114 protein-coding genes and 1 riboswitch (2 of these 115 only partly in view) are annotated in these 115343 nt (G+C 51.9%); of the genes, 24 read left to right on the top strand and 90 right to left on the bottom strand.

Annotation, left to right across the window (positions count from 1 at the left end):
* The 7 genes from CFI03_RS19970 to CFI03_RS19940 all read right to left on the bottom strand — a co-directional run.
* A protein-coding gene (locus CFI03_RS19970) for an RNA polymerase sigma factor (RefSeq protein WP_481857698.1) crosses the window boundary here: on the bottom strand, positions 1–167 show its 5' end (the start). Its footprint begins 385 nt before the window's first position; 167 of the gene's 552 nt are visible here — the first part of the coding sequence; its start codon is at positions 165–167; its stop codon lies off the left edge, out of view.
* A gap of 80 nt (positions 168–247) precedes the next feature.
* Positions 248–877: a DUF2306 domain-containing protein gene (locus tag CFI03_RS19965; RefSeq protein ID WP_248758908.1), complete on the bottom strand. Its 630-nt coding sequence runs from the start codon at positions 875–877 to the stop codon at positions 248–250.
* Positions 878–916: 39 nt separating this feature from the next.
* Complete coding sequence (locus CFI03_RS19960) at positions 917–1807, bottom strand: DUF72 domain-containing protein (protein WP_248758907.1); 891 nt, start codon at positions 1805–1807, stop codon at positions 917–919.
* A gap of 669 nt (positions 1808–2476) precedes the next feature.
* Complete coding sequence (locus CFI03_RS19955; RefSeq protein ID WP_248758905.1) at positions 2477–3646, bottom strand: aminotransferase class I/II-fold pyridoxal phosphate-dependent enzyme; 1170 nt, start codon at positions 3644–3646, stop codon at positions 2477–2479.
* A 22-nt stretch (positions 3647–3668) separates the two neighbouring features.
* Positions 3669–4577, bottom strand: coding sequence for a D-alanine--D-alanine ligase (locus CFI03_RS19950; RefSeq protein WP_248758937.1), 909 nt, complete (start codon positions 4575–4577; stop codon positions 3669–3671).
* Between the two features lie 105 nt (positions 4578–4682).
* A complete protein-coding gene (locus tag CFI03_RS19945) occupies positions 4683–6146 on the bottom strand; it encodes an aminotransferase-like domain-containing protein (protein ID WP_248758903.1) in 1464 nt (487 codons plus the stop codon).
* A 181-nt stretch (positions 6147–6327) separates the two neighbouring features.
* Positions 6328–7080, bottom strand: coding sequence for an SDR family NAD(P)-dependent oxidoreductase (locus tag CFI03_RS19940; RefSeq protein ID WP_248758902.1), 753 nt, complete (start codon positions 7078–7080; stop codon positions 6328–6330).
* Between the two features lie 164 nt (positions 7081–7244).
* Here CFI03_RS19940 and CFI03_RS19935 point away from each other — a divergent pair, with 164 nt between their 5' ends.
* Entirely contained in the window at positions 7245–7892 is a 648-nt protein-coding gene (locus tag CFI03_RS19935; protein ID WP_248758901.1) for a TetR/AcrR family transcriptional regulator, read from the top strand.
* A 95-nt stretch (positions 7893–7987) separates the two neighbouring features.
* Here CFI03_RS19935 and CFI03_RS19930 read toward each other — a convergent pair whose 3' ends face one another.
* Positions 7988–9604, bottom strand: a complete 1617-nt coding sequence (locus CFI03_RS19930; protein ID WP_248758900.1) for an S-layer homology domain-containing protein — start codon at positions 9602–9604, stop codon at positions 7988–7990.
* Positions 9605–10340: 736 nt separating this feature from the next.
* Between CFI03_RS19930 and CFI03_RS19925 the strand changes: the two genes are divergently transcribed.
* A complete protein-coding gene (locus CFI03_RS19925) occupies positions 10341–10979 on the top strand; it encodes a M15 family metallopeptidase (protein WP_248758898.1) in 639 nt (212 codons plus the stop codon).
* Between the two features lie 151 nt (positions 10980–11130).
* Here the strand turns inward: CFI03_RS19925 and CFI03_RS19920 are convergent, their stop codons facing one another.
* The 5 genes from CFI03_RS19920 to CFI03_RS19900 form a co-directional block, all read right to left on the bottom strand.
* Positions 11131–11739 (bottom strand): polysaccharide deacetylase family protein, encoded by a 609-nt coding sequence (locus CFI03_RS19920; protein ID WP_248758896.1) that lies wholly within the window; start codon positions 11737–11739, stop codon positions 11131–11133.
* Between the two features lie 122 nt (positions 11740–11861).
* Positions 11862–12332 (bottom strand): MEKHLA domain-containing protein, encoded by a 471-nt coding sequence (locus tag CFI03_RS19915; protein WP_248758891.1) that lies wholly within the window; start codon positions 12330–12332, stop codon positions 11862–11864.
* Between the two features lie 23 nt (positions 12333–12355).
* On the bottom strand, positions 12356–13057 hold the full coding sequence (locus CFI03_RS19910) for an HAD family hydrolase (protein WP_248758890.1): 702 nt from the start codon (positions 13055–13057) through the stop codon (positions 12356–12358).
* Positions 13058–13153: 96 nt separating this feature from the next.
* Positions 13154–13618, bottom strand: a complete 465-nt coding sequence (locus CFI03_RS19905; RefSeq protein WP_248758889.1) for a heme-degrading domain-containing protein — start codon at positions 13616–13618, stop codon at positions 13154–13156.
* A 99-nt stretch (positions 13619–13717) separates the two neighbouring features.
* Entirely contained in the window at positions 13718–13981 is a 264-nt protein-coding gene (locus tag CFI03_RS19900) for a hypothetical protein (RefSeq protein ID WP_248758888.1), read from the bottom strand.
* A gap of 149 nt (positions 13982–14130) precedes the next feature.
* Here CFI03_RS19900 and CFI03_RS19895 point away from each other — a divergent pair, with 149 nt between their 5' ends.
* Both CFI03_RS19895 and CFI03_RS19890 read left to right on the top strand, forming a co-directional pair.
* Complete coding sequence (locus CFI03_RS19895) at positions 14131–14472, top strand: winged helix-turn-helix transcriptional regulator (protein WP_015846935.1); 342 nt, start codon at positions 14131–14133, stop codon at positions 14470–14472.
* 153 nt (positions 14473–14625) lie between these two features.
* On the top strand, positions 14626–15339 hold the full coding sequence (locus tag CFI03_RS19890) for an SDR family oxidoreductase (RefSeq protein ID WP_248758886.1): 714 nt from the start codon (positions 14626–14628) through the stop codon (positions 15337–15339).
* Between the two features lie 160 nt (positions 15340–15499).
* Here the strand turns inward: CFI03_RS19890 and CFI03_RS19885 are convergent, their stop codons facing one another.
* From CFI03_RS19885 to CFI03_RS19875, 3 genes are all read right to left on the bottom strand, one after another.
* The gene (locus tag CFI03_RS19885; RefSeq protein WP_201008386.1) at positions 15500–16321 is read right to left on the bottom strand and encodes a squalene/phytoene synthase family protein; all 822 of its coding nucleotides are present in this window, start codon (positions 16319–16321) and stop codon (positions 15500–15502) included.
* 260 nt (positions 16322–16581) lie between these two features.
* Positions 16582–17226 (bottom strand): PDDEXK family nuclease, encoded by a 645-nt coding sequence (locus tag CFI03_RS19880; protein WP_248758884.1) that lies wholly within the window; start codon positions 17224–17226, stop codon positions 16582–16584.
* 154 nt (positions 17227–17380) lie between these two features.
* On the bottom strand, positions 17381–18130 hold the full coding sequence (locus CFI03_RS19875; RefSeq protein ID WP_248758876.1) for a YheC/YheD family protein: 750 nt from the start codon (positions 18128–18130) through the stop codon (positions 17381–17383).
* 218 nt (positions 18131–18348) lie between these two features.
* Here CFI03_RS19875 and CFI03_RS19870 point away from each other — a divergent pair, with 218 nt between their 5' ends.
* Both CFI03_RS19870 and CFI03_RS19865 read left to right on the top strand, forming a co-directional pair.
* Positions 18349–19395, top strand: coding sequence for a YheC/YheD family endospore coat-associated protein (locus tag CFI03_RS19870; RefSeq protein ID WP_127499076.1), 1047 nt, complete (start codon positions 18349–18351; stop codon positions 19393–19395).
* Between the two features lie 13 nt (positions 19396–19408).
* Entirely contained in the window at positions 19409–20476 is a 1068-nt protein-coding gene (locus tag CFI03_RS19865; protein WP_248758875.1) for a CapA family protein, read from the top strand.
* A gap of 113 nt (positions 20477–20589) precedes the next feature.
* Here the strand turns inward: CFI03_RS19865 and CFI03_RS19860 are convergent, their stop codons facing one another.
* The 16 genes from CFI03_RS19860 to CFI03_RS19785 all read right to left on the bottom strand — a co-directional run bounded on the left by CFI03_RS19860 (position 20590) and on the right by CFI03_RS19785 (position 33725).
* Positions 20590–21099, bottom strand: a complete 510-nt coding sequence (locus tag CFI03_RS19860) for a C40 family peptidase (RefSeq protein ID WP_248758873.1) — start codon at positions 21097–21099, stop codon at positions 20590–20592.
* 300 nt (positions 21100–21399) lie between these two features.
* Entirely contained in the window at positions 21400–22506 is a 1107-nt protein-coding gene (locus tag CFI03_RS19855) for an alpha/beta hydrolase (RefSeq protein WP_248758871.1), read from the bottom strand.
* Between the two features lie 67 nt (positions 22507–22573).
* Positions 22574–23584, bottom strand: coding sequence for a KamA family radical SAM protein (locus CFI03_RS19850; RefSeq protein ID WP_201008298.1), 1011 nt, complete (start codon positions 23582–23584; stop codon positions 22574–22576).
* Between the two features lie 182 nt (positions 23585–23766).
* A riboswitch (cyclic di-AMP (ydaO/yuaA leader) is annotated at positions 23767–23905 on the bottom strand.
* A 96-nt stretch (positions 23906–24001) separates the two neighbouring features.
* A complete protein-coding gene (locus tag CFI03_RS19845) occupies positions 24002–24373 on the bottom strand; it encodes a hypothetical protein (RefSeq protein WP_283094631.1) in 372 nt (123 codons plus the stop codon).
* Positions 24374–24419: 46 nt separating this feature from the next.
* Positions 24420–25247 carry a bifunctional hydroxymethylpyrimidine kinase/phosphomethylpyrimidine kinase gene (gene thiD / locus CFI03_RS19840; protein WP_248758870.1) on the bottom strand — a complete coding sequence of 276 codons (828 nt, stop codon included), beginning with the start codon at positions 25245–25247 and terminating at the stop codon, positions 24420–24422.
* Positions 25248–25270: 23 nt separating this feature from the next.
* Positions 25271–26377, bottom strand: a complete 1107-nt coding sequence (gene thiO, locus CFI03_RS19835; RefSeq protein ID WP_248758869.1) for a glycine oxidase ThiO — start codon at positions 26375–26377, stop codon at positions 25271–25273.
* Between the two features lie 34 nt (positions 26378–26411).
* Entirely contained in the window at positions 26412–27191 is a 780-nt protein-coding gene (locus CFI03_RS19830) for a thiazole synthase (protein ID WP_248758868.1), read from the bottom strand.
* Positions 27192–27198: 7 nt separating this feature from the next.
* Complete coding sequence (gene thiS, locus CFI03_RS19825) at positions 27199–27396, bottom strand: sulfur carrier protein ThiS (RefSeq protein ID WP_127499094.1); 198 nt, start codon at positions 27394–27396, stop codon at positions 27199–27201.
* Positions 27380–28024: a thiamine phosphate synthase gene (gene thiE, locus CFI03_RS19820; RefSeq protein WP_248758867.1), complete on the bottom strand. Its 645-nt coding sequence runs from the start codon at positions 28022–28024 to the stop codon at positions 27380–27382. Before thiE ends, thiS begins: the two co-directional genes overlap by 17 nt.
* A 22-nt stretch (positions 28025–28046) precedes the next feature.
* A complete protein-coding gene (locus tag CFI03_RS19815) occupies positions 28047–29069 on the bottom strand; it encodes a thiazole biosynthesis adenylyltransferase ThiF (RefSeq protein WP_248758866.1) in 1023 nt (340 codons plus the stop codon).
* A gap of 227 nt (positions 29070–29296) precedes the next feature.
* The gene (locus CFI03_RS19810) at positions 29297–30307 is read right to left on the bottom strand and encodes an ABC transporter substrate-binding protein (protein ID WP_248758864.1); all 1011 of its coding nucleotides are present in this window, start codon (positions 30305–30307) and stop codon (positions 29297–29299) included.
* A gap of 54 nt (positions 30308–30361) precedes the next feature.
* On the bottom strand, positions 30362–31111 hold the full coding sequence (locus tag CFI03_RS19805) for an ABC transporter permease (RefSeq protein ID WP_248758863.1): 750 nt from the start codon (positions 31109–31111) through the stop codon (positions 30362–30364).
* The gene (locus CFI03_RS19800; RefSeq protein WP_248758861.1) at positions 31111–31935 is read right to left on the bottom strand and encodes an ABC transporter ATP-binding protein; all 825 of its coding nucleotides are present in this window, start codon (positions 31933–31935) and stop codon (positions 31111–31113) included. Before CFI03_RS19800 ends, CFI03_RS19805 begins: the two co-directional genes overlap by 1 nt.
* The gene (gene tenA, locus CFI03_RS19795; RefSeq protein ID WP_248758860.1) at positions 31932–32624 is read right to left on the bottom strand and encodes a thiaminase II; all 693 of its coding nucleotides are present in this window, start codon (positions 32622–32624) and stop codon (positions 31932–31934) included. Before tenA ends, CFI03_RS19800 begins: the two co-directional genes overlap by 4 nt.
* A 249-nt stretch (positions 32625–32873) precedes the next feature.
* The gene (locus CFI03_RS19790) at positions 32874–33050 is read right to left on the bottom strand and encodes a DUF3934 family protein (RefSeq protein ID WP_127499107.1); all 177 of its coding nucleotides are present in this window, start codon (positions 33048–33050) and stop codon (positions 32874–32876) included.
* A gap of 72 nt (positions 33051–33122) precedes the next feature.
* Positions 33123–33725, bottom strand: coding sequence for a TetR/AcrR family transcriptional regulator (locus CFI03_RS19785; RefSeq protein WP_248758858.1), 603 nt, complete (start codon positions 33723–33725; stop codon positions 33123–33125).
* A gap of 156 nt (positions 33726–33881) precedes the next feature.
* Between CFI03_RS19785 and CFI03_RS19780 the strand changes: the two genes are divergently transcribed.
* On the top strand, positions 33882–34793 hold the full coding sequence (locus CFI03_RS19780; RefSeq protein WP_248758856.1) for an ABC transporter ATP-binding protein: 912 nt from the start codon (positions 33882–33884) through the stop codon (positions 34791–34793).
* Positions 34790–35602 (top strand): ABC transporter permease subunit, encoded by an 813-nt coding sequence (locus CFI03_RS19775; RefSeq protein ID WP_248758855.1) that lies wholly within the window; start codon positions 34790–34792, stop codon positions 35600–35602. The genes CFI03_RS19780 and CFI03_RS19775 overlap by 4 nt, the downstream gene beginning before the upstream one ends.
* A 1089-nt stretch (positions 35603–36691) precedes the next feature.
* On the opposite strand, the gene CFI03_RS19770 is transcribed toward CFI03_RS19775, so the two are convergent.
* The 5 genes from CFI03_RS19770 to CFI03_RS19750 all read right to left on the bottom strand — a co-directional run bounded on the left by CFI03_RS19770 (position 36692) and on the right by CFI03_RS19750 (position 41846).
* Entirely contained in the window at positions 36692–37753 is a 1062-nt protein-coding gene (locus CFI03_RS19770) for a BtaManbiosPhlase (RefSeq protein WP_248758853.1), read from the bottom strand.
* A 69-nt stretch (positions 37754–37822) separates the two neighbouring features.
* A complete protein-coding gene (locus CFI03_RS19765) occupies positions 37823–38770 on the bottom strand; it encodes an MTP-1 family protein (RefSeq protein ID WP_248758851.1) in 948 nt (315 codons plus the stop codon).
* Between the two features lie 24 nt (positions 38771–38794).
* A complete protein-coding gene (locus CFI03_RS19760; protein ID WP_201008285.1) occupies positions 38795–39634 on the bottom strand; it encodes a carbohydrate ABC transporter permease in 840 nt (279 codons plus the stop codon).
* The gene (locus CFI03_RS19755; protein ID WP_248758849.1) at positions 39621–40496 is read right to left on the bottom strand and encodes a carbohydrate ABC transporter permease; all 876 of its coding nucleotides are present in this window, start codon (positions 40494–40496) and stop codon (positions 39621–39623) included. The genes CFI03_RS19760 and CFI03_RS19755 overlap by 14 nt, the downstream gene beginning before the upstream one ends.
* Before the next feature lie 15 nt (positions 40497–40511).
* Positions 40512–41846 (bottom strand): ABC transporter substrate-binding protein, encoded by a 1335-nt coding sequence (locus CFI03_RS19750; RefSeq protein ID WP_248758847.1) that lies wholly within the window; start codon positions 41844–41846, stop codon positions 40512–40514.
* Between the two features lie 361 nt (positions 41847–42207).
* On the opposite strand from CFI03_RS19750, the gene CFI03_RS19745 reads away from it, so the two are divergent.
* Positions 42208–43233, top strand: a complete 1026-nt coding sequence (locus tag CFI03_RS19745) for a LacI family DNA-binding transcriptional regulator (protein WP_127492830.1) — start codon at positions 42208–42210, stop codon at positions 43231–43233.
* Positions 43234–43339: 106 nt separating this feature from the next.
* On the opposite strand, the gene CFI03_RS19740 is transcribed toward CFI03_RS19745, so the two are convergent.
* The 4 genes from CFI03_RS19740 to speD form a co-directional block, all read right to left on the bottom strand.
* Positions 43340–43885, bottom strand: coding sequence for a hypothetical protein (locus tag CFI03_RS19740; protein ID WP_248758844.1), 546 nt, complete (start codon positions 43883–43885; stop codon positions 43340–43342).
* The gene (locus tag CFI03_RS19735) at positions 43869–44462 is read right to left on the bottom strand and encodes a P-loop nucleotide/nucleoside kinase family protein (RefSeq protein WP_201008281.1); all 594 of its coding nucleotides are present in this window, start codon (positions 44460–44462) and stop codon (positions 43869–43871) included. Before CFI03_RS19735 ends, CFI03_RS19740 begins: the two co-directional genes overlap by 17 nt.
* A 12-nt stretch (positions 44463–44474) precedes the next feature.
* A complete protein-coding gene (locus CFI03_RS19730) occupies positions 44475–44963 on the bottom strand; it encodes a CYTH domain-containing protein (RefSeq protein ID WP_248758842.1) in 489 nt (162 codons plus the stop codon).
* 103 nt (positions 44964–45066) lie between these two features.
* Positions 45067–45876, bottom strand: a complete 810-nt coding sequence (gene speD / locus CFI03_RS19725) for an adenosylmethionine decarboxylase (protein ID WP_015846969.1) — start codon at positions 45874–45876, stop codon at positions 45067–45069.
* A 156-nt stretch (positions 45877–46032) separates the two neighbouring features.
* On the opposite strand from speD, the gene CFI03_RS19720 reads away from it, so the two are divergent.
* On the top strand, positions 46033–46245 hold the full coding sequence (locus CFI03_RS19720; RefSeq protein WP_127492821.1) for a hypothetical protein: 213 nt from the start codon (positions 46033–46035) through the stop codon (positions 46243–46245).
* A gap of 63 nt (positions 46246–46308) precedes the next feature.
* Here the strand turns inward: CFI03_RS19720 and CFI03_RS19715 are convergent, their stop codons facing one another.
* The 4 genes from CFI03_RS19715 to CFI03_RS19700 all read right to left on the bottom strand — a co-directional run bounded on the left by CFI03_RS19715 (position 46309) and on the right by CFI03_RS19700 (position 50954).
* Positions 46309–46680: a DUF779 domain-containing protein gene (locus CFI03_RS19715; protein ID WP_248758840.1), complete on the bottom strand. Its 372-nt coding sequence runs from the start codon at positions 46678–46680 to the stop codon at positions 46309–46311.
* 2 nt (positions 46681–46682) lie between these two features.
* The gene (gene adh / locus CFI03_RS19710) at positions 46683–48203 is read right to left on the bottom strand and encodes an aldehyde dehydrogenase (protein ID WP_248758839.1); all 1521 of its coding nucleotides are present in this window, start codon (positions 48201–48203) and stop codon (positions 46683–46685) included.
* 293 nt (positions 48204–48496) lie between these two features.
* Entirely contained in the window at positions 48497–50377 is a 1881-nt protein-coding gene (htpG, locus tag CFI03_RS19705; protein ID WP_248758838.1) for a molecular chaperone HtpG, read from the bottom strand.
* Between the two features lie 193 nt (positions 50378–50570).
* On the bottom strand, positions 50571–50954 hold the full coding sequence (locus tag CFI03_RS19700; RefSeq protein ID WP_248758836.1) for a cupredoxin domain-containing protein: 384 nt from the start codon (positions 50952–50954) through the stop codon (positions 50571–50573).
* Between the two features lie 269 nt (positions 50955–51223).
* Between CFI03_RS19700 and katA the strand changes: the two genes are divergently transcribed.
* Positions 51224–52675: a catalase KatA gene (gene katA / locus CFI03_RS19695; protein WP_248758935.1), complete on the top strand. Its 1452-nt coding sequence runs from the start codon at positions 51224–51226 to the stop codon at positions 52673–52675.
* A gap of 91 nt (positions 52676–52766) precedes the next feature.
* Here the strand turns inward: katA and CFI03_RS19690 are convergent, their stop codons facing one another.
* From CFI03_RS19690 to CFI03_RS19680, 3 genes are all read right to left on the bottom strand, one after another.
* Positions 52767–53765: a type I glyceraldehyde-3-phosphate dehydrogenase gene (locus tag CFI03_RS19690; protein WP_248758834.1), complete on the bottom strand. Its 999-nt coding sequence runs from the start codon at positions 53763–53765 to the stop codon at positions 52767–52769.
* 33 nt (positions 53766–53798) lie between these two features.
* Positions 53799–54749, bottom strand: coding sequence for a ring-cleaving dioxygenase (locus CFI03_RS19685; protein WP_248758932.1), 951 nt, complete (start codon positions 54747–54749; stop codon positions 53799–53801).
* 156 nt (positions 54750–54905) lie between these two features.
* The gene (locus CFI03_RS19680) at positions 54906–55343 is read right to left on the bottom strand and encodes a Dps family protein (RefSeq protein ID WP_248758833.1); all 438 of its coding nucleotides are present in this window, start codon (positions 55341–55343) and stop codon (positions 54906–54908) included.
* A 183-nt stretch (positions 55344–55526) separates the two neighbouring features.
* Here CFI03_RS19680 and CFI03_RS19675 point away from each other — a divergent pair, with 183 nt between their 5' ends.
* Together CFI03_RS19675 and CFI03_RS19670 are read left to right on the top strand one after the other, a co-directional pair.
* On the top strand, positions 55527–55919 hold the full coding sequence (locus CFI03_RS19675) for a hypothetical protein (RefSeq protein ID WP_248758832.1): 393 nt from the start codon (positions 55527–55529) through the stop codon (positions 55917–55919).
* Positions 55916–57151: an MFS transporter gene (locus tag CFI03_RS19670; RefSeq protein ID WP_248758831.1), complete on the top strand. Its 1236-nt coding sequence runs from the start codon at positions 55916–55918 to the stop codon at positions 57149–57151. The genes CFI03_RS19675 and CFI03_RS19670 overlap by 4 nt, the downstream gene beginning before the upstream one ends.
* Before the next feature lie 96 nt (positions 57152–57247).
* Here the strand turns inward: CFI03_RS19670 and CFI03_RS19665 are convergent, their stop codons facing one another.
* Positions 57248–59077 (bottom strand): amidohydrolase, encoded by a 1830-nt coding sequence (locus tag CFI03_RS19665; protein WP_248758830.1) that lies wholly within the window; start codon positions 59075–59077, stop codon positions 57248–57250.
* 25 nt (positions 59078–59102) lie between these two features.
* Complete coding sequence (locus tag CFI03_RS19660) at positions 59103–59288, bottom strand: XapX domain-containing protein (RefSeq protein WP_244935528.1); 186 nt, start codon at positions 59286–59288, stop codon at positions 59103–59105.
* A 281-nt stretch (positions 59289–59569) separates the two neighbouring features.
* Between CFI03_RS19660 and CFI03_RS19655 the strand changes: the two genes are divergently transcribed.
* Positions 59570–60208, top strand: a complete 639-nt coding sequence (locus CFI03_RS19655; protein ID WP_127492796.1) for a hydrolase — start codon at positions 59570–59572, stop codon at positions 60206–60208.
* Between the two features lie 76 nt (positions 60209–60284).
* Positions 60285–61124, top strand: coding sequence for an alpha/beta fold hydrolase (locus CFI03_RS19650; protein ID WP_248758827.1), 840 nt, complete (start codon positions 60285–60287; stop codon positions 61122–61124).
* Positions 61125–61190: 66 nt separating this feature from the next.
* Here CFI03_RS19650 and CFI03_RS19645 read toward each other — a convergent pair whose 3' ends face one another.
* From CFI03_RS19645 to CFI03_RS19620, 6 genes are all read right to left on the bottom strand, one after another.
* Positions 61191–62753, bottom strand: coding sequence for a response regulator (locus tag CFI03_RS19645; protein ID WP_248758825.1), 1563 nt, complete (start codon positions 62751–62753; stop codon positions 61191–61193).
* Positions 62746–64647 carry a sensor histidine kinase gene (locus CFI03_RS19640; protein ID WP_248758823.1) on the bottom strand — a complete coding sequence of 634 codons (1902 nt, stop codon included), beginning with the start codon at positions 64645–64647 and terminating at the stop codon, positions 62746–62748. The genes CFI03_RS19645 and CFI03_RS19640 overlap by 8 nt, the downstream gene beginning before the upstream one ends.
* A 33-nt stretch (positions 64648–64680) precedes the next feature.
* The gene (locus tag CFI03_RS19635) at positions 64681–66381 is read right to left on the bottom strand and encodes a type 2 periplasmic-binding domain-containing protein (RefSeq protein ID WP_248758821.1); all 1701 of its coding nucleotides are present in this window, start codon (positions 66379–66381) and stop codon (positions 64681–64683) included.
* A 272-nt stretch (positions 66382–66653) separates the two neighbouring features.
* The gene (locus CFI03_RS19630; RefSeq protein WP_248758820.1) at positions 66654–67514 is read right to left on the bottom strand and encodes a LysR family transcriptional regulator; all 861 of its coding nucleotides are present in this window, start codon (positions 67512–67514) and stop codon (positions 66654–66656) included.
* Positions 67499–68398: a LysR family transcriptional regulator gene (locus CFI03_RS19625; RefSeq protein WP_248758818.1), complete on the bottom strand. Its 900-nt coding sequence runs from the start codon at positions 68396–68398 to the stop codon at positions 67499–67501. The genes CFI03_RS19630 and CFI03_RS19625 overlap by 16 nt, the downstream gene beginning before the upstream one ends.
* A 238-nt stretch (positions 68399–68636) precedes the next feature.
* Positions 68637–70013: an MATE family efflux transporter gene (locus CFI03_RS19620; RefSeq protein ID WP_248758817.1), complete on the bottom strand. Its 1377-nt coding sequence runs from the start codon at positions 70011–70013 to the stop codon at positions 68637–68639.
* 176 nt (positions 70014–70189) lie between these two features.
* Between CFI03_RS19620 and CFI03_RS19615 the strand changes: the two genes are divergently transcribed.
* Positions 70190–71065 carry an AraC family transcriptional regulator gene (locus CFI03_RS19615; RefSeq protein WP_248758813.1) on the top strand — a complete coding sequence of 292 codons (876 nt, stop codon included), beginning with the start codon at positions 70190–70192 and terminating at the stop codon, positions 71063–71065.
* A 97-nt stretch (positions 71066–71162) separates the two neighbouring features.
* On the opposite strand, the gene CFI03_RS19610 is transcribed toward CFI03_RS19615, so the two are convergent.
* Together CFI03_RS19610 and CFI03_RS19605 are read right to left on the bottom strand one after the other, a co-directional pair.
* A complete protein-coding gene (locus tag CFI03_RS19610; protein ID WP_248758810.1) occupies positions 71163–71852 on the bottom strand; it encodes a glycosyltransferase family 2 protein in 690 nt (229 codons plus the stop codon).
* A gap of 1 nt (position 71853) precedes the next feature.
* The gene (locus CFI03_RS19605; protein ID WP_248758807.1) at positions 71854–72882 is read right to left on the bottom strand and encodes a glycosyltransferase family 4 protein; all 1029 of its coding nucleotides are present in this window, start codon (positions 72880–72882) and stop codon (positions 71854–71856) included.
* A 167-nt stretch (positions 72883–73049) separates the two neighbouring features.
* On the opposite strand from CFI03_RS19605, the gene CFI03_RS19600 reads away from it, so the two are divergent.
* Positions 73050–74066, top strand: a complete 1017-nt coding sequence (locus tag CFI03_RS19600) for a sugar phosphate nucleotidyltransferase (RefSeq protein ID WP_349292486.1) — start codon at positions 73050–73052, stop codon at positions 74064–74066.
* Complete coding sequence (locus CFI03_RS19595; RefSeq protein ID WP_248758805.1) at positions 74063–75358, top strand: UDP-glucose dehydrogenase family protein; 1296 nt, start codon at positions 74063–74065, stop codon at positions 75356–75358. The genes CFI03_RS19600 and CFI03_RS19595 overlap by 4 nt, the downstream gene beginning before the upstream one ends.
* Positions 75359–75424: 66 nt before the next feature.
* Here the strand turns inward: CFI03_RS19595 and CFI03_RS19590 are convergent, their stop codons facing one another.
* Both CFI03_RS19590 and CFI03_RS19585 read right to left on the bottom strand, forming a co-directional pair.
* A complete protein-coding gene (locus CFI03_RS19590) occupies positions 75425–76504 on the bottom strand; it encodes a glycoside hydrolase family 172 protein (protein WP_248758803.1) in 1080 nt (359 codons plus the stop codon).
* Between the two features lie 49 nt (positions 76505–76553).
* Complete coding sequence (locus CFI03_RS19585) at positions 76554–78962, bottom strand: glycoside hydrolase family 2 TIM barrel-domain containing protein (protein WP_248758802.1); 2409 nt, start codon at positions 78960–78962, stop codon at positions 76554–76556.
* Between the two features lie 125 nt (positions 78963–79087).
* Here CFI03_RS19585 and CFI03_RS19580 point away from each other — a divergent pair, with 125 nt between their 5' ends.
* Complete coding sequence (locus CFI03_RS19580) at positions 79088–79936, top strand: helix-turn-helix domain-containing protein (protein WP_248758801.1); 849 nt, start codon at positions 79088–79090, stop codon at positions 79934–79936.
* 44 nt (positions 79937–79980) lie between these two features.
* Here CFI03_RS19580 and CFI03_RS19575 read toward each other — a convergent pair whose 3' ends face one another.
* The 18 genes from CFI03_RS19575 to CFI03_RS19490 all read right to left on the bottom strand — a co-directional run bounded on the left by CFI03_RS19575 (position 79981) and on the right by CFI03_RS19490 (position 99455).
* Positions 79981–80547, bottom strand: coding sequence for a VOC family protein (locus CFI03_RS19575; RefSeq protein WP_248758800.1), 567 nt, complete (start codon positions 80545–80547; stop codon positions 79981–79983).
* Between the two features lie 377 nt (positions 80548–80924).
* Positions 80925–81536 (bottom strand): hypothetical protein, encoded by a 612-nt coding sequence (locus tag CFI03_RS19570; RefSeq protein ID WP_248758799.1) that lies wholly within the window; start codon positions 81534–81536, stop codon positions 80925–80927.
* 150 nt (positions 81537–81686) lie between these two features.
* A complete protein-coding gene (locus CFI03_RS19565; RefSeq protein WP_248758797.1) occupies positions 81687–83879 on the bottom strand; it encodes an alpha-galactosidase in 2193 nt (730 codons plus the stop codon).
* Positions 83880–83913: 34 nt separating this feature from the next.
* Positions 83914–84936, bottom strand: coding sequence for a LacI family DNA-binding transcriptional regulator (locus CFI03_RS19560; RefSeq protein ID WP_248758795.1), 1023 nt, complete (start codon positions 84934–84936; stop codon positions 83914–83916).
* A 144-nt stretch (positions 84937–85080) separates the two neighbouring features.
* On the bottom strand, positions 85081–85620 hold the full coding sequence (locus CFI03_RS19555; protein ID WP_248758794.1) for a hypothetical protein: 540 nt from the start codon (positions 85618–85620) through the stop codon (positions 85081–85083).
* A gap of 326 nt (positions 85621–85946) precedes the next feature.
* Positions 85947–86624 carry an ABC transporter ATP-binding protein gene (locus CFI03_RS19550; protein ID WP_248758792.1) on the bottom strand — a complete coding sequence of 226 codons (678 nt, stop codon included), beginning with the start codon at positions 86622–86624 and terminating at the stop codon, positions 85947–85949.
* A complete protein-coding gene (locus CFI03_RS19545) occupies positions 86621–87733 on the bottom strand; it encodes an ABC transporter permease (protein WP_248758790.1) in 1113 nt (370 codons plus the stop codon). Before CFI03_RS19545 ends, CFI03_RS19550 begins: the two co-directional genes overlap by 4 nt.
* A gap of 65 nt (positions 87734–87798) precedes the next feature.
* Positions 87799–89178, bottom strand: coding sequence for a sensor histidine kinase (locus tag CFI03_RS19540; protein ID WP_248758789.1), 1380 nt, complete (start codon positions 89176–89178; stop codon positions 87799–87801).
* Positions 89175–89852: a response regulator transcription factor gene (locus tag CFI03_RS19535; protein ID WP_201007713.1), complete on the bottom strand. Its 678-nt coding sequence runs from the start codon at positions 89850–89852 to the stop codon at positions 89175–89177. The genes CFI03_RS19540 and CFI03_RS19535 overlap by 4 nt, the downstream gene beginning before the upstream one ends.
* 154 nt (positions 89853–90006) lie before the next feature.
* Positions 90007–90396: a 4Fe-4S dicluster domain-containing protein gene (locus tag CFI03_RS19530; protein ID WP_248758787.1), complete on the bottom strand. Its 390-nt coding sequence runs from the start codon at positions 90394–90396 to the stop codon at positions 90007–90009.
* Entirely contained in the window at positions 90393–92027 is a 1635-nt protein-coding gene (locus CFI03_RS19525) for an FAD-dependent oxidoreductase (RefSeq protein ID WP_248758786.1), read from the bottom strand. Before CFI03_RS19525 ends, CFI03_RS19530 begins: the two co-directional genes overlap by 4 nt.
* 60 nt (positions 92028–92087) lie before the next feature.
* Positions 92088–92885 carry an alpha/beta hydrolase family protein gene (locus CFI03_RS19520; protein ID WP_248758783.1) on the bottom strand — a complete coding sequence of 266 codons (798 nt, stop codon included), beginning with the start codon at positions 92883–92885 and terminating at the stop codon, positions 92088–92090.
* Positions 92886–92916: 31 nt separating this feature from the next.
* Positions 92917–93990, bottom strand: coding sequence for an ABC transporter substrate-binding protein (locus CFI03_RS19515; RefSeq protein WP_248758780.1), 1074 nt, complete (start codon positions 93988–93990; stop codon positions 92917–92919).
* Between the two features lie 38 nt (positions 93991–94028).
* Entirely contained in the window at positions 94029–94361 is a 333-nt protein-coding gene (locus CFI03_RS19510) for a 4Fe-4S dicluster domain-containing protein (protein WP_127492734.1), read from the bottom strand.
* Positions 94358–95977, bottom strand: a complete 1620-nt coding sequence (locus CFI03_RS19505) for an FAD-dependent oxidoreductase (protein WP_248758776.1) — start codon at positions 95975–95977, stop codon at positions 94358–94360. The genes CFI03_RS19510 and CFI03_RS19505 overlap by 4 nt, the downstream gene beginning before the upstream one ends.
* Positions 95978–96075: 98 nt before the next feature.
* Entirely contained in the window at positions 96076–96966 is an 891-nt protein-coding gene (locus tag CFI03_RS19500) for an ABC transporter permease (protein WP_248758775.1), read from the bottom strand.
* An 18-nt stretch (positions 96967–96984) separates the two neighbouring features.
* Positions 96985–97782, bottom strand: a complete 798-nt coding sequence (locus tag CFI03_RS19495) for an ABC transporter permease (RefSeq protein WP_248758774.1) — start codon at positions 97780–97782, stop codon at positions 96985–96987.
* Between the two features lie 221 nt (positions 97783–98003).
* Positions 98004–99455 carry an MDR family MFS transporter gene (locus CFI03_RS19490; protein WP_127492725.1) on the bottom strand — a complete coding sequence of 484 codons (1452 nt, stop codon included), beginning with the start codon at positions 99453–99455 and terminating at the stop codon, positions 98004–98006.
* Positions 99456–99633: 178 nt separating this feature from the next.
* On the opposite strand from CFI03_RS19490, the gene CFI03_RS19485 reads away from it, so the two are divergent.
* Positions 99634–100320 (top strand): TetR/AcrR family transcriptional regulator, encoded by a 687-nt coding sequence (locus CFI03_RS19485; protein WP_248758773.1) that lies wholly within the window; start codon positions 99634–99636, stop codon positions 100318–100320.
* 75 nt (positions 100321–100395) lie between these two features.
* Here the strand turns inward: CFI03_RS19485 and CFI03_RS19480 are convergent, their stop codons facing one another.
* The 3 genes from CFI03_RS19480 to CFI03_RS19470 form a co-directional block, all read right to left on the bottom strand.
* Positions 100396–101076, bottom strand: coding sequence for an SdpI family protein (locus tag CFI03_RS19480; RefSeq protein WP_248758772.1), 681 nt, complete (start codon positions 101074–101076; stop codon positions 100396–100398).
* A 7-nt stretch (positions 101077–101083) separates the two neighbouring features.
* Positions 101084–101350 (bottom strand): autorepressor SdpR family transcription factor, encoded by a 267-nt coding sequence (locus tag CFI03_RS19475; protein WP_015847019.1) that lies wholly within the window; start codon positions 101348–101350, stop codon positions 101084–101086.
* A gap of 156 nt (positions 101351–101506) precedes the next feature.
* A complete protein-coding gene (locus CFI03_RS19470; RefSeq protein WP_248758770.1) occupies positions 101507–102199 on the bottom strand; it encodes a TetR/AcrR family transcriptional regulator in 693 nt (230 codons plus the stop codon).
* 133 nt (positions 102200–102332) lie between these two features.
* On the opposite strand from CFI03_RS19470, the gene CFI03_RS19465 reads away from it, so the two are divergent.
* The gene (locus CFI03_RS19465) at positions 102333–103685 is read left to right on the top strand and encodes an MATE family efflux transporter (protein ID WP_248758769.1); all 1353 of its coding nucleotides are present in this window, start codon (positions 102333–102335) and stop codon (positions 103683–103685) included.
* 76 nt (positions 103686–103761) lie between these two features.
* Here CFI03_RS19465 and CFI03_RS19460 read toward each other — a convergent pair whose 3' ends face one another.
* From CFI03_RS19460 to CFI03_RS19445, 4 genes are read right to left on the bottom strand one after another with little or no spacing between them, the layout of a single operon-like run.
* Positions 103762–104529: an ABC transporter permease gene (locus CFI03_RS19460; RefSeq protein WP_127492716.1), complete on the bottom strand. Its 768-nt coding sequence runs from the start codon at positions 104527–104529 to the stop codon at positions 103762–103764.
* Positions 104530–105291: an ABC transporter ATP-binding protein gene (locus CFI03_RS19455; protein WP_248758768.1), complete on the bottom strand. Its 762-nt coding sequence runs from the start codon at positions 105289–105291 to the stop codon at positions 104530–104532.
* 55 nt (positions 105292–105346) lie between these two features.
* Positions 105347–106216, bottom strand: a complete 870-nt coding sequence (locus CFI03_RS19450; RefSeq protein ID WP_248758767.1) for a pentapeptide repeat-containing protein — start codon at positions 106214–106216, stop codon at positions 105347–105349.
* Positions 106217–106229: 13 nt separating this feature from the next.
* Entirely contained in the window at positions 106230–106559 is a 330-nt protein-coding gene (locus tag CFI03_RS19445) for a PadR family transcriptional regulator (RefSeq protein ID WP_127492710.1), read from the bottom strand.
* A gap of 260 nt (positions 106560–106819) precedes the next feature.
* Here CFI03_RS19445 and CFI03_RS19440 point away from each other — a divergent pair, with 260 nt between their 5' ends.
* The 3 genes from CFI03_RS19440 to CFI03_RS19430 all read left to right on the top strand — a co-directional run bounded on the left by CFI03_RS19440 (position 106820) and on the right by CFI03_RS19430 (position 108877).
* On the top strand, positions 106820–108106 hold the full coding sequence (locus CFI03_RS19440; RefSeq protein WP_248758764.1) for a galactokinase: 1287 nt from the start codon (positions 106820–106822) through the stop codon (positions 108104–108106).
* A gap of 76 nt (positions 108107–108182) precedes the next feature.
* Positions 108183–108587 carry a VOC family protein gene (locus CFI03_RS19435; protein ID WP_248758763.1) on the top strand — a complete coding sequence of 135 codons (405 nt, stop codon included), beginning with the start codon at positions 108183–108185 and terminating at the stop codon, positions 108585–108587.
* 134 nt (positions 108588–108721) lie between these two features.
* Positions 108722–108877 carry a hypothetical protein gene (locus tag CFI03_RS19430; protein ID WP_248758758.1) on the top strand — a complete coding sequence of 52 codons (156 nt, stop codon included), beginning with the start codon at positions 108722–108724 and terminating at the stop codon, positions 108875–108877.
* 59 nt (positions 108878–108936) lie between these two features.
* Here the strand turns inward: CFI03_RS19430 and CFI03_RS19425 are convergent, their stop codons facing one another.
* The 5 genes from CFI03_RS19425 to CFI03_RS19405 form a co-directional block, all read right to left on the bottom strand.
* Positions 108937–109392, bottom strand: coding sequence for a DinB family protein (locus CFI03_RS19425; protein ID WP_248758756.1), 456 nt, complete (start codon positions 109390–109392; stop codon positions 108937–108939).
* A gap of 29 nt (positions 109393–109421) precedes the next feature.
* Positions 109422–110537, bottom strand: a complete 1116-nt coding sequence (gene msrA, locus CFI03_RS19420) for a peptide-methionine (S)-S-oxide reductase MsrA (RefSeq protein ID WP_248758755.1) — start codon at positions 110535–110537, stop codon at positions 109422–109424.
* Between the two features lie 162 nt (positions 110538–110699).
* On the bottom strand, positions 110700–111362 hold the full coding sequence (locus CFI03_RS19415) for a response regulator (protein ID WP_248758753.1): 663 nt from the start codon (positions 111360–111362) through the stop codon (positions 110700–110702).
* Positions 111359–112585, bottom strand: a complete 1227-nt coding sequence (locus CFI03_RS19410) for a sensor histidine kinase (protein ID WP_248758752.1) — start codon at positions 112583–112585, stop codon at positions 111359–111361. The genes CFI03_RS19415 and CFI03_RS19410 overlap by 4 nt, the downstream gene beginning before the upstream one ends.
* 157 nt (positions 112586–112742) lie before the next feature.
* Positions 112743–115343, bottom strand: partial view of a galactose-binding domain-containing protein gene (locus tag CFI03_RS19405; protein WP_248758750.1) — the 3' portion only. The gene runs 1494 nt beyond the window's last position; the window shows 2601 of its 4095 coding nt (coding positions 1495–4095); its start codon lies beyond the right edge, outside the window; the stop codon is at positions 112743–112745.

Genomic DNA, 115343 nt, shown 5'->3' with positions numbered 1-115343 from the left:
ACCTTCAGAAACACGTCCTGCGCAATATCGTCGGCCAGATCATGCCTTCGCGTAATGATATAAGCCAGATTCCATACATCCTGGCCGTACGTATCCATCAGCTCTCTTAGTCCGGAGGCATCCATGCGGTCTATATAACTCCAATAGCTATTTTCCAAATTTTTCACCTCTCAGACATTAGACAACGCAGCGGGAGGATTAGTTTCATTCCGCGCGAAAAAAACAAACAGACCCGGTCCAGCCAGCTTCATGGCCTTTCCGGGTCTGTTTTTAGCTGCCTGATCACAAGCTCCGCGAGCAAAAGCAGCAGCACAATCGTACTGTAAATGGCGATCGTATAGCTCAGCGTATAATCCACCCCGATACCGTTATGCAGGGCTGCCGTGATCAGGTGGGTGAACAAATTGGTGAATACGAATACATAGCTTCGAATCATCCATTTGCGGTGCTCCGCCGCTTTTCCTTTACGGATTTTCACAACCGCAATTACGGTGATAACAAGCCAAATCATGTTGATAAAATTAAACGCAATACTGTTGACTCTTCCGCCCGTAGAGGACGGAGCCATATAACCGGAGCTCAGATCAACAATGGCCACAGCCAGCACGTAAGTATAGCCGAGTATTCGATGCAGCTCGGCGCTGCGCTCTCTTATCCGTTTGGAGAAGTTAATAAGTCCGGCAATCATGGCCGCGCAAGCCGCCACAATGTGCACATCCATAACAGTTAACCATAGCGACACATGTTTCAATCCGGTCTTATGTCGCAGGAAGCGGCTCGCTTCGGGATCGTAGATAAAATTCGTAAAGGTCGTATATCCGATAAATCCGATAGATACGGCAATCGTGAGGATATACAGCGTTCTTCTATTTTTCAAGGGACTGCCTCTTTCATGCTTTCTCTTTAGGTAAGTTGGTTAAAAAAGATCAAGCTGCTCATATTGCGGCGGTTCCTCGCGCGGCTCCAGCGGATCCCGGCCGTCCGGCCTCAATTGTCCGAGCAGCGCCATCATCTGCTTCGCGTTATCCGCCGCATCGCCGCCGGAGTTATTGTTAAAGATCACGCAAATATGCTCGCTTTGCTGCTGCAGCTGTTGAAGGTATTCCGCCCATTGCCGCAGCTCGTCCGAATTGTAGCGATACAAATACCGGACATCCCGCCAGTTCGGCGCTCCGCCCTGGTTCCAGCCGCTGGCGTTACGGCCGTGGAACCGGACAACCGTCATGGCTTCATCCGTCGCTTCGAGCACGGTTGGTATCGACCCTAGACCCGCCTGCGGCTCGTCGCATACGCTGTGCACCCAGCCCTCCCGGCGCATGAAGTCCAGCGTACGCTGCCGGTACTCCTCGGTGAACCAGCTTTGATGACGGAACTCGAGAGCGACGGGGATCCCTTCCATCCGGCGCTTCGTTTCCCGCAGAACACGTACGTTGTCCCGGGTACAGTCGAACCAAGGCGGGTACTGGAACAAAGCCGCTCTGAGGCGCCCCGCTTCCATCACCGGCATAATCGAGTCGCAAAAGGCCGCAAACGTGCTGTCCGGATCATTCGCAGCAGCCGCTGCCGCAGGACCACGCTGATGTCCGGTCATACCTTGATACGCCTTGACGATAAAATGCAGCGACTCCGGCGTCTCCTCCGTCCACTTGGCGAACCTCTCCGGAGGCTGTATCGCATAGAAGCTGCTGTCCACCTCGACCAGCGGGAAATGCTTCGCGTATTCCTTCAAACGGTCTTTTGCTTTTACGTTTGGGCCGTACAGCGCGTCCTGGTCTCCCCAGCCCGCAAGCCCGATATGGATAGGCATAGAATCACCAGCTCTCCAACTAAACTATGTTTCTCCAACCTATCATACCTGCTCCGTATTCTGCAAATAACCGCTGCTATAGACGCAAAAACAGGTTATTCCGGCTTACCAACCCGAGCGGACTGATTCGTCGAAATAACCTGTTTACTAGTGCGCATAGATTTGCGGCTGCATACGTCGGCAGCCAGGCTCATATTGCACGATTTGCAGTATATTGCCGCATGCTCGCCCGAAGGTCCGGGATATCCTGCACAATATGCAGGATATCCCATCCGAAACCGCCTAAATAAGCCCCAGCGAGACCAATATACTGCATTTTGTGCAACATACGGTACTCCAGAGCGCCATATCGGACGTATATGCTGCATTCTGTGCAGGATATGGCACTCTGGGCTTACAATGGCTTGCATTCTGCATTCTGCGAGGCATATGGCGTCTCGAGACGCCAGCTCAGACGCATGCGATGATACGGTGCACCACCGGAGCGTCATATCGGGCGTATATGGCTGCATTTCGTGCAGCATACACGCCCGACACAGGGTATACCCATTTCCAGTCCAGTATACTGCATCCCCTTGCAGCATCGTCGTGCACCTAAGCAGCTACGCAAAAGCGGCAGGCTCGCCTATTGCCAGCCTGCCGCTCAAGAGACAGCCCCAAGGCTACACTTTACATCGCCGTCCGCATCCAGCGGCCGATGCGCTCCAACGCCTCCGACAGGTTCGATGTCGAGGAAGCATACGAGCAGCGGATAAAGCCCTCGCCGCCCCGGCCGAATACGGAGCCGGGCACTGCGGCTACCTTCGCTTGCTGAAGGAGCCGCGTAGCGAACTGCTCCGAGCTGAGCCCGGTTGCAGCAATGGACGGGAAAGCGTAGAACGCGCCTTGCGGATCCCGGCAAGCGAGCCCCAGCTCGCTTAAGCCTTTCACGAACATCCGCCGCCGCTGGTTAAACGCCTCTACCATCTCGTCCTTATCCTCCATGCAGCTGCGCAGGCATTCGATCGCGGCAACCTGGCCAACAATCGGCGCGCAGAGGGCGGTATATTGATGGATCTTGGTCATCGCCGCGATCAGCTCCTGACCGCCGCAAGCGTAGCCGACCCGCATTCCCGTCATGGCAAAAGCTTTGGAGAAGCCGCTGATGACCACCGTCCGCTCCTTCATCCCCGGCAGGGACGCGAAGCTGACATGCTTGCCTTCGTAAGTCAGCTCCGCATAGATCTCATCGGACAATACGATGAGGTTATGCTCTTCCACAAGCTTCGTAATCGGCAGCCAATCCTCGTAGGACATAACCGCTCCGGTCGGATTGCTGGGGAAGTTGACGAAGAGCACCTTGGAACGGGGAGTTATCGCCTGCCTGAGCGCATCTGCCGTAAGCTTGAACGACTGGGCGGCCGTCATCTCCAGTTCAACCGGCACCCCTCCGTTCAGCTTGCAGATCGGCGCGTAAGCAATGTAACCGGGAACCGGAATAATCATTTCATCGCCGGGCTCAAGAAGAGCCCGCATCGCCAGGTCAATCGCTTCGCTGCCGCCTACCGTGACCAGCACTTCCTTGGCCGGTTCGTAGCGGACTCCAAAGCTTTTGTCCAAGTACGCTGCAATCTCCTCCCGAAGCTCCATAAGGCCTTCGTTAGGCGTATACATCGTCCGGCCCCGCTCGAGCGCCCGGATACAGGCCTCTCTGGCCGCCTTAGGCGTTGCGAAGTCGGGTTCACCAACCCCTAGCGATATGATTTCCTTGTTTCCCTCAGCCGCGTTAAAAAACTTGCGAATGCCCGATGGCGGCAAATCGCGGACTAGCGGCGTCACCCATGTGCTCGTCGTCAACATGGTTAATCCTCTCCCTGGCCGATTATTTCTCTTTACGTTCCTCTAGAGAATAATCGATGATGTAGTCAAGCAGCTCACTGAACTTGATGCCAGCCGCTTTAGCCGCCTTAGGCAGCAAGCTGTTCTTCGTCAGACCCGGCAGCGTGTTCGCTTCCAGAACGTACGGAACACCGTTTGCGATAATCATATCGATACGCGCATACACGCTGCACTTCAGCGACTTGTAGCAGCCAAGCGCGGACGCTTCGACGCGGGCCTGCACGTCGGCCGGCAATTCGATCACTTCTTCCGTCGCTCCGCCATCCTGGTACTTGGAGTCGAAATCGAAGAACTCCGAGTTGGCTTTAATCGATACGATTGGAAGCAGCTTGCCGTTCAGGACGGCGCATGTGATTTCTTCCCCGCCCACGAACTGCTCGATCATAACGGAGTCATCCCACTTCAACGCTTCGGCTACCGCTTCCGCGATTTCCTCCTGCGTTTTGACCAGACGCGTAGCAATGCTCGAGCCGCCCGAATTCGGCTTCACGACAACCGGCAGGCCAAGGCGCTCCACGTTTGCCGCGGCAAGCTCCTCCATGCTGGCGACGTTAATCCAATCGGCTGTCAGGATGCCGTCAAAGCGGATCAGCTTTTTAGCCAGCTCTTTATCCATGCTTACGCTGCTCGACAACACGCCGCAGCCCGAGTAAGGAATGCCAAGCGATTCCAGCGTGCCTTGCACCGTACCGTCTTCGCCGTATTTGCCGTGAAGAGCGAGCAGCGCGAAGTCGATACCGGCCGTTTTATCGATCAAGTCGCGTTTCGTGTTAATCTCGATCGGCACAACTTCGTATTTGCCGCGATCCAGATTCGCGATCATTTCTTGCCCCGTCAATAAAGAAATTTCTCTCTCGGACGAAATGCCGCCCATAATAACGCCGATTTTCATCATGTTGTTAATAAGCCTCCTGAAAATGTTGTGAGTACAGAATGATTCAAATATTAAATTCACGAGCAAAATTACTTCGAAAGCATATGCTTTGCTCCCTGCAAATCACTTCCCGAGCATAGCTTTCGCAGCGTCCCCGATCCTTTGGATCCCTATGACGATATTCTCGTCGGAGACGCGGGAGAAGCCGAGCCGCATCGCATGGCGGCCGCCGCCGTCCGTGTAGAAAATATCGCCGGGCGTAAACAGTACGCCCTGCTCCGTGCAGGCCTGCAGCAGCTCCCTAGTGGAGAAGCTCTCTCCGAATTCGACAAACAAATGAAGCCCGCCGTCGCCTGACAGCCTTTCCAGCGGCAGATACGTCTTGCAGCTCTCCACGGCCAGTTCGTATTTGCGCTTGTATTCCGCCTTCGCACGCTTCAGATATTTCTCGAAGTTGCCATTATGAAGATATTGATAGAGTAGCGATTGATCAAGAGTCGACGTATGAATGGTGCGCGCGCGTTTGACGCTTTCCAGATAGTCGATCAGCTCCTTATCCGCCAGAATCCATCCGACGCGCAGGCCGGGGAACAGAATTTTGGAGAAGCTGCCCAAATAAATCGTTCCGTTATTGCGGTTGCCGCCGTAAGCGAGCAGAGGGGCCACATGAGCGCCTGAATAACGAAGCTCTTCATTAAAGCCGTCCTCGATAATCGGAATCCGGCGGTCGTTCAGCATCCGCACCGTTTCCGCCCGTTTCTCGTGGGACATCACGATCCCCGTCGGATTATGGTACGAAGGAACAAGATAAGCGAGGTCGAATTCCTGCCCGCCAAGCTTCCCTTCCAGCTGTTCTAGGCTAATGCCGTCAGGCTCCATATCTACGCCCGTAATGGCGAATTGGTGCATCTTTAAATTTTTAATTGCGGTATGATGAGTCGGGTTCTCGCATAACGCGTGTCCGCTGCGCTTCCCAAGCGCCGACAGGACAAGGTCGAACCCTTCCGTAAAACCGTTCGTAATGAGCATATCCTTGCCGGCCAGATCGACGCCTTTGTTCTCCATGTAACGCATCAGGAAATCGATCAGGGGCTTATACCCTTTGGCGTAGCCGTAATTCAGGATAATGTTGCCTTCCAGCGACATCCGGTCGAGGAATGCGCGCTTCACGTTTTGCAGATCGAAGAGCTTTTCATCCGGAGCGATGCTCGTAAAAGAAATAGCCCCCCGCTTCGCGCGGATGCCATGCTTCATCAGATCATGCTCTTCCGCCGCGCGGGCCAGATCATTGATCCTCTCGCTCCAGTCCAGCTGCTTGCCGGTGCCCTCTTCCGCCGCAACGCCGCCCGCCGATTGCGCGACGAAGTTGCCTTTGCCTTTTACGGCGTATATGAATCCTTCATCCACCAGATCCGCATAAGCGGTCACGATAGTGTTGCGGCCAACATTCATCAAGAGGCTTAACTCTCGCGTCGACGGGAGCTTCTGATTCGCCTGCAGCGCGCCTGTAATCATCAGCCGTTTCATATAATCCTTGACCTGCATCGATACCGGCCGGTCGCTTGCGAATTGAATATCAGAATACACCCCGTCACCTCCGAACAAATGAATTGCTGCCGCCTTTCAGCGTCTTGCTCCGTAAGCATAATCATATCATGGCACAAAATAGCTTCAAGCAAAAGAACCACGCCGGGCGTTATTCGCCTTCAGCGTGGTTCTTAGACAAGCTTCGCGGGAGAAATGTAAGCCCGCTATCATTTCCGTTCTTTTACTTCGCCGTCACGCCGCCGTCGACAGGCAATTCGATGCCGGTCAGGTACGATGCGTCATCCGACGCGAGGAACAGGACCGCCTTCGCAACCTCAACCGCTTGTCCTACGCGCGGCAATGCGGTCTGGGACAGGAACCAGGCGAGCATTTGCTCGTTGCCCACGAACTCCTTGCTCATTGGCGTCTCGATAAAGCCCGGGTGCACGGAGTTGACGCGGATATTGTCCTTGCCGTAATCAACGGCGGCAGCCTTGCTCAGCATGCGGACAGCGCCCTTCGATGCCGTATAAGCGCCAGCGCCTTGGCTCCCGGTAATGCCGGCAATCGACGAGATGTTTACAATCGAACCGCCGTTATTTTCCTGCATATGAGGCACGACGTGCTTCATCCCGAGAAACACGCTCGATAGGTTAATATTCATGACCTTATCCCATTGTTCGACCGTGGTATCCAGCATGCCGACCGCAAACGAAATACCCGCATTGTTAACGAGAATATCGATTCGGCCATAAGCCTCTATCGCCGCCGCGACAACGCTCATCCACTGCTCCTCGGACGCAACATTGTGCGCGATTGCCGTTGCTGCGCCGCCTTCCGCCTCAATCTCCTTCACGACGGCAAGCACCGCTGCCTCATTAATATCGGTTGCAACCACCTTCGCGCCTTCGCGGGCGAACAATAATGCTTCCTCCCGGCCCATGCCGCTTCCCGCGCCTGTAATAATAGCTACTTTATCTGCTAGACGACTCATGGATCATCTCTCCCCGAATAATAAAATGATAGTGTGTATATCACTATGATATAAACTATATCACCATGTTCGGCAAGGCGCAATGCTTCTTGCCTAGAAGGAGTTGGCATCGTTATAATACCCATATAATTGATGGCTGCTTAGCCAATGAAAGGTAACGACAAATGGATGCAAAAGAACGGTACGAGAAAGAACGGAGCGACGGCAAACAGCAGAGGCTGCTGGCGATTCTAGAGGCGGCCGAGCAAGAGTTTATCCGCCGGGGCATCGAGAAAACCACCATGCAGCATATCGCGGACGCGGCCAATATCGGCATCGCTACGCTGTTTCGGTATTTTCCGAAGAAGGAAAAGCTGATCGTTGCGGTGGCAACCAAGCTGCTGCAGCCGATTCATGACGCCTTTATGGCAACCGCCGCTCTGCCGCTGTCTTGTCTGGACAAGCTGGAACGGCTATTCGACTTCCTTATCGAGGAGCATAACCGCGCTAGCGCCAAATTTATGGTCGACTTCGACAGCTACGCTGCCCATTCCCAGGAGCCGGTCGAGGACATGGAGACGTTTGTAGCCCTGCATCGGCGGATCTCGTTGCATTTCGCGGCTATTGTACAATCTGGCATCGAGGATCGCTCGATCCGCCAGGATCTGCAGATCAAAGAGACGCTTACGACGATCATGAACAGCTTTGGCCATTTTTCGCGGCAGCTGTCGCTGCAGAACAACATTCTGCTCTTTGAATCGGATCTCGAATCCAGGCCGCAGTTGCTCATCCTTAAAGGGATGTTCCTGGAATACGTAAAGAACTCATCATGAAATCGCGCCAGAACAAAAAGAACGCTCCCCGCATGGTACGGGAAGCGTTCTTTTATTGTTAATCGAGTAAATAAATAAGAGCATGAATCCATAAGCTAATTAAAATTTAACCCATAGAACCTTTCGGCATTGCTTAGACTGGTGTAAATATCGGTGCTGGCTCCTCCCATGAACCAATAGGCAAGGCCGGCCAGGTTATAATCCATAGCCTTTTTATATTTGGCGGCAAGCGAACGTCCATCCTCGATCCAGAACTGATGCTTAAGGCCGTTAAGCTGATACGAGGCGGTATATTGCGAAACCGATGCATCCCATGCCGGGAGCAGCGAACGGTTGCGGACGATGTTATTTTGCTCAATAAGCGTCAATTCTGTTGCCGTTACCTTACCGGTCTTATCCGTGACCCATTCTTGATTGTAATAAGGCAGCGCCAGAATGACCTTGTTTGCGGGCACTTCCTCCAGGATCTTGGCAATGGCATAATCCACATAAGGCAGCGAGGCGACTGAGCCCGCAATTGGACTGGTGCTCCAATGCTCGTCGTAAGCCATCAACACCATGTAGTCGGCCGAGGCGCCAAGCGCCTTATAATCGAAGCCTTCCGTCCAGTCGCTGCCAAGGTCAGGCGATACGCATACAGAGACGACGGCGCCAACCTTATGCAGCTTCGCGCTAAGCTCGCTGACAAAAGCGGTCATATAAGCACGGTCGGCGGGAGCGACATTTTCGAAATCAATGTTCAGTCCTTTCAGTCCGTACTTCTGCACATAGCCCGCAAGCTGATCGACCACTTTACCGCGGTACGTCGCATTGGACAAATTCTGATGCGTCACTTCCTGATTCGAGCGGTTGCCGACCATCGCCCAAATTTGTCTTTTGTTTTTACTTGCCCAGCTCACGAGGGACTGATCCGTATAGTCTGCCACAGCTCCGGCCGGATCGAAGAAATACCAGCGCGGGGATAAACTCGTAACGTTTGCTTGGAGAACGGACTGCTCGTATTGGGCCGCCGTCTGGCCGTATTGCCAGCCAAGCTGGATGCGGGTTGAGGACTGCGATTTCGCAAGGGCGGAAGCCCACTTTGCATTTTGCAGAGCACGGTCGATGACAGCGGCTGTTTCCTGTCTGGTCATCCCTTCTGCGGGATTGAAATTACCTTTAGCGTCTCCGGCCATCAGGTTAAGCTCAAGCGCCGCGCCAACTGCCCTATCCGCCCAATCCGCGATCTTGTCAGCGTCGGCGAAATACGAGGTATCGCCGGATACGCCGGATTGCTTGAATGCCCGAATTAGCATTATTGCCGCTTCCTGCCTTGTCACGGGCTTCGACGGCTCGAAGGTATGAGCGCTTGTCCCATCCACCAGGCCAATCTGGACGGCAGCCGTAACCGCGTCGTAGTACCAGTCTTTTGCCTTCATATCCTTAAACGGATTGATCTCGCCGTGAACGGTTTTAATCCCGAGTACGCGGTCCAGAATCGTAATGAATTCCGCCCGGGTAACGGGTTTTTTGGGCGAAAAGGTTCTAGCGGAAGTACCCGATAATATCTGTTTGTCGTATAAGCGAATGATAGAGTCCTTGGCAAAGCTGCCCGCAATATCGTCAAAAGGCAGCTTGTCCGTGCTGGCTGCATCAACGGTTGGAACGATTCCCATTAGGCAGGACAATGCTGCAGCTCCCGCGACCCATCTCTTAAACTTGCCAGTAAACAAGAGAATGTCCCCCTAAAGAATAATAGATTAGATCATGATTCTCTAATGGTAACAAAGTTCAGGCGAGGGTTCATCGGCAAGAAAATGGCAATCGGCTTTTGGTGGCGGTGCAGCCGTACTTCCGGTACAAGCGTCATCGGGCTGCATTTATAATTGGTCAAATGCCCCAGGAACAAACACCCACGCACCTTGGAGCAAACCGTCATAAGTTATAGAGTACTCAAGACGTAAGGAGGTGCATGTAGAATGTCCGGTTACGTTGGTGGTGTTAACTCTACAGGTTTCATCCTGGTGCTTTTTATACTGTTGGTGATCATTATTTGCGGTTGTGGCTTTGGTAAATTTTATTAATCCCTAGCTTATCTGCACGAATCATCCCGGCAGCATACGAAGCTTAATCCGTAAGCAAAAGGCCCATTTCGATGGGCCTTTTGTGCGTTTTGCGAAGGAAGTGGCTTAACGAACGGAACAGGCCTTATGCCGGGTGCCTATGAGAGAACTTCTATCGCGGCTCCCTTTTGTACATGCCCCTTATCAATTTGGAAGCCCGTTGAAAACCCGGCGGGACATGCCCGGGCTGCCGCATTCCCCTACCCCGGACGGGGGCCAGCGAATGTCGAACTGTGCTACAATGAGACAATCCGAGTGTTTAGGAGCTTACATAATTGCGCATGCTAATAGAGAGATTCATAGATTAAGAGAGAGAAAAGGACAGCTGGAGAGGAGAAGTTAAGAAATGCCCGAACCTTTGGCACGGCAAAATACGACCGTTGGCCGAATAGGTCAGCCGTATGTCAGGCCGGAACAGAAGCAGAAGCGAAGCCGGGTTATGACCTCGCTCGTATTGGTTGCGATTATCGTGATGGGCTGGCGATGGATCCAATCCGTTCAGGATCATCCCGCGCCTGCCCGGGAGCAGGCACCGGCAAAAAGCACGGAAATAGCCGGCCTTCACCCGATTGTTGCCGAGAAGGCAGATGAGCTTGTTGCCCAGACCGGCAAGCTGGGTATCAAAATTATGATCACCGACGATTTCCGCTCAAGCGAAGAACAGAACGCCCTTTACAAGAAAGGCCGGTCCGAACCCGGGCAAGTGGTCACCAATGTCAAAGGCGGCGCATCTTACCATAACTACGGCCTCGCGGTCGATTTCGCGCTTGTTAAGCCGGATGGCGATGTGATCTGGGATATGGAATACGACGGCAACGGCAACGGCAAGTCCGACTGGATGGAGGTCGTCTCGGCAGCCAAAAAGCTTGGCTTTGCCTGGGGCGGAGACTGGACAAGCTTCAAGGATTATCCCCACCTTCAAATGGACTTTGGCTACTCGATAAAAGATCTGCAGAACGGCAAACGTCCTCCTGCAACCGAATAAATAGAAAAGTCATGGCCCTCCCGCTGAACAATCAGCGGGAGGGCCATGACTTTTTATGTGCTTAACGATGTCGAGCATCGTTAAGCCTCCCGGCTTATGCCCTTTTAACCGCCTTAACGATGTCCGGCATCGTTAAGCTTCCCGGGCCGTTCTACTCGGCCAAGCGAAGCAGCTCGCTTACGGTTACCAGCCGGTACCCGCTCGCCGTCAGCTCCTTCGTCAGCACGCGCACCGCTTCCACCGACTGCGAACGGTCGCCAAATCCGTCGTGGAAGATCAAGATGCTGCCATTGCGCACTTCCCTGCGCGTCGTTTCGAGGATATGGTCAACGCCCGGCATATCCCAATCCTTCGCATCCATGTTCAAAGCGCCAATAGACGGATATCCCTCGCGTTCAAGAATCGCCTGCACTCTCTCATCCCCTGCCAGGTAAGGCAGACGCATCGTTGCAGCCCGCGTTCCCGTAACTTGCTTGATAAGCTCCTCTGTACGCGAGAGCTCGCTTTCCAATTCCTCATCCGACAGCTCGGTCATATTGGGATGCGTATACGAATGGTTGCCGATCTCATGCCCCTGCTCATGGACAAGCCTCGCTACCTCCGGATGAGCAGCGATTTGCTCGCCGATCATGTAGAAGGTTGCTTTTCCCCCGGCTTCAGCGAAAATCTCCAGCAGCTCCGGCGTGTACACCGGATTGGGTCCATCATCAAACGTAAAAGCAACAGCCTTGCTGGACGTATTAACGGATTGAATTAACATAACGACTTAGACTCATCTCCTGTCAGCTAATCTCTTCCTAGTATAAATCTCTCGCCAGCAGCTTGTAACTAGATAAATAACGGGACAAGCCTTAACAATTAAAGGTTGCAGCGCAGAGAACCCTACAAGTACTTATAATCCAGGAAGGTCGCCGCCTGTCCTCTGTAAATCCCCTGCTCATCCACCAGATTCCACACCGTAGCGTTAACGATATAGAACCTCCGTCCCGATCTGGAGATCCGGATACCGGTATAGTTATCGACATAACCGTTTGCCGTCACCTGCGTAAAAAACCGGTCCCGTTCAGCCCGTTCCATCGGCTCTGCCGTGAGCCGCGAAGGCGTGCTCGTAAGCTGTTCCCACGTCATCTCCCACAGCTCCAGTGCCATGCGGTTGCCGTAATTCAGCACCGGATCGCTTTCCGTCCCATGCGACAAAATCACTCTCGGAGCCGTAAACAGCAGCTCCTCCAGCCCTTTCTCCCTGCTATTCTCAACGGGCACCAACTCCTGCCCCGTCCATCTCCGGTAGCTGTCCGCGAGCAGCTTGCTATGCTCGTAAGTTGCACCCACGCCAGTCAGCGGCTTGTCCATCTTGATCCTCCTGCAACTGCTTATTATCTCGCTACGTCTTCCTTACTCTGCAGCAGCCATCTTTCAGCCGCTTTTAAATCGTGACAAACATAATCCGGCTCAGGCCCTTGCGGCTGCCGTTTATGGAGCCGATTCAGCCAGATCGTCTGAATCCCAAGCCTGCCTGCTCCGATAACATCACTGCTATAGGAGTCACCGATATGCACAATCTCCGAAGGCTTTAGACCGCAGCGCTTCATGCCCTCAAGGAACAATTCCGGACGCGGCTTATAAGCCCGTACATCCTCGCTGGTAATGATGTCCGTTACTTTTATCCCATGAAACATTGCCGCTGCCGCAATATCCGCCGTATCGATATTGGATAAAATATAAATCGGAAGATGGCTGAAGGTCGAGAGAAAAGGCAGGGTGTCCTCATACAATTCCGGCTTCATCCAGTGATCAAACTGCCCGCGGATCAGCTGCTCCGCCGAACAATCCGACCCGAAATGCGCCAGCGTCTCGGCAAGAGACAGAAGCCCCAGCTCCCGCTGTGGCTTAAACCGATCGCCGAAGCTGGCATCAAACAAGCCCGACAGCGTTTTCCACCAATATTGACCAATCTCGCCAGTCTCGCTAGAGGTCTCCATGCTTGCCCGGATCTGATCGTAAATCGGCGGTAAAATATCGTCGTCTTCATGCACCAGCGTCCCGTAAAAATCAAGAAAAATAGCTTTCGCCCTCATCCGGACTATCTCCTTTCAACCGCAGGCAAACATAAAAACACCTCCATACCTAATCGGGACGATTAAACGGAGGTGTCTATTCATAGTACCGCCCTGCTACTTCTTCAAAAACTTGCGGATGCCGTCTACCGCCGCTTGATGGTCTTCTTCGCCGGTCAGACCGGATACGGTAATCGTGCCGACTTTGCCTTGGCCGCGGACGATAATCGGGAACGATCCGCCTTCGCCTTGATAGTCGGACAGCGGCAAGCCCGAGCTTTCCGGGAACGTTGTCCCTTGGTCACGGAACATCTCGCCAACATATAAAGAGCTGTGGCCAAAATGGTTCACAACATTTTTCTTCGTATTCACCCAATAAATATTGTCCTTCGAAGTACCCGCCATGTAGTGGGTATACAGCGGATGCTCATCGTTCTCGATATGTACGGCAATCCCTTTGCCGATTGCATCCTTCGCATGCTGTACCACGATATTGCCTAATTGCAGCGCGTCCTCACTGGTGAAGGAATCGAATTGAAGCTCCTCTTCCTGTGCAAGCAATGTCTTCATCAAATCGTTCATGACTCTATCTCTCCCTGCATCCGAATCCTAACAAACCCATCTTACTATAAAAATAACCCCTTGGAAACCGCAACGCTCAGGCTCCAAGAGGTTAGTCCGCTATAGGTTTTTCACCCAATGCGGCTTTGTATAATGACTGACGCCAGCGGAGCCTACGAATACCTTGCCGCCTTTGTTGAAAGTAATGAGTTTTTCCGCGCCCGTTGTAAGCAAAACCGTGACTTGGGCATTGTTTCTCTTCGCAATATAGACGAAATACCCGCTTCCCGTAATAACACTTCTCCAATTCTTATCGAACTCCGAACGTACGACCCGGTTTGAATATACCTGGTTTTCCCGGTTGCCTTTCCCCCTTGCTGCCATCCCGACTCTCTCCTTTCGCTGCTAGATTACCTGCCTTTTATCGTATGCGCGTCCCTCGATTCGGCTTGGACATCTACTCCTCCGGAGCGATCGATTATGCTACTATGAGAGCAATAGACAGAGTTTGCCAAGGGAAGGATGGAGACTACGTGATTGAACCTGTTGCATTAAACAAAGGAACACCAGGCGAGCCTTGTCCGATTGAAGCCGCGCTGGACGTCATAGGAACCAAATGGACCTTCCTTATTATCCGCGATCTCCTGATCGAGGGAACGTTACGCTTCAGCGATCTGCTGAAAGGAATGGAAGGCATCAGCCCCAAGACATTGTCGCTCAGACTGAAAGAGCTCGAAGCAAAAGGGATTATCGGGCGTAAGGTATATCCGGAGGTGCCGCCTAGGGTGGAGTATACGTTAACGGAGAGGGGCAGGCAGCTGGAGGGGATTTTTATCGAATTGAAACGGTTTGGCCTTACACTGGCTGAAAAATAAAATAAACCCGTTAGCCTCGTCCCCGCACAATACTTACTTTCCGGTAACTATATGAATAAAATAACACTACTTCCCAAACGGAATTAATGGCGTTATGCTGTGCTCATTGCAAGAGCGAAGCGCTCATCCATTCAAATTGGGAGGAATAAAAACATGCTGCACAATCAAAGAATCGCCATTATCGGGGGAAGCTCGGGGATAGGACTGGAGACGGCACGGCAGGTTATCGAGCAAGGAGCGGAAGTGATTATTGCAAGCCGTTCGGAGATTAAGCTTCAGGCGGCTGCCAACCAATTGGGTCCCGCCGCATCCGCTTATGTGCTGGATACAACCGATGAGGAGCAAGTGAAGCTCTTTTTCGAGAAGGTTGGGAATCTGAATCATCTTGTAGTAAGCGCGGCCGAAACCTCGGGCGGCCCTTTTCTTCAGACCGAATCGGCCCGTTCCCGCGAGCTGTTCGAGAATAAATTCTGGGGACAATACTATGCGGCCAAATACGGTGCGGCTAAGCTTGCCGACGGAGGGTCCATTACCTTATTTTCAGGTGTTGTCGCTTATAAAGCGATGGCCGGTTCAGCTACTCTAGGCGCGGTCAACGCAGCTGTCTCGAACCTGGGACAGACGCTTGCGCTTGAGCTGGCCCCGATTAGGGTCAACGTGGTCTCTCCCGGTATTATCGACACTCCTTCCCGAAGCAAAATGCCGGAGGAGGCGCGAAATCAGCTGTATCATACCGTGGCCGGAAAGCTTCCCGCCAAGCGGATTGGCTCAGCTTCGGATGTTGCGTTATGCGTGCTTTATCTGATCCAAAACTCGTTTGTTACCGGTACCGTCCAGCATGTGGACGGCGGGCATAGGCTCATCTAAGCGATTGGAATTGTTTGGTTAAAATTTGTAACATACTCGAAATGTAACGTTCATCTTTCTTTAATGAACATTGCCTATAATAGAACTCAACCCCCCTTTTAATAATATAAATACTTAGCCCCACAGCACCGTGCTGTGGGGCACTTTCTTTTGTATGGAGTTACTTGATTTTGCTGACGATCTTCAGCACGGCGTCCCGCGTCAGTTTATTGCCGCCGACGGCAATCAGGTTAACGGTTGCATGGGCAAGGGACAACGGGATTTGGCAGAAGGTGCGCGCGGGACCTTTTTTCAAATCCGCGAGATATTCATCTGCCAGCTTCAGATTGCGCCGGGTGTAACGCAGCATGTCCTTCAGGTCCCAGCCATCCGGGAAGAAGTCAACGCCGCGTTCCATATCCTCCGACCGGTTGCGCATAATGTTAACCGCTTGCAAGCCGCGGCCGAATGCAACCGCTTTTACGCGGTCGGTCTCCGTTCCGTCATACCAGCGCCAGATATCGGACAGCATTTCGCCTACCATCCCGGCAACGCTGTAGGTGTACTTGTCCAGATCCTCTTCCGTGCGGATATTCCACGAGGTTCCAACCCAATCCGCCATCTGCTCAGCCATCATCGTAATGTAGTTGTATACGGTAGGCGCAATGCCTGCCGGACACAGCTGCGCCCATTCGGACATCCTCACCGTAACTTCGGGAAGCTTATCCCGGTAAGGCTGCCACACTTGATGGAGCGATTCCTCGATATTTTGCGATTTCATCGCTTGCGCTGCTCCAAGCAGCAGTTCTTTTTTGATCGGAGCCGGCAGCTTCTCGTCGTCTTCTACCTCGTCAATTGCTCTCATGCACAGGTAGGCGGACGACACGGCTTCTTTCAACTCCGGTATCAGCTTGCTTATGGGAATGTAAAAGGTCCGGCTTGTCAGCTTGAGCATCGTCATTGCATCGTTCAACATCATGTTCGTAATGGGAATTCCCTCCATACCACGGTAAAATCTCACGAAAACTTCTTATGTATCCATCATACTTTAACATTTCACCAAAAGTAAAATTTTCGACCCAATTCGACCTATATGAAGGCTAAAACGGGCTGATCATGGTCGGTCAGAGGCTCCTCAGAGGCGATGCACTCCTCCGAGGGGGAGCTTAGCGATCTGCTGTATCGTTAAGCTCCTTGTTTGCGGCTGTCGCGACAGCCTTAACGATGCCGCACATCGTTAAGACCCGCCGCTTGCTCTAACGCTCAAGCCTTACGCTTCCCAAGGCGATAATAACGCACACGTTCGCCATGGGAGGCTGACATCAAATACTGCTTATCTACCAGATCCAGCATAAGCTTCCGCGCAAACTGCGTGCTAATCCCCAATGCCTTACTCACCTCCACCGGCGATACAGGATCTAGTTGATAAGATACAATCCGCATAATCTCCCTTTGATGCAGCGTAATCTCCTGGCCTGCTTCCTGACTGTACAGCTTCCCTAGCAGCTGCTGTAGCAACTGCTGGCATTGTCTCGGACGTTCCTTCACGTCGTCGAACGAGAAACGCAGCACGGTCCAGCCATCCAGCACCAAATGATTCTGCCTTTGCAAGCGGTCAGCGAAGCCCCGGCGGTCGATATCCCGGCAATGCGGTCCATAACCGTCAATCTCGATAGCTATCTTATGCGGATGACGAAGGTAAGCGAAGTCCAGAAATCTAACCCCATCCTTAAAATCGCTCACCTCATACTCGCCATGCAAATACTCCGTCCGTCCGGTTGCCGGCCACCACACTTGCTCCAAGAATAACTTCTCCGCGTATCCATGCTCTTTAAGCTTCCTTTGTCTCTCACTGCTGCCTGCCTTCAGCTGCTCTGCCAGCCACTCCTTGTAAAAAGCCTCGAACATACAAATCCTCCCCAGAAAATAAAATAACCGCCCCCTTCCGTCAGCAACGGAAAAGAGCGGTGTGCTTCACACGCTATTCTAGCTAGTTCCATTATAAACCATGATTTGCAAATTCAACAATCATTCGGCTAAGGAAAGTTCAACAGAACTCCCCCTACCCCTCTCCTCTAATATGCTTCACCGAAGAGGCGATCTGGGCGTACAGCTTGGGATTGGAATGATAGCGGAACAGCTGGAACTGCGGTTTCGTATTGGCCTCAAGCAGCCAGACGCGGTGCTCGGTATCGATCGCGATATCCAGTCCAAGCTCGGTAATGAGCGGAAAATGCTTTTTCATCCCGCGCGCAACCTTCAACGCCATATCCCGAAGCTTCGTCTCCCACGGCTCGCATTCCTGCCTCGTAAGGCCAAGCGCCTGATGCAGCCGGATCGCTTTCCCCCCGCTGCTATGATTCGTCACGAACCGGTTAGGCGCCGCCATCTTGCCCATAACGCCAAAAAACTTCCACGTATCGTCCCGGCGCAAATGCAAAAGGATGCGAAAATCTATGGGGTTCCCGTTAATCTGAATCAGATCGATTCCCTGCTGCATAAGATACCGCTTGGTTCCGATCAACTGCTTCAGCTTGATGGCCGCGAATTTCGCGGATTGGAACGAATAACGGCTGTCCTCCGTCCGAATGACGATTCGGCCATCCTTATAATAAACCTTCATGACGCCCTGTCCCTTCATGCCAAGATCCGGCTTCACGAACAGGACGGGGTAACGGTCAATCATGCTGATAAAACCCTTTGGCGTAAATTGCTCCGTATCCGGCAAGTAATCACGGAGCTCTTCTTCACCCGACAGTGCTACATGCTTTAACCATTTGCGCCCCGGATATTTAATCATATAGCCTTTCATGGTGGAATCTCCTCCATTGATGTACAGCAGTTACATGTCCTTCTGCGTGAGGCTAATCGCTTGCTCCATACTATTCCTCCCCCCCGCAAAAAGTACCTTCATCAGACGCCTCCCCCTTGAGGAATAGGCGTTTATCCCATGCCGGACAAATATCATGCTTCATATGATAATACACAGTTCCGACTACAGCTTAAGGCCACAGGACAGGAGAAACAAAGATGAGCGACATCTTAGGAATCATGACCCACCGGATCGGCCATGCGGGAAGCTTTGCTAGACATGCCAAATCAGCCCTCGCCGAGAAGTTCAGCGGCATTCTCGTTTACACCCCTAAAGATGTGAACCTGACAACCCGAAGAATAACAGGCTATGTATATAAAGGCGGAACATGGAGCAGGCAAACCATGCCTTTTCCCCGGATGAACATGGATATCGGATTTTACAAAGGATCGCAAGTCGCCAGAGCCACTCTGGTCAAAAAGGCACCTTCATTCCCTTTTACCGGCTACGGCATCGGTAACAAAATCCGGATCCAGAACCATCTGCTCACTTCCCCCGTTCTGAAGCCGTATCTTCTGCCTACTGAACTGGTGAAGGACTCTAGCAGCTTTTTAGCCTTTGTGAAAAAGTATAATAGCGTCATGCTGAAGCCGATTAACGGCTGGGGCGGCAGAGATATCGTACGCGTCACGCTGGAGCAAGGACAGTATAAAGTGCAAAAAAACGGCGAACAAACGCGATTAACGAGCGCTGTTGGTATCCGTTCGTTAATTAGACGCGCGCTGAGCAAGGAACGCCAAATCATGCAGCAGTGGATCGATATCCGGAACAAGCAAGGAATTATTTACGACATTCGCGCGTTGATGCTGAAGAAAAGCGAAGGGAACTGGGAGACAACGGGGATTGCCGTGCGGGAAGCGCAGCGCGGACGGATTACGTCCAATCTGAAGAGCGGCGGCCATGCCTTTGAAGCAAGCTCCTATCTAAAAAAAGAGTTTGGCGACGAGAAGGGCGAAGCGCTCGCCAAATCCGTCCGCGAACTCGCGGAATATATTCCGACGTTTACGGAAAAATCGTATGGCGCCCGCCTTTGCGAGCTTGGCATTGACCTCGCGGTTGATGTCCACGGCAAGCTGTGGCTGCTTGAAATCAACATCAAGCCGGGAAAAAAAATTATGCGGCAGCTGTATGGACTCAAAGCTTGGGAGCAATGCCTGCATACGCATTTTCAATATGCCCGCAGCCTGCTGTCAAAAACCCAATAAACGGAGATGAATCATGAGTACGGAAATAACGATAGCCGCAGTCGGGGATTTCCTGATGAAGACGCGTATTATTAACTCCTGCAAAGGAGAAAAAGGCTATTCCTTCGACCATCTGTTCGAACCGATCGCCCCTTATCTGCGCAATGCGGATCTGACCATCGGCAACCTGGAAACCGTATTTGCGGGTAAAACCTCCGAGGACGCTTACAGTGTGGTGAAACGCCATCCGCGTACGAACTGGCCTATGTTCAACTGCCCGGACGCTTTTGCCGATACCTTAAAAAATCTTGGTTTTGACTTTGTCTCGACAGCCAACAATCATTGCATGGACAACGGCATTAACGGTCTGAAGCGTACGCTCAGAATTTTGGATGCCAAGGGGATTGCCCATACCGGAACTTACCGGACGCAGAATGAATCGCAAAGTCTAGTCGTGAAAGAAGTCAAAGGCATCAAGATCGGCTTCCTTGCTTATACGAAAACCACGAATAAAATACCGGTTCCCTCGGACCATAAATGGGCGGTTGACCTGATCAATCCGGCCAAAATGGTCTCCGACCTGAAACGGCTGAAAGCCAAAAACGTCGATCTGACTATCGTATGCCTGCATATGGGCAGAGAATACTCGAATTACCCGGTGCAAAAGCAAAAGGATATGGTGCAATTATTATTCAAAAACGGCGCTGACATTATACTCGGAGCCCACTCGCATACCATTCAGCCAGCCGTCTTCTACAAAAGCGGATCGGGTATCCGCAGATTCGCCATTTATTCCCTCGGCAATATCATTTCGACCCGCCTCTATTACAACGACCATACCTTAACCGGACTCATTACTCAGCTCCAGGTGCGCAAGCTTGAAGATGGCACCATTCGCATTAAGAAGGTCGACTTTATTCCAACCTGGACGCGGATCAGCAAAACGGGAGGCCGAAGCGCCTTTAAGGTCTTCCCGCTTACCGCCCATTTAAAAAAGCTCGACCCGTCCAGCGCCGAAGCCGTCCGCATGAAAAAGATGATCCAGCATGTCCGCCAGCATATCGTAAAGGATCCCGACTCCGTCAACGCGGAAATCATCTAACCGCAAAAAAAATGCCGTACGGATCACTCCGTACGGCATTTCCCTGTTCCTTTAAGCAATTAAAAGGAATATTCGATTGCGCAGTGTAAGCGTTAACTCACCTAATCAGCAATCTAGTTAATCACGCGACGTCCCACGATGAAACGCTGTTTATAGTAGCTATCGTTAACGTTCGATACGATAACGTCCTTCGAAGGGCTTGCGTTATGAATCATTTTGCCGTTGCCGATGTAGATGCCGACATGGCCTACGTCTTTATGATTTTTCGAGCCGCTGTTCCAGAAGAACAGAAGATCGCCTTTTTTGAAGTTGCCGTAGCCTACTTTTTTACCTACTTTAGCTTGATCATCATCATCACGGTTAACCAGAGTAACGCCAACATTAGCAAGTTTATATACAAGCGCTGTGAAGCCGGAGCAATCCGTAGCGTAAGGGGCTTTTTTCTCTTGACGGTTCTGCCAGCTTACATAGTTCACTTTGCCTTTCAGGTTCAATGCGGTGGAAACAATCTTGTTCCTCTTTGCATCCGCAGACATGGCCGCATCCGCGGTTGTGTGCAACAGGGCCGTTACCGGCAAGGCGATAGCTACCAGCAGCATAGCAATTTTAGTCATGAATTTCATTTCAATACTCACTCCCTAACTTGTTGATAGGGCTATTATAAATTGGCTCAGAACCCCAAGGACACCCGCAAAAATTGGCAACGAGCGGTAAATGAAAGCGTTAAGAATGCTGTAATCTAGGCGTTTCTTGGGTCTTAACCACTTTCTGAGAATGGATGAGTCTTTGATGAGTATTTTCTTACTTGTTGCGTCCTATCAACTATGCTATAATCCTGATTTTTCATATTTCGTGTGCGAAATAACGCAAAAAGCCCGTTCTTCCATCAAGGAAGAACGGGCTTGGAAAAATGATCTCTTCTATTATAGTGCTTTCAAAGCATTTGCAATTTCGATACATAAATCCTCGGCCTGCGGCACAAAGCCCAGTCGGTCAATAAAAGCATGCGTACATCCCTTGTACCGGATCGTCTTGACCGGTACGCCGGCTGCCGCAAGCTGCCTGCTGTATACTTCGGACTGAATGCGCAGCCCGTCAAATTCAGCTCCTACGCACAACGTACGCGGTAATCCAGCGCTGTCAGCCAGAAGCGGACTGACATAAGGATTACGGACCTCCTCCTCATGCGGCAAATAAAGCTCCCAAGCCTTTCTGCCTTCCGGGTCGGCCTCGGTCGGCCGTCCAATCCCCAGCATCGGATCTATCATCGCCCTCTGCTCATCCGACATCTCGAATTGGGACAGCTCCCACTGATAACCGTTCACCCCGTTAAGGAAGGTCACGCACGGATAAATGAGCACCTGCTGAGCTACCATGCGAGTACCCAGATCCCGGTCCTTGGTTGCTACGGCGGCCGACAGATTGCCGCCGGCACTGTCGCCGCCTACCGCAATCCGGTTCCGGTCGATGCCGTATTCCTCGGCATGCTCGTAAATATATTGAACGGCATGAAAGCAATCGTTAAATCCGTTAGGGAACTTACGCTCCGGAGCCAAGGAATAATCAATATTAAAAACTACGGCATCGGCCAGCTCGGCAATCAGCCGGCAAGGGTTCTCCACCGCAAACACGGTACCGCCGATCCAGCCGCCGCCGTGAATATAAATGAGACAAGGTTTATTAGGCTTCCGCATCGATTTGCGCGGATAATACCGCCATAGGCCAACCTCATTGTCGCCAAGCTTTACGCGTTCGTATCCGGTGTAAATCTCCACCGTATTCAAATTACGGTTCGGAAATCCCATGGAATCGCGTATAAGCCGAAGCTGCTCCTCCGGCGACGGAGGCTGGGCTGGGGCAGCCTTTTGTTCCCCCGCCCATTTCCTAATAATCTGAAGCTCGTAGGGATCCAGATAACCGGCCCTTGTCTCTTCCGGATTAACCTTTACAATAACCTGCGTGCCGTTCAAGTTTGCTTCTTCCTGCTGAGCCTGCAGGGCGTTCACGATTTCCTGGCCGTATACTCTCATTGATAGAAGCCTCCCGGGATGTGAAATACGATCCCTTCTTACTTCTCCTTTTGCTTATGAACATCCTTTATTTATTCTTGGCAGGCTGACCGGACGGCAGATAGACCATATGATCATCGTGCTCCGACAAATCCTCCAGCCAAGATGCTTCAGGAGGACAATCCAGCATGATAAAACGGCCTTTTCCTTCTTCTTGATAGTGATGGTATTTCACGTAGGCTTTGCCGCCCTCTATATCCAGCAATTCAACCTTGCCATAATCATGGGCCATCAGAAGCCGGATCCGCTTCCCAAGCTCCGCGGTTAGTTCTTTTGCTTGCTGAACGATGGAGAACTGCGTTTGCAGGGATAGACTAGACTCGGGATAAGAAGGATTGGGACGGTTAATGATAAAGGAATAGGGCGAAACCCCAGCCTGGGACAGCTGATCGATCAGCTTGCCTAACAGAAGAGGATCATTGTTAACGCCCTTGACAATAGGGGTTTGATTAAGAACGATTACGCCCGCCTGGTGAAGGGCATTAAAGGCTTTCTTCGCTTCGGCCGTTACTTCCCTCGGATGGTTAATCGTGGTCATTAAATAGATGCGTTTCTCCGGACTCGAGAACCGGCTTAACATCTCTAACAGTTCATGGTCCTCGTAAATCCTCATCGGATTATGAACCGGCATTCTGGAATCCAGCCTAATCGTGCCGATATGCTCGATATTCCGCAGCTGCTCGATTATTCGGGTCAGCTTGGAAATACCTAACATCAGACTATCGCCCGTCAGCACAACCTTATGAATTTCGTTATGTTCGGCGATGTACGCAATTCCTTCCGCTGCCTGGGACACGGGAAGAAGAACCATCGACTGATAAATGTGCTTGCAGCCGGCAGCTTCCCAAGAAAACTCCTGAAGCCCGTGAGGGGCTTCCCCCGCAGCCGCAATCAGATGCTTGCGGATCGGATCCTTCGGATCATCCCAGTCAATCAGGTTTAAGTAATAATCATTGACGCGAAAATGCTTCTTAAGCCGTTCTCTTTCCGCCTCCGACAGACCTGCCGATCTACCGTTATCGGCCATTGGTTGTACCATTTCGCATCCCTCCAAAAGGTTATTAAAAGCATCACCTATGCCGGGAAGTCCATCCCACCTCCACGAAAAATGAAAAAAAAGACCCCCGCAGCACAGAGCATGGATATGGTCTGTGCGCAATTTGGGCCTTTAAAACAGAAAAAGACCCAGCAAGGGTCTATCGTTTGCAATGTTATTCGCAAAAGACCCATCTCAAAGCTGACGAGGTTAGCTGACGGACTCGGGATAGATGGTTCCCTACAGCCGATAACCGGCTGATTCGCCCCAAAAGATTGGTTTCCCCGCTTCTCGGCAACGCCGAGAACTAAGCTTATTATAATTATCTCACAATTCGTAATATTGTCAACAATTAATCAATAAAAATCCCCGCCCAATTTCCCGAGGAAGATTGGGCGGGGTTATGTTAAATCTCTGCGGTCATTTCTTATCCACTTGAAGAAGAAATAAGTGCTTAACCGAAAACGTATCCTTGATGGTATCCTCCGAAATAACGTTCAGCTTGATGAGACCGGCGATTTTGGAGGTATCGGGCTTCGAGAGCAGCCGCCATACATCGGGATCGGGAAGAGCAGCATACAGCTTGCTCTCATCGAATTCCTTGCGCTCCTGGGAAACAATCTTCACCTTGTAGCTGCCTACTTCCAGTTCGGAGAGGTCCAGCTCGGCGCAATGCTGTATAATTTCACCGCGCAGCTCGGATAATTCCTGCTCGATTTCCTTCTGCTTTTGCTTAAGCTGATAATAACGCCTGACTTTGTTATCCTCCACCTTATTCACGCTCCTCTTCATCATATGTATGACGGGGAGCGCGGAATTAGGACTGGATCTTGTCCCGCTATTTAGGGACTAATCCTCTCTTTCGATAGGCCCAATGATTCGTTGGGCCATGTCCGCCGCCGACGGTAATGCCGTCTTCAATGGCGGCTTGTATATAGGCTTTTGCCTGGCGTACGGCTTCCTCGATATCAAGCCCTTGAGCAAGGCCTGCAGTGAGCGCAGCCGAATACGTACAACCGGTGCCATGGGTGCGGGCCGTTTCGATCCGTCTGCCTGCCAGCTCGCTGTAGCCGCTGCCGTCGAAGAGCAGATCCACCGCTTCGGTTCCCGCTTCATGCCCGCCCTTGATCAGGACATAACGGGCGCCAAGGCTGGACAGCTTTTTCGCCGCTTCAAGCTTGTCGGCCTTGTTGCGCACGGCCATACCGGTCAGATGCTCGGCTTCCGGAATGTTTGGCGTTACGATCATCGTCAGAGGCAGCAGCTTGCGGGTTAAAGCCCGCACGGCCTCTACCTGAAGGAGCGACGCGCCGCCTTTTGCGATCATAACCGGATCGACCACAACCTTCTTCCAGCCGAAGAAAGCAATCGCCTCGGCTACTTCCTCGATAATCTCGGCACTAAACAACATGCCGGTCTTTAAAGCGTCAACGCCGATATCGCTGCCGACGGAGTGAATCTGGGCCTTTACCGCTTCCTTGGTGAGCGGGAATACGCCTTGCACGCCAAGCGTATTTTGCGCTGTAATCGCCGTTAAAGCAGACATCCCGTAAGCGCCAAGCTCCTGGAACGTTTTTAAATCCGCCTGAATGCCTGCTCCGCCGCCGCTGTCCGAGCCGGCAATCGTCAAAGCCCGGGCTACATTGCCGTTTATGGATTCCGCCATTTGTATTTCACCCCGTTTATCGTTTAGTAGGAAAACCGTTCCGGCGCAAACGCCGGCAGCCTGCTGCCGTTATCGATATAATCGGCCACAACTCGTGCCGTTACCGGACTTAGAAGAATGCCGTTGCGGTAATGGCCCGCCGCCATAATGACGCGGCCGCCCGATTCCTCTAGCGGTCCAAGCAAAGGGAAACCGTCCTGCGTGGATGGCCGGAGGCCTGCCCAGCGGTGGAACGGCTCCCGCTCCTCCAGAAACGGAAACGCCTGCTTGTTCCATTTGCGCAGCCGCTCGATTCCACGCTCCGTAACGGTTGTATCAAAGCCCGCCACATCCTCGGAAGCTCCGCATACGAGCGTACCGTTTTCTTTTGCAACCAAATAGCCCTGATTGCAGAACACCATGTGCTGGACCGGTTTTACTTCCGCTTCATAAGCGCATATCTGACCGCGGATCGGGTACACCGGAATACGGATGCCGAATACCTCCTCAAGCTCCTGTGCCCAGGCGCCGGAGCAGACGATCAGCCGATCCCCGGTAAAGCTCCAGCCGGTCTCGGAGGTAACAACGACATCGTCGCGCCACTTATCGACGGTTACCGAGCCTAGCTGCTCGAAGATTCGAACGCCGGTCAGCCGGCATGCCTGCTCAAGCGCCAACACGTAATCCGGCGCGTACACATGGCTTTCCTCCGGCGTGTAGAGAGCGGCCTTCACCTCGCGGGACAACATCGGCTCCTGTCGGAACAGTTCATCCCCTTCCAGCACAATACCGCTTGATCCATGCTCGTTCTGCCAGAGGCGACGCCCTTCCAGAGCCAGACGATCCGCCTCGTGATAGGCAATATAGAGACTGCCCGAATCGGTGTATTCGAACGTCCGCCCGGATACCTGCCGGACCTCGTCGCGCCAGGATGGGTAGAGCCGCAGGCTTTCCCGGCACAGGCGGAAGAAATCATCCGGCCCTTCCACATTTTCCGAGTAGGGGGCAAGCATCCCGGCCGCAGCCCCGGAGGCCTGCCCGCCGCAGCGGCCAATCTCCAGGACGATGACCTGATGCCCCCGCTTCTGAAGCTCGAAAGCGCAGGAGAGACCCACTACGCCTCCGCCCATAATGACAATCGTTTCTCCCATGATTAGACCAGCTTTCTATCTTGTAATCGGCGGGTTACTTCACAATAAACTGCTCGTGACCGCTGCTTGCCGATGCGTAACGCTTTTTCGAAATCCGTCCCGATAAATACGACAGACGCCCCGCTTCAATCGCCAGCCTCATCGCCCGCGCCATGCCAACCGGATCCTTCGCTTTGGCAACCGGCGTATTCATTAAGACGCCGGACACGCCAAGCTCCATCGCCTGCGCCACGTCGCTGACCGAGCCAAGGCCCGCGTCCACGATAATCGGCACCTTCGCTTCCTCCACGATCAGACCGATATTATACGGATTCAATATACCAAGCCCGGTACCGATCGGCGCCGCTCCCGGCATGACGGCCGCCGCTCCGGCCTCCTCCAGCCTTTTGCACAGGATCGGATCATCCGATGTGTAAGGGAGGACCGTAAAGCCTTCCTTGACGAGAATTTCCGTTGCCTTCAGCGTCTCGAGCGGATCGGGCAGCAGCGTGCGCTCGTTGGCGCTAATCTCGACTTTAATCCAATCGCTTAGCCCCGAAGCTCTTGCGAGCCGGGCAATACGGACGGCTTCCTCAGCCGTGCTTGCGCCGGACGTATTCGGCAGAAAGCGGAAGGTTTCCCCTTCCACATGCTGCAGAATCGAATCATCCTCGGTTGAAGCGAGGTTAATCCGGCGGATCGCAAAGGTCAGCACCTCCGCTCCCGACTCACGGATCGCTTCCTTCTGCACGTAAGGGCTTGGGAATAATCCCGTCCCGATAAAAAACCGCGAGGTGAGTTCATGTTCCCCGATACGCCATACATCCTTTTTCATCCTACGTTCAGCCTCCCCCGACAAAATGAACCAGCTCTATCTTCATCCGCGGCCTTACTTCCGTATCCGGCCACTGTTCCTTCGCGATAATCTCGCCATCCGCTTCAACGACGACCGGACGCCCTTCCAGCCCGAAATGATGAATGACATCCCCGATCGTGCGGGCATCCAGCTCTTGGGACTCGCCATTAACGATCAGCAGCATGCGACTCTCCCGCCCCTTCCAGCTTGCGGAGGAAGGCCTGGCACGTGCCCGCGACATCGGAGCTTCCGACAATCTCGCTCACCGCGCAAATTCTTGTTGCTCCTGCCGCAAGCACTTCATCCACGTTGCCCAGCTTAATTCCGCCAATCGCGACAAAAGGAATGCGGACCTTTTCCGCTACCTGCCGTACATATTCGACCGTTACCGGATCAACGACATCCACCTTCGTCTTTGTCGGGAATACAGGCCCCACGCCGATATAGTCGGCGCCTTGCTCTTCCGCAAGCAGCGCTTCCTCAATCGCATGGGTGGAAATGCCGATGATTTTATTTCCGACGCGTTGTCTTGCTTCCGTGAGCGAGACATCGTTTTGCCCGAGATGGACGCCGTCGGCGTCTACTTCCAGCGCTATGTCGATATAATCATTGACGATAAACGTCACGCCATATTTCCGAGTCAGCTCCCGCAGCGCCTTCGCCTTGCGCAGCACCTCTTCGGGGCTGCCGTCCTTATCCCGCAGCTGAATAATATCCACGCCGCCTTTGATTGCTTCCTCCATCACTTCCAGCATGTCGCGGCCGGGATGGAATTGTTCTCCCGTGATCGCATACAGACGAAAATCCTTCATCCTGCTCTCATCTCCTCTATGTTCAATATCCGATATATCTCGCGTACAGCGTCTTGGCGCGGACAAGATCCTCCGTCCCCTGCACAAGCACCCTGCCGTCCGGGAACAGCACCAGCCGCTCTCCTTCCGGCAGCTCGGCTTTAAGCAAATAAGCGTTAAGCTCTACCTTCACCGCAGCCGGCTCCAGCCGCTTGCTCCATTGTCCCAAATCCAGTTGTCCATGTCCGCTGATCTGAACCGTGCTGCGGCCGCATAAGGATACCGTCGAATCCGTTTCCGTCACCTGCAGCGCCGGATATTCCTTCAGCTGGCAGCAAGGGCAGTCTTTCTTCGCCTCGCCAAGCTTCATTTCGTAGTAATAGTTGCTCCATAAATCGAAGGTAACCAGACTATTCCGTCTGGCTCCATCCGCTTCAACCAAATATTTAAGCGCTTCTACGGCCTGGTAGGAAGCGACAATATCCACAACGGGCGCGATAACGCCTATCGTATCGCAGGTTTGGCCGCCGCTGTCCGCCGAAGGGAGGAAGCAGCGCAGGCAAGGCGTCTTGCCCGGCACCAGTATCGCGCTCATGCCTCGCGAGCTGACCGCCCCCCCGTAGGTGAACGGAATGCCTTTGCTGAAGCACGCATCATTGAGCAGAAACCGGGTCTGGAAGTTATCCGTTCCGTCCAGTACAAGGTCCATGCCGTCAAGCAGCTCATCAATGTTATGGACGGTCACATCCGCCACAACCGCTTCGATCCGCACATCCGAATTGACGCGGCGGAGCTTGCGTTCCGCGGCAATCGCCTTCGGATAACCTTCGCGCACATCGTCTTCGTCATACAGCATCTGGCGCTGCAGATTGCTTTTCTCCACATAGTCCCGGTCCACAATGCGGACCCGTCCGACACCGGCGCGGACCATATGATTCGCCAGCACGGTGCCAAGCGCGCCCATTCCGATCACGCATACCGAGCTTTCGCTCAGCTTCCGCTGACCTAACTCGCCGATTGGCGCAAACAGCATTTGCCTTGAATATCTATCCAGTGTCTCATCCATCTGCCAACCCTCCTAAAAAGAATTGTCACATAATTGGCCTCTTTAAGGCCATTGTGGCAATTCTTGCTTCGTAAGCATTCGCTTAAAGAATGGTCACACAAATGGCCTCTTTAAGGCCATTGTGACGATTCTTACTTCGTAAGCATTCGCTTAAAGAATGGTCACACAAATGGCCTCTTTAAGGCCATTGTGGCAATTCTTACTTCGTAAGCATCAACCCATATAACCTACAAGTTGCGGAAAGCATCCGCCGCCTTCACCGGCTTCTTAATCTCACCATGCTCCGTCAGCCAAGTAATAATGTTATTCCAGGAATCCTCGGATTGGCTGGCAAAAGGCACCTTGCCCGCATCCATCAGCGGCAGCAAAATTTGCAGGCTTTGCTTCTCGATATCCGCATCCAGCGGGAAGTCGGTGCTTTGCTTATCCAGCAGCAGCTTCAGCGCTTCATCCGGATGGCTTGCGGTATATTCCTGGCCTTTCGCCGCGGCCGCGAGGAATCTTTTGATCGTGTCGCCTTTGCTATCCAGCTCTTTCTCGCTTGCCGTCAGCACCAGCTCGTAATAATCCGGAACGCCGTAATCCGCCGGGTTAAACGAGATCAGCTTCTCGCCTTCCTTCTCGAGCAGCAGCTTCTCGTGATTGATATAACCGCCGATAATGCCATCGACGCGGCTTGTCGTCATCGCCGGAATCAGATCCCAGCCGATATCGACATAATTTAATTTCGACGGGTCGCCCCCATCCGCCTTCACCATCGTATTAACCATGGCTTCATCGAGCGGTAAGGAAGGATAGCCGATTTTTTTGCCTTCGAGATCCTTGGGCGTCTTGATCCCCGTACCCTCGGCCACAAACAGCTGATTCAGCGGATGGCGCACAATCGCCCCGACCGATACGACCGGGATATCCTCCGAACAGGCAACGGCCACCTGCGTCTGATAGCTGAGCGCCAGATCGGCTTTGCCCGTAGCAACCAGCTTCAGCGCGTCGTTCGTATCGGCAGGCGTCTGAAGCTTGACCTTAAGCCCTTCTTCTTCAAAATACCCTTGTTCCTCCGCCGCATACAAAAACGTATGTACCGCATTGGGATACCAGTCCAGCAGCACCGTTAACTCTTCCGTCTTTTTCCCGGCGCTGCCGCTCTTCTCTGATGAGCATGCAGTCAGCAGCAAGGCGAATGCAAGACCTACAACTAATCCTGATTTGATGAATCGATTATGATAAGTTCCCAGCATGATACGATATCTCTCCTTAAGAATAAATGGCTATTTAGCGATTTCTTACACGATCTAACTCCGCCGATGCCCCAGCACCAGTCTCTCTATCATTTGCGCGGCAACAAACAAGGCAATCCCCATCAGCGACAAGAGCAGTACGCCTGCGAACACGTCGTCCCCGCGAAGCATATTTGCCGCACGCTTCGTATAGACGCCAAGCCCGGATTCTCCGCCAAGCCATTCGCCAAGCGTAGCTCCGCCAACGCTGATGGCGGCAGCCATTTTTAGTCCGGTGAAGAAGGACGGCAGCGCGGAAGGAATCTTCCATTTCAGAAACAGCTGCGCTTTGCCTGCTCTCATGGAACGGAGCAGCTCCCCAATCTCGCGGTCCGCCGTGCGGAAGCCGTCCGCCGTATTTACCGCTATCGGGAAGAAGGTAAAAAGTATAACAACCGAAATTTTGCTACCGATCTCGTAACCGAACCACATAACCATGATCGGCGACAACGCGATAATCGGAATGGTCTGCGAGGCTACGATTAACGGATAAATCGTCTTGCGCGCAAGGCTCGAGCTGTCGATCCAGATCGCGGACAACACGCCAAACACGACCGAGAAGGCTAGACCAAGCAGCGCTTCCCATAACGTCAGGGCAAAATGCTTGCCCAGCAGCGCTGCGTGATTTAGAAGCGCGGCAAAAACATCCGACAGCCGGGGAATGATATAGCCCGGAACATCGAATAGCCGAGTCCCAAGCTCCCAGACTCCGGCCAGCAGCAAAATAAACAGAAGGATTGGAAGCTTATCCTTAAGCAGCTTCATCAGCCTGGACCTCCTTCCGCATGGGAAGGGATCCGGCCAAGCTGCCCAAGAAGCCTTCGCTTCAAATAGGCGAAACGCTCGTCAAGCGTTGTCTCATAGGTACGCGGGCGCGGCAAATCGACGACAAGCGATTCAAGCTGCTTAATTGGTCTTGATGCCGCAACAAGGACCTGATCCGAGAGCAGCAGCGCTTCGTCGATATCATGCGTAATGAACAGAATCGTCTTCCTGTGAACTTCCCACACCTCAAGCAGCCATTGCTGCATACTGATCCGGGTCATCGCGTCAAGCGCGCTGAACGGCTCGTCGAGGAGCATCAGCTCCCCGCCGGCAAGCAAGGAGCGGAGGAACGATACCCGCTGACGCATGCCGCCCGACAGCTCATGCGGATATTTCGCTTCCGTGCCGGCAAGCCCTAGCTCAGGCAGCATTTCAAGCACTCTGCGCCTTGCTTCGCGCTTAGGCACGCCGGCAAGCTCGAGACCGATAGCGGCGTTATCCTGCACCGTCCGCCAAGGCATCAAGCAGTCGCGCTGCGGCATATAGCCGATGGTGCTGCGCTGACCGGGAACGGCGCCAGCTGCCGTAATCGTACCGGATTCGGGCTGGAGTAGACCGGCGAGCAGGCGGAACAGGGTTGTTTTGCCCATGCCGCTTGCGGCTACGATACTGACGAATTGCCCCTTGGGCACCTCCAGATCAAGTCCGTCGAAGAGCGGCTCCTCGCCTTCGAACCGGTAGGTCAGCCCTTGAACAGTCAAGCCCGCCGAAATCGGTAGGCTTTCTTCCCGAGCCCTCTCTACGGTAACCTGCTGCCTGTTCACGCCGGCCACTCTTCCTCTCGGTAGGCCATATCCCAGAACATGTATTCAAGCTTGGAAGCCATGATGAAATGCCGCTCGAGCTTCGCCAGCTCCGGCTCCGGCAAACCTTCCGCCAGCTCATCCATGATGCCGATGCACCAGCTGGTCAGCTCGCCAAACTCCTCGGAGCTGTACATCAGAATCCAGTCCCGGTAAAGCGGATGATCAAGCGCGCCGGGCGCTTCGGCGAACAGGACGCCAATCTCCCGGTAGCTCCACATGCAAGGCAGTACAGCCGCCGCAACCTCGGCGAGCGAGCCATGCGCGGCAACGTCAAGCAAATATTTGGTATAAGCGATTGTGGTAGGCGACGGTTCCGTACTCTCCAGCTCTTCCCTTGTCACGCCGAATCGCTCGGCGTATTGCCGGTGCAGCCCCATTTCCACGTTCAGAATGGAATGGCACAGCTCGGAGAACTTCCCCATCGTATGGAGGTCGTTAGCCTTAATGCTGCCGTAAGCGAACATTTTGGCATAATCGATTAAGTAGACGTAGTCTTGCTTGAGGTAAAAGATAAACTTCGCGGGATCAAGCGTCCCTGCCTTCAGCTCCTGGAGGAAAGGATGACGGTGACTCTGTTCCCAGATCCCCTTCGAGCTCTCGTACAATCTCCCGGTGAATTTCCCGGTTATTATCGTTTCCGTTTGCATTGCCTTCTGCCACTCCTTTAATTTAGTAACCTTGGGTAACTAACGAGGGGGCGCTGGAACAACAGAAAAAGCCATCCGCGAATACACGAATGGCTGTAATTCGATCGGTTCTCTACGCCAGCATTACCTGGTTCAGATTAACGGTCAAGCAAACAAGTTGCCTATCTCAGCCGGACTTTATCCAGCACCCGCACGTTTTATGCAATTACACTCACTATAACGGATCTGTGAATATTAGGCAATAACCTATTATTCTTCGCTATCCGGTTTATTCGCTCCGCCGGCTTCTTCCTTCTTGCCTGCTCCTGCCTTCGGCCCTTTGCTGAATACCCGCTTCGCGCTCTTCTTCTTGGCTGCCTTATCCCAGCGGCTCCAGCCCTTCTTGCCGGTTCCTTGTCCGATGCCGCTTTTTTTTGCTTTCGTCAATCGATACCGCTCCCTTGTCCTCTAATACGGTGTATTGTACCAATAGCAGGGCGGTAATAGCAATGTTTAAGCTTAAGCCTCCGGCTCAATCCCGCAGACGCCGTAAAAGAACAAGTGGAGAAATTCCTCGAAAAACTGCTCGCCCTTCCCGCTTTGCTGCGCCTCTTCCAGCAGCTTTTGGGATTGCGCGACAAACATGTTCACGTAAGTCAGAATCATCCGCGTCGATACCTTGTCCGAGATTTGTCCCTTCTCTTTGCATTCCTCTATAAAAGCATGCATAAGCGGCATAGCCCGCTGCTGCGTCACCTCGTCGATATAGGCGGCAAAATCCGGATCGCCGCTCATCATCTGCTGAATGAATGCCGGCGTAAAGCGGCGGAACGCTTCCGTATCGGCCTTCACCACATACTCCACGAACTGCTGAAACGTTGGACCGCGGCTCATAAATACTTCGAAATCGTCAACATGCTCCGTAACGTAATGTTTGAAGGCTTCCCGAATGAGAATCTCCTTGCTGCCAAAATAGTTATAGATCGTCACCTGCGACACCCCTGCCTCGGAAGCAATGTCGGCAATGCGGATATGTTTAGGCTCACAGTCCTGAAGCATGGCGAGGACCGTTTCCCTGATCTTTGCTTTAAGCAGCTCGGCTCTTTTTTCGAATCCGTTCATGTTACCCTCCGGCTCTCCAATAAATATGAACTAATGAAATTATAGCACATAAAGATTTCATAACCCCATTGACTTCTCTTTTAGCCGAGCCTATCATAATGATGAAATATAGAAGTAATCAAATTTCATAATTTTTCGAAAGAAGGTGCGGTCAGCATGCTGGTCGTAGACGGGTTAACGAAGCTTTTTCCGGGCGGCAAAGGGATTACCGATGTGTCCTTTACCGTGGAGCAAGGAGAGGTATTTGGCTTTCTTGGTCCTAACGGCGCCGGGAAATCCACAACGATCCGCCATATTATGGGCTTCATGAAGCCCGACCGCGGAAGCGCGTCGATTAAAGGGCTGGATACATGGAAGCAGCAAGGGACCGTGCAGAGGCTGGTCGGCTATTTGCCGGGAGAGATCTCTTTTATCGAAGGCATGAATGGCAAGGAATTTCTGGCGTTTCTCGCCCGCATGCAGCGCGTGGACAGTTCGGCCCGGCGCCAGGAACTGATCGAACGGCTTCAGTTCGACGTCTCCACCCCGATCCGTAAAATGTCCAAAGGGATGAAGCAAAAGGTCGGCATCGTTGCGGCTTTTATGCATAGACCGGAGCTGATTATTCTGGATGAGCCGACTTCCGGCCTCGATCCGCTAATGCAGCAGCTGTTCATCGAGCTTGTGCTTGAGGAGAAAGCCCGCGGCACCACCTTCCTCATGTCCTCCCACAGCTTCCCGGAAATTGAGCGGACCTGCGACCGCGCCGCGATTATAAAGGACGGTGTTATCGTCGCGACCAACAACATTCACGAGCTGCAGTCAATGCAGCGGAAGCTGGTTGCGATCGTGTTCGAGCATCCGGAGGATGCGGAGGCTTTTGCGCAGAGCGGCCGCGTGCCTGTGGAGTCCCGTGACGGAAGGCGGGTTACCGTTGCCGTGCAAGGCAATTATAACGAGCTGATTCATGAAGCCGCGAAATACAAGGTGCGGAGCCTGGACATTACGGCGCAAAATCTCGAGGACGTCTTTATGCAGTACTATGACCGGAAGAATGAAACGGGCGGAAAGGAGGCTGCCGCTTTATGAACTTTCCCCTTTTTAAGCAAATGATGAAGATCCATCTGAAAGGCATGAGCAATTACGCGTTTGGCTCAGCCTTTTACATTCTGCTTATGTTCTGGCTGTATCCAGGCATAGCGGACAACACGGGCGCGTTAAATGAATTGATTAAATCGATGCCGGAAGGCGTTGTTAGCGCCTTTAATATCCAAGGCGGCTTCGGCAGCATGGAAGCTTTTATCTCAGGCGAATATTACGGGCTTATCCTCCCGCTTCTGCTATCGATCTTCAGCATCATGCTGTCGACCGGTCTCATGGCCCGCATGGTGGATCAAGGCTCGATGTCTTATCTGTTGTCCACGCCAACAACCCGCCGGCAGGTTGCGGTAACCCAGGCAGGCGTTTTGTCCACGGGACTTTTCGTTATTATGCTGGTCACAACTGGCGCCGGACTTCTCGGTTACGTATGGTTTATCGGAGATAAGTTCGAATTCAACGGAGCTCGTTACTTGGAGATGAACGTGGTGGCCTGGATGCTGTTTATCGCGGCAAGCGGCATTGCCTTCCTGATCTCTTCCGTTATGAACGATGAGAAAAAGGCGCTTGGCACCTCCGGATTTATCGTCATCGGCATGTTCGCGCTTGATATGCTTGGCAAAATCAGCGACAGCGTCGAGTGGCTGCGGTACATCTCGATCTTCGCGCTGTACCGGCCAAGCGATATTGCCGCCGGCAGCGGCGATCCGCTGCTCTCCTCGCTCGTGCTGCTCGCGATTGGCATCGCCTGCTTTGCCGCGGGCGTTATCTCCTTCAGCAGGCGGGACCTGCCGCTGTAATGGCGGCTGTAGCTGTAAACGGCTGGGGTCAGGCACGGGGCTAGCAAGCGGCGCAGTGTCCGGGGCACCTGACTCAGGGATGCAGCCGCACTGGGATGCCTCCGGCTTGCTGCACATTACTTTACCGGACGCTCGTTTGCGTGCCAGCCCCAATTACGCGCCATTAAGGTCCCTTAGGGACCTTAATGGCTTTCTTTTTCTCTTGGACAGGCAGCTTAAGGCCCCTTAGGGACCTTAAGTGTGCAAACATTGGCGGTTTTCTTGCCAATTCAACTATATTGTTAGTCTTTAGAGTCCCTAAGGGACCTTAAGGACTTCCATTTTCAACTTACGGAGCCGCTTAAGGTCCCTTAGGGACCTTATCTGGTTAGCTCTCCATCAACTTCTTAAGCCACCCCACCCTCAACTTAACACCGTCGGTATCCACTAAACCTAAGCCAATAAGACCCTCGCGGGGGCTTATGATCACCACTATTACTCGGATTTCGCCCGTTAAGACCCTGCCAGGGTCTTATCTCAACTCCAGAAAGCCCGCAACATGCACATTAGCCGCCTTGCCTATGCAAATAAGACCCTCGTGGGGTCTTATGATCACCAATATTACTCGGATTTCGCACGATAAGACCCTGCCAGGGTCTTATCCCAGCGCCGCACGTCCGCACCATGCACATTAGCCGCCTTACTTATGCCAATAAGACCCTGGCAGGGTCTTATGATCACCAATATTACTCGGATTTCGCCCGTTAAGACCCTGCCAGGGTCTTATCTCAACTCCGAACGCCCGCACCATGCACATTAGCCGCCTTACCTATGCAAATAAGACCCTCGTGGGGTCTTATGATCACCAATATTACTTCACTTTCGCCCGTTAAGACCCTGCCAGGGTCTTATCCCAACGCCGAACGCCCGCAACATGCACTTTCACCGCCTTGCCTATGCAAATAAGACCCTCGCGGGGTCTTATGATCACCAATATCACTTCACTTTCGCCCGTTAAGACCCTGCCAGGGTCTTAACCCGGTGCCGCACGTCCGCAACATGAAAAGCCATCCCTTGCCGAAGGCGGAAGGGATGGCTTTTTTAGCAGTCTTATACGGCTTCCAGACTATCCAGAATCTCGCTTAGGCTAAGCTCGGCGCAGGCCATGGACGTGTCGGCCGCTCCGTAATACATGCGGATGCGATCGCCGTCTACCAGCGCGCCGCAAGAGAAGACAACTCCGCCGAAGAAGCCGTTCTGCTCATAGTCGGCCTCCGGCTCCATGATCGGATTGCCGGAACGGGCGATAACCTTGGACGGATCGTTCAGATCGAGCAGTACCGCGCCCATGCAGTAGCGATTGTCTTTGGTCGCGCCGTGGTACAGCTCGAGCCAGCCTTTGTCCGTCTTGATCGGCACGGCGCCGCCGCCAAGCCGGCCGCTGTCCCACATGCCGTCGCGCAGACCGATTAAATGGCGGTGATTGCCCCAATAGAGCAGATTGTCGGACTCGGCAATCCACATCTCCGGACGTCCGCAGCTCTTTGTCGTTGGACGGTGCAGCGCGTAATACTTGCCGTTCACGCGTTCCGGGAAGATCAGCACGTCTTTGTTATCCGGGCCAAAGATCATCCCGTGATGAGTCACGCTCTCGAAATCCTTCGTCGACACGAGCGATTCACCGATGCCGACCGGGGAAACCGCCGAGAAGTAAATATAGTAGGTATCTCCGATCTGCGTAATGCGGGGATCCTCGATCCCAAACGTCTCAAGCGATTGGGACGGATACACGAACGGCTTGTCGTCGATGGTAAAATGCCGTCCGTCCTTGCTCCGCGCAATGCGCAGGTAAGACAAGGAAGTCAGGTATTCAAACGACGGCGCGTGCTCCTTCCGTACGATAACGCGCGGATCGGAGAAATCGTAATCCTCGTCGTCCAAGCGGACCGGAAACAAGTCCAGCTCGCCCCGTTCCACGTTATAGACCGGCGCCAGCACGACATCCGGGTCCGGACTGATAGGCCGTTCAGCAACGCGGAGCAGCATGATAACCTCCCCGTTATATTCCGCAATGCCGGCGTTAAACGCGCCGATCACTTCGAAATCGGGACGGTGAGGCTTGACGTCCGCGGGCGTAACCAATGGATTCTGTTCATATCTATAGATGTTCATAAGAGGAGTCCTTTCTTTCGTACATTGCTTCACCGGCCGCATTCGACCGGATATAAATACAATTCCAAATTACAAGCCGGCAAAAGGGTCAATGATGGTCAACACCTGCGCATCGGCATCGCTGATGCCGGCATACAACAAGGCGTTGCCGTCCTCCCGTCTCACAAGGCCACCGCTAAAAACAACATCCTGCAAGTCCGGCCGCTTGGACGGTCCAGGCAGGAACCGGCTACGCTCGGCAATTATCTTCATATCGGTAAAAGAAGCGTCCTTCGGATCGTATACAAAGGCCATCGGATAATAATGCCGGTCCCCCGCTTCGTCGAAGCAGGCTGTGTGGCCTAGCACACCCACTCGGCCGTCATTCAGCAAATGGGCTTCGTTCGCGCCGCCCCATTCACCCTCGGCGAATTGTTCATCGAGAAGCGGCGCGTCATCGATAATCTTCGTCGTCAGGGCGTCCAGCGAAGCCACCTGCGCGAAGCCGATCTTGCCGCGGCCACCCTTCTCGCCCTGCGGGCGGGTGAAGACCCCAATGTTGCCTCCCCGAAGCTCGACGAGACGAATATCCTTCATGCCGTCCGGCCCTTTGAAGAAGAGTTTCAAATCGCGAATGCCGCTGCCGCGATAGAAGACCGTCCGCCACATAAGCGCGTCCTCCCGTTCCGGATGCGGATAAATCTCGACGCCTCCAAGCACGAGTTCCCCGCCGATCCGGCAGTGAAACGGATCCTGCAGCGCCAGCACGGGAGCGCCCTCAACGGGAAGCCATCTGCCGCCTTGCTCGGAGAAGAAGACGACGTCGGAATGCTCGCTGTCCCTCGATTCCACGCGTCCCGGAATAACGGTTATTTCGCCATCCTGGATGGGAGCGGCGATATTGTATACGTCTTTATCGCCTACGCCTTCGAAGACGATACGCGACGGACTGTCGGCACGCGCACCAGAGGCGCGGTAAGCTTCAAGAAGCTCGAAGCAGGCCAGCGGCCTGCGGGCAATTGGTTCTTGAACGGTCATGGTTCGTTTCCCCCAATGTTGATGTTATTTCAGGCTGAACTGCATGCCTTCTTGGAACTTCTTGCTGAATATAAGGAACATCACGATAATCGGCAGCGTCAGGATGGTTGAAGCCGCGTACAGAGGACCCGGATAAGACCCGTACGGTCCAAACATCTGGGACAATAACACGTTTAGCGTAAGCATCGAATCGCTCTTGACCGCGATCATATCCCATAGCAGCTCCGTCCACCGTTCCATCAGCAGGAACAGGAAGATGACGGTCGTGATCGACTTCGACATCGGCAGCATGATTCGGAACATGATTTTCAGATCGGACGCTCCGTCCAGCTTGGCCGCTTCGATGAAGACGGTCGGCACCGCCTTGAAGAAGTTCGTATACATAAAGATCGCCCATAAACTGACGGCCTTCGGAATGATCAGCCCCAAATACGTATCGTACAAGCCCGCACGCTGAATAATCAGAAAAGACGGTACGAGCAGAATGATAGCCGGGAAGAACATATGAAACAGAACAAAGTTATTGATCGCGTTCCGGCCGAAGAAGTTCAGCTTCGACAGCGCGTAAGCGACCATGATGCCAAAGAACATCATAAGCGCCGTTGAAGCGATCGAGACAAAGATACTGTTAAAAAAGGCGTTTAACCAAGGCCGTGTAATACCGGTCTCGCCGCCGCTGAAAAGCCATTCGTACGACTTTGTCGTAAACCGCGTAGGAAAGAGCTGCTTATCGATCTGCGTCCAATCCGCGAAGGAGCTGAGTACCATATACAGGTATGGATACACCATAATGAGCAGAAGCACGGCCGCGATTCCGTATCGAACAGCTCTTCTCGTACCGCTGTGCTTTTTAGACCCAACCATTGCGCTTCCCCCACATCTCCAGAATTTTGCGGATAACGAAGATCGAAATAAACGTCGCGACCGAAGCCAGCAGCGCTACCGCGGATGCGTAGCCAACCTGCATGTTCTGGAACGCCTGCTTGAAAATTTCCATCTGCCAGGTGTTCGTCGCATGACCCGGTCCGCCGCCGGTGAGCTGATACACCTCCGTGAAAATGCCAAAGGTAACGCCAAACGCCAGAATAAGCGTCGTATACAGCGAAGGATAGAGCAGCGGAAGCGTAATGCGCCAGAACCGCTGGCTGTCCTTCACGCCGTCAATCGCAGCCGCTTCGTATACTTCCTTATCTATGCTTTCAAGGCCTGAAGTAATAATAAGGGCGTAATAGCCCGTAAATTTCCATGCAAGAATCGCGCCTACCACGCAAAGCGCCGAGAATGGTGAACCAAGCCAGTTGATATCCAGCCCGACGCTGCGCAAAGAGACGTTTACGGGGCTTGTATAGGAAAGCAAGCCTTTTACGATAAGGGCGCTAACAACCCCGGAGCTCAGGTAAGGCAAGAAGAAACCGATCAGGAACAGGCTTTTGAACCGGTTCAGCCCGTGCACGAGCACTGCCACCCCGACTGCCAATACGGTAACGAGCGGAACAAAGATCATCATGAACTTGTACGTATTCCAAAAAGCCGCATGCACGCTTGAATCCTGCAAAGCGTCCATAAAGTTGGCGAAGCCAACGAAATTAAAGGTCGGGGCAATCAAGTCCCAGTCCGTGATGGACAGGAAGAACGACCAGATCAGCGGTCCGAAAAAGAAGATCAAGGAATAGATGAGATAAGGGCTGGTAAATAACCAGCCCAACTTGTTATTGCGTTGGTCCATGAGTAGGAGCCTCCCTTACTTCAGGGCTTTTTCCAAAGCGGACTTCATCGCCGCCCAGCCCTCCGTCGGAGCGATTTCGCCTTTGACGACTTTATTGAATGCCTGCTCGCCGATAATCGTCTGCAGGTCGTTGTATTTGGCGTTGTCCATCGGCGGCACGGCATTCGGCACGTTATCCGCGTATGGCTTGAGCTGCGGTTTCGAGTCCAGAATCGCCTTAAACGATTCGTTTGTCGACAAGTCGTCGCGCGCCGGCGGCAGATTGGTCTGCTCGAACCACTTGGCGTCGTTCTTTGCGTCGCTGTACACCCACTTGATGAAATCAAGGGCTGCCTGCTGCTGTTCTTTCGTCGCGGAAGCGTAGATGACAAGTCCTTTCGTATCGGCGAACGTTTTGCTTTGCGCCGGATCAACGTCGTCCGGAACAGGAGGCATGCTGAGCGCATACGTTTCGTTAAACTTCAGGTTAGGATATTTTTCTGCCCAGGTGGTGAAGGTCCATGGCCCAACGTCGGTGAAGATGCCCGTTCCGTTCTCGAACGGATCCGTCACCTGACGGGAAAGAAGACCGTTCTCCTTGCGCAGGTTGTCTACGAAAGTAAGCACTTCGGTTCCTGCTTTCTCGTCCCCGGTGAACTGATCGCCTTCGATGAACTTGTTGCCGTTCGATGCCGCGTCATACAGCATGTAGAAGTCGAACCAGCGCTTCCAGGCCGTGGGATCCGCGAGATCCGGCTTCGCCCACAGGAACTTCTTGTCCCCGTATTTCGCCTTCAGCTTCTTCGTCACTTCAAGAACTTCGCTGTAAGTCTTAGGCGGTTCGTTATAGCCAAGCTCCTTCAGTACATCCAGGCGCCAGCCGAACAGCATCGGGTTGGAGTAGATCGGCAGCACGTACTGATGGCCGTCGGCGAACTTCCATGGCTCGATCGTTTTGGTCATGTTGCGTCCTTGAATAATATCGTTGTAGCCTTCCAGCGTATCGAGCGGTACCAGCGCCTGACTGTTGGACAGCTGAGCAGCGAAGCCGCGGTTAATGTTCTCGGAGATCGTTGGCGCGCTCTTCGCCGCGATGGCCGATTGAATGCTGGCCTCCGACGTCGGCGATTCCTTGATGGCGCTGACGTTGATCTTTACCTTGTCGTTCGTTGCTTCGTAAGCCTTGGCAAGCTCCTGCCAATAAGCCTGCTGGGTCGGGTTTGGAGCCGCCCAAAACTCGATAGTCGTAACCTTGCCTGCGCCCGACGAGCTGTTTCCCGTCTGATTCTGGCCGCCTTGGCCTGTCGAGCAGGCACTCAGCATTCCAAGCGCCACGATAGTGGTAAGCAGAACCGGTGCTTTTTTCTTCATGGAACAATGACCTCCCAAAAGCATGATTTTATAATGACAAATTTAATTCCGTCATGTTGCATCGCATGACATAAAGTGACTGGAAGCGTTTACGACCCTTATTATGCGCTGTCATTATTATCTTGTCAAGTGATTACCGTAACAATCATCTTCGAAATAACATTACTAACTACTTTACTTATGTGTTTTGTAACGTTACAATAGACAGTGAACAAACCGTTCCTCCTTCCTTCTTCAAATCCCGGAAGTGCGTCTTGACACACTATGGAGGAACGGGAACAATTAAAGAAAACGAGTATTATTTTAGCGTTCTTGCGCATAAGCGCAGCGCCGAAATCAAGTCCCGACGGAGGTTGACCTCGTGAACAGAAAAGTTACGATGCAGGATATCGCAGACAAGCTAAGCTTGTCCAAGAATTCCATATCTCAAGCGCTCACCGGCAAGCCGGGCGTAAGCGACGAGACGCGCCGATTGATCATGCAAACGGCGGACGACATGGGTTACGTATACAGCAAGCGGGTCGACCAGCCGGCATCGCCGCAATCGGCTCCGCGTACGATCGCCCTGATCGCTTCGAATTACGCATTCTCTATGAAAAGCTTCTTCGGCGATATTTATCTGAGCGTCGACAAAGAATTGAAGCAAAAAGGCATTGAGCTTATTATCCAATCCATCAGCCCGGAGGATGCCGCTTCCCTTACGCTGCCGCCTTTTATTCAACAACGCGCGGTTGACGGCATTCTTATTTTGTCTCATATAACGACGCCTTATATCCAAGCTGTTCTCGACACCGGAATTCCTTCCGTGCTGATTGACCATCACCATCCGGACCTCGCTGCCGACTCTATTCTGACGAACAACCGGTTCAGCGCATACGAGGCCATCCGCCATTTGGCTAATTTGGGACATAAAAAAATCGGGTACATGGGAAATATCCGTTTCTCGCCAAGCTATTACGAAAGGCTCGAGGGAATGCGGCTGGCCGCTTTCGAGCTTGGCATCGAACTTAAGGAAGAGTGGCTTGTAACCGCGGCGAAGGAAGAAAGCGGAGAAATCCGAACGCTCCTGGAGGGAATAACCGATCTACCGACCGCCTGGTTCTGCGTCAACGACGGATTCGGCTTTATGGTGAATTCGGCTTTGCAGCAGATGGGGCTACGCGTCCCGGAGGATGTCTCCGTCGTCAGCTTTGACAACGGTTACTTGTCGAAGCTCGCCACGCCGCCAATCACAACCGTAGATGTCGATCTTCATCTATACGCGCGCTGCGCCGTCGAGAAATTGATCAGCCGGCTTAACGATTCGGAACAGCCGCGGACGGAGACCCTGCTCTCCACCAAGCTGCTCGTAAGAGGCTCTACCGGTCCGGCTTTGCAGCAGAATTAAGCTTCTTCCTTACGTTAGGCACAAAAAAAGCGGCCAGCATGAATCATGCTCGGCCACTCTTTCATCTAGTATGATTATGTAATCGTTTTGTCTTGTTCTAAATGCTCTAAAGCTGCTCCAGCGCCTCAAGCGTAAGCAGCATATGCTCGATCAGCTCGGACAAATCATTCATTTGCTCCTCGTCAATGCGGCGGTTGAAACGAAGCTCCACAGCGTTCTTGTACAGGTTGCCGCCCCCGCTCTTGCTTCCGTATACGAAGCTAAGCGTCTGGGTGAGCGAGACCTCCGCCCCCCATTGCTCCCTTACGGCTGTCTGGATTCGCTGGCAATGCGTTTCCGCATCGGGCATAGCCAAATGGAACAGCAAACGAAGACTGCAGCCCGGCGGCTCGCCTTCCTGCAGCTCCAGCAGCTCCGTCGCCAGGTCGCGGAGCGAGGTATCCAGCCGGATTTCGCCGATAATCCGCTTCTGCCGGTCGCTGCCGGCTAATACGAATTGCAGGGCGAACTCGCGGCACATCACCGCCATATCCAGCCGATCCACGCGGTTAACGATCCGGATCCGTTCGTCCAGGTTATCCAGATCATACAGCTGATTTTCCAGGGCGACCTTCAAATTATCGAAGATAGTCGGGTCAAATAACATCGCCATACACGAACTCCTCCAACCGTTCTAAAGCCGCTTCGTCAAAAGGACGCGAATTGTCGTAATACAGAACCGACGATTCCGGCAGCTCCCACGCAAGCGATCTGCGCCCAAGCGAACGGGAGAATGAATCCCAATGCACCAGCTTATATTGATCCGTCGCAAGCCCGCGCTCCTCGATCCGGCTGTAATGCATAGCCTCATCCTGCAAGTAAACCACAACCGCCTTCACATCGACATCGTCCAGGGAAGCGCCGGCTGAAGCCAGCTCCTTCACAATCCACGAAGGGTCGCTGATTTCCTTCGTAAACGGCCCGATGACGAAGGCATCCGTCCCAACGCCGACGTTTTCGAGCGCGGCATCCATCGTAATCCGGTAGCCGAGATCGCGGCACAGCTTCTTATAGTCTTCCGAATCGCGGTCATTCGGGTCCAGCCCGGCAACCGTCATAATCTGAACGGCTGCTGGCCGCAGCATCGTATCCATATCGAATACCGCCGCGCCGCGCTTACGGGCAAGCGCTTTGGCCAGCGTTGTTTTTCCCGCTCCGGCGCCGCCGACGAAAAATACAAGCTTTCGCATGACTTCCGCCCCCTACTTCCGCTGCAGCTGCTTCCAGACGGTCTTGTTGCTGTATTCCTTCGAGCTGCTGATGTCTTGGCCGAACCATTCCGGCGCCTCGAACGAAAGAGCGGCTTCCTCGGAATCGAACTCCACCTCAAGGACGGTCAGTTGAATCTGGTCGTAAATATCAATCTCTATTCCAACGCCGTTCCATTCCGCCGTTATCCGGTTTTTCGTCAAGGCAACGGCGCCAAACGCTTTCACGACCTGCTCGTATAGCCCCTCGTTGATCTCGTACTCGACTTCCTCGCGCTTAATGCCGAATCCCTTCTTAAACGTATGCGTGTATGTAACCTCTCCGTTATCCAAATCCGTAATCCGGCGGACGCGCAGCTCCTGATCGGCCTCCAGCGCCAGGTAAGTCTGCTCGATTCGCTGCTCCGAGCGCACCCGAATTCGGTCTCCCAACTGCTCGTATGGTACGGCCAGCAAAAATTTGCGTTCGATCTCTAATGCCATGAATACTTCTCCCCCATAAACATGAATTTGCTTAATCATATCACAATCCGCCGCTTGGACGCGCCAAAAAACCGGGAGATGCCTTTTCCCCCGGTCCACAGCGTCATTTAATATTTTTCCCGTAAAAGATCTCGTACATCTCGTCCGTCAGCCGCTCCGTAATTTCCTTCTGCTCGTCCATGCTCAGCTTGTCCTTCGTGTAGCCGAACAGGTAGTTATTGAGATCGAATTCCCGCAGCTTGCATTTGGTGTGAAAAATATTTTCCTGATAGACGTTTACGTCAATCATGTCGTATTGGTCGATAACCTCGTCCGGAATGTAATTCTGGATCGAATTGATATCGTGGTCGATAAACAGCTTGTTGCCGTTAATATCCCTCGTAAAACCGCGAACCCGGTAATCGATCGTCATTATGTCCGTATCAAACGAATGAATCAAATAATTCAGCGCCTTAAGCGGCGAAATCTCCCCGCAGGTTGCCACGTCGATATCGGCGCGGAACGTGCTGATTCCTTCGCTCGGATGATATTCGGGATACGTATGAACGGTAATATGGCTCTTGTCCAGCTGCAGCACCACATTGTCCGGAAGCGGACCCGGCGACTCGTCAAACGTCGATTCGGTCGGCACCTCCACGATTGGCCCTTCCGAGACCAGGATCGTAACGCTGGCGCCTTGCGGCACGTAATCCTGCTTGGCAATGTTCAGGACATGCGCGCCAATGATGTCGGCAACCTGCTTCAATATTTTCGTGAGCCGGTCGGAATTGTACTGCTCGTCGATGTATTCGATGTAGGCTTCGCGTTCTTCCTTCGTCTTCGTATAACAGATATCGTACATATTGAAGCTGAGCGACTTTGTCAAATTGTTAAAACCATGCAGCGTAATCCGCTGCTCGGGCGTAAACTTCACCTTCAATCCCCCCGTTCCTAACTCTTCCACTACTATTACCCATTTTTCCGGGGCTGATTCAAATTATGGCAATAATCTCATGTTGAAGGCAGGTGCGGGATAAGCCTTTTATGGTATACTGCTTCAATAAAGAATTGCATTGGAGGGCCAGCAATCATGAAAATTTACGTCGTTGTCTCGTTCACGGAGGACGGGATGGAAAATGTATACGTCGGCGATGACCAGGAAAAGGTGCAGTCGCTGAACCCGGATGACTTCGAGAACAGCGATGCGCTGTTCGTCGAGATTTGGGAAGACGGCGAGAAGACCGACGAATACCGCGTCGGCTCGTACGAAGAGGACGAAGAAGACGAGGAACCCGAGAACTAATCGTACGCCAAAAACGGTCCCCGCGATGCCTGATGCCAGGCAAAGCGGTGACCGTTTTTTATTTTACAGCAAACCTAAGCTTCGCAGCTCCCCGGCGGTAAAGACGCGGGATCTCGTCAGGAAGCGCAATCCCTCCGGTCCTTCCAGCGAGAACATCCCTCCACGCCCGGGAACAACGTCGATGATCAGCTGCGTGTTTTTCCAATAGTCGTATTGCGCCTTGGTCATATAAAACGGCGCGCCGCCAATCTCGCCAAGCAATACATCCTGAACGCCGATCAGGAATTCGCCCAGCGGGAAGCACATCGGCGAGCTGCCGTCGCAGCATCCGCCCGACTGATGGAACATGACGTCGCCATGCTTGGCCCGGAGCCGTCCGATCAGCTCAAGCGCGCTTTCCGTGGCAAGCACCTTAAGCACGGTTTCCGCGGCCATAATTAGAAGAAGCCTAACGCATCGGGGCTGTAGCTGACGAGCAGGTTCTTCGTCTGCTGGTAATGAGACAGCATCATCTTGTGGTTCTCGCGGCCAACGCCGGACATTTTGTAGCCGCCAAACGCCGCATGCGCCGGGTAAGCATGATAGCAGTTCGTCCAGACGCGGCCCGCTTCGATCTGGCGTCCCATCCGGAACGCTGCGTTGATATCCCGCGTCCATACGCCGGCCCCAAGCCCGTACAGCGTATCGTTGGCAATCGCCAGCGCTTCCTCCGGCGTGCCGAAGGTGGTGACGGCAACAACCGGCCCAAAGATCTCCTCTTGGAAAATCCGCATGCCGTTATTGCCGCGAAGCACGGTCGGCTGAATATAGTAGCCCTGCGAAATATCGCCCTCGAGCGCCGCGCGGCCTCCGCCAATCAGGCATTCGGCGCCTTCCTGGCGGCCGATGTCGATATAGCTTAAGATTTTCTCCATTTGCTCGGTGGATACTTGCGCCCCGATCATCGTATCCGTGTCGAGCGGATTCCCCTGCTTGATGGATGCGACACGCCGCAGCGCCTTCTCCATAAAACTGTCGTAGATCGACTCCTGGATCAGCGCGCGGGAAGGACAGGTACACACTTCCCCCTGATTCAGCGCAAACAGAGTAAAGCCTTCCAACGCCTTGTCGAACAAGGCATCATCCTTCGCCATAATATCCTCGAAGAAAATGTTAGGCGATTTGCCGCCAAGCTCCAGCGTTACCGGAATGAGATTTTGCGAGGCGTACTGCATGATGAGGCGGCCGGTTGTCGTCTCGCCCGTGAAGGCAATCTTCGCAATCCGGTTGCTTGAGGCAAGCGGCTTGCCCGCTTCCAGCCCAAAGCCGTTAACGATGTTAACGACTCCCGCAGGCAGCAGATCCTCGATCAGCTCCATCAGCACGCAGATCGAAGCCGGCGTCTGCTCCGCGGGCTTCAGGACGACGCAGTTGCCCGCAGCCAGCGCCGGAGCAAGCTTCCACGTCGCCATGAGCAGCGGGAAGTTCCAAGGGATGATCTGGCCAACGACGCCAAGCGGCTCGTGATAATGGTAAGCAACCGTGTCGTTGTCGAGCTGGCTGAGCGAGCCCTCCTGCGCGCGGATGCAGCCGGCGAAATACCGGAAATGATCGATCGCGAGAGGCAGATCGGCTGCCAGACATTCGCGGATCGGCTTGCCGTTATCCCAGGTCTCGGCAACGGCGAGCGTCTCCAGATTGCTCTCGATCCGGTCGGCGATCCGGTTCAGGATATTCGCGCGCTCCGCCGCGGAGGTCCGTCCCCAGGCAGCTTTCGCCGCATGCGCCGCGTCCAGCGCAAGCTCGATATCCTCCGATGTGGAACGGGCTACTTCACAGAAGGCCGCGTTGTTCACGGGAGAAACGTTTTCGAAATATTGGCCTTGCGTTGGCGGCGTCCAGCGGCCCCCTATGTAGTTCTCGTACCGTTTCTTGAACGTAATCTTCGAATCCTGCTTACCCGGCTCAGCGTAAATCATGGGCTAACCATCTCCTTTTCGAAAAGTAGCTTGCTAGCGTTATTGAGAGATTCCGACGCGCAGTTTCACGAAAACGCTACCATAGTGATACAAGCTTATGCATGGCAGGTTGATGGTAGAACGGAAGGCAAGGTGAAACGGCTTCGCCATACTTTGGCGGCGAGGCGCGTTTCATTCCGGTGAATTCTAAGCCATATTTATTGGATAAAACAATAAATTCTTAGAATTCAAAAAAGCCGGCCCCCTTGCGGGGCCGGCTTCGTCTGCTGTTTGTTGTCTGCCAAGCCAGACGTTTACAGCATGATTTTGCAAATATCGTTCGTGAACTGAACCGGATCCTGCACCGTCAAGCCTTCGATCAGAAGAGCTTGGTTGAACAGCAGGCTCGTATAGAGGCTCAGCTTTGTTTTATCGGTTGCGTAAGCATCCTTCAGCGCCTTGAACACGTCATGATTCACGTTTATTTCCAGCACCTTGCTGGCTTTCACGTCCTGGCCGTTAGGCATTGCCTTCAGCACCTTCTCCATCTCGATCGTCACTTCGCCTTCGGAAGACAGACAGACCGGATGGGATTTGAGACGCTTCGAAGCTTTGACGCCCGTTACGTTGTCGCCAAGAATTTCTTGCATGGCCGCAAACAGATCCTTGTTATCGTTAGCTTCTTCTTCGGTTTGCTTCTCAGCTTCGTCCGCTTCGATGCCAAGGTCGCCGCTGGACACGTTTTTGAACGACTTGTCTTTGTACGTGCCAATCATCTTGATCGCGAACTCATCGATATCGTCGGTGAAGTAGAGCAGCTCATAGCCTTTGTCCGTTACGATCTCGGCTTGAGGCAGCTTCTCCAGACGCTCGATCGACTCGCCTGACGCGTAGTAGATAAACTTCTGGTCTTCCGGCATGCGGGATACGTATTCCTCAAGCGTAACCTGCTTCTTCTCCTTCGAAGAGTAGAACAGCAGCAGATCCTGCAAGGTATCCTTGTTCGCGCCGTAATCGTTGTACACGCCAAACTTCAGCTGACGCCCAAACGCCTTATAGAAGCCTTCGTACTTCTCGCGTTCTTCCTTCAGCAGGCTTTGCAGCGTGCTCTTGATTTTGTTCTTGATGTTTTTCGCGATCAGCTGCAATTGACGGTCATGCTGCAGCAGCTCCCGGGAAATGTTCAGCGACAGATCCTCGGAATCGACCATCCCTTTCACGAAGCTGAAATAGTCCGGCAGCAGGTCCGCGCATTTGTCCATAATGAGGACGCCGTTCGAGTAGAGCTCCAGCCCTTTTTCGAATTCCTTCGTGTAGTAGTCAAACGGCGTATTTTCCGGGATAAAGAGAATCGCGTTGTAGACTACCGCGCCGTCCGCGCTGATATGGAGATGCTTCAGCGGCTTGTCGAAGCCGTAACGTTTCTCGAAATAGAAGTTGTCGTAGTCTTCCTGCGTCAGCTCGTTTTTGTTTTTGCGCCAGATCGGAACCATGCTGTTGATCGTTTGTTCCTCTTGGTATTCTTCGAACTCGCCTTCGCTGCCTTCTTTGGGACGCTGGCCCTTCACGTCCATCTTGATCGGGTAACGGATAAAGTCCGAGTATTTCTTAATGATCGATCTCAGGCGGTACTGTTCGAGGAACTCGTCGTAATTGTCGTCCTCGGTGTTCGGCTTGATCGACATGATGATATCGGTGCCCACATCCGCTTTGTCCGCAGGAGTAATCGTGTAGCCGTCAGCGCCTTCCGACTCCCATTTGAATGCCTTATCCGCACCAAGCGCACGGCTGATGACTTCAACCTTGTCCGCCACCATAAACGCGGAGTAGAAGCCTACGCCGAATTGGCCGATAATGTTGTGGCCGTCCTTCGCTTCGTTCTCCTTCTTGAACGCAAGCGACCCGCTCTTCGCAATAACGCCAAGGTTGTTTTCCAGTTCCTCTTGCGTCATGCCGATACCCGTATCCGAGAGGATCAGCTTACGGTTATCTTTATCCACCGTTACCTTTATGTAATAGCTCTCTTTGTTGAACACCAGCTGGTCGTCCGTCAATGCTTTGTAGTAGATTTTATCAATCGCGTCGCTGGCATTCGAGATAAGCTCTCTCAAGAAAATTTCGCGCTGCGTGTAAATGGAGTTGATCATCATCTCCAGCAGCCGTTTCGATTCCGCTTTGAACTGTTGCTTTTCCATTCGTGTGATGTTCTCCTTCCAATATCGTGAGTTTGCGTTAGCACTCTCCGTGTTGGAGTGCTAAACCTTGCCTTTACTATATAATATGGAGATTTTGAGTGTCAACCGGATATAGGGAATGACTTTAATAAAATAAAAAAACTCCGTCCTACAAGGACGAAGTTATCGTTTGCATCTTTAATGAACCTTCTATTTATTCAACTATAAGTTTAGCCTTCATATTGGCGTGGCCTGAGCCGCACATTACATTACAGAAGACTTCATACGTACCGGCCTCATTTATTGTCACAACCTCTGAATCACCGGAGTGCAGTTCTTTGATTTTAAGGTCCTTAAATGCAATACTATGTACGCCAGACCCTGAATCTAACGTTAGCTTAACGGCTTCTCCTTTTTTAATTCTGTACTCGGCTTTATCAAACTCCCAATTCTTTGCCTTGATAACGACTTCATTCGCAATTGTGTTTGACTCTTCACCAGCTCCTGAATGAACTTCTTCATTTTTACCGGCTCCACATGCCGTTAGCAATAGGACATACGCAACAATAATGACGGAAACCCATGTTATACGAGACACGCTATCCCCTCCTTGTGATGGTAATAGCTTAAATCCTCCCATTTATATCTATCAATACGTCTATCTCTATATCAGTCATAGGAATCTCTAATATCGATGGGGACCACGCCTTTTTTCACACTGGCTTTTTTAAAGATATAAGCGATAGCTATATCTTATATAGACAGACTCCTATTGATGGAAGCACAAAATGGATACTAAGATATTTCTAATGCCCAGCCATGATTGGGTTGTGCGAATTGAACATATCGGAGGTATTTAAATTGGAAATGAAAACGGGGCAGTTAACGACAAGCTGGGGAGCTCCGGTGGGAGATAACCAGAATTCGATGACAGCCGGCTCCCGGGGTCCAACGCTTATTCAAGACGTTCATCTTCTCGAGAAGCTTGCTCACTTCAATCGCGAACGAGTTCCTGAACGCGTCGTGCATGCGAAAGGTGCCGGCGCGCACGGCTATTTCGAAGTCACCCGTGACGTATCGTCCTATACAAAAGCCGGCTTTTTGTCCGAGGTTGGCAAACGTACGCCCGTGTTTGTACGCTTCTCCACGGTTGCAGGCGAACTCGGCTCCGCGGATACCGTCCGTGACCCTCGCGGCTTTGCCGTCAAATTTTATACCGAAGAAGGGAACTATGATTTGGTAGGAAACAACACCCCTGTCTTCTTCATCAGAGATGCTATTAAATTTCCCGATTTCATCCATACTCAGAAAAGACATCCTCAAACCCACCTGAAGAATCCAGACGCCGTATGGGATTTCTGGTCTTTGTCCCCCGAGTCCTTGCACCAAGTATCCATCTTGATGTCCGACCGCGGCATCCCCGCTACGCTCCGTCATATGCACGGTTACGGCAGCCACACGTTTAAGTGGGTGAATGCGGATGGACAAGCAGCTTGGATCAAGTATCATTTCAGAACGGAACAAGGGGTCAAAAACCTGGATGTTGAGCTGGCTGCCAAGCTGGCCGGCGATAATCCCGATTATCATATTGAGGATCTGCATACTGCCATAGAGCATTCAGACTTCCCTTCATGGAAGCTGTATGTTCAAATCATGCCGCTTGAGGATGCGAATACCTATCGTTTCGACCCGTTCGACGTAACAAAAGTCTGGTCGCAAAAAAACTACCCTCTTATCGAGGTTGGACGTATGGTACTCGACCGTAATCCGGACAATTATTTTGCCGAGGTAGAACAAGCTGCTTTCTCTCCCGGAGCCTTCGTACCGGGTATTGAAGCTTCTCCGGATAAAATGCTTCAAGGGCGTTTATTCGCCTATGCCGATGCGCATCGCTACCGGGTTGGCACAAACCATAACACGCTTCCCATTAATAAGCCTGTTGTCGAAGTGAATAATAACCAGCGCGATGGTCAGATGCGTTATGACCGCAATGGGGGGAGCTCGGTATATTATGAACCGAACAGCTACGGAGGAGCGACCGAATCCGCTGTATCCAGGACAGCCTCGTTTGAAGTATCCGGTTCAGCGGGCAGTGCCCCTTATGACAATAATGACCATTACACGCAGCCCGGCGACCTGTACCGGTTGCTTAGCGCGGAAGAGCGCGGGCGTCTGGTAAACAACATCGTAAATGCAATGAGACCGGTTGATAAGGATGAAATCAAACTTCGTCAAATCATGCATTTTTATAAAGCCGATCCCGAATGGGGAAATGCGGTTGCTGAGGGGCTTGGTTTGAGAGTTACGGAGTTGGCTTAATTCATTCCCTCGTTAAACAATCAAAGAGCAGTTACTCGAAAGCTAGTAATAGCCTGAGTAACTGCTCTTTTTTCGTTATAAAAGGAATGAATTATTTTGCGGCAAGAAAAGCAGCAACCTCGGCTAGACGGGAAGCGTAACCCCATTCATTGTCGTACCAAGCGGCTACGGATAATAACCCGCCCTGCACTTGCGTCAATGGCAGATCGATAATGGAGGAATGAGAATCCCCTACAATGCGGGATGAGGCCCATTCGCCCTCCAATACATCTAAAACTCCCTTAAGCTCCGCTTCGCTAGCGGCCAAGCGGAACATGTCATTGATCTCTTGAACGGAGCATGGTTTCTCCGTAATCAGATTAAGCTCCGCGATACTGCCTGTGCGAGTCGGGATTCGGTAAGCCTTGCCCGTAATTTGAAGATCGCTCCAAATAAACTTAAGCGCCTTCGCCGCTCCCGAGGAGGAAGGGATGATATTCTCCGCTGCCGCCCAAGAATCCCGGCGATCCTTCATAGGCTGATCCGTTAAGGATTGCGTGTTGGTATACGAATGAACCGTGGAGAACAAGCCGTATTTAATGCCGTAATTTTCCTTAACCAATTTCACCACGGGTGCCAGCGCATTGGTCGTACAGCTGGCCATGCTAATAATTTTATGCTTATCCGGATCAAAGCTGTCAAGATTAATGCCTTTAAGCAGAACAGCGTCGCAGTCCTCGAGACTTTTGCTTGGCCCGCTGACAAGCACACGCTTGGCACCGCGATCAAGATGCATTTGAGCAACGGGTCTGGTCACGGCGCGTCCCGTACAGTCAATGACCAGCTCAACGCCTAGCTCTCCCCAATTAGGCACTTCACTGGACGAATTCATATAGCGGATTTCACGCCCGCCTATGATGATCGCTCCTTCTCGGCCGAGAACCCCTTCAGGCCAACGTTTGTAATTCGTATCCACCTCAAAAAGCGCCGCAAGCACGGATTCCTCTTTTATATCAGAGATCGAATACGGTACAAAAAGCTTCTCCTGAAGCGCTACTCGAAGCAGTTGCCGACCGATGCGCCCGAATCCGAAAATTGCAATCTTACTCATGGTATCCTCCCCTTATCATGAAGAAAAATAGGTTCATTTCTTGCTTGGATCGAGCTCCTGCACTTGAATAGGCGGCAGGTTCTTTTCTATTTCCGCACGGCTGTTTTCAAACCACAACGGCAGCATTAACGCCTCGCCCAGATGATCTTCATGCTCATCATTTGCGAAACCCGGAGGATCTGTCGCGATTTCAAACAAAATGCCGCCATGTTCGCGAAAATAAATGGCATGAAAATACTGTCGGTCGATAACCGGCGTAGGATGGAAGCCGCTGCTTTCCACATGGCTTCTCCAAGCCTCATGCTCTTCGAAATCCCTGGCTCTCCAAGCGATATGGTGAACCGTGCCTGCACCGGGGATTCCCGCATCCATCGGCTCCGCATTCACGTCAATCAGGTTGCCTAGCTCCCCTTCCGCCTTATAGCGAATTAAACCGCCTTCTTGCCCTACCTTTTCAAGACCCAAAACGTCCTCAAGAACTTTAACCGTATCTACGGATGCCGTGCTGTACAGCACCGCGCCTCCAAACCCTTTGATAGCCTTATCCGCCCGGATACTCCCAAATGACCAAGCATTGAGATCGCCGTCTTCTCTTTCAACTATCTCTAACTGCAGACCGTCGGCATCCAGAAATTCGATATAGGTTTCGGAGAAGCGGGTGCTTTCCGTGAAGGAAATATCAAACGCTGCGAGACGCGCTCTCCAATATTCAAGTGCGCCTGGCGGCACTACGTATGTTGTTGTACCTACTTGTCCTCCGCCTATTCGGCCCTTATGGGAGAATTCGTATGGGAAGAACGTGATAATGGTTCCGGGGCTGCCTTGTTCATTGCCGAAGTACAAATGGTAAACTTCGGGCGCGTCAAAGTTAATCGTTTTTTTCACAAGACGAAGCCCTAGGACTCCAGCATAAAAATCTACGTTTCTCTGAGCATCCTTCACGAAACAAGTAATATGATGGATGCCTGCCGTTTTCATTGTGATATTCCCCATTTCTCCCAGACTCCTTCTGTTAGGTTTATCGATCATGCTAGTAACCGAACATACTATTAATAAATCATAGAGAAAAGAGCTCCCGCGAACCATTCCGTTTTCTCTATATTGGCATAGCGAATTTACTATATCTTCGGCCCGAATAACCTAGCCTAAAAATGATTTCAGCATCCATACGTGCTTTTCGAGCGAGTAATGAATGGCTAGCAGCATATCTCCGGTTGTCTCATCGCCTTCCTGATTAGCGATACTCATCCCTTCTTTAAGCTCATTAACAATCGTTTCGAAATCAGCTGCAATCGTGCGGACCATTTCCGTAGCGCTCTCATTACCCGCCGCATCCTTAACCGTTGCGATTTCGAGAACTCCATGCAGAGTCGCTACGGGACTGCCGCCCAATGCCAGCAGCCGCTCGGCCAGATTGTCCACATGCAGCGCGGCCTCCGTGTACAGTTCTTCAAACTTTAGATGCAAAGTGAAGAACTGCGGACCTTTGACATACCAATGATAGTTATGGAGCTTGGTGAACAGAAGACTCCAGTTCGCTATCTGAGTGTTTAACGCGACCATAAGTTTTTCAGACATCATAAATCTCCTTTGCAATTTAGCATTAAATTCCAGATGTCAATATAACACAAGCATAAACGTGATGTATATGCGGATTTCTTATTATAAGAAAATGCTATACGAGGCATAGATAGATCGATATTGATCGGATGAAGCTCTATTTATACGATTATGTTACAAAAAATATAAAGGAGAATTCGAATGGGAGTACGTTTTTTAAAAATGGCTGTTATCTACATTGTTCTCGGTATTGGCATTGGAATCTACATGGGTACGACTTTGAACTTTGCGTTGACTAGCGTTCACGCCCACGCCAATCTTTTCGGATGGGCAACCTTGGCTCTTTGCGGATTTACTTATCTGCGTTTCCCCAAGGCCGCAGAATCTCCGCTGGCTAAATGGCACTTCTGGCTGCAGGGTACAGGCTTGCCAATCATGTTGATTTCGCTATCCTTCATGGCAAACGGTTATGATCAAGAGTGGCTATCGACTATAAAGCGTATAGGCGAATCCGTTGCCGGAGTCGGAATTCTTGTTTTTGCGGTCAACGTATTTATGCATGTTAAGGAAACCGGGAGGGAGGAACACATTTGATTAACACCGTAAAGCCTATTAAACCGCATTATCGTTTAACGACTCTATTATTATTCTGGTGCTCATTGATTGTCGTCTCCGCTTTATATTTAACGATACCTCTGCTCTCCGTATTCGAGGACGTATTCCAGGTGTCATCTTCCGACGCGGCTTGGGCGGGAAGCGCCTTTTCTTTTGCTTTTGCGGGTGGAGGACTTCTGTTTGGCGGGCTTTCCGATCGTTACGGACGAAAAAAAATGATGATTGCCGGGTTATGCCTGCTGACGGTATCAACCCCTTTTATAGGAACCGTTCAAGAGTTTCATTGGCTTATTGCGTTAAGAGCGATTCAGGGATTGGCAGCATCCATGTTTCCGCCTGCCGTGCTAGCCTACGCTATGGAGATGTTCCCGGCTAAGAAAAAGGTAACGATTCTTGGTTTTATAAGCACCGCCTTTTTAATGGCCAGCATCGTTGGACAGATCTATAGCAGCACCGTCGAGATGGCACTAAGCTGGAAATATGTGTTTTACATCCTCGGCATCGTGTATGCTGTTTCGTTTTTTTTGATTGCATCAGGCATACCCAAAGATATAACGCAGAAGCCGGAGGGCAATTGGTTAACTCCTCTTAAGCGCATCGGCGGTATTTTCAAGAAAAAAAGCCTGCCCTTCTGTTACATCATTTCCTCAACCCTCTTTATCGCGCTCGTCGGTTATTTCTCTACGCTGGGAAGTTATCTAAGCAGCTCTCACTTCGGTCTGAGCCACCAGGAAATTTTATGGATTCGCGCAGCCGGCATCATTGGTATGTTCATCTCTCCGTTTGACGGAAAGCTAGTTGCTAAATTTGGCGTTAAAACTGTTCTATGGTGCGGATTAATTATGGCCGGTATTGGTCTCGGCTTGGTTGGCGTTTCGGAGAACCTCGCATTATTAATCCCGACGAGTATTATATTTACTGCCGGCATTGCGATGGCCCTTCCCGCCTTGATATCCTTAATAGGCACTTTAGCCGGAGAGCTAAGAGCCAGCGCTCTTTCCTTCCATATGTTTATGCTTTTCATCGGTGCCTCGCTTGGCCCTATCATCTCCATTTATTTAATCGATACCCAAGGTCATAGGTCTACTTTCGAGGTGTTAGCCGGATTGCTTCTGATCAGTACGGTTGTCCCGCTCTTTATTCGCTTAGAGAAAAAGGAAACCAAGACACAGACCAATCCGCACAACCAAACTAACGTTAAGTCTCATTGAGAGATTTAATGAACCAATAAAAAGTGCTCCCCATGCAGCGTCTATCTGCAAGGGGAGCATTTTTATTGTTGTTCGTGAATCAAGCGCGCAGAAAGGTTAGAATACAAAGCAATCGAGGTCGCAGAAGCCGCTTCCGTGATGATGATTGCATTTATGATGAAGATGGACCTGTTTAGGGGCATGAACGCCCGATCCGCCTCCGTATTCCGGTTCCTTGTAATAACCGCCAAAGACATTATGAGGAGACCAGTCCGGACTCGCTTTGGGAGCCGGAGGCGACAAAGACTCAAACTCCTTCGTGCCGTAGACAATTTTGCCTCCTACAACCGTGAAGACCGATTCTATTTTTTTAATGGCTTCTTCGGAGACAAGCAAGAAATTATCGGAAAGAATCGAAAAATCAGCATAATGACCCTCTTTGATTTGTCCTTTTACGTCCTCCTCTTTGGAGAACCAAGCATTCCCCGACGTATACATGCGTAGCGCTTCATGCCTTTCTACGCGGTTGGATTCAGGATACAGGCTAAGCCCGCCCAACGTCTTGCCTGTCACCAGCCAGTATAAGGCAACCCACGGATTGTAACTCGCCACCCTGGTCGCATCCGTCCCAACGCCAACGCGCAATCCGTGCTTAAGCATCTTGGTGATCGGAGGAGCATTTTCCGCCGCTTCAGCCCCGTATCTTTCCACGAAATACTCGCCTTGAAAAGCCATTCGGCTTTGAACCGCGATTGAGCCGCCTAATTCCACCACCCGCTCCAAATCCTTCTCTTTGATCGTTTCGGCATGATCGAGAATCCAGCGCAAGTCTTTGAACGGCACCTCTTTATTCACGCGCTCGAATACATCAAGAAAACGGGAGATCGACTCTCCGTACGTGGCATGAAGACGAAACGGCCAGCGTTGCTCAACGAGATGCCGGGAGACATCGAATAGTTCATCTTCAAGTACGGCAGGCAGCTCCGGGCGAGGCTCTACGAAATCTTCAAAGTCTGCCGCGCTATAAACGAGCATTTCGCCGGCTCCGTTATGGCGATAGTAAGAGCTGCCCGTGTACGGCTGCGATGAAGCGGTCCAAGCTTTAAAATCATTCAATTCATTCTTGGGATTCTGCGTGAATAGATTATAGGCCGTGCGTACCGTGATCTCTTCGCGTTTATCAAGCTCGTCAAATACCTGATAGTCATCGGGATAGTTCTGAAAACCGCCGCCGGCGTCAATCACGCTCGTTACTCCGAATCGATTCAGTTCCCTCATAAAGAGTCGGGTTGAATTCAATTGATCCTCGTATGAAAGCTTAGGCCCTTTGGCTAACGTAGCATACAAAATAGTGGCATTCGGCCTCGCGATGAGCATTCCCGTAGGGTTGCCCTTGCTATCCCTTTGAATTTCTCCACCCGGTGGATTTGGCGTATCTTTTGTATATCCGATTACCCGCAAGGCGGCTTTATTCAGAAAAGCTTGACGGTAAAGATTGAGAATAAACACGGGGGTGTCTGGGGCAATTCGATTGATTTCATCCAGGGTCGGCATACGGCGTTCAATAAATTGAAACTCCGTCCAGCCCCCAACGACACGCACCCAATGAGGAGCCGGCGTACGGTCAACCTGCTTTTTCAGCATGCGCAGCGCATCCGCTACGGATGGAACGCCATCCCAACGAAGTTCAAGATTATAGTTGAGACCGCCGCGAATGAGATGAATATGGGAGTCGTTCAAGCCCGGTATTAACATGCGTTTGTTTGCGTTAACAACCTTCGTGGAGGATCCGGCGTATTTCATGATTTCGGCATCATCCCCCACTGCCACGAATTGGCCGTCCTTCACGGCAACTGCCGTTGCTGTAGGATTTGAATCGTCCATCGTTACAATATTGGCATTATGAATGACTAAGCTGGCTTCACAATCTATCGTTTTCTTAGACATGATTCCGTTCTCCTTTTCCATCATTTTATTTGCTGTTCATTAAATGCTGGATCCAAGGTATCAGCCGCTGGCCCAAAAACATGCCGGCGAGACCAAGCAGCCCTAAAAAAGGCGGTGCAGGCGAAGGGATTTTAAGCGATTGAAAAATAACGCCAATTACGACACCCGCAGCTAGAGCTAGTACCATAGACCCCAAGCTCATTTCCCCCATATTCATTCCCTCCTTTTTCATCTTCTTACTAGATGCGTTCTATTCCTAAGTCTAAAAGTCAATATTTTTACTAGCAATAAGGCTTTCTCTATAACAATCATAGGAATTATTTATGCAAATACTTTATAGAACTTTTGATGTATATAGTTTTTATCTATGAAATATATAGAAAACTGAAGATTGTTCGCATGGTTGTATTTCAATAGACTGAGTACATGCAGCGCGATTTCCAATTTATTGGGACTGTTGTAATTATATTCGGAAAAGGTAGGGATCTTAGTATGTTTAACGGGAAGACGGATTTACTTACAGCTGACAATTCTGCAATCATTCTTGTAGACCATCAGCCTCAAATGCTCTTTGGCGTTCAAAGCGCCGACCGCCAGACCATCATTAACAATACGGTTGGATTGGCCAAGACAGCTAAAGTGTTTAATGCACCGATCATTCTTACGACCGTAGCAGCGGAATCCTTTTCTGGCCCGCTTCACCCGCAAATTCAAGAGGTATTCCCGGATCATAAGCCGATTGACCGAACATCCATGAACTCCTGGGAGGACGAAAACTTCTTAGCGGCGGTGAAGAAAACGGGCCGTAAAAAGCTGATCATCGCAGCGCTTTGGACGGAAGTTTGTCTGGCTTTCCCTACAATTGCAGCCATCAAAGACGGATACGAAGTATACATTGTAACGGATGCTTCCGGCGGGACAACAACGGAAGCGCATGACATGGCTGTTCAACGCATGATTCAAGCAGGAGCCATTCCGGTAACCTGGCTGTCCGTTTTGCTTGAATACCAACGCGATTGGGCGCGCCAAGAAACCTATGACGCCGTTCTGTCGGTCGCTAAGGAACACAGCGGAGCTTATGGCGCGGGTCTTGTTTATGCGCAAGCGATGTTTGGCGGCCACGGGGGATAAATCTATTCCGAAGCGGAACTCGCTTAACGGGAGTGGAAAATAGAGAAACGAATATTAGAGGAGTGAAGGCTGAAGCATGGCTAAATTAACAGTCGGAACAGAAAACGGACAACCCATTGAATTGTATTTTGAAGATCTTGGCGCAGGAAAACCTGTCATTTTGATCCACGGCTGGCCACTGAGCGGACGCTCGTGGGAAAATCAAGTTCCAGCGCTTATCGAAGCGGGTTACCGCGTGATTACCTATGACCGCCGCGGATTCGGACAATCCTCCCAGCCGTGGAACGGCTACGATTATGATACGTTTGCGGCCGATCTCCATAAGCTGATTGAGCATTTAGACCTTAAGGATGTAACGCTGGTCGGGTTTTCGATGGGCGGCGGAGAGGTTGCCCGTTATGTCGGCACTTACGGAACAAGCCGCGTCAGAAAAGCCGTGCTCGCCGCAGCGGTTCCGCCGTTCTTCTATAAATCTGACGAGCATCCGGAAGGCGGTCTGGATGAAGCCGCCATTCAGAGCTTCCAAGAAGGCCTGAAGAAAGACCGTGTCGCCTTCCTTGACGGCTTCACCCATAATTTCTTCAAAGCAGGGGATAGAACCGATCTCGTGAGCGAGTCCTTCCGTGCTTACAACGTTGATATTGCTTCGTTTGCTTCGCCTAAGGGAACGCTGGATTGCACGGATGCCTTCGGCCGGACGGATTTCCGCGGCGATTTGGCTAAATTCGATATCCCATTGCTCGTTATCCATGGCGATTCCGATGCGATCGTGGCGCTTGAGGTAAGCGGTCAGCTTTCCCACGAAGCGGTTGCGGGCAGTCAACTCGTCGTCATTGAAGGCGGGCCGCATGGTCTGAACGCGACCCATCCCGAGGAATTCAATACGGCTTTGATTCACTTCCTTAATGCCAAATAAATAAAAAATGACCCATAAGAAGGATGTTGTCCGAGAACAATACCCTCTTGTGGGTCATTCGTATAGTTATGCTTGGGTTTCAAAAAGCCTTCGCTGGCTACGGAATTCCAGCGCCGTGATGCCTTCGGTTTCTTTGAATATTCTCGTAAAATGCTTCACATTCTCAAAGCCAACCTGATCGCTGATTTCGTATACCTTCAAATCGGAATGCACCAGAAGCTCCTTTGCCTTATCCAGCCTTAACCGGCGAACATAATTCGAGAAGCTCTCCCCGCTGTATTCCTGGAAGGCATAACTGAAATACGAGTAATTGAGGGAGAAATGGTTGGACACGACCGCCATGTTCAAATCGTCGGCATAATGCGTCTGCAAGTAATGAAGAACCTTTTGCATCGTATTTTGTTCCGTTGGCGCTTGCTCTCTCCGATTTTGGATGAACCGATCAAGACTATCGATAAGCTGCCCGACGGCTGTGCAATAATCTCCGAAGCGGTCGAAGTTCCCGATGTGGCCCACGTTGGCATACGTTCTTAATTGATCGAGCACCTTATATCCGTAGATGCTGTACAGCTTGTCAAACAGCTCTTCGTTGAACAGCTGGCTAATCCGCTCCAGATAACCAATCTCGCAGCTGCTAATAGTGCTGACGTCGAGAATTTGATTAAGAAGCTGTTTGATTTCATCGCCTCTCCCCATCCCAAGGAGATTCAATATTCGCTGAATCAACTCAACAGGTACGGCATGCTTCTCATTGCGTTCGCTTAAAATCGTATGATCCAGCACATCGCGCTCTGAAAGCAGAATACCGTACTTCAACGTTTGCTTCGCTTGGCTGTATGCCCATCTTATCTGCCCGATCCCTTGAACGGAATCGCTTGTTGCAATTCTCAGCTGCGACCCGTATGCATGCCGCCTCCATTGTTCCGCCAACCGGCGGAACAGTACCGGATCGCGCGCGAGCATCATCGTTCCGCCTTTTCCGTCACGTGTGAGCAGCCAATCCGCATGCCCCTGTAACAGCTCCGCAATTTGATTCCTGAAAGAAGCAGCATCCGTACTGCCAGCCTGTAATCCTCCATTACGCCGCAAAATCAACCCCAGCGTATATCCTGCATCCAGCCACTCTAAGCCAGCCTGCTTAAGCTTGTTTGGTGTCAACGCTTCGCCCGCATCCATCTGGGTCAAATGCAGGGTAACCAGCTCGGCAGCCAAAAGACTGGCATTCTCGCCCGTCCCGTCTGCTTGCTCTTCTCTTGCCCTTATCTCCCGTATCAATCGCTCCAAAGCGGCAAACAATTCTTCCCGAACCACCGGCTTTACGAGATAATCCTTCACAGCATAGCGGATCCCTTTCTGCGCGTATGCGAAATCATTATACCCCGACAGCAATATAACCTCGGGTTTGACCGGGTGATCTTGAAGATGCTCTAGAAGTTCGATTCCATCCATAATGGGCATTCGGATATCGGTTATCAAAATATCCGCAGGCTCTCGGATTAGAAGCTCCAGCGCTTCTTGTCCGTTCTCGGCAAATCGGTAGTTGAACCGATCAGGAAACTGCCTCTCGATTACCGATTGCAAGCCCCTCCGGATAATTTTCTCGTCGTCGACGATCAGCAGCCTAATCATCGATGTCCACTCCTCCTCCCATGACTCTATACGGTAAAGTCATGATTATGCGTGTATAGCTTCCTTCCTGGCTTTCGATCTGAATCCCGTATTCCGGCCCATAACTCATCACCAAGCGTTGATCCACATTACGCAGACCGATTCCGTTGCTATCCTGGTTATCCTTCCGAACAACCAGCTGCCGGACATCCTGGTAAGCGGACTCTTCCATTCGCAGCATTTGATTCAATAAACCCAGCATCTCTTCCGGTATGCCGCAGCCGCTGTCCGTGATCTCTATGACGCAAGCGCGGCCACGCTTGGTTGCAGAGATAGCAACGACAAGATTTCCGTCACTGGAATGCATGCGGCTCATCCCGTGCTTGATTGCATTCTCGACTACGGGCTGGAGTGACATTTTGAGCGATTCCTGCGTAAGGCATTCCTGTGCAATCGACAGACGGAGATCAAGTCGTCCATCATAACGGATATTCATGACGGATATATAATGCTGAACCTGCTTAATCTCGTCACTGAGCATGACGTGATCCTGTTTCCATTCCATGGAATACCTCATCATTCCGCCTAGAGAGGTCATGATGTCCGATATAAGGTACTGCCCTTCAATCTCCGCCAGCATCTTGACATTTTCCAGCGTATTGTAAAGGAAGTGGGAATCTATCTGATTTTTTAGCGCCTTAAGCTCAGCTTCTTTACCCGCCGCCTGTCTAGCTGCCTGCTCTTGGATGAGCTCGTTAATCTTCAGAATAAGCTCGCGGTAATGAAAGCCGAGCTCCCCTACCTCATCGCTGCCGGTCATTGGCGGCAGCTCGACGTTGAAGTTACCGCTTCTTACCTGTTGCATCGATTCTCTTAACACCTTAAGTCTGCGCAAAATAAACGCCTGCATGAAGTAAGAAAGCACAACGAGAAAGGCCACCAGTAACGAAATGAGTACAAGATAACGAACCCTCGAATGATTAATGCCCTCCATCGTGTCCGCAAGACTAACCATATTGACCAAGTGTACGTCGACCGATGGAATGTAGATCATAAAGGCCAGGTAGGACTGCCCGCCTACCTCGAACTGAACCGTCTCGTAATTTGTGTTACTTGTCAGTTTCACCCTGTTCATTAATTGCTCCGCGCTATGCTGCTTGAACAGAGGTGAAGTCTTCAAGCTGTATACCTGTCCGTTCCTCGCTGCTACGATCAGCTGGGAGTTACTGTCCTGCACGCTGCTGAACGTTTGAGTGAAGAAATCCGACAGCTTCATGGATATCTCTAGAATCCCGTTATGCGCTCTGTTGTCCGCATACTTGAATTCCTGCAAGTATGTCATGAAGGGCTCACTTGGGGATGGTTCGGAAGGCAAGCCGGTGAGGACTACGCTCTCCTGTATTTCCCACCACGGCAAACCGCTCTGCTTCATTACATCATCATGCCAAGACTTATCCCGAATACGCGATTCCTGTAGAATGACTGGCCAGATCTCGTTCACGTAAAGGTTGTCCGTGAACAAACGGACATTCGCAATTCTTGGATTATTGAATAGAAAATATTGAAAGTTGTTGACCACGTCTTTCTTAATATGAAGAACATACGCCGCACTCTGCGTTTGTTCGATTTGCAGATAATTGTTCATTTCCCGATTAGACAATGCCAGCTGACCGGTCCATCCCATCAGCTCTATATTATTCTCAATGTTTATCTTCTCGACCGCGAGCACATTCTCGTTATTCTTCGTCAATTCTTCCATCGCCTTGGCGGACTCTTCATTTAGCGTATACCAGGAGAATAGAATAACAGGTATGAGGATGACGAACACAAACGACAGAATCAGTTTGACTTGAAGCGAAAGTTTTAACGTGAATGCGCGTATCCCCATTAACAAGCGTATTAAAGAATATCCCATCTCCGGTTTCACATCCTGCTGCTTCTAAAAGAACTATTGCTCGAAAGACGACTTCAGCTTTTGAACATTCCGTTCATAGGCTGCTTGCCGGATAGCCATAATAGCCCGATACTCGGGATCCTTGGTAATGGTGTTCATGAATCCGGAGTACAGTTGATCGAATTCGGCATCCGATCCCGCCATCAGCAGCTTCGGCAGCGTCTCGGCCCAGAGCCGCGTTTGTTCGCCTTCCGCAATCCCTTCCTTCGTCGTCGGGTCCGGATCCAGATTGTCGAACTCGGACATGCTGATCGTCTTGCCTCTCGTCCAATCGGCAATTTGCTTGGCCGGCTCGGCATTCATCCCCGTCATCCATGCTAGATTCATGTTTGTATCCATCAGCATCCAGTACATATAAGAACCGCCATACTTTTTATCAAACGCTTGGCGGTCGGTGTTGAGCAGATGCATCACCGCCGGCAAGAATTGATCCTTGCCGTCTATCGTATCGTAAGTAACGCCTTTTTCTCCTAAGTACAGATCCTTGTTTCCCTCTTCGCTGAGCAAATAGCTGAGGAAGGCAATTGCCCGCTTTTTATCCTTGACGTTCTTCGAGATGAGCGTCACCGTCCATCCGGAGATGCCGTTGCCCGCAAGTGTAGGCGCATCATGTGCGTCATTCGCAGGACCATCAATCGCGATATATACTTTATTGGGGTCCTTCTGATATAACTTTTGATTAATCTCCGTAAAATCGGACCATTGATAGAGCATGGCAAAATAGCGGCCTTGCGATATTTTCTCATCCTTTTCCAACCGCTTTTCATCAATATAGACATCCGTCGGCATAAGCCCGTCCTCATTCGCTTGACGGAACACCTTCAACCATTTCAGATACGTTGGATCGCTGCGGCGATCATACAGCTTACCGTTCTTCTGCTTCGGGATCGCCAGGAAATTCTGTAGATACTCGTCCAGCGAATAGTTGCCGGTTTCCGTAAACTCATGCAGACCGATTGGAATTAGCGGCTGGCCGTCCACCTCGGGAAACTTCTCCTTCGCAGCCCTAAGCGCTCCGAGAAACCCTTCCGGCGTGCTCATATCCGGCTTCCCGAGTGCTTCATACAAGTCTTTCCTGACTACAAAGGTCTGATTAGAGGTAAAAAGCTGACCGTATTTTTCATAATCGGCAGGGGATGAGGAAGCATTCGGGTAACCGTACACATTGCCGTTAGACTGTGTGTACCAGCTAAGCTTTGCGGGATCCGCGACCTTAAAAAAATAAGGATCGTATTCATCCGCCAGCTCGTTCAACGGAAGCACCATATCACCATTGATCATCTTCTGAACGGCATCCTCGTACCAGCCTAGCGTAATGAAATCAGGGAGCGATCTTGCCGACATCATCGTATTAAGCTTCTCGCCGGCGTCGCCGGCAGGCACGATAAAGTTCAAGCTGACGCCCGTCTTTTTCGTTATATAATCGGAAACGGCGTTTCCTCCCCACTTGCTGGTGAACCAATCGAAATTGATATACCAATCAAACGTAATCGGTGTCGTGTCCAGCTTCCAGGCAGGCTCATCCGGGGAAATCTTCTTATCAGAAGCATCTGCCTCCATAGAATTGGCGTTCGAATTCGCGGGATCTTCAGCAATGCCATTGCTCGAAATGCCAGTGTTAACGGAACAAGCCGCTAACGTCCAACACATCATCAGAGCTATTAACAGCGTTGCTGATTTAAACATCTTACCCATTAACTACTCTCCTTTGTCTGCACAGCAAATAACTAAATAAACCGTTATTGTAATATACTACCAAAAACTAGTAGAATTATGCTGGTCAGTAGCCTCTATTTTACAGCTAGTATAAAGGTTATTGCTGGCAAATAAAAGAGATTACATTCCTAGATAGAGTTACTATTTTGCAGATTTCCTCTGTTCCAACGTCGAATAAGCGAGCACAACAAGGAAATTTTTCTTCCTTGGCTCGCTTTGATTATATATGACTAGTCATTCGCTTTATTTGATTATTGCAGTAAAAAATCAATGCATTTCTGTACGGAAGGATTATTGTAATGATACTTTTTATACACAAGCTTGATTTCGCGAACGGGCGTTGGGCCAACAAGGCGAATCATTTTCAATTGCATTCCAGGGAAATTTTCCATTATAGAGGCAGGTAAAATCGCTACCCCCATCTTTTTCAGTACCATGGAAAGAAGGATTTCCGTAGAGGTTGATTCAAACATGGATAGCAGGTTTTTCGAAATCTTGGCACTTGATGCGTGAATGTAGTCGATCATACGCGTATCCCCAACAATTAAGGAAGATTCTAAATCTTCAAGCTCTTGAAAAGACATGCTGGTTCGATCCGCCCATGAATGATCTTCATAAACGATCAGCGCTTGTTCTTCTTTATACAGGTGTGTCATTTGAATTTCTTTGTTTGGGTTATAATGATCGGCAACGCCAATATCGATACGGTCATTCAATAATTGCTGCGTCGCATTCTCCGCACTGGAAAATTTCAATGCAATGTCGGGGTGCTTTTCATGAAATTCCAGAAATCGGGACGCCAATCTAAAAAAGTACGTCGGCGAAATGCCTATCGAAAGCTTGTTTACCCTGGCGTAACGCAATTCGTGCGTTTCTTTTTTGGACTCCTCAATGAGCCTCATCACGGAAAGAGCTTTTTCGTACAGGATTTGTCCGTCAGCGGTAATCTTTACCCCTCTGCCAAATCTCTCAAACAAAGGCGCTCCAACTTCCGACTCTAAGAAACGAATCTGTTGGCTTAAAGTGGGCTGTGAAATCAATAAAGCATCCGCGGCCTTCGTAAAGCTGCCTTCTTTGCAAATTTGAATAAAACATTCTAATTGCCTGAACACAATAGATTCACCTCACCCTCTCTTACATAGGAATCCATCTCCTGAATGAATAAGCGCGTGGTGGATTTCATATTAACGGAGTTAAGGTATAAGAGAGAGATATCCCAATAAGGAATATGCCCTTCCAGTTTGACAATACGCAAACAATCGTCCCTTAGACTTTCAAGCAAAGACGTTGGCATAAGCGCCGCTCCAAGTCCCTGGCGAATCCAATGCATCATTACCGAAGTGGCGGACGTTTCTATAATCGACTTCAATGTAAATCCGTATGAGAAACAATACCTATCAATTAACGATTTGTTCTGTTCTCGAAACATGATCGAATTCATTTGCTTCAAAGATTGAAACGGGATGGAAGACTGCTTGGCCAAAGAATGCTCGGAGTGAACCAATAACGCCATTTCTTGTCTATACAAATGAGTCGAAATAACCGAATCATCGGAAACCGGATAGGCCGTTATTCCAAAGTCTACCTGTTGCTCCAAAACTTTTTTCTCGGCATCCTCTACATCCATAATTTTCAATAAAATATTCGGGTACTTTTGATGGAATTTCATGAAGAAAGGAGCTAGATACTCCATCTCGGCAGGACAACATCCAATGGAAATCGTTTCTCCGGAACTATTGTTTCGCCCCTCTATTTCATTTCGCGCTTCTTCAAGAAGATTCATAATGGCATTGCCCTTATTCAAAAGGATTTTTCCGGCTTCCGTAACCTCAACTCCCCTGCTTACCCGATCGAACAATTGAATATTGTACTCGCCTTCCAAAACCCGAATTTGCTGACTTAGCGTAGGCTGGGTCACGCCTAGTTCTTCTTTGGCTTTTGTGAAGCTCCCTGATTTGCAAACTTGAATAAAATATTCAAGCTGGCGCAATTCCACAGTGTATTCCTCCTTAGTGAAACCGGATTCGCTCCATACATGGTTGCTTTAATCGGCTATCCTCCTCTTATGTTTTTAGCTCTAACCTCTCATTAACCATTATATGAAAGAACCTGTCCTGTAATATATCCGCTAGATTTCAGGTTATGGTTGCTGGATTTTAGGGTTGGTGCACTATCAGCATGATTGGCCCGTCGGCAAAAGAAAAAGCCACTCCCGCAAGAGTGGCTTCCGTAATCTAGTTTATTCCAAACGTCTGCACCGCGGATGCAGACTCCCCCTGCTGCCGAGGCAGCTTGCGGCGGCGGATCCAGCGCGTGCCGACTAGGATGGCGCGGAACAGTTCATCCAGGAGCAGGCCAACCAGTGCCCCCATAATGCCCATATGGAACACTACGCCAAACACATAAGCCCCGCCTGTTGCGAAGATCCACATGCCAAGCATGCTGCTCATGGCCACAAACTTGGCTTCGCCAATCGCCGTTAAGGACTGGATGAAGGAATACGTCCATGTCCGCATCGGCTGCCAGATCATGCACCAGAAAAACAAGGGCAGCAGGATTCCAGTTATCTCTTGGTCCGACGTAAACCAGCTGATCGTTGTATGTCCAAAAGCATACAGCAGCACGGCCAGCGCAAAGGTTGGCACCATGCCGATCATGGCAGCGCGGTACGGAGCCCGGTAGACATCGTCGTACCTCTTCCCGCCGTACAGCTGACCGCATTGAATCTGGACGGCCATGCCGATGGAATTGCCGATCAGCCAGGGCAACTGCTGGATAATGTTGAAGTAGGAAAATGCCGCCAGCTGCGCCGCCCCCATCGACGAGACGATCGCCAGCGTGACAATTTGCGAATATCCCCAGGATGCCGCATTTCCCAAATTCGGCAGGCCAATGCCAACCATCTCCTTGAGCAGCGGACGGTCAAACCCGCGCCAGTCGTTCCGCTCAAACGGGCTTGGGAATGAGCGAAGCAGGAGCCATACGCCCACCGCACACGCAAGCAGCCGGCTGATGATCGTCGAGATGCCTATCCCCTCTATCCCCATCTGCGGGAACCCGTACTCCCCAAAGATAAACACATAGTTCAGCAGCACGTGAACCACGTTCATTCCGATTGCAATCATCATCGGCCCGCGCGTATTGCCGGTGTTCCGGATCATCACGGTGAGCATCATATTAAGCTGCGTCAAGATAGAGCAGCCCCCGATAAAGGCCATATAAGTGGTTGCTTGCGGCACCACCTCGGCAGGCGTCCCCATTAGACGCACGATAGTACCCGAGCCAAAAGCAAACAGCAGACTAACCAGAACTCCGCCAATCAGCCCGACTTTAATCGCCATCGCCGCGGCGCGTCTCGCCGTATGGGGATCGCCCGCTCCCCATCTGCGCGCGATTACGATCCCTGCCCCGCCGTTAATAAGCACAAAGATCGTAAGCAGGGAACGCATCACCTGATTGGATACGCCTACCGCCGACACCGCATTATCTCCCAAGCGGCTGACCATTAAGGAATCAACGGTTCCCATCAGAAACTGTAAAATCAACTCGATAGCGATAGGCCATGCGAGCGCGTATAAAGAGATGGATCCGTCTTTATTTATCTGAGCCATCGCTGCCCGTACCTCCCAGTTTTATTTAATCCATTTTGCTCCAACAATCCGATATCCACTGGGGTATCTATGTGTGATAACATTAACCAATATAGAACGTTCGACGATTAATGTCTTAATGCTTCTTGTTGTTTATTATCCCGATCTTGCTAATCTAATGGCTGGAGGCAGCACCTATGCGAAGTGATTTATGGGAAAATACCCTGATGACCGATCCGGCTCTGCCGATTAATGTGTTCCATCCGACCTTTAGGATCGGGTGCTCCTTGCCTCTTCACTGGCATGAGCATTTCGAACTCATCTACGTCGAAAGCGGCGAGGTTCTCTACACGATTGGCGGACAGCCGTTCCCTACCAAGCCGGGCGACATGCTGTTCGTCAACAGCGGCGAGCTCCATTCGGCATCCTCGCTTAATCCGAACGAGCCTTTTACGATATACGCGCTTGTGTTTAATCCGTCTATACTAGGCCTGAAAGAACCTCATATTGTTGATCTGGTCGCTCCTTACACGAACGGCATGTCCATGATCGCGAACCGCATAGAACAGAATGATCCATGGTATCCGTTGCTAAAGCAAACAACGATGCAGCTAGCCGAAGAATTCGAGCGGAAGCCCCGCGGCTATGAGCTGGCCGTCCGCTCTTACTGCCAACTGCTCTTCACCTGGCTGAGCCGGGAATTTACCGTCATGCAGCGCAGCGACACCGAGATGAACGCGTTCCGCGAGAGAACCAACCGGTTCAAGGAGCTGCTTACCCGCCTGGAATCCGACGTGGCCGAGCGCGTAACCGTCGAACAGGCGGCCTCGTTTGTCCATATGAGCCCGTACCATTTCTGCCGCATGTTCAAGAAGGTTACGGGCCAGACCTTTGTGCAATACATGAATCTTAACCGCATTAACAGAGCCGAATATTTGCTGAAAAACACCGCGATGAGCGTCACGGACATCGCCGCCGAGATTGGCTGCAGCAGCATTAACAGCTTCTCGAAGCTCTTCCGCCAGCTGCGGGGCGTGTCGCCGCGCGACCTTCGCAAGGGGCAGACGATATGAACCAAAAAAAGCAGACGGCTCCGTCTGCTTTTTTATTTCCATTATATGGACACTTTTCAGCCAATCCGATAATCCCCCGGCCCCGCGCCTGCTGCCTCTAGTTTACGTAACGCCTGAAATGCTTCGTCTTGCGAACTAGTCTGCAATGCGACATATAGAGGCGCGTGCTTTTCTTTTGCGTATGACTGTTCGTATTCCTTCTTCTAATGCAAACGTAATGCCGCTTGGATACGGAATACACGCGGAAGCCTCTGCGGATGCACCGCCCGACCCAGCCGGAATCCGTGCCGACCTTCTTGAACTCGGGAAACGGGACGCGCTTCCAGACCGACTTCTTGAACACCAGCGTGCCGCCCTTGATGCTGCGCGTGTATTTCCTCTCGCCCCCCCTGCGGAAAACCATCAACGAACGGGTTGCCTCGAAGTAGATATAGGAGGTATGTTTGCCAACGATGGACGCTCTGCCGCTTTTGATTGCGCGGGCGGTTTCGCGCAAAAACTTCGGTCCGTAATAATCGTCATCGTCAAACTTGGCGATGATGCCGTCCTGAGCCATATTAATGGCATAGTTCAAGCATTTGCCAAGCTTATATTCCTGGGGGAGCTGGATCACTCTAACTTCGTTCTCCGGGTATTGGTTGGCCCTCTCCTGATATAGCTCGATATCCATCTTGTCGTTATTCAAGACGATAATCATTTGTTTGTCCTTCCAAACCTGCCGATCGTAATTATCGAATACATTATCGATGAATTGGGATCTCATCGTACACGCGATTACGGTGATCATCTTACTTATCATCTCCATTCGGCGCAGCCAGCAGCTTGGCTTCGCGCCGGTTCCATAATGTATTTTTTTTGATTTTATACAATTTTTCATCGATGATTTTCTGATACAAACTTAAGAAGCGATCCGTCATGATTTGATCGGAATAGCGGGTCCTGGCATAACGTCTGCATTCGCTGGCTTTGGGCAGCCTCTTGTTGCGGTATTTAATCTTCATCGCCATTTCGGATGTGGTTCTGCATAAGAGCTGAGGCATTCCTTTAAGCACCTCGGCAACGCCGCCTTTATTGAAGCCTAGCACGGGCGTGCCGCTGGCCAGCGATTCGATGAGCACCAATCCGAAGGGTTCATCCCAGGTCGACGTGAACAGGACGCAGCTTGCGTTGGCGAGCAGCTCGCGTTTGCGGTCTCCGCCGACGGGGCCGATATAGCTGATTTTGCTGCCGAGATGAGGTTTGATTTTAGCATTGAAATAAGCCTTGTCGTTCAGCGTGCCTGCAATGATGAGCCGCATGCCTGTTTTTTTGGCAACCTTAATGGCAAGGTGGACACCTTTTTCCTTAATTAATCTTCCCATGAAGAGCAGGTAGTTTTGCTTGTCTTTCGTGTAAGTGTAATCCTCCATGCGGATGCCGTTATGGACGGCATAGCCCTTTCGTTTCCCGTATTTGCGGAGAATGAATTTGCTGACGTATACCCGAAGCTGCACGTCTCCCTTGATCCCTTTGGAATGGGAGTTGCTTATAGTCGGAATAGGCGGATTCGCTTTCGCAACGATGCCGTAGTGATCGTGTATGATATCCACGTCTGGCGGGAGGTTTTTAATAATAAAGTCCAGCTGCTTTTTCGGATCATCCGACTCGTATTCGAACGTTTGGGTCGCATTGGAGGTTGATCCTTTCTTGGCAAACAGAAACACCTCATGCCCCCGGTTGACCAACTCTTCCGTTAAATAATGCACGTCGCGCTGCGTGCCCCCGTAATCCTTCGGAGGTACAGGAATCGTATTCGTCGATATTTGAGCAATTCTCAAATGTCTCTCAACTCCTTAGGTCCAATCTTCCCATAGGCATTCCTTGTAGGATATGAATGGACTTCTGTGCAGGGCACGGCGCTTGCACCGTTACCAGCCACCTACTTTATACCGCGTACAGTATACGCCCATACCAAGTGTAAGCCTTTTTAATAGAATAGTAGAAGTTGATAGAAAGAGGTGAGAAGCTGTTGAAGGGATTGATTCTCTGTGCGGGGAAAGGAAGCCGTTTATATCCGTTTACCAAAAATCGGCCGAAGACACTTATACCCGTCATAAATACGCCCCTGTTGCAATTATCAATCATGAAGTTAATGGAGCTTGGAATAGATCGTATCGGCATCGTCATCCATCCATCCCAAGAGGCCGACATTCGCGGGCAATTCGGCGAGGGAGAGGCGTTTGGCATTGCGATTACGTACATTTATCAGCATGCGCCCAAAGGAATCGCGAACGCGCTAAAAAATGCGGAATATTATTTATCCGGCGAACCGTTCCTGCTTCTTCTGGGAGATAATTTGATTTCCGCTCCGTTATTCGATTTGAAGTACGATGTCGAGCATGGCGGTGTACAAGCGTCCTTATTGCTCGCGGAAGTTGCGGACCCGCAGGATTACGGCATCGCGGAGATCCGGGATTCGCGAATCATAGGTCTGGAAGAGAAACCGGAACACCCGAAGTCGAATTTAGCGGTTATAGGGGGTTACGCTTTTACGAAGGAGATCTTTGGCGCCGTGAACAATATCACACCCTCTAAGCGCGGCGAGTACGAAATAACGGATGCGATTCAGTGGTTGATCGAGCAGCGTTTCGACGTCGCTTACCGTGTGACCGACCAATTGAACATCGACGTGGGTACGAAGGAACGTTGGCTGCTGGCCAATCGCAAACTGCTGGAAGCCGAAGCCCTGCAGAAACGGGTTCACGACTCCGTCCAGATGGAGCGCTGCACAATCGTAGAGCCGGTATCGATCGATAAGGACTGCGTGTTGAAGGATTGCCGGATTGGCCCTTACGTTTCGGTGGGAGCGGGCTCCACGCTGGAAAATTGCCAAATCGAGAGCAGCATTATTCTGAATGGGGTTCATATGAAAGATCTCCCGTTTCCTATTAAAAATGTGATTATCGGCGAACATTCCATTGTCGCCGGGGGACTGATGGATAAAGAGGTGAAGGAGCCTTGAAAATTCTGATTATCGGTACGGGCTATGTAGGAGCCACGACCGCAATGGTATTTGCCGAGATCGGCTGGCAGGTAACCGGACTTGATATCGATGCGGGCAAAATCGAACGGCTGAAGAAAGGACAACTGCATTTTCACGAGCCCGGCCTTGAAGACCTGATTGCCAAGCATGTGAAAAGCGGCCGGTTGCGGTTTACGACGGACAAAGCCGCCGCCATTAAAGAGCACGACGTTATTTTCCTCTGCGTCGGGACGCCATCGCTTCCGGATGGAAGCGCCGACCTGCGCTACGTTGGGCAAGCCGCAGAGGATATCGGACGTTTGATGAAAGGCTATAAACTTGTTGTCACCAAAAGCACCGTGCCCGTCGGAACGCAAGAGCAGATCAAAAAGTGGATAGAAGCAGCGCAGCAAACGGCCTATCCCTTCGACGTCGCTTCCAACCCCGAATTCCTGAGGGAAGGCAAGGCCGTCGAAGATGCTTTGCATCCCGACCGTATCGTGATCGGTACCGACAGCCAGCGGGCAACGGAGCAGCTTAAGAAGCTGTATTGGTCTTTTTCCTGCCCTTGGATTGTAACGACGCCAAGAACCGCGGAGCTTATCAAATATGCATCCAATTCGTTTCTCGCAACTAAAATATCGTATATGAACGAGCTTGCTAGACTTTGCGACGAGCTGGAGGTCAACGTAAAGGAGATTGCCGAAGGAATGGGCCTTGATCCCCGGATCGGGCCAAGCTTCCTGCAAGCGGGGCTTGGGTACGGAGGTTCCTGTTTTCCCAAGGATGTCTCGGAACTCGTTACGACATCTAGAAAGCATCATGTAAATCTTCGGATCCTGGAAGGGGTCACGGAAGTTAACCGCATGCAGTACGCCTATTTGCTCGACAAGGCGCGGTCGCGTCTCAGCGGCTTTGCGAACAAAACGGTTACGGTACTGGGGCTGGCGTTCAAGCCGGATACGGACGATATTCGCGAAGCGCCGGCTTTACGGATCATCGACCAATTGCTGCTCGAGCAAGCGAGCGTGCAGTTGTATGATCCCATTGCGTCTTTACCGGGTAACGCAGCCTACCAGGCAGTGAAGGTTTGCACCTCGGCGGAAGATGCCTTAAAAGGCGCGGATGCGATTATTCTGTGCACGGAATGGGCTGAATTCGCACAGCTGGATTGGAAAAAGGCGAAGAAGCTCCTTAAGCAGCCCAACCTCTTTGACGGGCGCAATATGATGGACGCTAAGCGGCTACGTGCGCTCGGCTATTATTACCAAGGCATTGGCAGCGGTTATTGAATCGCGGATATAAAGAAGGCTGGCCTCGGAGTCCAAGGACCCGAGGCCAGCCTGTTATTTTACGGCCTAAATAATTTCGAGATCGTCCATTCCCGGCATTGGCGGATGAGCCGCATGCGGCTCCAGCTGATACCAGTAGGCGACGGATGCGATATCGTCCTGAAGCGGGAGGTAACGCCCATGCGAGCGCCAGCCAAGCGCTTGGATTGTCACCTTCAGATCATCTTCGAAACGGATCGGGTCCATCACATGGAACCGGTACATGCCAAAGCGCTGATTCGCCTTGTACAAGCCGTCGGCCTTTATCGCCTGATGCATCCCGAGGAATGGCGTGGAATACGTCACATACTGTCCGTTCATATCCCAGTTCCAAGCACCGCCGAAGTAATCCTCCGTCCCCGTGCTGCAGATCGTCGGATAGTCCTTGTCGCCGTCCATGTAGAACTTGACCTCTCCCTCTCCCCACCAGTTGTTGCTGTTCACCTGCCAGGCGAGATAGGTGCCGACGTAATGCCCTTTACCTTTAATGCCGTCAACGATCGTATGAACATCCTTGTACGGAACCGGATTGCTGCGGCGCCACTCGGCATGGAAATACGCCATATCGTCCGGAACGTCCGTCAGCGTGTAGTTAATCTGATAATACAAGACCGTCGATTCATGCGACAGGTTCTGCATGACGATCCGCGCCTTTTTGCGGAAAGGCATTTCCCAATAGCTGTTGAAGCCGCCCGCCGGATTCACCGAAATCGGAAGCGAATTCACAAGAGCGCGTTCGCCCCAGCCGTTGCAGAAGAAGTCCCCGACCGGCACGTACACGGAAGGATCCTCTTCCTCATCCCAATAGATTTTGAAAATAAGCGATCTTACAACCTGATGCGAGCAGGTGAGCCAAATATTTTGGATGACGCCCGGCCCGTCGATAACCCCCATCGTAAACTCCTGATGGCCCGCGATGCTGACCGAAGGGGATACCTTCCAGCCAACGCCTAGGTCACGTGCCGCTTGAGCGCCCGTACCTTCGGACGCCATGGCTCCCTTGCCCTTCTCGCCCGTAAAATTTTCCGGGGAAATCGATCTCGACACCGCATTCGAAACTCTCGCCAAATTGCCAAGTCCCATACCTAATCCGTTAAAAGCGTTCATGTTATTGAGTAGCCTCCCGGGATATAAAATTGTAGGTGATCTTGCCTGCTTACGCGTTTACGGCTTCCGTAATGCCAATTGCTTTGATCGTTATCTTGGAGGCTTGGAGTCCCTCCGCCGCTGCCGTGACAACAATGTCCCCGGCCTCGGTTGTTGTTCTTACGTAAGCGAGAAGCCTGCCGCGATGGGCTTTGCGTACCCGCGAGCTAAACGGCTCCAGATCCTGAATATCGCCGTTTTCCATCCCGATAATTTCGCCCGGACCTTCTATCTTCAGAGCAATCGGATGCTCGGCCAGATACACGGGACGCCCCTCGCCATCCGTAATCTGAATCTCGATATGCGCAATATCCTGGCCATCGGCCTGAAGCTCGGCCGTATCCGCATGCAGCTGCAGTTGAACCGCCTCGGTTACCGTATGAAGGACGCAGGAATAGGTCTCGCCATCTTTCCCTTTCGCCACCGCTTCCAATGTTCCTTCTTCAAAAGCCGTCTCCCAAGTCAGATACAGCTCCGGCGCATCCGCCAGCTTCCTGACGCCAAGCGACCGGCCGTTCAGGAACAGCTCCGCCTCTTCGCAGTTCGTATGGCAGCTGACCTTAAGCAGGTCTCCAGCTTCCCAATTCCAATGCGGCACGCCGCCGGTCCATCTTCTCGAGCCCTTCTCGGAATCCTCCGCCTTGATTGCGGCAAGGAAAACAACCGGCTTGTCGCTCCACAAGCTTTGGCGGTAATAATAGCTTGTTTTCTTGAAGCCCGCCGTGTCCATAAACCCGGCCCCGGCTACGCGCACCGGCCAGCCTTTGGCTTCGCCCAAATAATCGATGCCGGTCCAGATGAACTGCCCGCTGATCGCCTCGTTATCCCGAACCGCCAGCCAAGCCTGCAGGCTCGAGCCGTTTTCGCTGCCGTAGGTTACCCGGTCCGGGAATTTCCGGAGATCCTCCTCGTACAGATGCTCCTTATAGTTGTAACCGACGATATCGAGCGCTTCCGCGTAACCGGTCAGGTTGGACAGCTCCGGAAAAGCAAGCGCAGCCGTTACCGGCCTTGTCGTATCGCATTCCTTAACCGCCTTCGCAAGCCGCCTTGCGATAACCGCCAGTCGCTCCGCATTGGGCTTATTCGGATCGTATTGACGCTCCGCAGCCGGTTTGTTGGCATCGTTGTTGCCGGTCATCGTCTCGAAATAAGGATGGCAATACGGATCATTCGGATAATCCACTTCATTGCCGATACTCCACATGATGATCGACGGATGGTTGCGGTCGCGCAGCACCATTTCCTTCAGGTCGATCTCGCCCCATTGCGGGAAGTCCTCGTAATAGCCGAAATGCTTCGGCGGATACACGTTATGACCCGTCGACCATTTGTTCTTCACGCCTTCCCATTCGTCAAACGCCTCGTCGATAACAAGGAAGCCCATTTGATCGCATAGATCCAGCAGATTGGAAGCCGGCGGATTATGGCTCATTCGGATCGCGTTGCAGCCCAATTCCTTCAGCGCTTCAAGCCGGCGGACCCAGACTTTGGCCGGAACGGCAGCGCCCAAAGCGCCTGCGTCGTGATGCACGCATACGCCTTTCATTTTCATATTCACGCCATTAAGGAAGAAGCCGTTCGCCGCATCGAATTCAAACCAGCGGATACCGGCCGGCGTCTCGACATGATCAACAAGCTCGCCGTCCCGCAGGATCTCCGTTCTGACCGTATATAGATAAGGGCTGTCCGGCGACCAAAGCTTTGGATTTGCAACAATCAGCGTCTGCTCCGTTTCTTTCGCGGAGTCGCCCGGCAGGGACATGCTGCCATGCACCGTCTGAACCGCTTGCCTTGCATGATCCAGAATCGTATTCTTTATTTCCACCAGCTCATCCTTGGCAGAACCGTTCGCCACTTTCACCTTAACCGCTACCTCGGCCTGCTCCTTGGATACGACAGGCGTTGTCACGAACACGCCGTACGTATCGATATGAACCTGATCGGTAACAGTCACAAAGACATCCCTGTAAATGCCCGATCCGGTAAACCATCTGGAATCCGCGATATCCTTATGGTCAACCTTTACCGAGATGATCGTTTCCTGGTCTCCAAACGAGACGAAATCCGTTATATCATAAGTAAAAGAGCTATAACCGTAAGGCCGTTTTCCGATATAATAACTGTTGCACCATACTTGCGAATTGTTGTAAACGCCTTCAAAAGTGATGTAGACGCGCTTGCCTTGAAGATTCGAAGGGAGAGCTATCGCTTTTCTGTACCAGCCGATCCCCCCCGGCAGATAGCCTGTTCCGCTGGAATGCTCCTCCGAGAAAGGCTCTTCGACCGACCAGTCATGAGGAAGAGTAACCTGACGCCAATTGGAATCGTCTAAGCCTTTATACCAGGCACGAGGCTCATCGCCTCTATGAAATTTCCAATTCAGATTTATATGGTTAATGATACGCCCCTTGTTCATCCGCTTTCCCCTTTCGCATTCCCTTTATTGCGATTCACCTAGATTATAGAGCTATAATAGGGAATATAGAATGAATCAAATTGCTGTAAACATACACAAAATTGTTGTTCCGGGAGCGTGAGCTTGTGATCAGTATATCCGGTGATGCCCACAGCTGGCAGGAGCGCGGTATTGAGGATAAAGAGCAATTTCTGGCCGTTAATTGGTGCGGCTACCAAAGGCTCCTGACAAGAAGCCTGTCACGCAATCGCGAGCATGGACGGGTGGATTTTCAGCTGATCTATGTAACGGGCGGCAAAGGGCGCTTTCGATTCCATAACGAGACGATCGAGGTTCCAAGCGGCAGTCTGGTCGTCTATACGCCGGGGCAGCCGCAACATTACAGCTATCAAGCCGAGGATGGCACGGAGGTCTATTGGATTCATTTTACCGGGTACGGCGCTTATGATTACCTGCAGCAATTCGGCTTGCTGAAGCAGCCCGTTCATACAGTCGGCGTCATAGACGAGGTAACCGCTTTGTTCAAAAAAATCATTCAGGAGCTGAACAGCCACCGGCCGCTTGGCAGTCATATGGTTAACGCTTATCTGCTCGAGATGCTTACGCTGCTTGGCAGAAGGCTGCAAACGGCGGAAGAACCGGGAGCGCAGGGCCGGCATCCCGACATTAATCAGATGATTGCTTTTATCCATGAAAAATACAGCGATTCCTTAAGCATCTCCGAGCTGGCGGGCGAATGCTCCTTGAGCGTATTCCGGTTTATTCACAAGTTCAAGGAAGTAACCGGCATGACGCCGATGAAATATATTACCGAGATTCGGATTAACGAAGCGAAAAAGCTGCTGTCGGAGTCTTCGCTTCATGTGAAGGAGGTCGCGGCCGTTGTCGGCTATGATAACCCGCTCTACTTCAGCCGGATTTTCCGCAGTACCGTAGGCATTCCGCCAAGCGAATACAAGAAGCAGTTTCAATGAGGGAGTAGGCATGAAAAAGCCCTGTTCCGGGAACAGGGCGGATATTATTCGGCTAAGCTCGTGATGATGATCTCGTAGGGATAGCCGGGAATAACGGATCTCCGGTCTTGCGATCCCGCTATCGTGACCGAGAATGGCACAACCTCCGCTTGCGTCTGCGTCGGAAACCAGGACCGATCCTGGGAGGCTACGATAAACAGGCCATGCTCATCTCCGACTGGTTGGAAGTTAGTGCCGTTGCCGCGCCATGGATCTAAACCGAGCTCCTCCCGGCAATACCGAACAACCTCCGGCACGGCTGCTGCCGGCATGCCCAGCTCGCTGATGCCAAGCACATCCTGAATGGAGAACGGTCCTTCCGCTTCGCTGGCAAGGTTATGACGCGCGATGAATTCAACGATATTGCCCGCGGCATCGTAGAAATAGCAAGCATGTGCATTCCAATCCTCAAAATGGAAAATCCCATCCTGACCGTCGCTTAGCGTCCGTGTCCGTTCACGCACAAAGCGAACCGCCGACTCCAGCTTATTCTCTTCGATATTAAAGGCAAAATGATAGACATAGCTTTCATTAGCCTGCTTAAACGTTAATCGCGTATGCCGGGCTTTCACGGTGAAGGAATCTTCCGTTTCTTCTATTAACGGCAGGCCGAGCAAGCAAGCCGGTGTAAAAGCTTTTTTGCTCCGGCAAAAGATGTGTGCAGAGTTCTAACCTTTGGATGATCATTCGAATTTCTCCTTCCATACTCATTCACGGGATTACTGGTAGACTGCATGAAATGCAGTATAACGCAACCAAAATGAACCAAAACCGCTGCTTCGTTGCATTTTTTACAGTATATTTCACTTATTGCACACCTTCTATCGCTTTGGCGGCATATATCCTGCATAATGTACAACATATCTCTACTTCATTAACTAATTAGATTAAATATGTTGTATTTCATACAACGTAGGGAGCACCACGGGGCGATAAACCTCCCCTTCTCTTACTCCCGCTCGTATTTCACAAGGTTAAATCCTTTGAATTTCAGCGTTAACCCGCCGTCAAGATCCTTAAGCTGCTCCACGGGAATAAAAGCGCTGTTTCTGCCGTTCCCGTCGTTTATCTGAAGCTTGATGCCGTTATCGGCATAATAGTCCGGCATAAACAAAACGTTGCTAAAGGAATGATCGCTATTAAAGATAGCGTCGGTTACAAAGCTGCCTTTGCCGTATAGATAAGTAGGATCAAACTTCAACTCGATATAAATATGATCCGAGTTCTGGGGCGGGTTGTACCACGCAACCGTTTCCAGGTAGATCTTCGTATGATTGCGGTTATAGATAAGCTTGTGCAGCCGGAACACCTCGCCTTGCTTCTTCGGAATATAGGCGGGATCAATGCGGAAATCCAGCTTCACCGATTGCTGCTGCCCCGCAATCCGGTAGCCGTTCCGCGAGAATATACGGTCTTCGATGACAGCCTGGGAATACCTCTCCTGCAGCATCGCGTGTACCGTTAGCAGCAAAGGTGTCATCATAAAAGCGATCAGCAAGGCTGCAAGGCTTTTTACGGTAAAGATCCGGTCAAGCGAATAGCCGCGTATGCGAATGTTCACCTTCCTCATAACCTCCTTCGGCTCTTATTCTCTTCCTTCTATTGTACTCGAGCTTAGGCCTATAAATATGCTTACTAGTAAAATTTAACCTTTCTTATCGTTACAAAAAAAATCCTGAAAGGAGCTTCGCCCTTTCAGGATCCTTACCATTTAATTTACCGCGCGGAAGCGGAATACCTTGCTCGAATAATCGCCATGGAAGAGTGGGGCCTGAATGCCGGCATGCATCAGCTCGTCGCCGCCGAATGCGCCTTCTTCTCCGTCGAGCACATAGTCGAAGTTCGGATCAAGGCCTTTCAGACGGAGGCGGTCCAGCTTCTGATTCGCCTCTTGAAGAACGGACACGTAAACGACAAACGCTTCGCTCTTGTCTTTGGAGACAAACATCCAAGCGGTCTCGTTGCCCTCAAACGGGCTAAGCAGACGGTAGAAGTCTCCGAATTGCACCAAAGGACGAACCTCTTTGTACAGGGCAACCTGCTTCTTCACGGCTTCTTTTTCTTCATCCGTAAACACGGTGAGGTCCAGCTCGTAACCGAAGTTGCCGGACAAAGCTACGTTTCCGCGGGTTTCAAGGGAGGCTTTACGGCCAACCTGATGGTTAGGAATCGCCGATACATGGGCTCCCATCGTGCTGATCGGATAAACGATGCTTGTGCCGTACTGGATTTTCAGACGGGATACCGCATCGGTATTATCGCTGGTCCAAGTCTGCGGCATGTAATACAGCATGCCCGGATCGAAACGTCCGCCGCCGCCCGAGCAGCTCTCGAACAGAATGTGCGGGAACGACGATGTAATCGTCTCGAGCACTTCATACAGTCCCAGCATGTAGCGGTGAGCCGTCTCGCGCTGGCGGTCTGCCGGCAGGAGAGCGGAACCGATCTCCGTCATGTTGCGGTTCATGTCCCATTTCACGTAAGTGATTGGCGCGCTCGACAGAATATCCGATACGGTCTTCACGATGTAGTCTCTAACATCCTGACGGGAGAAGTCGAGAATAAGCTGATTGCGGCCTTGCGATCTGCGGCGGCCTTCCACATGGAGGCACCAGTCCGGATGCGCCTTGTACAGCTCGCTCTCCGGCGAGATCATCTCCGGCTCGAACCATAAGCCAAATTGCATATCCAGGCGTTTCACCCGGGCAACCAGATCCTCGAGTCCGTTCGGCAGCTTGTTCTTGTCTACAAACCAGTCGCCAAGGGACGTTGTATCGTTATTGCGTTTGCCGAACCAGCCGTCGTCGAGCACGAACATTTCGATGCCAAGCTCTTTGCCCGCCGTAGCGATTGCTTCGATTTTATCCGCGTTGAAGTTGAAGTACGTCGCTTCCCAATTGTTGACGAGGATGGGACGGGTCTTGTCGCGGAATTCCCCGCGAACCAGTCTTGTGCGATACAGCTCATGATAAATGCGGGACATGCCGCCAAGTCCGTCAGGCGAGAACACCATAACCGCTTCCGGCGTCTGGAACTGCGCTCCGGCTTCCAGCTTCCAGTTGAAGTCGAACGGATTAATGCCGATAAACAAACGCGACGAATGGTATTGATCGACTTCAACGCCCGCGATAAAGCTGCCGCTGTATACAAGGTTAACGCCGTAAACATCGCCATGATCCTCGGTTGCGCCTTCGCTTAACAGGGCGAGGAACGGATTTTGCATATGGCTGGAGGAACCGCGTCGGCTCTCGACGGATTGCATGCCTGGCTCAAGCTTCCGCTTGTGCACGTAACGCTCGCGCGCCCATGCCCCGGACAATTGCAGCATTTCGAAGCGGTCATGGACGAAATCCACGCTCATGCTAAGCGCGCGCTGCAGATCAAGCGTCATCTCGCCGTTATTAATGAATTTCACAGAACGCGTAATTGCGTCATGATCCTCGAATACCGTATAGGACAATACCGCCTCAAGTCCGGTCAGGTCATCCTTCAGCGTCAACTCAAGCGTTTGCGCTTCCGAGTCCGACTCGACATAAACAGCCGGCAGGCCGTCGAGTTTCTTTTTCCCGCTGTAAATCTCGTGGGAGTGGTAAGTCAATTCCAGAATAGTGGAGCCGTTAGGCAGCTTCACTTGGTAAGCCGGCGAACGGAAATCGGTTGCCCCATAGGAAGGGTACTCCTGCGGCAAAGCATCCAGCGACAGATCCAGCTGGTTCTGGTCCGGATTCGGGCTGAACGAAGCTCTTTCCTTGATCTGGAGCAGGCGGTTAAGCTGCAGGCCTCTTACCTTCTTGCCCCAATAAATGTGAGCGGGATAACCCTGCTTCAGAATTTGAAACGCGTAGCTTGTGTTTTTGGATTGCAGATGAAATACACGGGTTTCTTGATCGTAAATAATAGCCATTGTTACGTTCCTCCTCATAAATGTAATAAAAAATTTACCTGATCGTTCCGCTGCTCTCCCGAACGATCAGCTTCGTGTTAATCGTAATATGCGAAGTGATTTCTCTTCCTTCTACTCGTTCAAGCAGCAGCTGAACGGCCGTCCGGCCCATCAGCTCGGTGTGGACGCGTACGGTTGTAAGCGGCGGCGTAAGGAAGGCGGATACCTCAATATCGTCGAAGCCGATGACCGCCATATCCTCCGGAACGCGAAGGCCGCGTTCATGAAGGGCACGAAGCGCGCCAACCGCCATCGGATCGCTGGCAACAAAGCAGGCCGTCGGCCGGTGCCCGTCGTCTAACATCCGAAGCATGGCTTCATACCCGCTATTCGAAGACCAATCCGCCAAATAAATGAGCTCCGGATTGTAAATACCCCGCTTCTGCTGCAGCTCCGAGAACAGTCTGGTCCGGGGATCCTCGTGCTGCCCGTCTTCGCGATGCTGGTCAGGATTCGAGCTGCCTCCGATAAAGCCAATCTCCGTATGCCCCAGCTCGTACAAATGGCGAAGCACTTCCTTCATCGCTTGGCCAAAGTTAAGCTGGACGGAATCGCAATCATCCGGGGTCTGGTCGTGATTGACGAAGATCACTCTGTCCTTATGCGGATACAGCCGGTATACCTCCTGCTCATCAACGGAGCCAACCACAATCAGCCCGTCCAGCTCTGTAAGCGGTGTCACCTCGGACTTCAGAACGCCGCGGATAACCTTATCGATTCCGATGCCAAGCTCCTCGCAGCGGGTTTCAATCCCGCGCCGGATGGCACCGAAGTATGGATCGCTGTGCTCATCCTCAAGCGTTGACCACATGACGAGGCCAACCTTTATCGTGGAGATCAGCTGATCCTGCTTCATTCGCTTGAGGCGAGCCGGCTTATATTGCAGCTGTTCGGCAATACTAAAGATGCGGCTGCGCGTCTCTTCGCTGACACTCAGCGACAAATCGTTATTCAGCACCCGCGATACCGTCGCAGGCGAGACGCCCGCTTCGCTTGCAATTTGTTTAATCGTAGCCATAAATGCCTCATTCATTAAAAATTTAGTTAATAAATTTACTAAACTACAAATAATATTGTAGCAAATAGCCGCGGAACACACAAGAGCGAAGCACGCGGAATGCCCAAGCGGCAATCGCAAGCTTCGCTCTATTTTGGCATGGGACTAATATTGCCCCCGCTCTTTATACTGCTCGGAAAGAGTAAGGGCGCTATCATAATCCGTGGCCGGAGCCAGGATTTGGAGGTCTTTGCCTTGGCCTTGGCCTGTTCCAACCGGTTCAAACAATAACAGCTTTACACTATCAAATTCACCTTGTTTCCATACGTTAGTAAATCCAATTAGAGTTGACGTGCTTATTGCGCCTGTCGCTTTGTATTGCTCATTAAAATAGGTAACAGAGCCCCAGCCCTCTTTAATATCCTTATAAAAGGTTACCGGGAACATTCGTGCCATCGTCAGCTTGTACTTCGCGACCTTTATACTTCCGGTGAATTGTTGATTACGAAACAGCTTCCGGTGCAAAGTTCCTTTTACCGTAACCGTCGTTTTATCTACCGTAGACGGATCTCCCGGCCGGAACTCCACTGCGGGATAAGTAAGATTTATTTTCTTCGGAAAATCGTATTTCCATACGATTAATCCAGCAAGAGCTAATAAAATAAATAGAACGATACCGGTTATTTTCAATCCTCTGTTCAGCATTAACGCCACGCCCTCTCCATTCTCAGAAATTACCATATGGAATAGAACGAGCGCAACAGCGAAAAAGGTTCAAAAAAAGGCTTTAGGTTCAATGAAACCCCAAAGCCTTGTACATTCGATTCAATCCAGTAAAAGGAGGCTAGAATGAGTTGATACTATTGCTAAGTTGGATTTACTCCAGTAAAAATCACCAAATGTGGCTTATAGCACTGAATTGGCTGATTATCCTGCATAGATTCCAACGTAGCACATGTTCCCAAGCGAAATCTTACTGGATGAATTCCAACGTAGCCCACTTGGTCAGCGCGCAGCAAAAGGACAATAAACTAATGCTCCACCAAACGCCCTTCCTCCAGATACAAAACGCGGTCGCATAACGGAAGAACCCGTTCATCGTGGGTCACCATAATAGCGGCTTTGCCCTGCTCCTTAGCCTCGCCCGCGATCATGCGCACAACATCCATCCCGCGGCTTGCGTCGAGGCTTGCCGTTGGTTCGTCCGCAAGCAGAACGGCCGGATCATTCATGAGCGCTCTCGCGATTGCGACGCGCTGGCGCTCTCCCCCGGACAGCTTCTCCGGATAGGCGCTGCGGCGGTGGGTCAAGCCCAGCTTCTGAAGCAGCTCCTTCGCCCTGCCCGTTGCCTTCTTTTTGTCCACTCCTCCCTGCTTTGCCACAAACAGCAGCTGCTCCTCCACTTTCAAATAAGGAATCAGATTAGCGCTTTGAAAAATAAATCCGAGCTTATGAAGCCTCATGTCCGACAGCTCCTGATGAGCTTTGCCGATGACCGATTGCCCGTCAACCAGCACATCGCCGCTTGTTGGCTCGAGAAGCGCTCCCGCAATGGAAAGGAACGTGCTTTTCCCGGAGCCGGACGGCCCCATCACGGCTACAAGCTCGCCTTCCGCAACGCTTACATTCAGATTATCCAGGACGACGCGCCGCATGCCGCCATCCTCGAACGAATGCGTTATATTTTGCAAAACGATCCGATGTCTCATGCCGCCGTCCTCCCTATTGCATCCAAGGCGTTTATTCGGCTCACTTTCCATACGGATAGCAAGGAGCCTGCCAGCGACATGGTCAGAAAAGCTCCGCTTGTAAGAGCAAGCGTAGAGGCGGGAAGCTGAAACGGCATGCCGCCAGGCAATACCGATTCCAACGCTTGAACCAGAAGCACGCTGATGGTCAAGCTTCCGAAGCATAAGAGCAGCACCTGCAGTGCCACGCTTCCGGCAAGATAAGAGGCGCGTGTACCGATTGCCTTCAGGATACCGAATTGGCTGCTCTTTTGAATCGTAATGACGTAAAAGAATACCGCCAGGACAAAAGCCGAAATGACAAACAGGAACACAATCATCATCATTAACGAACCCTGCTCTTCCTTATAGCCGGGGATGGCCGAAACTGCTTCCGATTTCGTCACAATCTCGTTATCCGGTAAGGCTGAGGCAAGGCGCTCGGCCTGCTGCTTGTCGGCTTTGACCGCAATAGCATTGTAAGTCGTGTCCGTTGACATCCCGCTCCTAGTCGCCGCTACCTGCTGGAGCTGCTGCCAATCATGCTCGCTTAAGAATACGGCGGGGGAATGACTGAACGATTCCCGGCTAACAAAGCCTTCTACCGTCCATTTCATGCCGGAGGCCAGATCAACAAGCGTTGAACCGATGCGGACTCCCGAGTCCTTTAACTTGCTGTCGACAAGCACGGAACCAACACCGGCCTCTGCGAGGGCGTTCCCCTGGGCAGCCGGCGGCGTAAGCCAGCCTTCAGGCTCCACGGCAAGAAGCGTCACATCAAGTTTATACCCTTCCAAGGTTACGGTTGTCATCCGGACGCCAAGCGGCTGCGCGTTGTTCTCTCCCGCGATCGATTTGGCCTGCTCCAGAACGTCCGCTCCAACCTGAGAGCGGGTAAACCGGTGGTTGGAATCCTTCTCCATTACAAAATGCGTAGCTTCCATATTTTCTATCGATGCCGCGTTGTCGTAAGCGAGTCCCCGCGCAAGTCCCGTAACGAACAGGACCAGAAAAGAGACCAGCAGCATAATCGTTGCGATAAGCGTATAACGGACTTTAGAAAACCTCATTTCCCGAATAGCCAAATACATGTTGCTTCCCTCCCTTTGATAGCTCAAGTGTAGGAAGCGAAAATGAACGGCGCGTGAACGAATGATTACAAATCGGGAAGTCTAACGGTAATACGAGTGCCCGCTCCGGGCGAACTCTCAACTTCGATGTTCCCGCCGTGCAGCTGCACGATCTTTTTCACGATAGCGAGTCCAAGGCCTGTCCGCCCCGAAGTCCGCTCGCGGGCACGGTCAACCCGGTAAAACCGGTCAAACAGAAAAGGAAGATGCTCGGGTGGAATGCCCTCCCCCGTATCCGAGAACACGATAACGATATGGGACAACGTCTTTTCCGCTAGCACCTCAATGCTTCTCCCAGGCGGAATATAGTTGATGGCATTGCCAAGCAGATTCATCCACACCTGCTGCAGCAGCACCTCGTCGCCATATAGCGTAAGGGAGTCGGGAACGGACAGCTTAAGCAGCAAATCCTTCTCCTCCAGCTGCCACTGCAGAACCTGCACGGCTTGGCGAATATGTTTATAGAGGGTAAAATGCTTTTTATTTAACGCTTCCTCACCCTGCTCCAGCGAGGATAGAAGCAACAGCTGCTTGCCGAGGATTGAGAGATGGCGGCTTTCCGCTTCGATAATATCGGCGTAATGCCTGCGTTCCTCGCTTGGAAGCTCTTGCTCCCTTAACACGGCTGCAAACCCCTGAATCGAAGTAAGCGGCGATTGAATTTCATGCGACACATTCGAAACGAACTGCTGGCGGGTCTGGTCCACGCGCTCGAGCTCTTTGCTCATGGTCATGAAATGCTCGGCAAGCTGGCCGATTTCATCGCGTCTTCTCGTGGGCAGACGAAGATTGTAATTCCCTTGCGCGATGCGCTTAGTCGCCTCCGTTAGCCTTGTAATCGGCTTGACCAAATAACGGGTACTGATCAGGAACAAGAGAATGCTGATGATTACCGTATACAAACCGACTAGCGCAAAAAAGGTTCGAAGCTCGCCAAATTGCAATAGAACGTCCGGCCGCATGAACAAGGCATAACTTTTCCCCGAGGACTGCACAAGCACGCCTACCGTATTGCTTAGCCGGTTATCGAAAAACCCGGTAATAAACGGTTTGTTCGGGAACTGCGCCACTCCGTGATAAACCTCTCCGCGGAGCACGAGAGCAACGGCCCGTTGATCGAGATCCTGCTCGCGAAAGCTTCTGCCGTAAAAATGGGCTTCTCCTTGACCGTCCGTCAAGTAAATCTCGTAACCAAGCGAAGCCGCGTTTTGCAAATAACGCTCCATCCCGGCAGGCTCCGTCTCGATAAAGCTTTTCATCTGCCGGGCAATCCCCACCAGCTTTTCATCGTTGAAAGACTTCAGCTTCATATGGTAATAAAGGTTGGACACCAGAAACCCGATAACGCTGCTGACCAGTATGACGGCCGCGGTGATCAGAAAAACCCGAAAGTAAAGAGATTTCATTTCCCCTTCACCTCAACCTTGTACCCGATCCCCCGTACCGTCTGGATGGTAAAATCTTCGGCGTAATCGGCAAAGCGCTGGCGGAGCCGCTTGATATGCACGTCTACGGTCCGGTCATCCCCTTCGAAATCCGCCGCCCACACGAGTCGAATCAGCTCCTCGCGGGAAAACAGCCGTCCCGGGTATTGAGCAAGCTGGGCGAGAAGCTCGAATTCCTTCATCGGCAGCAGCAGTACCGATTGGCCGTCGGTGACCTCTACATTTTTGCGGTCAATCGTGATGCGGTTCATACGGATGATATCATGGGATACCTGATTATAACGGCGGAACAGCGCTTTAACCCGGAACAGCAGCTCCTCCGGTTCAAAAGGCTTGGTCACGTAATCATCGGTTCCCCTCAGATAGCCCTGCTCTTTATCGGACAGCTGGTCTTTGGCCGTCAGCATAATAATCGGGATATCATAACGCTCCCGGATGTACTCGCATAGCTCGAATCCGTCTATCCGCGGCATCATCACATCAATAATGGCCAGGTTTACCGGTTCGCGCCGCATGACCTCCACCGCCTCGGCCCCATCCTGCGCTTCAAACACCTGATAGCCTTCGCGGGTCATCACGAAACGGACAAGCGCTCTAATATTCGGATCGTCGTCAGCCAGGAGCAAATGATACATCCTAGCAACCTCCTGTCCTATTCCAGTATTTTTCGTTGATAGCATAGCACATTACCGGGCAAACACAAACAGGACCTGACTTTAAGCAGCCAAGCAAAAAAAACAAGTTCCAGGGAATTTAATCTACCCTGGGACTTGTTCCGATTCTCCTATTTCAGTTCGTTGGGCTTCCGCCCCGAACGACTTCCGATACGCCTTGCGGACGGACCGTACGGGGAGGCAGGATTCTGTCGATAAACGGCGTTGTATCGATAGCCGCAATCCTCGTACGTCCCGGCCCCCAGCCGATAATGGCCCGCCAGCTGCCCAGCACGCCCTGCTCGGCCAGCTCCTGTTCGTTCACTTCTACGGTCTGCTCGGCATAAGGCGAGACATACAGCGCATCCGCCGGGCAATAAACCTCGCAGATGAAGCAGGTCTGGCAATCGCTTTGCCGGGCAATGACGGGAATGCCGTCCTCGCCTTTATCGAACACATTGGTCGGGCATACCTTAACGCAGATGCTGCAGGAAATGCACCGTTCCTCGCTGACTAATTCAATCATCCGGCCTGCACCCCCTCGGAAGCAGCCGCCGCCCCGGTTGGTACAACGTTGCTGCTTGTTTCCGGCACCTTCTCCGCCCGGACGCGGATCTCTTCGAGTCCCGAGACGAGAAGCCGATGCTGCTGCTCCTCGTCCTGACCAGGGTATTCCACCAGCACATGCAGTCCGCCGCTTCGGGATTCCTTCCGCGACAACGCTGCCGTATACATCCACCTAGCAGTTGCCGCCATCGCCGCGGTCTCGCGGGCGCGCACCTGATCCAGCATCGTTTGCGGCGCTTGATCATTCACCCGCTTCCATACCTCATCCAGCTGGCGCAAAGCGAGCTTCAGCCCCCGTTCGGTGCGGAAATAATTAATGCCAAGCGGAAGAACCTGACTCTGGATATCCTTGATCAGCTCCTGCGAAGACACGACGGAAGAAGCCGGGGCTGCGCTAAGCCCGTAGCGCCCGGCCGGCTTCAATTCGCGTTCCGCCGCGCTGCTCCGGTGAGACAAGGCATAAGCCGCTGCGCCTTTGCCCGCCCAGGTTCCCGAACAGATCGCCCATGATGCGTTAAAGGCGCCTCCGCCGGATGCCGAACCGGTAATACGCTCGCGAGTTGCCGCATCCCCTGCTGCGAACAATCCTCCTACCGTTGTGCTGCAGTCATCGCCAACAATCCGGATGCCGCCCGTGCCCCTTACCGTCCCTTCATAACGCAGCGTGAGCGGGAAAGGCTCGTTAAACACGTCAATTCCCGCGCGGTCATACGGCAGGAAGAAGATCGCATGGGATTTTCTTAAGAAGGCCTGCTTCTCCGGCGTATCCGCCTTGTTCATGATGGCATACACGGGTCCCGTGAGCAGAGCCTCAGCCAGAAAATCTCCCTGCCGCCCCGCAACGATTTCTTGACCGGTATGATCGTAATACGTTGCCCATCCAAGCAGTCTTGAGCGGGTATTGGAGCCAAAAGCCGGGGACGGAGCATACTTGCGGGTAAATTCCATCCCAGACAGCTCTACGCCAAGCTCGCCGGCCATTAAGTAACCGTCGCCGGTCAATACATTGCAGCCAAGGCCATTGCTCAGAAAAGCGCAGCCGCCCGTTGCGATAACAACGGCATTCGCGCGTACCTCCCAGGTCTGATTATCCTGCCGGGACACGCCGTGTGCGCCGCCAACGCCAAACTCGTCAACCAGCAGCTCGAGGGCCGGCGACTGGTCGAGCACTTTGACCCCGGCACGCTTCACAACCTTGCGCATTATCGACATGTATTCCGGACCGTGAAGATGATCCCGCATCGGAGTACCGTTCTCGTCGCGAACGAACGGATAGCCCCACTGCTCGATCAGCTCCATGTTGGTATATACCTGGTCAAGCACCCGGTGAATCCATGCCGGCTCCGCCAAATACCCGCCCTGCTTCATTCGCTCTTCCACGGCACGCTTTCTCATTTCTTCGTCAGGCGGCAAATAAAGCAGATTCGTGCCTCCCGGAGCCGTTGCACCGCTGCTGCCAAGGAAACCCTTGTCTGCCAGTACGACCTTGGCGCCGTTAGTGGCCGCGCTCCAAGCCGCCCAAGCTCCGGCTGGACCGCCGCCAATCACAAGCACATCCGCGGTCAGCCGCCGCTCTGCTGAATCACTCATCTTCCTTCCTCCTTATCCCATGAAAAGAGGCACTTGAATTTCTTCAAGCGCCTTTCTCTTTTATAGCAGCTTCTCTGCGAAAAAGTTAATCGTCGCCTGCAGCGCCGTTTGCAGCTGTGCGTTTGCGCCTCCATACGGATGTACCGTATTAAAGGTATGGTCGGCTCCTTGCACAAGCACATATTGCTGATGCGGAGCTTCTTCCTGGAAATAGCGCAGCTGTTCCAGCAGCGGTTCCCGATCCAGGTCTCCCTGCACAATCAAGGCAGGAAGCTGCAGACCGGTAAAAGCATCGCGTATGTTGAAGCGCGCTTCGTTCCTCTGCCAATCCTCCTGAACCGTCAGATCCAGCAGGCTGACCGTTTCTCCGGCCGGCAGGTGGCGGGATGGAGGAGGTCCTCCGTTCCACACCGCCAAAGCGGCTATTTGTTCCGGTTTCTCGCTGGCAGTCAGGATGCTGCTTCCTCCTGCTCTGCTGTGTCCTAGCAGCCCGACCTTTGCCCGGTCGGCTGCTTGAGCCTGCGGCAAATCGCCGTTTAATACCGCGCGAAGCACCGTCTCCAAATCATCAAGCTCCTGGGAGAAGGTTGATGCGGCTGCAATCGACGCTTCCTCCAAGCCGTCTTCCCTGGCAGCAATACGGGAGAAATTGTAGCTGACCGCATAGAAACCCTCTTCAGCCAAACGGCTCGTCACATCCGGCCAGAATGCCCAGTCCTTATAGCCTCTAAAGCCATGACTTACGATAATAACCGGATGCGGCTTGCCGTCATCCAAGGTTTTCACTTCGCCCTGCAAACGGATGCCCTTGCTTGAATACAACGTAAAGGACTGGACGGTCAGCGTATCTTTTCCCATATAACAATTCCTCTCCTATCCGATCAATCGGTTACTTCACTTCCCAATCCTCGATCTTGTAATCCTTTTTCGCCAGCCCTTCCTCTACAAGGAAGTCCTTCGTCCCCGTAATCCGCGTAATCCCTTCCGCCGGGAACGGCTCAACTGTAATATCGCTGATCGGGCTTACCTTCTTCGCCAGGTCTACGGTCGTTTTGTTCAGATCGGCAATAAACTGGTAATATTCATCTTCATGTTGCTTTAAATCTTCCAGCGCTTTTTGACGAGCTTCGTTCCACACTTTAGGGAAATCCGGGAATTTCTTCAGGTAGCTCTCCGATACAACCGTTACGCCCGTGCCATGTAGCTCCGGATGCTTGGTGGAATCGTCGATCAGCGTATACCCTTGGCCAAGCAGCTTCTGCGCGGTATAACCCGTGTTGGTCATCGCATCCACGTCGCCTTTAGCAAGCGCTGCTTGAGCGTCCGGGATAAGCATATGGACAAGCTTGTAGTCCGTCACGCCGGCTTGCTTCAGCAGACCAACAACGTAACGGTGCATGTAGGAGCCCTTTTGAATCGCAATCGTCTTGCCCTTCAGCTCTTCGACCGTCTTTGGTCCGTTTGGTCCCGAAATCAGGTAACCGATATTGGTAATCGTCGTTTGATTGATCAGTCTGGTCTTTGCCCCGGAAGCAGCCGCAATAATGGCCGGAGTATCGCCCAAGCCGCCAAAATCAAGACGTCCGCTGATCAGCGATTCCGTCTGGTCAGGACCGTTCGGGAAGCCCGTCAGCTTCACTTCCTCGATGCCGTATTTTTTCAATTCCGCTTGAATGATGCCTTTATAAAAGCCCCAGCCTTCCGCTCCGCCGGGAAGATTCTTATCATTGCTTCCGATGTAACCATAATTGAGAACGGCCGGCACTTTGCTGTCCTTGTCCGCGGCGGCTGCCGTCTCCGTTCCCGTTGATGCGCTGGCGCCGGCATTGGCGCTGTCCTTCGCGTTCCCATTCGAGCTATTGTTGGCTCCGCAAGCCTGCAGCCATGCCGTCGCCATAATCAGCACCGCGATCAGCGCTAGTCTAACCGGTCCGCGTAATCCTATTTGTTTTTCTCTGCTCATATGAAACAGACTCCTCTCGGTAATTAAGTATGTGTTGGTTAAAACTTTGCAAACTTCGATAATTGGTACATATAATCATGCGACGCGACCGGCGTTCTGCCTTTGCCCCAGCCGACCTTCTCCCGGTATCCGCCAAGCAGACCCTGCCGCTCCGCTTCCTGCTCGGTAATGCCGATAAGCTGCTCCGAATCCGGCGCAACGTACAATGCGTCAACCGGGCAGTACAGCTCGCACATAAAGCAGGTCTGGCATTCGTCCTGCCTGGCGATGACGGGAATCCCGTCATCGCCCCGGTCGAATACGTTCGTCGGGCATACCGATACGCATTGATTGCAGGATACGCACCGGCTCTCGCTGACAACCTCAATCATGGTGCAATAACCTCCTTCTCGGTACGCGCTTCTTCATGGACGGCTTCCGGCTTCACCCACACTTGATCCAACCCGCCGCTAATGAGCCGGTAATGCTGGCCGGCATCCTGCGTTGGGAAGTCTTCGCGCTTATGCATGCCGCGTGTCTCCGTCCGGGCAAGCGCGGAATTGTACATCCATCTTGCGGTTGCGGTCATAGCCTGCGCTTCGCGTGCTTTCACCCCGCCTGCCGAACGCTCCACCGCCTGATTCCGCTGATCCTTCCACAGTCCGTCAAGCCGCTCAAGCGAGCCCTTCAGCCCTTGTTCCGTGCGGAACAAGTTGCGGTCGTACGGCGCTACTTCCTCTTGCACGGCGCGGACAATCTCCTCCGTCTTCCTCGGAGACGTTGCAGCCGCGCTTGTAATAACGGAAGTGGAAGCACTCTGCAGCTTGCGGCCCGCCGCATGCTCACCAAGCTTTTTCGCATAAGCGGCGGCGCCTTCCCCGGCAAAAGAACCCGAAGACATCGCCCATGCCGCGTTATGGCTGCCGCCGCCGGTGAAACCGCCGCAGATCAGCTCGCGTGTTGCCGCATCGCCCGCTGCATAGAGGCCCGGCACCGATGTGGCGCAGGTCTCGTCGGTAATGCGGATACCGCCCGTTCCGCGGACCGTGCCTTCCAGCCTCAGCGTTACCGGGAACAAATCGGTGAAAGGATCAATTCCGCGGCGGTCGAACGGCAGGAAGAAGTTCGTCTGGTTCACCCGCAGCAGCGGCTTGATCTCCTCCGGAGCAAGATCCAGCTTCGCGTACACCTGTTGGCCTTCCAGCAGCTTGCGGGCAATAATCGAGCGGCCGCGCTTCGAACCCGCTCCCTCTACAGGCGTTCCGTCCTCATAATAGAAGGAGGCATAGGAGTAATAGGCGGTTTTCGTCACCGAGGAAAACGTCGGGCTAATCGCGTAAGCGTTCGAGAATTCCATGCCCGACAGCTGGGCGCCCGTCTCCGCCGCGAGCAAGTAACCATCGCCGGTCAGCACGTTGCAGCCAAGCGCCTTGCTTAAGAACGCGCAGCCGCCGGTTGCGATCACAACGGCTCCGGCATGCACGGTCCAGGCATCGCCCGTTTGCGTTTGCACGCCGGACGCGCCGCCAACGCCGTGTTCGTCCACAAGCAGCTCGAGAGCGGGGCTATGATCCAAAATTTTGACGCCCGCCTTTTTCACCAGCTTGCGCATCAGACGCATATACTCGGGACCTTGGAGTCCCCGTTTGTGCAGCTCGCCGTCATCATCCTTCGGAAAAGGATATCCGGCATGGCCAAGCCGGTTCATATTCTCGTACGTCCGGTCAAGTACCCTGTCCATCCAGCGGTGCTCGGCAAGCCGGCCGCCCATTTCGTAACGGCTGGCTTTCGCCTCCTCGCGCAGCCGATCCTCCGGCTTCACATACCAGACGCCGGTGCCCGAAGGTGCCGTCGCCCCGCTTGAGCCGCAATAGCCCTTGTCGGCCAGAATAACCTTCGCGCCTTGCGAAGCCGCCGTAATGGCCGCCCATGTTCCCGCGGGCCCGCCTCCGATGACAAGAACATCCGCTTGCAATTGAATAGCACCGTTTGGCATGACTATCGACATTTCGTTTTTCCCCCTTAAATAATTAATTGAATATTCCGACTATTGACCTATTGAAACAGCCTCTCCGGCGAGAACAGCTCGGGAATGCCGTTGAGGCATTAGCCCTTATAGCTGTCGCGCCAGTTCAGCCAGCGAATCTCCACGCTCTTCATAACGGAATCAATGAGCTTGCCGATTACCGCGAATATAATAATGCCGACAAAAATAACGGAGGTTTCCGAGTTCTGTTTGGCCTCATTGATAAGGAAGCCAATACCTGAACGGGAGCCGATCAGCTCGGCTACGACAAGCCCAATCCAGGATACCGCAAGCGAGATTCGCACACCGATCAGAATATCGGGAAGCGCAGCCGGAAGGATCAGCCGGGTCAGCCGCTTGAGCGGACTGAAGCCCAGAATGCGCGATACTTCAAACAGCTTATTGTCCACATTGCGGATGCCGAGGAACGTGTTGATATAAAGCGGGAAAAACGAGCCGGATACGATTATGGCGATTTTGGACGTTTCCCCGAAACCAAACCACAGAATAATAAGCGGAGCAATGGCAAGATGCGGGACAAGCCGTAATACTTGGATGCTTGGATCCAGCAGGTATTGGGCTTTCCGGAACAGCCCTGTCAGCAATCCGAACAGGAGTCCCGCCGCCCCTCCGATCAGAAAGCCTAGACCGGCCCGCCCCATGCTGACGAGCAGATGATGGAGAAGATTTTCCGAGGTGGCCAGCGTCCCGAACGCCCGAAGAATCGAGGCCGGCGACGGCATAAACATAGGCGAGATATACCCGGCCGAAGCGGCGATCTGCCATAAAACAAGAAGCGCGGCCGGAATCGCCGCCCCTATTGCGATGTCTTTCAGGACGGCTGCCGCAAGCTTGGTTGACCAACGCCGCTTACGCTTTGCTGCTCCTTTTTCCGCGGTTCTCTCCCCTCCGGCTAACCCCGCTTCCGGTGCCGCTTGAGGAGAAACAATCGCTTCAAGTGAATTGCTCATGATTTTCTTGCCTCCCTTCTAGCCGTTGTAACGGTCCTTCCATCTGAGCAGCCGGCGCTCGATCAAGGCGAGCAGCGTGTCGGTGAACAGCCCAAGAGCGGCGAAAATAAAGATTCCTACAAAGACCACCGGGGTATCCGCAAACTGCCTGGCATCCGACATCATGTAACCAATCCCGGAGGTTGAAGCGATCAGCTCCGCAACGACGAGACCAAGCCAGGATAACCCGATCGACAAACGTGCGCCCAGGATAATATTAGGCAGAGCCGCCGGCAGGATCAGCCTTGTAATTTGCTTCAAGCGGCTGAAGCCCTTCACTCTCGCCACTTCGAACAGCTTGTTGTCCACATTGCGGATTCCGAGGAACGTATTGATGTACAGCGGGAAAAAGGCGCTTTTGGCAATAAGCAGCACTTTGGATTCCTCGCCGATGCCGAACCATAAAATAAATAGCGGCACAACGGCAAGGCTTGGGATCATCCGAATCATCTGGATCGATGGATCAAGCAGCTTTTCCGTCCGTCGGAACAAGCCAACCGCAAGGCCAAACAACAAGGCCAGCGAGCCGCCAAGCGCGAAACCAAGCAAAGCCCTTGTTACGCTAATCTGGATATTGGACCATAGGTCGCCTGACGATGCCAAGGAAACGCCGGCCTCCGCAATCGTATAAGGCGTCGGGAACAGCAGCTCCGAAATATAGCCGTAATGCCCAAGCACCTGCCATAAGACCAGCAGCGTTACCGGAAATATAAGCGCCAGCCCCGTTAACGTCAGCTTGCCAGGCGTTTTCCCCGCTGCCGCAGCTTGACTGCTCATCTTTATCACCACTTTCCCCTAAAATAAAAAAGAGGCATCCTCATATAAAACAAGAGAATGCCTCCGTTAGAACGGTGGACAAATTTATTAATTTCGTTAATTCCTATTGATTAACTGTGGTATAAGAGTAGCATGGGGATTTTACACTGTCAATACATCGCGGAAAATTCCTTACATGCAAAAAAAAGCATCACAGCCTTAATGGCCATGATGCTTTTTCATTAAGCTGCGGCTGCAGCGTTTTTGGAACGTTTCGCTTGTTTGCGAATGATAAGGGTGAACGGAATCGCGATAACCGCGATATAAGTCGCAATCGTAAAGACGTCATTCACGCTAAGCGTAAAGGCGAACAGCGGAATGACCTTTGCGTTTTCCGTGCCGGCTTGCGTCAAATCGGACACATGCGTAATGGTATGGGAAGCCAGCAGCGAGGTGAACAAGGCGATTGCAAAGGAGCCGCCTACGTTACGCACCCAGTTGGTTACCGAGGATGCATGCCCCACCATTTGCGGCGGAATTTCTTCCATGCCGGCCGTGCTTGTTGCCGCTGCGGCAAACGATACCCCAAGGTTACGGACCGCCATCCAGAAAATCACGTAAAAATGCGAGCTGTCCGTATGCAGATGAGTCATCTCGTAGCTGCCGAGAATAATAAGCACAAGCCCGCCGATCGTCATCCATTTCGCTCCAACGCGCGGGTACAGCTTGCCGGCAATCGGCATCGCCAGCGCCATGACAAGAGACGACGGCAGCAGAATAAGCCCCGTGTCCATCGGCGTGATTTGCTGCACGTTTTGCAGGAATAACGGAACAAGCAAGGTGCCCGAATACAGGCTGATCGTAATAATCGTGTTGGCTACCAGCGTAATCGAGAAGCGGTAGTTGCCGAACACTCTCAGGTTAAGCAAAGGATTCTGCGTTCTAAGCTCATGCCAGATAAAGAGCACCAGCATAACCGCTCCAAGGCCAAACAGGCCCAGCACTTTCGCGGAATCCCAGCCCCATTGCCGCCCTTCGCTCAGGGCAAGCAGCAGCGCTACGCTGCTGAGCACAACGGTTGTAAGACCAAGCTTATCGAGAACCTTAGCCGTTCCGATTCTAACATCCGGAATCATCGCGATAATAAACAGGATCGCCACGATGCCGATTGGCACGTTCATAAAGAAAATCCAGCGCCAGTCGAACTGCTGAATGAGCCAGCCGCTGAGCGTAGGGCCAAATGCCGGCGCAAGCATGCCGGACAACCCCCAGATACTTACGGCAAACGGCTGTTTTTCCTTCGGAATGATCTGAAAAATAATGGTCATGGTCGCAGGCATAACAAGCCCCGTAAAGATGCCTTGGATAATCCGGAAGGCAATCAGCGAACCGGCATTCCAGGAAAAGCCGCACAACAAGGAGAAAATAACAAACCCGATCATGGCATACAGATAGACGTTCTTGTAGCCGAATTTATCCCCCAAATAACCCGACAACGGCGCGATCGTTCCCAAGGAAAGCATAAAGCCCGTCAAGGTCCACTGCACCGTGCTTAGGTCCGAGTGGAAATCCTGCATAAAGATCGTAAGCGCGACATTAATGGTGCTGATCCCGAGAATACTCAGGAAGGCGCCAAAAAATATGGCAATCATAATCGGCCAGAACCGGATATTCTGGCTGGATGATGTATTCATTTGTTCCTCTTCTCCTATCTCTTATGGCCGAATGGCCTACTGTAGAAATGATCATACTGCAAAAAGTAGCCAAAGTAAACTCATTTACATAAAATTAGTTTAGTTTGACTATTTGGTTCATTTCTTTATCCGGCATAATCGTGTATACTCTTACATAGGAAGAGAGGTTGGAACCTTTATGGATACAACGGGTGAAACGCAAAGCTGCCGATATACCGATGAAACGACCAAAAACAAATATGTCGCCAAGCTGTTGCATCCCATAAAGTCAAACGGCTTTCAGGGACTTCGCATGGATGACATCGCCAAGGCGATGGATCTGTCCAAAGCGACATTATATAAATATTTTCCTTCCCGCGACGAGATCATTGAGCGGCTGACAGACCTTTATATTAAGTATGTAGTTTGCGATGAAGCAAAGCTGCTGGAAGGAAGCCCCGAGGCTTATATCAAGGGCTTTCAGTCCACCTTCTCGCAGACGCTTATTATTGCGAACTACGGCACGGAGCCCTTTTTCCAGGATTTGCGCGAAATCTATCCGCAGCTGCTGGCCTCGATCGAAGTATCGATCAGTGACCGCAACGGCCGGCTTCGGGCGTTCTACGAACGGGGCATGGCCGAAGGGTATATGAACGATTTGAATGCGATGCTTATCATCCTGCAAGACGAGCTTATGTTCCAGAAGCTGCTCGATCCGCATTATTTGATGAGGCACAACCTCACGCTTCGGGGCGCCATTTGGGATTACTACCAGATCAAGAAGCAGCAGCTGTTCAAGCCTGACGTGCTTGCCCAGATTAACGATGAAGCGATGTCGGAGAAGGTGGATTCCCTGGTTCGGAAAATTACGTACGGGGTCTCTTAAGCAGCAAATGCAGCAAACGAATAAAGGCAGCTATCGGACTCATCACCCGGCAGCTGCCTTTTAAATTTCCCTTATTTACGATTTCTTTTTCGCTCCCGCATACAACAGATAAGAGTACAGATACGGGATAACGACGCTTAGTATCATGCTGACGATTAGAACCGCAATGAGCCACTTGGCCGATAGCAGGCATGCTCCGAGTAGCATCAGGATCCCCGCAATAAACCATAACCTTCCGCCCAGCCGATGCGTGCTGCGCCAGTTATTCTCATCCGTGATCGTCCACGGCGTCCGGATTCCCATAAAGAAATTGCTGCGAAGCTGTCCCATTCGGTTGCCGATGATCATCCACATAATGCCGAGGCCGCCAAACACGATATTGACGAAAGGTAGATCGTAATCGAGATTTTGCAGCATCATCAGCACGAATACCCCGTGGATAAACAGGCTGATCGTCCACCGCATCAGCATGTAGTACTCGCTGAACCGGGCATAGTTCTGACGGCGAGGATCGACATTTCGTACTACAGATAGAAACACTGGAAGCACGATGCCGACACCCGCGTACAAGAGCCACATGCTGGATTTGGCCATTGTGCCGTCCTGCTCGCCCTTGACATTGTAGTGACTGCCAACGACATCCGGCAGCTGATGGTTGAATACAAAAAACACGATACCGAAAATAACGGCATTTACGATGAGCAAAATCCAGTCCTGCTTGCCCCAGCGTATGGTCTGATTCGTTGTGTCGTTCATTATACGTTCAGTCCCCTTTCGTTCCGAGTATGCCGAGGAACCAGCCCATTGCTTCCTGCACAACGGTCATGTTCAGCGAGTATACCCGGTTTTGTCCCTGTCGTTCTTCGGTCACCAGCTTGGCTTGCTTCAGCAAATTCAAATGATGGGAAATGCTTGGCTTGGAAATATTAAAATGGTCGGCGATTTGTCCGGCGGACAGATCCTGTTCCCTCAGCATTTGAAGAATCTGCCGCCTTGTCGGATCGGACAACGCCTTGAAAGCATCATTCAAGATTTACTCACTCCTCCCGAAGTAACTATTCGATATTTAGATAATATTCTAAATATCGAATAAAAGCAAGCAGGCATACGCCCCTTTTCAAGAAAATCTACATGGAGTCAATCGAAAGACAGCCTGCCGCAGCGGCAGGCTGTCCATCCGTCCTCTCTAATGCGCCGTCTCCTGTTCTTTAATCACCTGCTCAATTCCCGACAGAATCAGCTTCAATCCGAACTCAAACGCTCCGTCCGTCCCCATCAGCTCGAACAGTCCGGTTTTGAACATCCTCCGGAACAGTCCCGCATCCGCCTCGCTCATCGAGTCCAGAAGATGAAGCATCTCCCCGCTTGGCATCTCTCCCTGCTCCTTAAGAATAGCGGAGACATTGCGCTGATGCTCGTAATCGTCCAGAACGAAGTAGAAAACATAGTTCATAACCGTAAGAATAGCCTGTAATTTCTGCTCTTGGTCAAGCGGCGTTGATTCCACGCAGAGCAGCATGCGGTTGGTGAACCGGATGATGTCCGGCTCGTGGGGAAGCGTCATCATCATAAGCTGCGTCGAACAAGGGTAACGGCGGAGCACAATCCGTACCGTTACCGCAAGGCCTGCAAGCTGCTCCTTCCAGTCCCCTTCGGAGCGGTACTCCTCCAAAATCATTTTCGACACCTGGTTGGCCAGACGCTGATAAAGATTCTGCTTGCTCTTGAAGTACCAGTACAGAGAAGGGGCCTGAATGCCAAGCCGGTCGGCCAACCGCCTCATGCTAAACTTCTCGATCCCATCCTCCCCCAAAAGCTCCCATGAGGCATCCAGTATCTTATCCTCCGAAATCTGAGGCTGCTTCTGCTTCTTATTCATCCGTATCCGTCCTTTTATCTAACAGTGTAAGTTTGTTCTTTACAGGTTAATACGTTCATGATATCATCTAACACTGTAAGGTTCAATCTAACACCGTTAGATAAACACAAAACATAAGAAAGAAGTGATCCGGATGGATGCGCAAAACCTCCATTACTTTGAAAAAGCTCCGGTCGCCAAAGCCGTAGCTCACTTCGCCCTACCGATGATGCTGGGCACGTCGATGAGCGTCATTTACTCCATCTTGAATGCCTATTTCCTCGGTACGCTTAACGATACCGCCATGTTAACCGCGCTCGCGTTAACCTTGCCCTTATTCGCGATTATAATGGCGCTGGGCAACTTGATCGGCATGGGCAGCGGCACCTTCATCTCCCGTTTGATGGGAGAGAAACGATATGATGATGTCAAGCATGTCTCTTCCTTCGCGTTCTACAGCAGTTTGGTGCTTGGTCTTATCGTGATTGCGGTTGGCCTCCCGTTAATCGATCCCATCGTCCATGGCCTTGGGGCAACGCCCGAATCCTTCGGATTCACAAAGGACTATGTCACAATTATGCTTATCGGTTCGCCAATCGTTGTCTTATTCTTCACGCTGGAGAACATCGTACGCTCGGAGGGCGCGGCTATCACGTCGATGACCGGTATGATTCTAAGCGTTGTCGTCAATATTATTCTCGATGCTTTGGCCGTCTTCGTATTCCATTGGGACGTGATCGGCGTTGCGTCTGCCACAGTCGTTTCAAACTTGGTCGCGTGTGTGTTTTTTGCTTTCCATATGGGGAAAAAGAGCCAATTCCTGACGATCTCCATGAAATGGTTCAAGGCTACCAAAGAGATTACGGGCAATGTATTCAAAATCGGGGTTCCCGTTTTTATTATGAGTATTTTTCTGGGCGCCATGTCGCTTATCTTTAACCACTATCTGGTCGAGTACGGAGATCAGTCCGTAGCGGCTTACGGCATTTCATCCCGTTTATTGCAGTTTCCCGAGTTTATTCTGATGGGCTTATGCGAAGGCGTCGTGCCGCTTATCGCTTTTACCTTCACGGCGAATAAATCGCGCATGAAGGAAACGATCGGATTTACGATCAAGATGATCGTATCGTTAGCCGTCGTCTTCGGCATTATCGTCTATCTGATTTCCGACCACTTGATTGGTTTGTTTACGAACGATCCGCAATTGATCGAAATGGGCAGTTACATTTTGCATGTAACCTTCTTATCCTTGTTCATCACCGGAATGACCACGTTGTTCACGGGGATCTTTCAAGCAACAGCGCAAGGAACCGCCGCATTTATTATGTCCATCATTCAAGGAGTTACGTTGATTCCCGTTCTCTATATCGCCAATCAAATGAACGGCTTCCACGGAGTCGTCTGGTCGCTTGTCATTGCGGATACCGTCGCGTTCCTCGTCGGAGCGATCATACTGTACATTCTGCGGAATAAATTGCAGCCGGACTTGGAAAGCTTAGTCCAATAAGCTATTTAAAAAAGAATAAAAGGCAGGATCAGGGTGCTTCACCCCATCCTGCCTTTTTGCTTTTTTGTATAGACGGTTACACCTTCTTTTTGTACACCCTCATTGCGAAAACATAAGCTACGAGCATAATTCCGACACACCAGGCAAGAGCGATCCAGATGTCGTTGTGTAAAGGCTGGCCTGCAAGCAAAGCACGGATGGATTCTACGATGGAGGTCACTGGCTGGTTTTCGGCAAACACGCGAACGACGGTTGGCATCGATTCGGTTGGCACAAATGCCGAACTGATAAAGGGCAGGAAGATGAGAGGATAGGAAAAGGCGCTGGCACCGTCAACCGTTTTTGCCGACAATCCGGCTATCGCCGCGACCCAAGTCAAAGCTAGCGTAAACAGAGCGAGGATACCGGCTACGGCAAGCCATGGCAGCACTCCCGCGGAAGAGCGAAAGCCCATGATTAACGCGACTAGAATGATGACAGCCACCGAGATAGCATTGGATACAAGCGAAGTTAAGACATGCCCCCAGAGCAAGGCGGAACGCGAAATCGGCATCGTGTGAAACCGCTGGAATATCCCCTTCTGGACATCGGTGAACAACCGGAATGCCGTGTAGGCTATACCGCTGGCAATCGCCATCAAGAGGATGCCTGGAAGCAGGTAATTCACGTAGTTATCCGTTCCGGTTTTTATAGCGCCGCCAAATACGTACACGAACAGCAGCATCATGGCGATTGGCGTAATGGTCACCGTAATGATTGTATCCATACTGCGGAAAATGTGGCGCATGGAACGCCCAAGCATAACGCTAATGTCGATGAAAAAATGCTTCTTTGCCGTTTCCATTTACATAGCCTCCTTTTTGCCGATAATCGAGAGGAAGATTTCCTCTAACGACGGTTGTTTCTCGATATACTCTACCTTTGTCGCAGGATAAAGCTTTTTCAAATCCGATAGCGTGCCGTTCGCAATAATCCGGCCTTCGTGAAGAATGGCAATCCGGTCGGCCAGCTGCTCCGCCTCCTCCAAATACTGCGTAGTCAGCAGGACTGTCGTTCCGCTGTCCGCCAGCTCCTTGACGACCTTCCATACCTCGATTCGGGCTTCAGGATCAAGTCCCGTCGTTGGCTCATCCAGAAAAATGATCTTTGGTTTGCCCACAAGACTAAGCGCGATGTCGAGCCGGCGGCGCATCCCTCCGGAGTAAGTCGATGCCCGGCGGTCCGCAGCATCCGTTAATCCGAAACGCTTCAACATGTCTTCCGCGACCTGGCGCGGATTTTTGAGATATCGCAGCTTCGCGATCATAATCAAGTTCTCGCGGCCGGTCAGGATTTCATCCACGGCGGCGAACTGTCCGGTCAAGCTGATCGACTGACGCACCTCATCCTGCTGCGACGAGACATCAAATCCGTTAATGACTGCGGTTCCTCCGTCCGCTGCGAGCAGCGTGGTGAGTATTTTCACTACCGTTGTCTTCCCTGCCCCGTTAGATCCGAGAAGAGCGAAGATGCTGCCCTGCTCTACCTCGAAATCCACACCCTTCAATACTTCGAGCTGCTTGTAGGATTTCCGCAGACCTTTTACTTGAATAGACTTGGTTTGCATGGGGTAACCTCCTAAAAATGGATGTGAAGCCATTCTTGCTTGATCAATCGCCTGTTTACACAACGGTCACTTTCGACAAATCGGCATCCATGCCTTTGAGGGCCGCGAAGGTTAATTTATCCATGGTTGCGCCGTCGAAGTTGACGGTTTTGATCATGCGATAGTACTTCTTCGTCAACGTAAAACCAGGCTGGAACGAGACGTTTTTAAACGTAGCGCCTTTGAACGAAGCTTCGGTTAAAGCCGCTTTTTCAAACTTGACGCCGATAAACGTCTGTCCGTCAAAGCATTGCTTTGTCAGATCGGAGTATTTGAAATCAACCCCGTCAAATAAACAGCCTTCGAATTTCGTTTTTCTAAGATCCGTCAGCGTTAACGTAACGTCGGTCAGCTTCGCCCCCGTAAATTTGACTCCATCCAGCCCCGATTTACTGAAGTTGGTGCGCACAAGGGTCGACTTGTTGAAGCTGGCATTCGTCAGATCCAGCGCGATGAAGCTGCAGTCCGTCAGGTTCGCTCCGTCAAAATTCGCTTGGCGTACGTCGCTGCTCTTGAACGAGCTGCCGGTCAGATCGGCGCCGGAGAAATCGGAGCCTTGCAGCGCGCTGCCTTTGAATTGTCCCTTATGTGCTTTAACGCCGGCAAAGTCGCTGTCCGCCAGGCTGCTGCCGTTAAAGTTGGTGATCACTTGACGCTCCAGCGAGCGGGAGAGGTTGGCGACCTCCAGAATCGTTTGCTCGATGTCGCCAATGCTCTCGATTGTCGTCTTAAACGCCGTTTCGTCGTCCTTGCCCTCCGCTTTGAGCTCGTTGTAGCGCTCTTGCAAATCGGAAAGCAGGTCGGCCTTCAGTTCGGTAACGCTTTTCACCCCGTCGTATGGGGTAAACACGCTGTTCAGATAATCGTTCAATTTCGGATTTGTCATGTCAAATCTCTCCTTATAATAGGTTTTCTAACACGCGTTTCGCATACTCCCAATTGCTTTTGTTGCGGGTGTAAGTCTCCTTACCCTTTTCGGTAATTCTAAAATATTTGCGACGTCCGCCCTGCGATTCATCGCCCCAGTACCACTCGATGTCGCCGTCGGCCTCCAGCCTTCGGAAACTCGAGTACATGGTGGCTTCCTTTAGTTCATACTCGCCTTCCGAACGTTCGGCAATCAGCTTCACAATCTCGTAACCGTAACGGTCGGCTTCGGACAAGAGCCTTAAAACCATCGTATCCGTATGTCCTCTCAGCAGGTCGGATGTGATTTTGTTCTCGCTCATGTAATCACCTCCATATCTGCATAATAAGGCATACTACTGTGACTGTCAAGGTACTTTTATAAGCAAAATACTTTGTCATTAATAATCGGGCACATGCCTAACAAAAAACCGCGTAAGCGCGCGGATTCAGGAGGCGTTATTTAGCTGTTGGCGTTTTAATCCTTCGCGTCCATGTTCCGCCTTTCTGTAAACGCTGCAATCCGATACAATGGACATGATAGCTTCTATTCAAACCGTAAGGACCAGGAGGAACTTTCAAGATGAACGAACAATTCGAACAGCTTTTTCATTCGGCCCAGGCCCAGCAGCTGCTGGAGCAGATGTACGGCAGCGAAGAACGGGAGCAGCAGATCGACAGATACCGGAAATGCATGGAAGGATACGGCACGCAATTCGGCAACACGGAGTCCTTGAAGTATTTCAGTGCGCCGGGCCGTACAGAGATAGGCGGCAATCATACGGACCATAACCATGGAAAGGTGCTGGCGGCTAGTATTCAGTTAGATACGATCGCGGCAGCGGCAGCCGTGGATACCGGGTTCATTTCCGTTATATCAGAAGGTTATCCGGGCATTTCCGTTATCCATCTGGATGATCTGGAACCGCAGGAAGGCGAAGGCGGCACCGCTGCTCTGATCCGCGGGATCGCACACGGTTTCCGGCAGCACGGGTACCGAATCGGCGGGTTTAATGCCAGCGTCAGCAGTAACGTTCTACCGGCGTCGGGACTCAGCTCCTCCGCCTCTTTCGAGGTTCTGATCTGCCAGATTCTAAGCACGCTGTATAACAACGGGGAGCTGGACGCGGTTATGATGTCGCGGATCGGCAAGCATGCCGAAAATCTGTATTGGAACAAACCGTCGGGGATGCTTGACCAGATGGCCTGCTCGTACGGCGGTATGATTACCATCGACTTCAAAGAGCCGGCACAGCCTCGGATCGAGCGTATTCCGGGTACCTTTGAAGCAGCAGGCTACAGTCTTGTCATCGTCGGCACCGGAGGCAACCACGCCGACCTGACGAAGGACTATGCTTCCATTCCGAACGAAATGCGGGCGGTGGCGCAAGCCTTCGGCGTAGAGGTATGCCGCGATTTGACGGCAGAGATGATCTACGGACGTCTGGCTGAGCTCCGTGAAACCGCCGGGGATCGGGCGGTGCTGCGGGCGCTGCATTTCCTGGATGAAAACGACCGTGTCGGGAAGCAAGTAGAGGCCATTAAGTCAGGCGAGTGGCAAAACGTGCTGAAGCATATTACCGCCTCGGGTAATTCCTCTTGGAAATGGCTGCAGAACATTTACCAGGAATCGGTGTCCCGCGAGCAAGGCATCGCGATTACGCTCGCCATTACCGAGCGTTTCATCGAGCAGTTGGGCGACGGTGCCTGCCGTGTGCACGGCGGCGGCTTCGCAGGCGTTATTCTAGCCGTTCTGCCGCATGCGGCGGTAGACGAATACCGCGAACTTATCGCACGCACGACGGGCACGGAGCTATTCAAGATCCGCGTGCGCGAAATCGGAGCTGTCTGCTTGAATACGTTCTTGTAATTAAGAAAAAAACGCTACTGACATACAGTTGTCAGTAGCGTTTTTTTATACTCGAAATCAGAAAGGATGATCAAACATGAATTTTGCTTCCATACGCATCATTACCGACGACTTGGATCGTCTAGTCGAGTTTTATGAAAGAGTCATGGGCGTTTCGGCCGAACGTCCCGCGCCCGTCTTCGCGGAATTCGTTGTGCCGCCTTTTACGCTGGCGATCGGACACTCGCAGACGGTGCAGCTGTTCGGAGCCGGTTCCGCGGTAGCCGCCAATAATCGCTCGGTCATTATCGAGCTTCGCGTCGACGACGTTGATGCCGAATACGAGCGCCTGAAGCCGTTCGTCGGCCAATGGGTAACGGAACCAACCACGATGCCGTGGGGCAACCGTGCCGCGCTGTTCCGCGATCCCGACGGCAACCTGATTAACCTCTTCGCCCCGGTAACCGAGGAAGCGATCAAACGGTTCAGCGGCAGAGGGTGAAGGATAGTTGCCGGCCAGAATCTCCGTATTCATCGTGGTTTTGCAGGACCTGTTAACTTCATCACTTGTTTGATTCCCTGCCGCCTAGGGTAAACACATAATAGAAGTTACAAAAAATTGAGGCGGTGATTCGAATGTCCGTTCAACAACATGATTATGAAGAACGCCATATCGAGAAAAGGCATGACCCGAGCCGTGTGGCAGCAACCTTTATCAAATACCTTGCTTATGTAATCATTACTTTCGGGGTACTGTATTTCCTTGCGAGATACCTTATACCGATGTTTTAAATGACGGCTTGATACGAACAAAAACCGCCCAATGATAGGCGGTTTTTGTTTTGTCTTTATTATTTCAGCGCATTAAGCATGCCGTAAACGACGCCTTGGTGGTAAAACATATGCAAGGAGGTCGCGATAATGAGCTCGCCGATATTTTCGGCTTTCAGGAAGTTCTCCGGAACCGATTCGTCAAGCCGGTTTTCGAACGTCTCATGCATCGCTCTGCGGAGCTCCTTCAGCTGTGCGTACAGCACCTCCCACTGCGGCGGCTGTTCGTCCCAATCCGCAGGCTTCGTGCCGTAAGCGAAAAGATTATCGTAGCTTCCAGGGAAGATCGGGGTTTCCTCCGCTAGACCAAACACGTGGAATTGCGTTACCGCAAGCACATGCCCGAGATGCCAATGAATATGATTTTTGAAGCCTTCAGGAATGACATCCCGTTTCTCCGGCGGACATTGTCCGAATACCTCAATCAATTGCTCGAGATGCTTATCAAACACATGAAACACATATTCTTTTCTCATCTTAATCGATCCTCCATTAAGGTTGTTTTTTATTTAAACAGGGAGGCATATTCCCCGTAGCCTTTTTGCTCCAACTCGGACTTCGGAATGAATTCCAGCGATGCGGAGTTTGTGCAGAATCGGAGCCCTGTTGGCGCCGGCCCGTCTTTGAACACATGGCCCAGAAAGGAATCCGCGGCGCGGCTTTTCACTTCAACCGCGGAATATAATCCGCCGGTTTCATGCAGCACGATATTATTGGGCTCCAGCGGCTTCGTAAAGCTTGCCCAGCCCGTACCGGCATCGAATTGATCCTTGGAACTAAATAACGGTTCACCCGATACGATATCGACATAGATGCCTTCGTCCGTGTTATTCCAATAGGGATTATCGAACGGAGGCTCATCCTGGCCGTTTTGCGTTACTGCGTATTGAAGCTCCGTTAACGTCTTCAGCTTTTCCGCTTTGTCGAACTCTTTCGCGTAGGTTTGCTTTGGGCTTATTTTCACTTCGCGGTCTTTGCCCCAGACCTGATCCAGCGATGAATCGCGAGTGGAAAAAAGAGTATTCATCTTGAACAAGTACGGATGGTTCGCGTAATAGTCCTGATGCTCGGGCTCGGCTTTGTAAAAGGCCGCTGCCGCCTCGATTCTCGTTACGATCGGTTTATCGAACCGTTTGGAAGCCTCCACTTCCTTTTCGGATGCCTCAGCAGCCAGCCTCTGCTCCTCATTCATGTAAAAGATAGCCGATTGATACTCGTTCCCCCGATTTTCGAATTGACCCGTCGAGTCCGTTGGATCAACGTTTCGCCAGAACACTTGGAGCAGCTCGTCATACGAGATGATATTGGGGTTATAATACACCTCAACCGATTCAAGATGTCCCGTTGTTCCCAAGCTGACTTCTCCATATGTGGGTTTATCCGTATGTCCGCCCGTATAGCCGGAATCCACGCCCGTCACGCCCTCAAGCTTTTGGAAAACCTCCTCCTCCATGTCCCAGAAGCAGCCCCCGGAAAATATCGCCTTCTCATAAGTCGTATTCGCGTTTTCAACGATCGTTTTCTGAATATCCTGAGCCTCTGCTTTGCTAAAAGAACCTTTAAAGAAAAACACCGCGACAGCAAGTACGGCAATCGGAATCACATACTTCATCGGCTTCATTGCCAACGCACCTCCTCTTCAACTTGTAAACCCATTTTAGCAAGAGGCCGTTGTCCATAAATCTGTGGAAAGTCATGATCTGGCAAGAGAAAAGGCATCACTTCGGACAGCAGAAGCATGAATATTTTCATGCCCCGTGCCAAAAGTCATGCCTCAGGGTTGTTATGAAAGATGACGAACCGCATAAATAGCAGCTTGCGTCCGGTCGCGCAGCCCAAGCTTTGCGATCACATTGGATACGTGATTTTTTACCGTTCCCTCCGTCAGAAAAAGCGAGCCCGCGATTTCTTTATTATTCAAGCCTTGCCCGAGTAAAGCCAGCACCTCTTTCTCGCGCTCCGTCAGCTGCTTCAATTCCGCTGGCTCTTGCGCACCCAGAGGATGAGACTTCTCCGGGTTCAATTCGGTTATTTTGACAAACTCTTTGATTAGCATGGACGTAATATCGTGTTGCAGCACGGTACCGCCATTGTAGACGGTTCGGATGGCCCCGATGATCGCCTCGGAAGGCATGTCCTTCAACAGATAACCATGAACGCCATTCTCAAGAACTTTGATAATTAATTCCGAATCGTCGAAGGTCGTCAAGATCAGCACCTTCGTCTCGGGAAAATGCTTGCGTATTAACGCGGAGCCTTCGATTCCGTCCATTCCCGGCATTCGAATATCCATCAGCACCACATCCGGCCGCCATTCCGACACTTTAGCATAAGCATCCTGACCGTCCATCGCCGTTCCGACGACTTCCATGCCGGGTTCGAGGCCGATAATGGTTGCCAGCCCTTCTCTCATAATCCGTTGATCGTCCACAACAAGGACCTTCATCTATAACCACGCTCCATATCTGTCGAAGGATAAGGAAAACGAGCCTCCACGGCGAAGCCTGACGCAGGGTCTAATTGAAACCGCACCTGACCGTTCCACTCCTTCACGCGTTCCTGCAAATTGATTAATCCAAAGCCGGGCTTTAATTCACCGGGCATTTCTCCATCGTTGCGGATGGCAAGCGCAAAACCGCTCTCGGAATAAGATAATAAAATTTCGGCATGACTCGCATGTCCATGCTTCTGCGCGTTCGTCAGGGATTCCTGCACGATTCGGTAAGCCGTCAATTGGAGATTGCTTGGCAATGCAACGGGTGTCCCGTTAGATTGGAAGCTCGTGGACACATTTGCGAATTTCGTAAATTCCCGAGAAAGTCTTTCCAGACTTTCGTTCAAGGAGGTCGACTGGATAGGCTCATCCCGAATAGCCCTGACGGAGAGGCGAACCTCCTGCAGAGAGGACCGGATTAACCCTTCGCTGTCCAAGTAAGCTTGGTCGCTGCGAGATGGGTCAACCTGGCTTAACTTGCGTGCCGCCTGCATCTGGACAAGCGCTGCCGTCAGCTTATGGCCAACCGTATCGTGAATCTCCCGCGCAATTCTCACTCTCTCCCGCGAAGCCGCCCATTCTTCGGCCTTGCTAGCGTAATCCTCCAGCTGCTCGTGCGATTGCTGCAGCTGTGCGTAAAGCTCCAGCGCTTCCCTGCGGGCACGCTGGTAGAAATGGATGAGCGCTTTTACAATGCATGCAAACACGATAAAGGAACAAGTGATGAAATAACTGTCCGCATCCAGGCGTTTATATAAATACCAGTCGATGCTGCCCATCGTGGCCACGTAGAGCAGCAGCAGCACGAAGCCCGCGGCTATAAGAACGCGGGTGCTCCGGATAAACATCAGAATGGCTAAAGCGGTTATTCCGATAAACAGATGATTCGGGAAATTCCCGGCAATAAAGATGTATCCGTAAGAGGCTGATACCAAGAAATCGAGAATAAGAAGATAAATCAGCCAGTTGGGATTTTTGTTCGTATTGGAGTAAGACAGGTAGACCAGCAGAAATACCGCCGTTGAAAAGACGATAAAGCTAAGTCTCCAAAAAAGCGCGATGGAATGTTCAAAATAAAAAATACCCGATATGACAAGATCAAATACAAGCTTTACGCCAAAAAACCACTTCCAAAAACGTGGGGTTTGCCCAAATAGGTCCACGTCTTGTACCATTACTTTTGCTCCTCCTTCTCCTCCGCGAGAGCCGCATCGGCAAGTATTCTCAAATCATAGAACAGTGGAAAGGTTTTATCAAACTTCTTATATCAGCTTAGCGCCGTAACACGGCAAAGAGACTGTCCCGGGTGGGACAGTCTCCTCCTGATCATTCTTAATAGCCGTATACGTCAAAGCTCCAAAGCGAATAGCCCCACTGCGTGCCGCGCTCCGTTCCCAGCATGCGCACGTAACGGCCATTGCCGTTTACATTCTGGTCAAGGTCGGCGCCCGTCCCCGTCGTCGTGCTGTACAGATCCGTCCAGCTGTTGCCGTCAGCCGAGATTTGCAGCTTAAACGACTTGGCATAAGCGGTCTCCCATTTCAGCTTGATGTTGGTTACCGTGCGGCTTGCGCCAAGATCAACCGTAATCCACTGCGGATCAGTGCCGGTCACCGAACCCCAGCGCGTGCCTGGATCATTGTCCACGGCCGAAGCCGGGACAAACGGATCCTGGTAGGATGAAGCGGTTGCCGTCTTGCCTACGGACAGCAGCGTGGAATTCGAGGCTGCTGCGGCATGGCCGTAAACCTCAACCTCATACAGCGAATAACCATAGATCGTACCGCGCTCCGTCATGTTAATCCGGACGTAACGTCCGGTTCCGGTTGCGTTGAAATCGTCAATGCCGCCGTCACCGGTTGTTGTTGCATAAATATCGGACCAGCTGTTACCGTCAGCCGATACTTGAACCTTATACGACTTGCCGTATGCCGTCTCCCAGTTCAGCTTCACGCGGCTGAGCTGCTGCGAGGAGCCGAGGTCAATCGTTAAGGTCTGAGGATCGGCACCCGCAATGGATGCCCAACGGGTCTGCGCGTTGCCATCGACGGCATTCGATCCGGCAAAAGGAGCCTCGGTCGACGATACCGTTACCGTTTTGTTCAGCGCTACGTTGGTATCCGTGCCATTGTTGCCGCCATTGCCGTTATCACCGCCGCCGTTGTCTCCGCCGCTGCCAACCGGAGGCCAGCTATCGCCGGAATTGGTGTTCACCATCGGGTTCACCGATACAAGGGATTTCGCGGCTACAACCGCCGTTCCCGTTGTGCCGGCAGCATTTTTAAACGTTACCGTCACGGGGCTTGCCGTCGGGTTCCAGATTTGAGCGGTGTACGCATTGCCTTTCTTGTACACCGTAGCGCTTGTCCAGCCCGTTGCCCAGACCTCCTTCGTACGCGTGCCAAGCGTCTGCATGTTGTGAACGAACCAATACGTGTTAAAGATTTCGTTCTTCTGCATGTTGGTTGCGCTCCATTTGTTAATGACCGCCTGCGGATCGCTTAACGCCTGAATCGGCCACACGATATGATACCAATCCGTCTCCGGACCGCCGTTATCGGCTACGAAACCGCTGTACAGTCCGGCCGCTTTGCCCGGAACAAGGCTGTAGCTTGTCAAATATTCCGATGTCGGGAGCCAATGGATCCCGTACACGTATACCGGATCTCCGTTGAAGAAGGTGCCGAAGAAGTTGGATGCTCCGTACACTTGTCCGACCGTTTTGTGCGTATATTGCGGAAGCCAGTTGTCGCCGTCATAGTTGAACCAATATTGCATCACCGCGTTAAGCTCCGTCGTAAAGCCGTAAATCGCGGCGTTGCGGAAAGCCGTATCGCCATTGGTCAATGCCCACATGTATTGGCCAACCCATCCGAAGAGCGATTCGCCTGCCGCTTCCTGGTTGTTGCCGTTGTCGTTATCCGCGTAACCGCCTGCCCATGAATGGCCTTCATAAGGGTCAAAGCTGCGGAAGAACGGGAACATGGCATCCGTGCGCGAAGGGTTCGCGTAATCGCGGACGAGATGATCGATCATCGGACCGTATTGCGTCTTGAAATCATTGTCGAAGGTCGCAAGCACGGCAGATGCAAATACGTAGTAACCGTACGTGAAGTGATGATCGGTAATGCCGTTATTCGCGCCGAACTCGCTGGACTTGTAGTACGTTGTCCCCCAATCGGAGTTATAGTACAAGAAATAGTCCGGTTCGCCGTTCGTGTACGTATACCAGTCCGTCAGGATCGTCTTGATCCGCGACAGGAATTTATCCCGGTAAGCCGTCTCGCCAAGCTCATTAGCCGCAAGAACGCCCATGGCAAGCGGATGGAGCTTCTTGCCTTGCCAATAAGCGTCGGCAGCCATCAGGTTACTGGTTGTTTCTTCGTCCAGAGCCTTCAGGTAAGAGACCATGAGCGATTTGTCGTAAGCCGAATCCGTAGGCTCCGTGAACTGTGGCACGATGCCGTAGAAGCGGTCGACCGTCGTAAAGGTATTGCCTTCGCGCACTTTCAACGTACCGCGGACCGAAGGATAAGTCAGCGCGGTAAGCGGTGTCGAGGACACCTTCCATTGATGCGGCAGAAGCGTTGTCAGCGCTTGATTCGAGAACCCGGTGCGCTTCAAAGCCGTTGTCAGCGTGTAATCCGTTGTAACCTGCGAAGTCGATTCGTTATAGCTGTAATTCACTTTCGTGTCCGTTACGAAGGCATAAGCATGCTGGTAGTAGTAGTTCAAGTTTGAAGCGGACGGCAAAGCGGCAACCGACAGATAATTGCCTCCGCTGCCGAGCTGGATTTTGACCTTAGCCCCAACCTTCTTGAATACCGTTCCCGCCGGCGCGAAAATTCCATAGTAACGCGTATAAGATGCGCCGCTGCCGTCCGTGTTCACCAGCTTCACGCCGATATGGTCGGCTGTCAGCGTAGCTCCTTC

The sequence above is a fragment of the Paenibacillus sp. ATY16 genome (assembly GCF_003399985.2).
Taxonomy (GTDB): domain Bacteria; phylum Bacillota; class Bacilli; order Paenibacillales; family Paenibacillaceae; genus Pristimantibacillus; species Pristimantibacillus glycanilyticus.
The sequence above is the reverse complement of the archived record's forward strand: the minus strand, read 5'-3'. Positions and strand labels throughout refer to the sequence as shown.

What these genes read in the sequence shown, in the direction of transcription:
- CFI03_RS19960 (WP_248758907.1), bottom strand. Translation starts at nt 1,807, where the DNA reads ATGCCTATCCATATCGGGCTTGCGGGCTGGGGAGACCAGGACGCGCTG.
- CFI03_RS19955 (WP_248758905.1), bottom strand. Translation starts at nt 3,646, where the DNA reads ATGTTGACGACGAGCACATGGGTGACGCCGCTAGTCCGCGATTTGCCG.
- CFI03_RS19950 (WP_248758937.1), bottom strand. Translation starts at nt 4,577, where the DNA reads ATGAAAATCGGCGTTATTATGGGCGGCATTTCGTCCGAGAGAGAAATT.
- CFI03_RS19940 (WP_248758902.1), bottom strand. Translation starts at nt 7,080, where the DNA reads ATGAGTCGTCTAGCAGATAAAGTAGCTATTATTACAGGCGCGGGAAGC.
- CFI03_RS19935 (WP_248758901.1), top strand. Translation starts at nt 7,245, where the DNA reads ATGGATGCAAAAGAACGGTACGAGAAAGAACGGAGCGACGGCAAACAG.
- CFI03_RS19925 (WP_248758898.1), top strand. Translation starts at nt 10,341, where the DNA reads ATGCCCGAACCTTTGGCACGGCAAAATACGACCGTTGGCCGAATAGGT.
- CFI03_RS19920 (WP_248758896.1), bottom strand. Translation starts at nt 11,739, where the DNA reads ATGTTAATTCAATCCGTTAATACGTCCAGCAAGGCTGTTGCTTTTACG.
- CFI03_RS19915 (WP_248758891.1), bottom strand. Translation starts at nt 12,332, where the DNA reads ATGGACAAGCCGCTGACTGGCGTGGGTGCAACTTACGAGCATAGCAAG.
- CFI03_RS19910 (WP_248758890.1), bottom strand. Translation starts at nt 13,057, where the DNA reads ATGAGGGCGAAAGCTATTTTTCTTGATTTTTACGGGACGCTGGTGCAT.
- CFI03_RS19905 (WP_248758889.1), bottom strand. Translation starts at nt 13,618, where the DNA reads ATGAACGATTTGATGAAGACATTGCTTGCACAGGAAGAGGAGCTTCAA.
- CFI03_RS19900 (WP_248758888.1), bottom strand. Translation starts at nt 13,981, where the DNA reads ATGGCAGCAAGGGGGAAAGGCAACCGGGAAAACCAGGTATATTCAAAC.
- CFI03_RS19890 (WP_248758886.1), top strand. Translation starts at nt 14,626, where the DNA reads ATGCTGCACAATCAAAGAATCGCCATTATCGGGGGAAGCTCGGGGATA.
- CFI03_RS19885 (WP_201008386.1), bottom strand. Translation starts at nt 16,321, where the DNA reads ATGGAGGGAATTCCCATTACGAACATGATGTTGAACGATGCAATGACG.
- CFI03_RS19880 (WP_248758884.1), bottom strand. Translation starts at nt 17,226, where the DNA reads ATGTTCGAGGCTTTTTACAAGGAGTGGCTGGCAGAGCAGCTGAAGGCA.
- CFI03_RS19875 (WP_248758876.1), bottom strand. Translation starts at nt 18,130, where the DNA reads ATGAAAGGCTATATGATTAAATATCCGGGGCGCAAATGGTTAAAGCAT.
- CFI03_RS19870 (WP_127499076.1), top strand. Translation starts at nt 18,349, where the DNA reads ATGAGCGACATCTTAGGAATCATGACCCACCGGATCGGCCATGCGGGA.
- CFI03_RS19865 (WP_248758875.1), top strand. Translation starts at nt 19,409, where the DNA reads ATGAGTACGGAAATAACGATAGCCGCAGTCGGGGATTTCCTGATGAAG.
- CFI03_RS19860 (WP_248758873.1), bottom strand. Translation starts at nt 21,099, where the DNA reads ATGAAATTCATGACTAAAATTGCTATGCTGCTGGTAGCTATCGCCTTG.
- CFI03_RS19855 (WP_248758871.1), bottom strand. Translation starts at nt 22,506, where the DNA reads ATGAGAGTATACGGCCAGGAAATCGTGAACGCCCTGCAGGCTCAGCAG.
- CFI03_RS19850 (WP_201008298.1), bottom strand. Translation starts at nt 23,584, where the DNA reads ATGGTACAACCAATGGCCGATAACGGTAGATCGGCAGGTCTGTCGGAG.
- CFI03_RS19845 (WP_283094631.1), bottom strand. Translation starts at nt 24,373, where the DNA reads ATGAAGAGGAGCGTGAATAAGGTGGAGGATAACAAAGTCAGGCGTTAT.
- thiD (WP_248758870.1), bottom strand. Translation starts at nt 25,247, where the DNA reads ATGGCGGAATCCATAAACGGCAATGTAGCCCGGGCTTTGACGATTGCC.
- thiO (WP_248758869.1), bottom strand. Translation starts at nt 26,377, where the DNA reads ATGGGAGAAACGATTGTCATTATGGGCGGAGGCGTAGTGGGTCTCTCC.
- CFI03_RS19830 (WP_248758868.1), bottom strand. Translation starts at nt 27,191, where the DNA reads ATGAAAAAGGATGTATGGCGTATCGGGGAACATGAACTCACCTCGCGG.
- thiS (WP_127499094.1), bottom strand. Translation starts at nt 27,396, where the DNA reads ATGCTGCTGATCGTTAATGGCGAGTCCCAAGAGCTGGATGCCCGCACG.
- thiE (WP_248758867.1), bottom strand. Translation starts at nt 28,024, where the DNA reads ATGAAGGATTTTCGTCTGTATGCGATCACGGGAGAACAATTCCATCCC.
- CFI03_RS19815 (WP_248758866.1), bottom strand. Translation starts at nt 29,069, where the DNA reads ATGGATGAGACACTGGATAGATATTCAAGGCAAATGCTGTTTGCGCCA.
- CFI03_RS19810 (WP_248758864.1), bottom strand. Translation starts at nt 30,307, where the DNA reads ATGCTGGGAACTTATCATAATCGATTCATCAAATCAGGATTAGTTGTA.
- CFI03_RS19805 (WP_248758863.1), bottom strand. Translation starts at nt 31,111, where the DNA reads ATGAAGCTGCTTAAGGATAAGCTTCCAATCCTTCTGTTTATTTTGCTG.
- tenA (WP_248758860.1), bottom strand. Translation starts at nt 32,624, where the DNA reads ATGCAAACGGAAACGATAATAACCGGGAAATTCACCGGGAGATTGTAC.
- CFI03_RS19785 (WP_248758858.1), bottom strand. Translation starts at nt 33,725, where the DNA reads ATGAACGGATTCGAAAAAAGAGCCGAGCTGCTTAAAGCAAAGATCAGG.
- CFI03_RS19780 (WP_248758856.1), top strand. Translation starts at nt 33,882, where the DNA reads ATGCTGGTCGTAGACGGGTTAACGAAGCTTTTTCCGGGCGGCAAAGGG.
- CFI03_RS19775 (WP_248758855.1), top strand. Translation starts at nt 34,790, where the DNA reads ATGAACTTTCCCCTTTTTAAGCAAATGATGAAGATCCATCTGAAAGGC.
- CFI03_RS19770 (WP_248758853.1), bottom strand. Translation starts at nt 37,753, where the DNA reads ATGAACATCTATAGATATGAACAGAATCCATTGGTTACGCCCGCGGAC.
- CFI03_RS19765 (WP_248758851.1), bottom strand. Translation starts at nt 38,770, where the DNA reads ATGACCGTTCAAGAACCAATTGCCCGCAGGCCGCTGGCCTGCTTCGAG.
- CFI03_RS19760 (WP_201008285.1), bottom strand. Translation starts at nt 39,634, where the DNA reads ATGGTTGGGTCTAAAAAGCACAGCGGTACGAGAAGAGCTGTTCGATAC.
- CFI03_RS19755 (WP_248758849.1), bottom strand. Translation starts at nt 40,496, where the DNA reads ATGGACCAACGCAATAACAAGTTGGGCTGGTTATTTACCAGCCCTTAT.
- CFI03_RS19750 (WP_248758847.1), bottom strand. Translation starts at nt 41,846, where the DNA reads ATGAAGAAAAAAGCACCGGTTCTGCTTACCACTATCGTGGCGCTTGGA.
- CFI03_RS19740 (WP_248758844.1), bottom strand. Translation starts at nt 43,885, where the DNA reads ATGGCGATGTTATTTGACCCGACTATCTTCGATAATTTGAAGGTCGCC.
- CFI03_RS19735 (WP_201008281.1), bottom strand. Translation starts at nt 44,462, where the DNA reads ATGCGAAAGCTTGTATTTTTCGTCGGCGGCGCCGGAGCGGGAAAAACA.
- CFI03_RS19730 (WP_248758842.1), bottom strand. Translation starts at nt 44,963, where the DNA reads ATGGCATTAGAGATCGAACGCAAATTTTTGCTGGCCGTACCATACGAG.
- CFI03_RS19720 (WP_127492821.1), top strand. Translation starts at nt 46,033, where the DNA reads ATGAAAATTTACGTCGTTGTCTCGTTCACGGAGGACGGGATGGAAAAT.
- CFI03_RS19715 (WP_248758840.1), bottom strand. Translation starts at nt 46,680, where the DNA reads ATGGCCGCGGAAACCGTGCTTAAGGTGCTTGCCACGGAAAGCGCGCTT.
- adh (WP_248758839.1), bottom strand. Translation starts at nt 48,203, where the DNA reads ATGATTTACGCTGAGCCGGGTAAGCAGGATTCGAAGATTACGTTCAAG.
- htpG (WP_248758838.1), bottom strand. Translation starts at nt 50,377, where the DNA reads ATGGAAAAGCAACAGTTCAAAGCGGAATCGAAACGGCTGCTGGAGATG.
- katA (WP_248758935.1), top strand. Translation starts at nt 51,224, where the DNA reads ATGAAAACGGGGCAGTTAACGACAAGCTGGGGAGCTCCGGTGGGAGAT.
- CFI03_RS19690 (WP_248758834.1), bottom strand. Translation starts at nt 53,765, where the DNA reads ATGAGTAAGATTGCAATTTTCGGATTCGGGCGCATCGGTCGGCAACTG.
- CFI03_RS19680 (WP_248758833.1), bottom strand. Translation starts at nt 55,343, where the DNA reads ATGTCTGAAAAACTTATGGTCGCGTTAAACACTCAGATAGCGAACTGG.
- CFI03_RS19675 (WP_248758832.1), top strand. Translation starts at nt 55,527, where the DNA reads ATGGGAGTACGTTTTTTAAAAATGGCTGTTATCTACATTGTTCTCGGT.
- CFI03_RS19665 (WP_248758830.1), bottom strand. Translation starts at nt 59,077, where the DNA reads ATGTCTAAGAAAACGATAGATTGTGAAGCCAGCTTAGTCATTCATAAT.
- CFI03_RS19660 (WP_244935528.1), bottom strand. Translation starts at nt 59,288, where the DNA reads ATGGGGGAAATGAGCTTGGGGTCTATGGTACTAGCTCTAGCTGCGGGT.
- CFI03_RS19655 (WP_127492796.1), top strand. Translation starts at nt 59,570, where the DNA reads ATGTTTAACGGGAAGACGGATTTACTTACAGCTGACAATTCTGCAATC.
- CFI03_RS19650 (WP_248758827.1), top strand. Translation starts at nt 60,285, where the DNA reads ATGGCTAAATTAACAGTCGGAACAGAAAACGGACAACCCATTGAATTG.
- CFI03_RS19645 (WP_248758825.1), bottom strand. Translation starts at nt 62,753, where the DNA reads ATGATTAGGCTGCTGATCGTCGACGACGAGAAAATTATCCGGAGGGGC.
- CFI03_RS19640 (WP_248758823.1), bottom strand. Translation starts at nt 64,647, where the DNA reads ATGGGATATTCTTTAATACGCTTGTTAATGGGGATACGCGCATTCACG.
- CFI03_RS19635 (WP_248758821.1), bottom strand. Translation starts at nt 66,381, where the DNA reads ATGGGTAAGATGTTTAAATCAGCAACGCTGTTAATAGCTCTGATGATG.
- CFI03_RS19620 (WP_248758817.1), bottom strand. Translation starts at nt 70,013, where the DNA reads ATGGCTCAGATAAATAAAGACGGATCCATCTCTTTATACGCGCTCGCA.
- CFI03_RS19615 (WP_248758813.1), top strand. Translation starts at nt 70,190, where the DNA reads ATGCGAAGTGATTTATGGGAAAATACCCTGATGACCGATCCGGCTCTG.
- CFI03_RS19610 (WP_248758810.1), bottom strand. Translation starts at nt 71,852, where the DNA reads ATGATCACCGTAATCGCGTGTACGATGAGATCCCAATTCATCGATAAT.
- CFI03_RS19590 (WP_248758803.1), bottom strand. Translation starts at nt 76,504, where the DNA reads ATGAACGCTTTTAACGGATTAGGTATGGGACTTGGCAATTTGGCGAGA.
- CFI03_RS19585 (WP_248758802.1), bottom strand. Translation starts at nt 78,962, where the DNA reads ATGAACAAGGGGCGTATCATTAACCATATAAATCTGAATTGGAAATTT.
- CFI03_RS19565 (WP_248758797.1), bottom strand. Translation starts at nt 83,879, where the DNA reads ATGGCTATTATTTACGATCAAGAAACCCGTGTATTTCATCTGCAATCC.
- CFI03_RS19560 (WP_248758795.1), bottom strand. Translation starts at nt 84,936, where the DNA reads ATGGCTACGATTAAACAAATTGCAAGCGAAGCGGGCGTCTCGCCTGCG.
- CFI03_RS19555 (WP_248758794.1), bottom strand. Translation starts at nt 85,620, where the DNA reads ATGCTGAACAGAGGATTGAAAATAACCGGTATCGTTCTATTTATTTTA.
- CFI03_RS19550 (WP_248758792.1), bottom strand. Translation starts at nt 86,624, where the DNA reads ATGAGACATCGGATCGTTTTGCAAAATATAACGCATTCGTTCGAGGAT.
- CFI03_RS19545 (WP_248758790.1), bottom strand. Translation starts at nt 87,733, where the DNA reads ATGTATTTGGCTATTCGGGAAATGAGGTTTTCTAAAGTCCGTTATACG.
- CFI03_RS19540 (WP_248758789.1), bottom strand. Translation starts at nt 89,178, where the DNA reads ATGAAATCTCTTTACTTTCGGGTTTTTCTGATCACCGCGGCCGTCATA.
- CFI03_RS19535 (WP_201007713.1), bottom strand. Translation starts at nt 89,852, where the DNA reads ATGTATCATTTGCTCCTGGCTGACGACGATCCGAATATTAGAGCGCTT.
- CFI03_RS19530 (WP_248758787.1), bottom strand. Translation starts at nt 90,396, where the DNA reads ATGATTGAATTAGTCAGCGAGGAACGGTGCATTTCCTGCAGCATCTGC.
- CFI03_RS19525 (WP_248758786.1), bottom strand. Translation starts at nt 92,027, where the DNA reads ATGAGTGATTCAGCAGAGCGGCGGCTGACCGCGGATGTGCTTGTGATT.
- CFI03_RS19520 (WP_248758783.1), bottom strand. Translation starts at nt 92,885, where the DNA reads ATGGGAAAAGATACGCTGACCGTCCAGTCCTTTACGTTGTATTCAAGC.
- CFI03_RS19515 (WP_248758780.1), bottom strand. Translation starts at nt 93,990, where the DNA reads ATGAGCAGAGAAAAACAAATAGGATTACGCGGACCGGTTAGACTAGCG.
- CFI03_RS19510 (WP_127492734.1), bottom strand. Translation starts at nt 94,361, where the DNA reads ATGATTGAGGTTGTCAGCGAGAGCCGGTGCGTATCCTGCAATCAATGC.
- CFI03_RS19505 (WP_248758776.1), bottom strand. Translation starts at nt 95,977, where the DNA reads ATGTCGATAGTCATGCCAAACGGTGCTATTCAATTGCAAGCGGATGTT.
- CFI03_RS19500 (WP_248758775.1), bottom strand. Translation starts at nt 96,966, where the DNA reads ATGAGCAATTCACTTGAAGCGATTGTTTCTCCTCAAGCGGCACCGGAA.
- CFI03_RS19495 (WP_248758774.1), bottom strand. Translation starts at nt 97,782, where the DNA reads ATGAGCAGTCAAGCTGCGGCAGCGGGGAAAACGCCTGGCAAGCTGACG.
- CFI03_RS19490 (WP_127492725.1), bottom strand. Translation starts at nt 99,455, where the DNA reads ATGAATACATCATCCAGCCAGAATATCCGGTTCTGGCCGATTATGATT.
- CFI03_RS19485 (WP_248758773.1), top strand. Translation starts at nt 99,634, where the DNA reads ATGGATACAACGGGTGAAACGCAAAGCTGCCGATATACCGATGAAACG.
- CFI03_RS19480 (WP_248758772.1), bottom strand. Translation starts at nt 101,076, where the DNA reads ATGAACGACACAACGAATCAGACCATACGCTGGGGCAAGCAGGACTGG.
- CFI03_RS19470 (WP_248758770.1), bottom strand. Translation starts at nt 102,199, where the DNA reads ATGAATAAGAAGCAGAAGCAGCCTCAGATTTCGGAGGATAAGATACTG.
- CFI03_RS19465 (WP_248758769.1), top strand. Translation starts at nt 102,333, where the DNA reads ATGGATGCGCAAAACCTCCATTACTTTGAAAAAGCTCCGGTCGCCAAA.
- CFI03_RS19460 (WP_127492716.1), bottom strand. Translation starts at nt 104,529, where the DNA reads ATGGAAACGGCAAAGAAGCATTTTTTCATCGACATTAGCGTTATGCTT.
- CFI03_RS19455 (WP_248758768.1), bottom strand. Translation starts at nt 105,291, where the DNA reads ATGCAAACCAAGTCTATTCAAGTAAAAGGTCTGCGGAAATCCTACAAG.
- CFI03_RS19450 (WP_248758767.1), bottom strand. Translation starts at nt 106,216, where the DNA reads ATGACAAATCCGAAATTGAACGATTATCTGAACAGCGTGTTTACCCCA.
- CFI03_RS19445 (WP_127492710.1), bottom strand. Translation starts at nt 106,559, where the DNA reads ATGAGCGAGAACAAAATCACATCCGACCTGCTGAGAGGACATACGGAT.
- CFI03_RS19440 (WP_248758764.1), top strand. Translation starts at nt 106,820, where the DNA reads ATGAACGAACAATTCGAACAGCTTTTTCATTCGGCCCAGGCCCAGCAG.
- CFI03_RS19435 (WP_248758763.1), top strand. Translation starts at nt 108,183, where the DNA reads ATGAATTTTGCTTCCATACGCATCATTACCGACGACTTGGATCGTCTA.
- CFI03_RS19430 (WP_248758758.1), top strand. Translation starts at nt 108,722, where the DNA reads ATGTCCGTTCAACAACATGATTATGAAGAACGCCATATCGAGAAAAGG.
- CFI03_RS19425 (WP_248758756.1), bottom strand. Translation starts at nt 109,392, where the DNA reads ATGAGAAAAGAATATGTGTTTCATGTGTTTGATAAGCATCTCGAGCAA.
- msrA (WP_248758755.1), bottom strand. Translation starts at nt 110,537, where the DNA reads ATGAAGCCGATGAAGTATGTGATTCCGATTGCCGTACTTGCTGTCGCG.
- CFI03_RS19415 (WP_248758753.1), bottom strand. Translation starts at nt 111,362, where the DNA reads ATGAAGGTCCTTGTTGTGGACGATCAACGGATTATGAGAGAAGGGCTG.
- CFI03_RS19410 (WP_248758752.1), bottom strand. Translation starts at nt 112,585, where the DNA reads ATGGTACAAGACGTGGACCTATTTGGGCAAACCCCACGTTTTTGGAAG.